The organism is Sphingobium naphthae (genome assembly GCF_043589935.1).
GTDB classification, from domain to species: Bacteria; Pseudomonadota; Alphaproteobacteria; order Sphingomonadales; family Sphingomonadaceae; genus Sphingobium; species Sphingobium naphthae_A.
The window spans coordinates 2,895,987-3,008,062 of the sequence record NZ_CP171454.1 but is presented as its reverse complement, the minus strand read 5'-3'; the positions used below and the strand labels follow the sequence as shown (position 1 = coordinate 3,008,062).

At 63.5% G+C, this 112,076-nt stretch carries 115 protein-coding genes and 1 pseudogene (2 of these 116 cut by a window edge); 90 read left to right on the top strand and 26 right to left on the bottom strand.

What is annotated here, in order from left to right; genetic code table 11:
* The 10 genes from ACGGKE_RS14965 to ACGGKE_RS14920 all read left to right on the top strand — a co-directional run.
* On the top strand, window positions 1-125 hold the final stretch of the coding sequence (locus ACGGKE_RS14965) for an SDR family NAD(P)-dependent oxidoreductase (RefSeq protein ID WP_394439034.1). 790 nt of this gene lie to the left of the window's left edge; 125 of the gene's 915 nt are visible here — the last part of the coding sequence; the start codon falls outside the window, past its left edge; it ends in the stop codon at window positions 123-125.
* Window positions 122-523, top strand: a complete 402-nt coding sequence (locus ACGGKE_RS14960; protein WP_394439033.1) for a heme-binding protein — start codon at window positions 122-124, stop codon at window positions 521-523. Before ACGGKE_RS14965 ends, ACGGKE_RS14960 begins: the two co-directional genes overlap by 4 nt.
* A gap of 133 nt (window positions 524-656) precedes the next feature.
* A complete protein-coding gene (locus ACGGKE_RS14955) occupies window positions 657-1,913 on the top strand; it encodes a cytochrome P450 (protein WP_394439032.1) in 1,257 nt (418 codons plus the stop codon).
* Window positions 1,913-3,022, top strand: a complete 1,110-nt coding sequence (locus ACGGKE_RS14950) for a Gfo/Idh/MocA family protein (protein ID WP_394439031.1) — start codon at window positions 1,913-1,915, stop codon at window positions 3,020-3,022. Before ACGGKE_RS14955 ends, ACGGKE_RS14950 begins: the two co-directional genes overlap by 1 nt.
* The gene (locus tag ACGGKE_RS14945) at window positions 3,019-3,657 is read left to right on the top strand and encodes a nuclear transport factor 2 family protein (protein WP_394439030.1); all 639 of its coding nucleotides are present in this window, start codon (window positions 3,019-3,021) and stop codon (window positions 3,655-3,657) included. The genes ACGGKE_RS14950 and ACGGKE_RS14945 overlap by 4 nt, the downstream gene beginning before the upstream one ends.
* Window positions 3,654-4,886: a CaiB/BaiF CoA transferase family protein gene (locus ACGGKE_RS14940; protein WP_394439029.1), complete on the top strand. Its 1,233-nt coding sequence runs from the start codon at window positions 3,654-3,656 to the stop codon at window positions 4,884-4,886. Before ACGGKE_RS14945 ends, ACGGKE_RS14940 begins: the two co-directional genes overlap by 4 nt.
* The gene (locus ACGGKE_RS14935) at window positions 4,883-5,803 is read left to right on the top strand and encodes a hydroxymethylglutaryl-CoA lyase (RefSeq protein ID WP_394439028.1); all 921 of its coding nucleotides are present in this window, start codon (window positions 4,883-4,885) and stop codon (window positions 5,801-5,803) included. The genes ACGGKE_RS14940 and ACGGKE_RS14935 overlap by 4 nt, the downstream gene beginning before the upstream one ends.
* Window positions 5,800-7,206 carry a 3-isopropylmalate dehydratase large subunit gene (gene leuC, locus ACGGKE_RS14930; RefSeq protein WP_394439027.1) on the top strand — a complete coding sequence of 469 codons (1,407 nt, stop codon included), beginning with the start codon at window positions 5,800-5,802 and terminating at the stop codon, window positions 7,204-7,206. The genes ACGGKE_RS14935 and leuC overlap by 4 nt, the downstream gene beginning before the upstream one ends.
* The gene (gene leuD / locus ACGGKE_RS14925) at window positions 7,206-7,841 is read left to right on the top strand and encodes a 3-isopropylmalate dehydratase small subunit (RefSeq protein ID WP_394439026.1); all 636 of its coding nucleotides are present in this window, start codon (window positions 7,206-7,208) and stop codon (window positions 7,839-7,841) included. The genes leuC and leuD overlap by 1 nt, the downstream gene beginning before the upstream one ends.
* A gap of 75 nt (window positions 7,842-7,916) precedes the next feature.
* Window positions 7,917-8,525, top strand: coding sequence for a VOC family protein (locus ACGGKE_RS14920; protein WP_394439025.1), 609 nt, complete (start codon window positions 7,917-7,919; stop codon window positions 8,523-8,525).
* Window positions 8,526-8,588: 63 nt separating this feature from the next.
* Here the strand turns inward: ACGGKE_RS14920 and ACGGKE_RS14915 are convergent, their stop codons facing one another.
* Complete coding sequence (locus ACGGKE_RS14915) at window positions 8,589-9,467, bottom strand: helix-turn-helix transcriptional regulator (RefSeq protein ID WP_394439024.1); 879 nt, start codon at window positions 9,465-9,467, stop codon at window positions 8,589-8,591.
* A gap of 148 nt (window positions 9,468-9,615) precedes the next feature.
* Between ACGGKE_RS14915 and ACGGKE_RS14910 the strand changes: the two genes are divergently transcribed.
* The 18 genes from ACGGKE_RS14910 (at window position 9,616) to ACGGKE_RS14825 (ending at window position 30,789) form a co-directional block, all read left to right on the top strand.
* The gene (locus ACGGKE_RS14910; RefSeq protein WP_394439023.1) at window positions 9,616-10,782 is read left to right on the top strand and encodes an alpha/beta hydrolase; all 1,167 of its coding nucleotides are present in this window, start codon (window positions 9,616-9,618) and stop codon (window positions 10,780-10,782) included.
* A gap of 38 nt (window positions 10,783-10,820) precedes the next feature.
* Window positions 10,821-11,990 (top strand): acetyl-CoA acetyltransferase, encoded by a 1,170-nt coding sequence (locus tag ACGGKE_RS14905; protein WP_394439021.1) that lies wholly within the window; start codon window positions 10,821-10,823, stop codon window positions 11,988-11,990.
* A 45-nt stretch (window positions 11,991-12,035) separates the two neighbouring features.
* Window positions 12,036-12,812 (top strand): SDR family NAD(P)-dependent oxidoreductase, encoded by a 777-nt coding sequence (locus ACGGKE_RS14900; protein ID WP_394439020.1) that lies wholly within the window; start codon window positions 12,036-12,038, stop codon window positions 12,810-12,812.
* A 143-nt stretch (window positions 12,813-12,955) separates the two neighbouring features.
* Window positions 12,956-14,254 carry a cytochrome P450 gene (locus ACGGKE_RS14895; protein WP_394439019.1) on the top strand — a complete coding sequence of 433 codons (1,299 nt, stop codon included), beginning with the start codon at window positions 12,956-12,958 and terminating at the stop codon, window positions 14,252-14,254.
* Entirely contained in the window at window positions 14,251-14,583 is a 333-nt protein-coding gene (locus ACGGKE_RS14890) for a Rieske (2Fe-2S) protein (protein WP_394439018.1), read from the top strand. Before ACGGKE_RS14895 ends, ACGGKE_RS14890 begins: the two co-directional genes overlap by 4 nt.
* A 40-nt stretch (window positions 14,584-14,623) precedes the next feature.
* The gene (locus tag ACGGKE_RS14885; protein ID WP_394439017.1) at window positions 14,624-16,345 is read left to right on the top strand and encodes a sulfite reductase flavoprotein subunit alpha; all 1,722 of its coding nucleotides are present in this window, start codon (window positions 14,624-14,626) and stop codon (window positions 16,343-16,345) included.
* Window positions 16,346-16,408: 63 nt separating this feature from the next.
* Entirely contained in the window at window positions 16,409-17,257 is an 849-nt protein-coding gene (locus ACGGKE_RS14880) for a TauD/TfdA dioxygenase family protein (RefSeq protein ID WP_394439016.1), read from the top strand.
* 43 nt (window positions 17,258-17,300) lie between these two features.
* On the top strand, window positions 17,301-18,059 hold the full coding sequence (locus ACGGKE_RS14875) for a glucose 1-dehydrogenase (RefSeq protein ID WP_394442059.1): 759 nt from the start codon (window positions 17,301-17,303) through the stop codon (window positions 18,057-18,059).
* Complete coding sequence (locus tag ACGGKE_RS14870) at window positions 17,990-18,964, top strand: enoyl-CoA hydratase/isomerase family protein (protein ID WP_394439015.1); 975 nt, start codon at window positions 17,990-17,992, stop codon at window positions 18,962-18,964. Before ACGGKE_RS14875 ends, ACGGKE_RS14870 begins: the two co-directional genes overlap by 70 nt.
* Before the next feature lie 88 nt (window positions 18,965-19,052).
* Window positions 19,053-19,937: an enoyl-CoA hydratase gene (locus ACGGKE_RS14865; RefSeq protein ID WP_394439014.1), complete on the top strand. Its 885-nt coding sequence runs from the start codon at window positions 19,053-19,055 to the stop codon at window positions 19,935-19,937.
* A 31-nt stretch (window positions 19,938-19,968) separates the two neighbouring features.
* Window positions 19,969-21,471 (top strand): AMP-binding protein, encoded by a 1,503-nt coding sequence (locus tag ACGGKE_RS14860; RefSeq protein WP_394439013.1) that lies wholly within the window; start codon window positions 19,969-19,971, stop codon window positions 21,469-21,471.
* 51 nt (window positions 21,472-21,522) lie between these two features.
* Window positions 21,523-23,160 carry a GMC family oxidoreductase gene (locus tag ACGGKE_RS14855; protein ID WP_394439012.1) on the top strand — a complete coding sequence of 546 codons (1,638 nt, stop codon included), beginning with the start codon at window positions 21,523-21,525 and terminating at the stop codon, window positions 23,158-23,160.
* Entirely contained in the window at window positions 23,161-24,003 is an 843-nt protein-coding gene (locus tag ACGGKE_RS14850) for an enoyl-CoA hydratase/isomerase family protein (protein ID WP_394439010.1), read from the top strand.
* A gap of 21 nt (window positions 24,004-24,024) precedes the next feature.
* The gene (locus tag ACGGKE_RS14845) at window positions 24,025-24,786 is read left to right on the top strand and encodes an SDR family NAD(P)-dependent oxidoreductase (protein WP_394442056.1); all 762 of its coding nucleotides are present in this window, start codon (window positions 24,025-24,027) and stop codon (window positions 24,784-24,786) included.
* Window positions 24,786-25,595: an SDR family NAD(P)-dependent oxidoreductase gene (locus ACGGKE_RS14840; RefSeq protein WP_394439009.1), complete on the top strand. Its 810-nt coding sequence runs from the start codon at window positions 24,786-24,788 to the stop codon at window positions 25,593-25,595. The genes ACGGKE_RS14845 and ACGGKE_RS14840 overlap by 1 nt, the downstream gene beginning before the upstream one ends.
* Window positions 25,596-25,626: 31 nt before the next feature.
* Window positions 25,627-26,415: an SDR family NAD(P)-dependent oxidoreductase gene (locus ACGGKE_RS14835; protein ID WP_394439008.1), complete on the top strand. Its 789-nt coding sequence runs from the start codon at window positions 25,627-25,629 to the stop codon at window positions 26,413-26,415.
* A 588-nt stretch (window positions 26,416-27,003) separates the two neighbouring features.
* Window positions 27,004-29,388: a TonB-dependent receptor gene (locus tag ACGGKE_RS14830; protein WP_394439006.1), complete on the top strand. Its 2,385-nt coding sequence runs from the start codon at window positions 27,004-27,006 to the stop codon at window positions 29,386-29,388.
* Window positions 29,389-29,517: 129 nt separating this feature from the next.
* Window positions 29,518-30,789, top strand: coding sequence for a spinster family MFS transporter (locus tag ACGGKE_RS14825; RefSeq protein WP_394439005.1), 1,272 nt, complete (start codon window positions 29,518-29,520; stop codon window positions 30,787-30,789).
* On the opposite strand, the gene ACGGKE_RS14820 is transcribed toward ACGGKE_RS14825, so the two are convergent.
* Window positions 30,776-31,417 (bottom strand): 3-oxoacid CoA-transferase subunit B, encoded by a 642-nt coding sequence (locus ACGGKE_RS14820; protein ID WP_394439004.1) that lies wholly within the window; start codon window positions 31,415-31,417, stop codon window positions 30,776-30,778. The two genes, ACGGKE_RS14825 and ACGGKE_RS14820, sit on opposite strands and share 14 nt — an antisense overlap.
* On the bottom strand, window positions 31,417-32,124 hold the full coding sequence (locus tag ACGGKE_RS14815; RefSeq protein ID WP_394439003.1) for a CoA transferase subunit A: 708 nt from the start codon (window positions 32,122-32,124) through the stop codon (window positions 31,417-31,419). The genes ACGGKE_RS14820 and ACGGKE_RS14815 overlap by 1 nt, the downstream gene beginning before the upstream one ends.
* Window positions 32,125-32,346: 222 nt before the next feature.
* Here ACGGKE_RS14815 and ACGGKE_RS14810 point away from each other — a divergent pair, with 222 nt between their 5' ends.
* The 5 genes from ACGGKE_RS14810 to ACGGKE_RS14790 all read left to right on the top strand — a co-directional run bounded on the left by ACGGKE_RS14810 (window position 32,347) and on the right by ACGGKE_RS14790 (window position 37,157).
* Complete coding sequence (locus ACGGKE_RS14810; protein WP_394439002.1) at window positions 32,347-33,588, top strand: aromatic ring-hydroxylating dioxygenase subunit alpha; 1,242 nt, start codon at window positions 32,347-32,349, stop codon at window positions 33,586-33,588.
* A 487-nt stretch (window positions 33,589-34,075) separates the two neighbouring features.
* Complete coding sequence (locus tag ACGGKE_RS14805; protein ID WP_394439001.1) at window positions 34,076-34,822, top strand: autoinducer binding domain-containing protein; 747 nt, start codon at window positions 34,076-34,078, stop codon at window positions 34,820-34,822.
* Window positions 34,823-34,882: 60 nt separating this feature from the next.
* A complete protein-coding gene (locus ACGGKE_RS14800) occupies window positions 34,883-35,491 on the top strand; it encodes an acyl-homoserine-lactone synthase (RefSeq protein ID WP_394439000.1) in 609 nt (202 codons plus the stop codon).
* A gap of 10 nt (window positions 35,492-35,501) precedes the next feature.
* Complete coding sequence (locus ACGGKE_RS14795) at window positions 35,502-36,368, top strand: phytanoyl-CoA dioxygenase family protein (protein WP_394438999.1); 867 nt, start codon at window positions 35,502-35,504, stop codon at window positions 36,366-36,368.
* A 33-nt stretch (window positions 36,369-36,401) separates the two neighbouring features.
* Window positions 36,402-37,157: a DNA -binding domain-containing protein gene (locus ACGGKE_RS14790; protein WP_394438998.1), complete on the top strand. Its 756-nt coding sequence runs from the start codon at window positions 36,402-36,404 to the stop codon at window positions 37,155-37,157.
* On the opposite strand, the gene ACGGKE_RS14785 is transcribed toward ACGGKE_RS14790, so the two are convergent.
* Window positions 37,135-37,392 (bottom strand): helix-turn-helix transcriptional regulator, encoded by a 258-nt coding sequence (locus ACGGKE_RS14785; protein ID WP_394438997.1) that lies wholly within the window; start codon window positions 37,390-37,392, stop codon window positions 37,135-37,137. The two genes, ACGGKE_RS14790 and ACGGKE_RS14785, sit on opposite strands and share 23 nt — an antisense overlap.
* Before the next feature lie 219 nt (window positions 37,393-37,611).
* Here ACGGKE_RS14785 and ACGGKE_RS14780 point away from each other — a divergent pair, with 219 nt between their 5' ends.
* The 13 genes from ACGGKE_RS14780 to rlxS all read left to right on the top strand — a co-directional run bounded on the left by ACGGKE_RS14780 (window position 37,612) and on the right by rlxS (window position 48,179).
* On the top strand, window positions 37,612-37,836 hold the full coding sequence (locus ACGGKE_RS14780) for a helix-turn-helix domain-containing protein (protein ID WP_394438996.1): 225 nt from the start codon (window positions 37,612-37,614) through the stop codon (window positions 37,834-37,836).
* On the top strand, window positions 37,823-38,392 hold the full coding sequence (locus tag ACGGKE_RS14775) for a S26 family signal peptidase (RefSeq protein ID WP_394438995.1): 570 nt from the start codon (window positions 37,823-37,825) through the stop codon (window positions 38,390-38,392). Before ACGGKE_RS14780 ends, ACGGKE_RS14775 begins: the two co-directional genes overlap by 14 nt.
* The gene (locus tag ACGGKE_RS14770; protein ID WP_394438994.1) at window positions 38,380-39,030 is read left to right on the top strand and encodes a lytic transglycosylase domain-containing protein; all 651 of its coding nucleotides are present in this window, start codon (window positions 38,380-38,382) and stop codon (window positions 39,028-39,030) included. Before ACGGKE_RS14775 ends, ACGGKE_RS14770 begins: the two co-directional genes overlap by 13 nt.
* A 447-nt stretch (window positions 39,031-39,477) precedes the next feature.
* Window positions 39,478-40,437: an ArdC family protein gene (locus ACGGKE_RS14765; protein ID WP_394438993.1), complete on the top strand. Its 960-nt coding sequence runs from the start codon at window positions 39,478-39,480 to the stop codon at window positions 40,435-40,437.
* Window positions 40,434-40,844, top strand: coding sequence for a DUF2958 domain-containing protein (locus tag ACGGKE_RS14760; RefSeq protein WP_394438992.1), 411 nt, complete (start codon window positions 40,434-40,436; stop codon window positions 40,842-40,844). The genes ACGGKE_RS14765 and ACGGKE_RS14760 overlap by 4 nt, the downstream gene beginning before the upstream one ends.
* A gap of 86 nt (window positions 40,845-40,930) precedes the next feature.
* The gene (locus ACGGKE_RS14755) at window positions 40,931-42,745 is read left to right on the top strand and encodes a ParB/RepB/Spo0J family partition protein (RefSeq protein ID WP_394438990.1); all 1,815 of its coding nucleotides are present in this window, start codon (window positions 40,931-40,933) and stop codon (window positions 42,743-42,745) included.
* A 55-nt stretch (window positions 42,746-42,800) separates the two neighbouring features.
* Window positions 42,801-43,007, top strand: coding sequence for a hypothetical protein (locus ACGGKE_RS14750; protein WP_394438989.1), 207 nt, complete (start codon window positions 42,801-42,803; stop codon window positions 43,005-43,007).
* A gap of 121 nt (window positions 43,008-43,128) precedes the next feature.
* The gene (locus ACGGKE_RS14745; protein WP_394438988.1) at window positions 43,129-43,629 is read left to right on the top strand and encodes a MucR family transcriptional regulator; all 501 of its coding nucleotides are present in this window, start codon (window positions 43,129-43,131) and stop codon (window positions 43,627-43,629) included.
* Between the two features lie 70 nt (window positions 43,630-43,699).
* Entirely contained in the window at window positions 43,700-44,161 is a 462-nt protein-coding gene (locus ACGGKE_RS14740) for a hypothetical protein (protein WP_394438986.1), read from the top strand.
* Window positions 44,162-44,873: 712 nt separating this feature from the next.
* Window positions 44,874-45,194 (top strand): DUF736 domain-containing protein, encoded by a 321-nt coding sequence (locus ACGGKE_RS14735; RefSeq protein ID WP_394438985.1) that lies wholly within the window; start codon window positions 44,874-44,876, stop codon window positions 45,192-45,194.
* Window positions 45,195-45,251: 57 nt separating this feature from the next.
* Window positions 45,252-45,440 carry a hypothetical protein gene (locus ACGGKE_RS14730; protein ID WP_394438984.1) on the top strand — a complete coding sequence of 63 codons (189 nt, stop codon included), beginning with the start codon at window positions 45,252-45,254 and terminating at the stop codon, window positions 45,438-45,440.
* A gap of 232 nt (window positions 45,441-45,672) precedes the next feature.
* Window positions 45,673-45,822, top strand: coding sequence for a hypothetical protein (locus ACGGKE_RS14725; RefSeq protein ID WP_394438983.1), 150 nt, complete (start codon window positions 45,673-45,675; stop codon window positions 45,820-45,822).
* A 365-nt stretch (window positions 45,823-46,187) separates the two neighbouring features.
* Entirely contained in the window at window positions 46,188-48,179 is a 1,992-nt protein-coding gene (gene rlxS / locus ACGGKE_RS14720; RefSeq protein ID WP_394438982.1) for a relaxase/mobilization nuclease RlxS, read from the top strand.
* Window positions 48,180-48,217: 38 nt separating this feature from the next.
* Here the strand turns inward: rlxS and ACGGKE_RS14715 are convergent, their stop codons facing one another.
* From ACGGKE_RS14715 to ACGGKE_RS14700, 4 genes are all read right to left on the bottom strand, one after another.
* A complete protein-coding gene (locus ACGGKE_RS14715) occupies window positions 48,218-49,636 on the bottom strand; it encodes a hypothetical protein (RefSeq protein WP_394438981.1) in 1,419 nt (472 codons plus the stop codon).
* Window positions 49,633-51,408, bottom strand: coding sequence for an SIR2 family protein (locus ACGGKE_RS14710; RefSeq protein ID WP_394438979.1), 1,776 nt, complete (start codon window positions 51,406-51,408; stop codon window positions 49,633-49,635). Before ACGGKE_RS14710 ends, ACGGKE_RS14715 begins: the two co-directional genes overlap by 4 nt.
* A 96-nt stretch (window positions 51,409-51,504) precedes the next feature.
* Window positions 51,505-52,062 carry a PIN domain-containing protein gene (locus tag ACGGKE_RS14705; protein ID WP_394438978.1) on the bottom strand — a complete coding sequence of 186 codons (558 nt, stop codon included), beginning with the start codon at window positions 52,060-52,062 and terminating at the stop codon, window positions 51,505-51,507.
* A 9-nt stretch (window positions 52,063-52,071) separates the two neighbouring features.
* Complete coding sequence (locus ACGGKE_RS14700) at window positions 52,072-52,719, bottom strand: hypothetical protein (protein ID WP_394438976.1); 648 nt, start codon at window positions 52,717-52,719, stop codon at window positions 52,072-52,074.
* 342 nt (window positions 52,720-53,061) lie between these two features.
* Between ACGGKE_RS14700 and ACGGKE_RS14695 the strand changes: the two genes are divergently transcribed.
* The 15 genes from ACGGKE_RS14695 to ACGGKE_RS14625 all read left to right on the top strand — a co-directional run bounded on the left by ACGGKE_RS14695 (window position 53,062) and on the right by ACGGKE_RS14625 (window position 67,099).
* Window positions 53,062-53,544, top strand: a complete 483-nt coding sequence (locus ACGGKE_RS14695; RefSeq protein ID WP_394438975.1) for a helix-turn-helix domain-containing protein — start codon at window positions 53,062-53,064, stop codon at window positions 53,542-53,544.
* Between the two features lie 31 nt (window positions 53,545-53,575).
* Window positions 53,576-54,445 carry an FRG domain-containing protein gene (locus tag ACGGKE_RS14690; RefSeq protein WP_394438974.1) on the top strand — a complete coding sequence of 290 codons (870 nt, stop codon included), beginning with the start codon at window positions 53,576-53,578 and terminating at the stop codon, window positions 54,443-54,445.
* Window positions 54,446-54,984: 539 nt separating this feature from the next.
* On the top strand, window positions 54,985-57,003 hold the full coding sequence (locus ACGGKE_RS14685) for a conjugal transfer protein TraG (RefSeq protein ID WP_394438973.1): 2,019 nt from the start codon (window positions 54,985-54,987) through the stop codon (window positions 57,001-57,003).
* Between the two features lie 3 nt (window positions 57,004-57,006).
* On the top strand, window positions 57,007-57,411 hold the full coding sequence (locus tag ACGGKE_RS14680) for a CopG family transcriptional regulator (protein ID WP_394438972.1): 405 nt from the start codon (window positions 57,007-57,009) through the stop codon (window positions 57,409-57,411).
* The gene (gene trbB / locus ACGGKE_RS14675; RefSeq protein ID WP_394438971.1) at window positions 57,408-58,406 is read left to right on the top strand and encodes a P-type conjugative transfer ATPase TrbB; all 999 of its coding nucleotides are present in this window, start codon (window positions 57,408-57,410) and stop codon (window positions 58,404-58,406) included. Before ACGGKE_RS14680 ends, trbB begins: the two co-directional genes overlap by 4 nt.
* A 2-nt stretch (window positions 58,407-58,408) precedes the next feature.
* Window positions 58,409-58,750 carry a TrbC/VirB2 family protein gene (locus tag ACGGKE_RS14670; protein ID WP_394438970.1) on the top strand — a complete coding sequence of 114 codons (342 nt, stop codon included), beginning with the start codon at window positions 58,409-58,411 and terminating at the stop codon, window positions 58,748-58,750.
* Complete coding sequence (locus ACGGKE_RS14665) at window positions 58,747-59,031, top strand: conjugal transfer protein (RefSeq protein WP_394438969.1); 285 nt, start codon at window positions 58,747-58,749, stop codon at window positions 59,029-59,031. The genes ACGGKE_RS14670 and ACGGKE_RS14665 overlap by 4 nt, the downstream gene beginning before the upstream one ends.
* Window positions 59,025-61,469 carry a conjugal transfer protein TrbE gene (trbE, locus tag ACGGKE_RS14660; protein WP_394438968.1) on the top strand — a complete coding sequence of 815 codons (2,445 nt, stop codon included), beginning with the start codon at window positions 59,025-59,027 and terminating at the stop codon, window positions 61,467-61,469. The genes ACGGKE_RS14665 and trbE overlap by 7 nt, the downstream gene beginning before the upstream one ends.
* Before the next feature lie 36 nt (window positions 61,470-61,505).
* A complete protein-coding gene (trbJ, locus tag ACGGKE_RS14655; RefSeq protein WP_394438967.1) occupies window positions 61,506-62,255 on the top strand; it encodes a P-type conjugative transfer protein TrbJ in 750 nt (249 codons plus the stop codon).
* A 126-nt stretch (window positions 62,256-62,381) separates the two neighbouring features.
* The gene (trbL, locus tag ACGGKE_RS14650; protein WP_394442052.1) at window positions 62,382-63,686 is read left to right on the top strand and encodes a P-type conjugative transfer protein TrbL; all 1,305 of its coding nucleotides are present in this window, start codon (window positions 62,382-62,384) and stop codon (window positions 63,684-63,686) included.
* Between the two features lies 1 nt (window position 63,687).
* On the top strand, window positions 63,688-64,506 hold the full coding sequence (gene trbF, locus ACGGKE_RS14645; protein WP_394438965.1) for a conjugal transfer protein TrbF: 819 nt from the start codon (window positions 63,688-63,690) through the stop codon (window positions 64,504-64,506).
* Window positions 64,503-65,468, top strand: coding sequence for a P-type conjugative transfer protein TrbG (gene trbG, locus ACGGKE_RS14640; protein WP_394438963.1), 966 nt, complete (start codon window positions 64,503-64,505; stop codon window positions 65,466-65,468). Before trbF ends, trbG begins: the two co-directional genes overlap by 4 nt.
* Window positions 65,465-66,655: a TrbI/VirB10 family protein gene (locus ACGGKE_RS14635; RefSeq protein WP_394438962.1), complete on the top strand. Its 1,191-nt coding sequence runs from the start codon at window positions 65,465-65,467 to the stop codon at window positions 66,653-66,655. The genes trbG and ACGGKE_RS14635 overlap by 4 nt, the downstream gene beginning before the upstream one ends.
* A gap of 1 nt (window position 66,656) precedes the next feature.
* Window positions 66,657-66,887: a DUF2274 domain-containing protein gene (locus ACGGKE_RS14630; protein ID WP_394438961.1), complete on the top strand. Its 231-nt coding sequence runs from the start codon at window positions 66,657-66,659 to the stop codon at window positions 66,885-66,887.
* Window positions 66,884-67,099, top strand: a complete 216-nt coding sequence (locus tag ACGGKE_RS14625; protein ID WP_394438960.1) for a helix-turn-helix transcriptional regulator — start codon at window positions 66,884-66,886, stop codon at window positions 67,097-67,099. Before ACGGKE_RS14630 ends, ACGGKE_RS14625 begins: the two co-directional genes overlap by 4 nt.
* Before the next feature lie 3 nt (window positions 67,100-67,102).
* Here the strand turns inward: ACGGKE_RS14625 and ACGGKE_RS14620 are convergent, their stop codons facing one another.
* Both ACGGKE_RS14620 and ACGGKE_RS14615 read right to left on the bottom strand, forming a co-directional pair.
* Complete coding sequence (locus ACGGKE_RS14620) at window positions 67,103-68,377, bottom strand: tyrosine-type recombinase/integrase (RefSeq protein WP_394438959.1); 1,275 nt, start codon at window positions 68,375-68,377, stop codon at window positions 67,103-67,105.
* Window positions 68,378-68,887: 510 nt separating this feature from the next.
* A protein-coding gene (locus tag ACGGKE_RS14615; RefSeq protein ID WP_394438958.1) for an IS3 family transposase occupies window positions 68,888-70,059 on the bottom strand; the annotation gives its coding sequence in 2 pieces (ribosomal slippage) (window positions 68,888-69,795 and window positions 69,795-70,059; 1,173 coding nt in all).
* A gap of 178 nt (window positions 70,060-70,237) precedes the next feature.
* Here ACGGKE_RS14615 and ACGGKE_RS14610 point away from each other — a divergent pair.
* From ACGGKE_RS14610 to ACGGKE_RS14575, 8 genes and pseudogenes are all read left to right on the top strand, one after another.
* Window positions 70,238-71,086, top strand: a complete 849-nt coding sequence (locus ACGGKE_RS14610) for a TorF family putative porin (protein WP_394438957.1) — start codon at window positions 70,238-70,240, stop codon at window positions 71,084-71,086.
* Between the two features lie 108 nt (window positions 71,087-71,194).
* Complete coding sequence (gene kdpF, locus ACGGKE_RS14605) at window positions 71,195-71,284, top strand: K(+)-transporting ATPase subunit F (protein ID WP_394438956.1); 90 nt, start codon at window positions 71,195-71,197, stop codon at window positions 71,282-71,284.
* 15 nt (window positions 71,285-71,299) lie between these two features.
* Window positions 71,300-73,003, top strand: a complete 1,704-nt coding sequence (gene kdpA / locus ACGGKE_RS14600; RefSeq protein WP_394438955.1) for a potassium-transporting ATPase subunit KdpA — start codon at window positions 71,300-71,302, stop codon at window positions 73,001-73,003.
* Between the two features lie 12 nt (window positions 73,004-73,015).
* On the top strand, window positions 73,016-75,061 hold the full coding sequence (gene kdpB, locus ACGGKE_RS14595; RefSeq protein ID WP_394438954.1) for a potassium-transporting ATPase subunit KdpB: 2,046 nt from the start codon (window positions 73,016-73,018) through the stop codon (window positions 75,059-75,061).
* A gap of 11 nt (window positions 75,062-75,072) precedes the next feature.
* Window positions 75,073-75,663 (top strand): potassium-transporting ATPase subunit KdpC, encoded by a 591-nt coding sequence (gene kdpC / locus ACGGKE_RS14590; RefSeq protein WP_394438952.1) that lies wholly within the window; start codon window positions 75,073-75,075, stop codon window positions 75,661-75,663.
* The gene (locus tag ACGGKE_RS14585) at window positions 75,660-78,329 is read left to right on the top strand and encodes a DUF4118 domain-containing protein (protein WP_394438950.1); all 2,670 of its coding nucleotides are present in this window, start codon (window positions 75,660-75,662) and stop codon (window positions 78,327-78,329) included. The genes kdpC and ACGGKE_RS14585 overlap by 4 nt, the downstream gene beginning before the upstream one ends.
* A complete protein-coding gene (locus ACGGKE_RS14580) occupies window positions 78,326-79,015 on the top strand; it encodes a response regulator (protein WP_394438948.1) in 690 nt (229 codons plus the stop codon). The genes ACGGKE_RS14585 and ACGGKE_RS14580 overlap by 4 nt, the downstream gene beginning before the upstream one ends.
* A 250-nt stretch (window positions 79,016-79,265) precedes the next feature.
* A pseudogene (locus tag ACGGKE_RS14575) lies at window positions 79,266-79,400 on the top strand (hypothetical protein); the annotation flags it as partial.
* A gap of 128 nt (window positions 79,401-79,528) precedes the next feature.
* Here the strand turns inward: ACGGKE_RS14575 and ACGGKE_RS14570 are convergent.
* The 4 genes from ACGGKE_RS14570 to ACGGKE_RS14555 form a co-directional block, all read right to left on the bottom strand.
* On the bottom strand, window positions 79,529-80,989 hold the full coding sequence (locus tag ACGGKE_RS14570; protein WP_394438946.1) for a hypothetical protein: 1,461 nt from the start codon (window positions 80,987-80,989) through the stop codon (window positions 79,529-79,531).
* Between the two features lies 1 nt (window position 80,990).
* Window positions 80,991-82,337, bottom strand: a complete 1,347-nt coding sequence (locus ACGGKE_RS14565) for a KGGVGR-motif variant AAA ATPase (protein ID WP_394438944.1) — start codon at window positions 82,335-82,337, stop codon at window positions 80,991-80,993.
* Window positions 82,334-82,651, bottom strand: a complete 318-nt coding sequence (locus ACGGKE_RS14560) for a hypothetical protein (RefSeq protein WP_394438942.1) — start codon at window positions 82,649-82,651, stop codon at window positions 82,334-82,336. Before ACGGKE_RS14560 ends, ACGGKE_RS14565 begins: the two co-directional genes overlap by 4 nt.
* A 36-nt stretch (window positions 82,652-82,687) precedes the next feature.
* Window positions 82,688-83,445 (bottom strand): IS5 family transposase gene (locus tag ACGGKE_RS14555; RefSeq protein ID WP_394438940.1). Its coding sequence is split into 2 segments (ribosomal slippage): window positions 82,688-83,112 and window positions 83,112-83,445, totalling 759 coding nucleotides; the frame shifts between segments, so codons are not numbered across the junction.
* A gap of 968 nt (window positions 83,446-84,413) precedes the next feature.
* On the opposite strand from ACGGKE_RS14555, the gene rplJ reads away from it, so the two are divergent.
* From rplJ to ACGGKE_RS14535, 4 genes are all read left to right on the top strand, one after another.
* On the top strand, window positions 84,414-84,929 hold the full coding sequence (gene rplJ, locus ACGGKE_RS14550) for a 50S ribosomal protein L10 (RefSeq protein ID WP_228166102.1): 516 nt from the start codon (window positions 84,414-84,416) through the stop codon (window positions 84,927-84,929).
* Window positions 84,930-85,001: 72 nt separating this feature from the next.
* Entirely contained in the window at window positions 85,002-85,379 is a 378-nt protein-coding gene (rplL, locus tag ACGGKE_RS14545) for a 50S ribosomal protein L7/L12 (RefSeq protein ID WP_009820791.1), read from the top strand.
* Between the two features lie 177 nt (window positions 85,380-85,556).
* The gene (locus ACGGKE_RS14540) at window positions 85,557-86,453 is read left to right on the top strand and encodes a tyrosine recombinase XerC (RefSeq protein ID WP_394438937.1); all 897 of its coding nucleotides are present in this window, start codon (window positions 85,557-85,559) and stop codon (window positions 86,451-86,453) included.
* Between the two features lie 49 nt (window positions 86,454-86,502).
* Window positions 86,503-86,943, top strand: a complete 441-nt coding sequence (locus ACGGKE_RS14535) for a RidA family protein (RefSeq protein ID WP_394438935.1) — start codon at window positions 86,503-86,505, stop codon at window positions 86,941-86,943.
* A 4-nt stretch (window positions 86,944-86,947) separates the two neighbouring features.
* Here ACGGKE_RS14535 and ACGGKE_RS14530 read toward each other — a convergent pair whose 3' ends face one another.
* The 8 genes from ACGGKE_RS14530 to ACGGKE_RS14495 all read right to left on the bottom strand — a co-directional run bounded on the left by ACGGKE_RS14530 (window position 86,948) and on the right by ACGGKE_RS14495 (window position 92,229).
* Entirely contained in the window at window positions 86,948-87,334 is a 387-nt protein-coding gene (locus ACGGKE_RS14530; protein WP_394438933.1) for a hypothetical protein, read from the bottom strand.
* Between the two features lie 57 nt (window positions 87,335-87,391).
* Window positions 87,392-87,583 carry a Trm112 family protein gene (locus tag ACGGKE_RS14525; protein WP_394438931.1) on the bottom strand — a complete coding sequence of 64 codons (192 nt, stop codon included), beginning with the start codon at window positions 87,581-87,583 and terminating at the stop codon, window positions 87,392-87,394.
* A complete protein-coding gene (locus ACGGKE_RS14520) occupies window positions 87,580-88,194 on the bottom strand; it encodes an LON peptidase substrate-binding domain-containing protein (RefSeq protein WP_394438929.1) in 615 nt (204 codons plus the stop codon). Before ACGGKE_RS14520 ends, ACGGKE_RS14525 begins: the two co-directional genes overlap by 4 nt.
* 5 nt (window positions 88,195-88,199) lie before the next feature.
* Window positions 88,200-89,111: a tetratricopeptide repeat protein gene (locus ACGGKE_RS14515; RefSeq protein WP_317516778.1), complete on the bottom strand. Its 912-nt coding sequence runs from the start codon at window positions 89,109-89,111 to the stop codon at window positions 88,200-88,202.
* A gap of 93 nt (window positions 89,112-89,204) precedes the next feature.
* The gene (locus ACGGKE_RS14510; RefSeq protein ID WP_394438926.1) at window positions 89,205-90,053 is read right to left on the bottom strand and encodes a MipA/OmpV family protein; all 849 of its coding nucleotides are present in this window, start codon (window positions 90,051-90,053) and stop codon (window positions 89,205-89,207) included.
* Between the two features lie 81 nt (window positions 90,054-90,134).
* Window positions 90,135-90,488, bottom strand: a complete 354-nt coding sequence (locus ACGGKE_RS14505) for a DUF2141 domain-containing protein (protein WP_394442049.1) — start codon at window positions 90,486-90,488, stop codon at window positions 90,135-90,137.
* Between the two features lie 74 nt (window positions 90,489-90,562).
* Complete coding sequence (locus ACGGKE_RS14500; RefSeq protein WP_394438924.1) at window positions 90,563-91,291, bottom strand: sterol desaturase family protein; 729 nt, start codon at window positions 91,289-91,291, stop codon at window positions 90,563-90,565.
* A 155-nt stretch (window positions 91,292-91,446) separates the two neighbouring features.
* Window positions 91,447-92,229 carry a DUF4019 domain-containing protein gene (locus ACGGKE_RS14495; protein ID WP_394438922.1) on the bottom strand — a complete coding sequence of 261 codons (783 nt, stop codon included), beginning with the start codon at window positions 92,227-92,229 and terminating at the stop codon, window positions 91,447-91,449.
* Between the two features lie 216 nt (window positions 92,230-92,445).
* Between ACGGKE_RS14495 and ACGGKE_RS14490 the strand changes: the two genes are divergently transcribed.
* The 4 genes from ACGGKE_RS14490 (at window position 92,446) to ACGGKE_RS14475 (ending at window position 97,127) form a co-directional block, all read left to right on the top strand.
* Window positions 92,446-93,312, top strand: a complete 867-nt coding sequence (locus ACGGKE_RS14490; RefSeq protein ID WP_394438920.1) for an OmpA family protein — start codon at window positions 92,446-92,448, stop codon at window positions 93,310-93,312.
* A 139-nt stretch (window positions 93,313-93,451) separates the two neighbouring features.
* A complete protein-coding gene (locus tag ACGGKE_RS14485; RefSeq protein ID WP_394438918.1) occupies window positions 93,452-93,955 on the top strand; it encodes a DUF421 domain-containing protein in 504 nt (167 codons plus the stop codon).
* 30 nt (window positions 93,956-93,985) lie between these two features.
* Window positions 93,986-95,194, top strand: coding sequence for a cation:proton antiporter (locus tag ACGGKE_RS14480; protein WP_394438916.1), 1,209 nt, complete (start codon window positions 93,986-93,988; stop codon window positions 95,192-95,194).
* An 88-nt stretch (window positions 95,195-95,282) separates the two neighbouring features.
* Window positions 95,283-97,127, top strand: coding sequence for a DUF885 domain-containing protein (locus ACGGKE_RS14475; protein WP_394438914.1), 1,845 nt, complete (start codon window positions 95,283-95,285; stop codon window positions 97,125-97,127).
* A gap of 46 nt (window positions 97,128-97,173) precedes the next feature.
* Here the strand turns inward: ACGGKE_RS14475 and ACGGKE_RS14470 are convergent, their stop codons facing one another.
* The 4 genes from ACGGKE_RS14470 to ACGGKE_RS14455 all read right to left on the bottom strand — a co-directional run bounded on the left by ACGGKE_RS14470 (window position 97,174) and on the right by ACGGKE_RS14455 (window position 100,718).
* Complete coding sequence (locus ACGGKE_RS14470; RefSeq protein ID WP_228165939.1) at window positions 97,174-97,473, bottom strand: GIY-YIG nuclease family protein; 300 nt, start codon at window positions 97,471-97,473, stop codon at window positions 97,174-97,176.
* Window positions 97,474-97,674: 201 nt separating this feature from the next.
* Window positions 97,675-98,493, bottom strand: a complete 819-nt coding sequence (locus tag ACGGKE_RS14465) for a ferredoxin--NADP reductase (protein ID WP_394438911.1) — start codon at window positions 98,491-98,493, stop codon at window positions 97,675-97,677.
* Between the two features lie 161 nt (window positions 98,494-98,654).
* Window positions 98,655-98,966: a hypothetical protein gene (locus ACGGKE_RS14460; RefSeq protein ID WP_394438909.1), complete on the bottom strand. Its 312-nt coding sequence runs from the start codon at window positions 98,964-98,966 to the stop codon at window positions 98,655-98,657.
* Between the two features lie 150 nt (window positions 98,967-99,116).
* Entirely contained in the window at window positions 99,117-100,718 is a 1,602-nt protein-coding gene (locus ACGGKE_RS14455; protein ID WP_394438907.1) for a phosphoenolpyruvate carboxykinase, read from the bottom strand.
* A 270-nt stretch (window positions 100,719-100,988) separates the two neighbouring features.
* Between ACGGKE_RS14455 and ACGGKE_RS14450 the strand changes: the two genes are divergently transcribed.
* The 13 genes from ACGGKE_RS14450 to ACGGKE_RS14390 all read left to right on the top strand — a co-directional run.
* The gene (locus tag ACGGKE_RS14450; protein ID WP_394438905.1) at window positions 100,989-101,693 is read left to right on the top strand and encodes a response regulator transcription factor; all 705 of its coding nucleotides are present in this window, start codon (window positions 100,989-100,991) and stop codon (window positions 101,691-101,693) included.
* Window positions 101,662-103,257, top strand: a complete 1,596-nt coding sequence (locus ACGGKE_RS14445; RefSeq protein ID WP_394438903.1) for a stimulus-sensing domain-containing protein — start codon at window positions 101,662-101,664, stop codon at window positions 103,255-103,257. Before ACGGKE_RS14450 ends, ACGGKE_RS14445 begins: the two co-directional genes overlap by 32 nt.
* 63 nt (window positions 103,258-103,320) lie before the next feature.
* Entirely contained in the window at window positions 103,321-103,752 is a 432-nt protein-coding gene (locus tag ACGGKE_RS14440) for an HPr kinase/phosphorylase (RefSeq protein WP_228165945.1), read from the top strand.
* Window positions 103,749-104,681, top strand: a complete 933-nt coding sequence (gene rapZ / locus ACGGKE_RS14435) for an RNase adapter RapZ (protein ID WP_394438900.1) — start codon at window positions 103,749-103,751, stop codon at window positions 104,679-104,681. Before ACGGKE_RS14440 ends, rapZ begins: the two co-directional genes overlap by 4 nt.
* Before the next feature lie 28 nt (window positions 104,682-104,709).
* On the top strand, window positions 104,710-105,114 hold the full coding sequence (locus ACGGKE_RS14430) for a PTS sugar transporter subunit IIA (RefSeq protein WP_228165947.1): 405 nt from the start codon (window positions 104,710-104,712) through the stop codon (window positions 105,112-105,114).
* Window positions 105,111-105,383, top strand: a complete 273-nt coding sequence (locus ACGGKE_RS14425; RefSeq protein ID WP_228165948.1) for an HPr family phosphocarrier protein — start codon at window positions 105,111-105,113, stop codon at window positions 105,381-105,383. The genes ACGGKE_RS14430 and ACGGKE_RS14425 overlap by 4 nt, the downstream gene beginning before the upstream one ends.
* A 343-nt stretch (window positions 105,384-105,726) precedes the next feature.
* Window positions 105,727-107,130, top strand: coding sequence for an amino acid permease (locus ACGGKE_RS14420; protein WP_394442046.1), 1,404 nt, complete (start codon window positions 105,727-105,729; stop codon window positions 107,128-107,130).
* Window positions 107,131-107,396: 266 nt separating this feature from the next.
* A complete protein-coding gene (gene dapF, locus ACGGKE_RS14415) occupies window positions 107,397-108,197 on the top strand; it encodes a diaminopimelate epimerase (protein WP_394438897.1) in 801 nt (266 codons plus the stop codon).
* A gap of 5 nt (window positions 108,198-108,202) precedes the next feature.
* Window positions 108,203-109,564: a tRNA (N(6)-L-threonylcarbamoyladenosine(37)-C(2))-methylthiotransferase MtaB gene (gene mtaB, locus ACGGKE_RS14410; RefSeq protein WP_394438895.1), complete on the top strand. Its 1,362-nt coding sequence runs from the start codon at window positions 108,203-108,205 to the stop codon at window positions 109,562-109,564.
* Window positions 109,564-110,502, top strand: coding sequence for a signal recognition particle-docking protein FtsY (ftsY, locus tag ACGGKE_RS14405; protein ID WP_394438893.1), 939 nt, complete (start codon window positions 109,564-109,566; stop codon window positions 110,500-110,502). The genes mtaB and ftsY overlap by 1 nt, the downstream gene beginning before the upstream one ends.
* Complete coding sequence (gene ispZ, locus ACGGKE_RS14400) at window positions 110,492-111,148, top strand: septation protein IspZ (RefSeq protein WP_394438890.1); 657 nt, start codon at window positions 110,492-110,494, stop codon at window positions 111,146-111,148. Before ftsY ends, ispZ begins: the two co-directional genes overlap by 11 nt.
* A gap of 161 nt (window positions 111,149-111,309) precedes the next feature.
* On the top strand, window positions 111,310-111,924 hold the full coding sequence (locus ACGGKE_RS14395) for a superoxide dismutase (RefSeq protein WP_394438888.1): 615 nt from the start codon (window positions 111,310-111,312) through the stop codon (window positions 111,922-111,924).
* Window positions 111,925-112,050: 126 nt separating this feature from the next.
* A protein-coding gene (locus ACGGKE_RS14390) for a hemerythrin domain-containing protein (protein WP_394438886.1) crosses the window boundary here: on the top strand, window positions 112,051-112,076 show its start. Its footprint extends 409 nt past the window's final position; only the first 26 of its 435 coding nucleotides appear in the window; it begins with the start codon at window positions 112,051-112,053; its stop codon lies beyond the right edge, outside the window.

Below are 112,076 nucleotides of genomic sequence, written 5' to 3'. Positions count from 1 at the left end.
CCCGTTCCCGAACGGACCGGGAAATCGACGCCTTCATACTCGACATGTACCGGACCGCGCCGCTCGATGCGGACGAGAAATCCGCGGATCCAAGCGCAAAGGCGCCGCGCGAGGAAGGCGCATGATTTCTCGACCGCGCCTCACCGTTTCAGAGATCGACCACATCATGGCAGCCGCGCGGATCGCCGCGCAGGCGGATGGGCTCGCTGTGACGATCTGCATCGTCGATGACGGCGGTCATCTGTTGCGCCTGGATCGGCTTGATAACGCGCCTCTCATTTCGCTGCGCGTGGCCGAGGGCAAAGCGCGCACGGCTGTCGAGCTGAACATGTCCACCGCGACGCTAGAGCAGGCCGTCAGCGATATGCCCTCCATGATCGCGATCGCCGGCCTCCATCCTTATCGTGGCGGCATCCCCCTTCACCATGAGGGTCACTGCGTCGGCGCAATTGGCGTATCCGGCGCGCTGCCTGAGCAGGATGAGCATGTCGCGCTGAGCGGTGCGCACGCACTTGCGACCTGATTGCCGCCCCTGTCCCGGTGCTCGGTGACAGGCCGCAGGCGGCTCGTCTGCTAGGACGAATCCAGCAAACTTTTGAATGCCGTCTTGGGCGACTTCGCAAGAGAGTCGGAGCCGGGGGCAGTGGAGCGGGACTATGGAAATCACGGAAGACGATCTGGGCACCTACGCATCGGGCGAAGTGCAGCGCTGCCCTTTCCCGTTCCTCAATCGGCTGCTGGACGAAGCACCCGTTTATCGTGATCCCGGCACCGGAATGTACATCGTGAGCCGCTATGACGACATTCATTATGTCAACAGCCATCCGGAGATATTTTCCAGCAAAACGCCGATCATGATCAACCGTCAGACGTCGGTGTCGGAGGAAGTCGCCAAGCGCTACCGTGAACGTGGTTGGCCCGAGGAACATGTACTGGCCTTTGCCGATCCGCCGGAACATGGTTTGCACCGCGCCCTGGTCGATAAGGTCTTTACTCCGAGCTATGTCAAAAAGCTGGAGCCTTATGCGCTACGGCTAGTGGATGAACTGATCGACGGTTTCATCGAGCAAGGCGAAACCGATCTCGGATCGGGCTTCGCCGTCCACCTGCCGATGTATATCATTTCCGACCAGCTCGGCGTGGCGCGCGAAGATTATGAGCAGTTCAAGCTCTGGTCGACAGCGTGGGTCGATCGCAATGATCCCAATTGCCCTCCCGAGCGCGAACTCATGCTGACCGATCGGATGATCGATATGCAGAACTATCTCGCTGCACGCGCGCGTGAGTATGAGGTCGAGCCCAACGACAATATGTTGAGTCGGCTCGTCCATGCAGAGGTTAATGGCGCAAAGCTGACGATGGGCCAGCTGCTGATGATCGCGCAGCTCATCCTTGTCGCGGGCAACGAGACCACGACGACCGGCATTACAAGTGCCATGTACATGATCCTGAGCGATCCGGCGTTGAAGGCACGGCTCCTTGCCGACCCTGCAATGGTTCCCGCCGTCATCGAAGAAATGCTGCGCGCACACGCCCCGGTGCCGCACCAATATCGCTACACGACACAGGACACCGAGCTCCAGGGCGTGTCGATCCCCAAGGAATCCGTGGTGCAGGTCAGTTATCTTGCGGGAAATTACGACAAGGCCAAATGGGAGTGCCCGGAGAAGATCGACATCGATCGCAAGGGCGTTCGCAACCATCTTGCGTTCGGCAGAGGCATCCATTTCTGTGTCGGCAATCAGCTTGCTCGCATGGAAATGCGCGTCGCGATAACTCGGCTGCTGGAGCGACTGCAGAACATCCAAATCTCGGATAAGCATCCGGCGCCAAAGTTCATGGAGCACTTTCAGATCCATGCTCTGGAAAGCCTCAACGTGACGTTCACACCCGGATCGCGGATTGCCGGTTAATGCCCGCGACAAGCACACCGCTCGGCGTCGGCATTGTCGGATTGAGCGCCAAGGGGGGCTGGGCCGCTATATCCCATCTCGCGGCGCTCCGTGCCATGCCGGACCGGTTCGTCATCAAAGGGCTGTCCGCATCGACGGCGGATAGCGCAAAGGCGGCCGGGGAGGCTTATGGCATCGGCTTCGCCTCTGCCGACCCTGCTGAACTCGTGGCCAGACCGGATGTGGACCTGATGGTTGTGACCGTCAAAGTGCCGCACCATGCGGAGTTGGTCGCCCACGCTCTCGGGCGGGGCAAAGCCGTCTATTGCGAATGGCCGCTTGGGAAGGATTTGGAGCAGGCCGGCGCGATGGCGGCCGGCGCCCAGACGCGGGGCGTTCCGGCGTTCGCCGGCTTGCAGGGGAGGAGCGCACCGGCCCTTCGCTACCTGCGCGATCTGATCGGCCAAGGCTATGTCGGCGAGGTGATTTCGTCCAATGTCATCGGCTCGGGCGGCTTCCCCTGGGGCGGCGCCAGCATGGCCAACATGGCTTATGTGCTCGACGATACCACGGGTGCGACGATGCTGAGCATCCCGTTCGGTCATATGATCGATCTGTTCACCTGGGTTCTCGGCGACTTTTCTCGTCTGCATGCAAGTTTGGCGACAGGTTATCGCTCGGTCGATCTCATTGATGGCGAAGGTGCCGTCGAGGCGACCGCTCCGGATCAGGTTGTTGTCGGCGGCACCCTCGACGGTGGTGCGGTCGTTGCGCTCCAATATCGCGGAGGGGACGCGCCAGCGGGTGCCTTCCGCTGGGAGATCAACGGTCGTAAGGGTGATCTGATTGTAGAGGGCGACACCGGTCACCTTCAATATGGCCATGTGCGGATACAGGGGCGCCGGGGCGGCGAAGCTCTCGGCCCTCTTTCCGTTCCGACTGCATACCGACTGGTTGGCACTGATCCGACGGGATATTCCGATGCCGTCGCGCACGCATACCGCGCGGTCCATGAGGATCTCGTCGCGGGCTTCTCGACCGCTCCCACCTTTGCCGACGCCTTCCAAACACACCGTCTGCTCGATCGCATCGAACGTGCGGCAGACTGGAACCGGAGAAGCAGCCAATGATGACGATTGAAGAGATGCAGGAGAAGCTGACCTATCTCATGGATCGGCAGGAGATTCTGGATGTCGTGAACCGCTACTGCCGAGGCGTCGACCGTCTCGACAAGGAGATGGTGCTGTCCGCCTATCATGAGGATGCGATCGACGATCACAGCATGTTTGTGGGATCGCCGGACGAATTCTGGACTTGGGTAAGCAAGATGCACTCGGAAAACCATAGTGCGACCCAGCATATGATCGGTAATCACCTTGCCTGGATCGACGGCGACGTCGCTCATTGCGAGACCTACCTGTCTTATTCGGGAATGAACAAGACCGGCGCCCCGTTCAGCGCCATTGGCGGTCGTTACATTGACCGCATGGAAAAGCGGGATGGCAAATGGGGCATCGTCGCGCGCGAATATATCGTGGACTGGGTTGCGCCCTCCATCAACACGATCGAAGGCTCGAAAACGGCGGAGGGCGGTCCGAATTATGACTGCCTGCAACCATTCGAGTTCAAGGTGGCTGAAACTGCCCCGCAGCCTAGCCGCAACGAACTCGACCCCTCTTATCGGCGGCCCCTCAACGTCGATCCGGCGCGGGTGGGCAATTACAAGCAGTTGAGCGGCGCCGCGAAAGACGCGGTGGACGCATGAGTTATGAGCAGGAGGGCGCGGGTGGCGTGCTGTCGGGCATCCGAGTGCTGGAAATCGGCCATTTCGTAGCCGCGCCTTTCTGTACGCGCTTGCTCGGGGATCTGGGCGCCGATGTCATCAAAATCGAGCCGCCTCAAGGTGATCCCGTGCGGCAATGGGGCGCTCAGATCGATGGACGTTCCTTATGGTGGTCGGTTCATGGACGCAACAAACGCAGCGTCGCGCTCGACCTCAAAGCGCCGGCGGGCCGGGATGTTCTGCTCGACCTCGTCGAGCATTGCGACGTCGTGGTGGAGAATTTTCGTCCGGGCCAGCTCGCCAAGATGGGACTGGCGCCAGAGGTGCTGCGACAGCGACAGCCGAACCTGATCGTCGCCCATGTCTCGGGCTATGGCCAAAGTGGACCGGGACGTAATCAGGCCGCCTTTGGTGTGATCGGCGAGGCGATCGGAGGCATCCGGCACCTGACCAACCATCCGCCAGGAACCTACGATCTTCCTCCTGTCCGCGTAGGCGTCAGCGTCGGAGATTCGTTGGCGGGGCTGTACGCCGCCTTCGGCATCGTCTCGGCCCTTTGGCGACGGGAGAGATTTGGCTCCGATCTGCGCTTCCAGACTGTCGACGTCGCTCTGACAGAGAGTGTGCTCAGTCTGATGGAAGGCATGCTTCCAGAGTTCGGTGCGTTGGGCAAAGTCAAGCAGCCGACGGGAGGAGCAATTGCCACTGCCGCCCCGTCCAACGCCTATCCGACCGCCGATGGGCAGTGGATTCTTATAGCCGCCAACTCCGAGCCGCTTTTCGCCAAATTGCTTGGTCTCATGGCCCGAACCGACCTGCTTGACGATCCGCGCTTCCAAGGGAACGCCCAGCGCGTTCAAAACGCGCGCGAGCTTGATGCGTTAATAGAGCATTGGAGCCGTCGTCATCCCGCGGAGGCTCTCTCGGAGATGCTTGCTGATGCCGACATCCCCGCTTCGAAAGTATACACGGCCGAGGATATTGCGCGCGACCCTCAATATCGTGCACGCGGCATGGTACGCGAAGTGAACGATCCCCTGCTCGGCACCGTCCTTCATCCGGGTATCGTGCCCCATTTCCCGGACGGTGCCGGCCAGGTGCGCAACACCGGGCCCGACATCGGCGCAGATAGCCGTTCCATTGCAAGGGAATTGCTCGGCTATGATGAGTCCCGCCTTCTCGAACTCGAGCGTGCTGGAGTGTTGAAATGAGCGCCGCGTCCGTATCGATTGTAGAGGTCGGACCCAGAGATGGCTTCCAGCCGATCAACCAATTCATTCCGACCGAACAGAAGGCGGGCTTGATCGACCTGCTTTACGATGCCGGGATTCGGCGGATGGAAGCGACGGCGTTTGTCAGCCCACGGGCGGTCCCGCAAATGGCGGATGCGCCTGAATTGCTGGCCTATTGTGCGACCAAGCCTGGGCTGGACGTACAAGTCCTCGTACCAAGTCAGCGCCAGGCCGAACGCGCGCTTGCGGCGGACGCACGGCATCTTGCCTTCGTTCTTTCTGTCTCCCCCAAGCATAATCAGAGCAACGTGCTACGAACGCCCCGAGAGTCGGTCGAGGATTTCAGAGCCATCGTGGCACTGCTTCCTGAGGGCACGCGAATTCGTCTGAACCTCGCGACGTCGTTCGATTGCCCATTCGACGGTCCCGTCGATCCGGTCGCGACCCTGGATATCATTGGGGCTCTCGCTGCGGTTTCAGCCGAGGCTGAATTCTGCCTGTGCGATACCACTGGCCGCGTCACCCCCGACAAGGTCGGCGATCTGTTTCAGAGGGCAAGGCGACTCTTCCCACAAATCCGTCAATGGGCTTTTCATGGTCATGATACCTATGGCCTCGGCGTCGCAAACGCGCTCGCCGCCTTCAATGCCGGTGTGGCTGTGATCGACTCATCCTTTGGCGGCCTTGGCGGTTGTCCGTTCGCCCCGGGGGCTACCGGAAATGTCGCGACCGAGGATTTGGTCTGGACCTTCGGCAAGATGGGCATCTCTACAGGGATCGATCTTTCCCGGCTGCTGGAGGCAGCAGGCAGCGCCGCAACGCTGCCTGGCGCGTGTGTGGGAGGGCGGGTTCGAGATGCGTTGACCGCGCAGGCGCGGCGGGAGGAGACGGCATGACGGGCAAGCCACGCACGCTGTTCGAGAAGATTTGGGATGCTCACGCGATCCTCGAACTCGATGATGGGTCATGGCTTCTTCAGATCGACCGTCATCTGGTGAATGAGGTCACCAGTCCGCAGGCGTTCGAAGGGTTGCGCATTGCGGGCAGACGGCTACCGCACCCCGAGCTGACGATCGCGGTCGCAGATCATAATGTGCCGACGGAAGATCGTGATCGGCCGATCAGCGATGCCGACAGCAGAATCCAGGTCGAGACCCTCGAACGCAACGTGGCTGAATTCGGGGTTCCCTATGTTCCTCTGCGCAGCGAGGCGCAGGGCATCGTGCATGTCATTGGCCCGGAACTCGGCCTGACGCTTCCCGGCATGACGATCGTCTGCGGGGATAGTCACACCTCAACCCATGGCGCCTTTGGCGCCTTGGCCTTCGGCATCGGGACGTCGGAGGTAGAGCATGTCCTTGCAACCCAGACCTTGCGGCAAAAGCCGGCGCGCACTCTGCGTGTACAGGTGGAAAATAGCCTTCCAGCCGGCGTGACGGCGAAGGATCTCGTCCTTCATATCATCGGGAAGCTGGGGACCGCCGGTGGAAACGGTCATGTCATCGAATATGCCGGCGAGGCGATCACGGATCTCGACATGGCGGGAAGGATGACGGTCTGCAACATGTCGATTGAGGCCGGCGCGCGTGCGGGTCTGATTGCCCCAGACAGCAAGACTTTTGCTTATCTGAAAGACAGGCCCGGTGTTCCGACGGGGGCGGCTTACGAGCGGGCGATCGATCGCTGGCGCTGCCTATGTTCTGATCCTGGGGCGAAATTTGACCGCGAGATCGTCGTGGATGCCAGGGAGGTCGTTCCGATGGTGACATGGGGAACCAGTCCGGAAGCCGTGATCCGCGTCGACGAGACGATACCCCTGGTGGAGGCCTTGCCTTCTCAGCGTCAGGATCAGGCGCACGCCATGCTGGATTATATGGGCCTGCGGCAGGGGCAAGCGATCATGGGTGTGCCGATTGATGTCGTCTTCATCGGCAGCTGCACGAATGGCCGGATCGAGGACTTACGCAGTGCCGCAGCGATTGCTGCCGGCCGTCATGTTGCTGACGGCGTGCGCGCACTGGTTGTGCCCGGATCAGGCAGCGTGAAGCGCCAGGCGGAAGAGGAAGGGCTCGCCGACATATTCCGCAATGCCGGATTTGAATGGCGAGAAGCGGGCTGTTCGATGTGCCTGGGCATGAACCCCGATCGTTTGTCGCCCGGACAACGCTGCGCCTCCACTTCCAATCGCAATTTCGAAGGACGTCAGGGGCCTGGGGGAAGGACGCACCTGATGTCGCCGGCTATGGCAGCAGCGGCAGCCGTCGCGGGGGCGATCGTAGATGTCAGGACCTATTCGTAATGCGGAAATTCACTGAACTGGAGGCATTCGCCGCGCCCTTGCCGCTGGACAACATCGATACCGACAAGATTCTGCCGGGCGAATTTCTCAAGACGGTCAGCCGGGCCGGTCTTGGCGGCGCACTATTCGCTCGGATGCGTTATCACGATGGCGGAGCCGAAAATCCGGCATTCATTCTCAATCAGGAACCCTGGCGGAGCGCTGGCATTCTGATTGCAGGCCACAATTTTGGCTGCGGCTCAAGTCGAGAGCATGCGCCATGGGCGTTGATCGATTTCGGCATTAGCGCGATCATCGCAAAAAGCTTCGCAGACATTTTTTACAATAACTGCTTCAAGAACGGGATTCTGCCGATCGTCCTTGATCCCGAGGACCATGATCTCCTTCTTCGCCTGGTCGGCAACTCCGCCACCGCCCTCGTAAAGATCGACCTCGTAAGCCAGCAAATCGCGATCGCTGGCGCGCTCACTTTCGCTTTCGATATCGAGGCTGGCCGCAAGGCGGCGCTTATTGAGGGGCGAGACGAGATTGGCGAAACGCTGCGCCATTGGGAGCAAATTGAAGCGTGGAGGCGGACGAGTGCTTCTGGTGTACCGATACCCGCGATCGCTCTCAGTGGTGGGCTCGCGCGTTAGTCCCGCAAATTGGGGACAGCGGCTCACTAGGCATTTTGGTATCAACGATTCATTCCCACTCAGAGAGGATTTCCCATGGCTATGACTGCCGACACGGCGGTTGCGGATTCAATGGCACGGCTCACTCCGCTCATGCTTAACCATGCGGCCTGGGTGACCCATGACGTTGAGGCGACGGCCGACTTCTACATGAACATCATGGGCATGGAGCTGGCCAGCACCGTCATCGATGACACGATCCCCTCGACCGGCGATCCCTTCCCCTATTTTCACATTTTCTTCCGGATGAAGGATGGATCGACGATCGCCTTCTTCGAGGCGCCCGGGCTTCCGCCGCGTCCTGCCGTTTCGCATCCCGCTTATGACATATTCGATCATATCGCCTTGCAGGCAGAGACGCGGGATGAGGTCGATCAGTGGCACCAATGGCTCACGGACAAGGGCATAGACGTCGTCGGCCCCACTGACCATGGCGGGTTGATCTACAGCATTTATTTCCGCGATCCCAACGACATTCGGCTTGAGATCACCTACCCGACCGACCCCGAGTGGAACCGTCATTCCGCCAAGGGACATGCCGATCTGACGATGTGGAACGAGGGGAAGAAGCGCGCTGTCGCGGCGGGACGCGATGTCAGCGAAGCGATGACGGAACTGATAGCCGCCCGCCGTCAGATGCGTTGATTTCGGCGCTCACAGCGCACAGCCGCATTGATGCCGGCGTCCCATAAGGGCGTCGGCATTTTGCTATCGAGCGGATGCTATCTTGTCTGGCTTCCAGGACAGCTGCGCGGGCTCGCGGGTGGCACGATCCTGCCAATGACTCCACAGGTCCAAATACCAGAGCAGCAATTCGCGCTGGGTTGCGATTTCCAAGCGATGATAGGTTCGCTTCCGGTAGGTCATCACGGTTTCTTCGCTGATATTGAGTTCGAGCGAAATGCCGACGGAGGACATGCCATAGATGATCCTGCTGCAGACTTCTGCCTCTCGCCGCGGCAATGACGAAGCGCATGCTGCGATGCAGGTCTCGATCTCCTCAAGCGACGTAAGGGCCACCGAAACATTGGGTCCGTCCCATGTGATACTGATGTGCTTCGCCAGGAGGGCAAAGATCGTGCCCGCGATCGACTGGACACCGTTGATGTCCGAGGTGGTGAACGGCCCTGCATGCGAGGACCGCAACACGCTGAGCCCCACGATATCATCCCCCCACCGGGAGCAAATCAGGAGCCTGTCGCTGATATCCGGCTGACCGTACACGATGTCTCGCAGGACGTCGTCGGTGAGATGGGCAATGTCGGTCCGGACGAATGCCTCATCCTCGGACGTCAGCCGGAGCTTGGCTTCCGTGAGCGTCGGATCGCGGCGCCATAGTCCCTCCTTGAGATAGACGCCGACCTGCCGATGGGCGGTATCCGATCCATCCATGCTCGCTGCTGTCACTTCGATGAGGTTGTCGGCCGTCAGGTGAAAAACCGTGGCGTGTTCGGCGCCGCACGTATCATTAAGCAGCGTCAGCAATTGTACGCCGAACTGCTTTTGCCCGATCGACATGATCAACGCGGGGAAATTCGCAGCGAGCTTGTGAAGTGCCGACTCCGGCAAGGCGGTCCAAAAAGGCATAGTCTCTCCACGGAGCCATGCCGATTTCTGCCAATCCGTCCCGCGCAACAGGGACACGAGCGCGCGTGGCTTCCTGCTACAGTCTAGCAATCGACACATGGAATCACAAGGTCGAAGGGCGGCCAGAGCGGGGAGGCACGGTTTTTGCATGGCGCATGACATCACGTTTGAATGGGTCCACATCCATTATGATGAGACGCAGAGCTTCACGGAGACTTACGGTTTCGCAGGCAATCAAGGCGCCGTGAATCTTGAGGGCATCCTCATCCGTCCCGCCGAGATTTCAAGCGAAACCCTGCAAATCTACATGCACCCGGCTTCGACTCTGCAGCTTCTCCCCGTACCGAGGGAGGCGGCCCGTCGCGGTGCGCACGTCTTGTGCGCCGGCAGCCGCTATGCCCGCAACGACACCGCCTGCATCTTGGAGAACGTCCTTCTCGATTTGGGCGCCTACATCCGCCACGCCAAATCCGTGTGGGGTTATAAGCATGTAGTCCTGGTCGGCTGGAGCGGCGGAGGGTCGCTGTCGCTGTTCTACCAGTCGCAGGCCGAGGCCCCGACGATCACCCACACACCCGCAGGCGACCCGCTCGATCTGACAAAGGCTGGCCTGATTCCGGCTGACGCCGTGGTGTTTCAGGCTGCGCACAGCTCGCGGGCCAAGCTCTTGCTCGATATCATCGATCCCTCTGTCATCGATGAACGCGATCCGGATGTGCGGGATCTGGCGCTCGATATCTATGCAGGACCCTCGCAGCCACCCTATTCCACGGCATTCATCGATCAGTATCGCGCAGCGCAATTGGCGCGCGTGCGGCGGATTACCAGTTGGGTGAAGGACACGCTCGAACGTCTGCGGACGGTGGGTGGCGCGGAAAAGGAGCGAGGATTCGTAACGCATCGCACACTGGCGGATCCTCGTTTCCTTGATGCAGCCCTCGATCCAAACGATCGGCCGATCGGCCGGTGCTACCTTGGGGTCCCGGAGACCGTGAACAGCGGCCCTGTGGGACTGGCGCGCTTCTCCACCCTGCGTGCATGGCTGTCGCAATGGTCGATCGATGACACCAACGCGGAGGGAGTTGCGACCGCGGCCCGAATTTCCGCGCCCCTCCTCTTCATCGAGAACTCGGCTGATGACGCCGTGCCCCAATATCATTGCAGGTCGGTCTATGAGGCCGCCGCCACGAGCGACAAGCAGCATGTCGTGATCAACGGAGCGACTCATTATTATGTTGGGCAGCCCGAACATCTCGAGCGCGCAACTTCAATCACCGAAGATTGGCTCGCCGAGCGAAAGCTTCTGGGGCGCTGAGACGCCCAAATTTCGTCAATTTCATTTGGAGTGCCAATGTGACCGCTTCGATCATAGGCTGGGGCCATACCCCGTTCGGAAAGCAACCTGAAGAAACCGTCGAGACGTTGGTCGTTGCGGCGGCAAAGGAAGCGATGGCCCATGCCGGTGTCAGCGCCGAAGATGTGGATTCAATCGTTCTTGGACACTTCAACGCTGGATTTTCGAAGCAAAATCTGACGTCCGCGCTGGTGCTCCAGGCCAATCCGCAGCTACGCTTCAAGCCGGCCGTGCGAACGGAGAATGCGTGTGCCTCCGGGTCGGCCGCTGTTTTCCAGGGCGTCAATGCCATCGAAGCCCGCCGTGCCAACATAGTCCTGGTGGTTGGCGTCGAAAAAATGACCGACTCCACATCTCCCGAGATCGCAGAAAATCTGCTTCGCGCATCCTATCTTGCCGAGGAAGGCGAAACCGAGGGCGGCTTCGCCGGTATCTTTGGCAAGATCGCGCAATCCTACTTTCAGAAATATGGCGACCAGAGCGACGCTTTGGCGAGGATTGCCGCCAAGAACCACAGAAATGGCGTCAGTAACCCCTGGGCACAGATGCGCAAAGATCTGGGCTATGAATTCTGTCGCACCGAGAGCGAACGCAATCCCTTTGTGGCAGGGCCGCTTAAGCGAACCGACTGTTCCCTTGTCTCGGATGGTGCTGCCGCCATCGTTTTGGCCGCACCGGATATAGCTGCCGAGGCGCAGAGGGCCGTTCGCTTTCGTGGCCGGGGGCATGTGCAGGATTTCCTGCCAATGTCGCGCCGCGACATCACCCGCTTCGAGGGCTGCACGCAAGCCTGGCAGCGGGCGTTTGAGGAGGCGAACATCACGCTCGATGATCTCTCGCTTGTCGAGACCCATGATTGCTTCACTATCGCCGAACTGATCGAATATGAGGCAATGGGCCTCGTTCCCAGCGGTGAAGGCGCGCGGGCTGCCTTGGAAGGCTGGACGGAGATCGGCGGACGTCTCCCCGTCAACGCTTCGGGGGGTCTTAAGGCCAAAGGGCATCCGATTGGGGCCACAGGCGTGTCGATGCATGCCCTTTGCGCGATGCAGCTATGCGGCGAAGCGCCCGGAGACATGCAGGTTCCTGGTGCCGAACTCGCCGGCGTCTTCAACATGGGTGGCGCTGCGGTCGCCAATTACGCCAGCGTGCTCGAGCGGGTGCGCTGACAGCTCGATCTTGCCCAATAGCATAACAAATTCAGGAGAGATGACATGGCGGCGCGTTTTGACGGCAAGACAGTACTGATTACGGGTGCCGGAAGCGGGATCGGTCAGGAAAGCGCCTTGGCCTTTGCCGAGGCTGGCGCCGTGGTGGTCGGCATCGACCGTTCGCTAGATGGCTTGGCCCGGACCGCAGAGATGCTCCGCGCCGCCGGCGCTCGTTTCGAGGCGATTGAGGCCGATGTCGCAAACGAGGGCTCAGTGTCGGCTGCCGTCGAAGCTGCGAAGGCTGTAACCGGCCGGATCGATTGTGCCTTCAATAATGCGGGCATTACCCAATCGTCGACTCTCGCCGCCGATCTGACATTCGAAGAGTGGGATCGGGTGATGCGGATCAACGTCACTGGCGTGTGGCTTTGCATGCGCGCCGAAATCAAACTCATGCAGACCCAAGGCGGTGGAGCGATCACGAACACCGCGTCGTTCCTCAGCCATCACAGCATGCCGATGCAGACCGCCTATGCCGCGAGCAAGGCGGCCGTAGTGGGACTCACGAAGAATGCGGCAATCGAATACGCGACCGCGGGCATTCGGATCAATGCGGTTGCGCCTGGCGGCATTCCCACAGGTATGATGGCACAGAGCTTGTCGGGCCTCGAACATGAACAGGCGGAAGCCGCGCGGCACGCCATTGCCGAGATGCACCCCATGAAGCGGCTCGGCCGGCCCCGTGAAATCGCGCAGGCCGTGATGTTCTTGAGCTCCGACGAAGCAGAGTTCGTAACCGGAGTTTGCCTGCCGATCGATGGCGGTTGGTCCGCACTATAGCGGGATCGGACGTCGTCTCCGATTGGTCCCCAGCATCGGTGACATACACGGCGGCGCTCTCGCCGTAGTTTCCTTCACGAAAGTTTCAAGCGGTGGATGCGTCGGCCAACGGCCCCGCACTTCCCCAATGGGAGAGTATGAAAATGGACACCGAGCCACAGGCGCCCCAGTCCAAGTGCCCGGTTTCGCGTGTGACGATCGACACGCTTGACACCATGCAGACAGTCCTTCGCTCCAAGGCGGTCGAGGAAAATGCGGACGTGTCGGCCGACAATTATGTTTGCCCAAGCGCCCTGGCCGAAATCAACGTACGCGAGTTTCAGCAAGGCAACCTCGCCATGAGCAATGGCGACGTTCACCGCCAGCGGAGGCGCCTGCTCAATTCGCTCGTGCGACCCGAACAGCTCGTCCGCTTTCGCGAGGATATCATCCTACCGTCAGTTGACCGATGGATGGGGCGAGCGGTCAAGCGCAACGAGCAAGGGGCGTTCGGCTGCGATCTGGCCGGGGTGGTCGAACTCATTTTTCTGGAGTTCGCGGCGAAGATCATCGGCATCGAGGGCGTGGAGTCCGAGGAAGGAATGGCCCGTCTTCGCGGGTGCGCTCTGCCGATCTTCGGTGGCCTGAGCGCAGCGCATTTCGAAGATCGCGAAGGCGTCACGAACGCGGGCATCGAAGCCAAGAAGGTCTTCGTCGAGGAGTTCTATCGGCCGTCACTGGAACACACGCGCAAGCAGTTGCAAAGGCTCGCGGCCGGCGAACTGACAGAAGGTGACGTGCCGCTCAATCTTCTGCAGATGATCGCGACGCAGGCCCATGAGACCTACGCGGATGAGGATGTCGGCATCAAGGAGGCCATCCTGTTCTTCGTCGCGACGACGGGAACCAGTGTTCAGGCAGTGCTCTCGACCGTCGAATATCTGCTCGACTGGTTCGAGAAATATCCCGCCGATCGGGCCTGCATCGAAGACATGGAATTCGTCAGCAACGCGCTGCAGGAGGCTTTGCGTTTGCGAGCCCCCTTCGTCCCTTTCCTCACCCGTCTGGCGGTCGATGACCTCGACGCCGGCGATGTTCAGCTGAAGGCAGGTGATGAAGTCCAGGCATGGGTGGCACGAGCCGGACGAGATCGCGCGATCTTTGGCGATGACGCCAATGAATTCAATCCGCGGCGGGAGATTCCTGAAGGTATCAGCCGGTACGGTCTGGCCTTTGCGACCGGCGCCCATCAATGCCTCGGCTTGCGTGCCGTGCTCGGCAACGATGGCAAAAGCGGCAGCCATCTGAAGCTCGTCCAGGGTCTGTTCCGGGCAGGCATCAGGCGCGATCCAAAGCTTCAGGCACAGACCCTGCCGCTCAAGGCCTCCAACGATCCAAGGGACCAGATCCCCACATACATCTCCTTCCCCGTTATTCTCGACAACTGGAGCGCGCGCGCATGAACAAGGTGGAAATCCTCAAAGTCAGTGACCTTCCGCCCGGCGAGATGCGTAAGGTCGAAGTCGGCGGTCGCACGCTCTGTGTCGCGCATATCGAGGACCACGGATTCCGGGCGATCGATGATCGATGCACCCATGAGGATGAGTCTCTCAGCGAGGGTTGGATCTGCGGAGACAGCGTCGAGTGCCCTGCGCATAGTTCCCGCTTCAGCTTCCTGACGGGCGAGGTGACCGGCGTGCCCGCCTGGATACCCGTCAAGGTCTATGACGTCGAGGTCGAGAACGACACGATTTATGTGACGTTCGACGATGTCGAGGCGGCGTCCGCGTGATCTGCGGCCGCACCCTTTTGGCCGGAGGGCGCCCACAGTGATGCTCAGCGAAACAGCTTTCGAGCCGCTTCGGGGTCAAGGCGACGCTCTTGGGGAGCCCGACATCGTGCATGCCACCGGCGGGGATCAGAGCGATGGCAGCGTGTCCTCGGGCTATGTGACGGTCTTGTTCGCGACCGAAACTGGGGCCAGCGAGGACATCGCAAAAGCGCTCGGCAAGGCGATCGACCAGAACGGGTTGACGTCGCGCGTCACGGATATGGCTGACGCGGACATCTCCGAACTAGCGGAAACTGAGATCGCGCTGTTCGTCGCCAGCACGACGGGTGATGGCGATGCGCCATATGCCGCAGAGAGTTTCTTTGCCGCGCTCGGTGCCGCTGAAGCCGGGTCGCTCGGACATCTGCGCTATGCCGTGCTGGCTCTCGGCGATTCGACTTATGAGCACTTTTGCGCGGCGGGGCGTCGCCTCGACAATTCCCTGGCGGCGCTGGGCGCGCAACGGATTCTGGACCGGATAGATTGCGACATCGACTATGAGGAACCGGCTGCCGAGTGGCGCACGGCGGTTCTCCAGGCGATCGTGCAGAAGCCTGTGGCGTTTCAGGATGCTCTCGGCCCCGGCGGGCCGGCGGCAGCGCGACACGAGAAATATCGGTTGATCGACGGCGTCATCATCGACAGCCGCGTTCTGACGGGCCAAGGTTCCACCAAGGCGACGCGGCATCTGGCCCTTGAGTTGCCTGAGCTGGCCGACGCTGCGTATGAACCCGGCGACGCACTAGGCGTCATCGTCGAGAACGATCCGGCGCTGATCAACGCGGTCCTTGAAGCGGGTCAGCTCGACGCCAACGCGATCGTCACGCTCAAGGGGGAGTCCCTTGCGCTTGATGAAGCGCTCCGCCTTTATCTAGACATTGCCGCAGTGACGCCGCGCTTTCTGCAAGCCTGGGGCGCGGTATCGCACAATGATATGCTGGCCGGCATCGCGCTCGCCTCGGATGCCGGCGAACGAACCGCACTGATGCGCGATCATCATATCGTCGATATCATGCGGAGATACCCCGCCGGCACCCTCGACGCTCAGACCTTTGTCGATATGCTGCGGCCTTTGCAGCCCCGGCTCTATTCGATCGCATCCAGTCTCAAGGCGTCGCCTCGGCAGGTGCATCTGACCGTCGCTCCCGTTTCCTATTTCCTCTGGGACGAGCAGCGCCGCGGCATCGCAACGGGGCAGCTTTGCGAACGGACCCCGATCGGCGCTCGGCTTCAGGTCTATGTGCATTCCAACGCACATTTTCGGCTGCCGGCGGCGGGCGTCCCCATCATCATGATCGGCGCCGGCACCGGCGTCGCGCCCTATCGCGGTTTTCTGCAGGAGCGCGCCGCGCAGGGTGACGCTGGGCGGGCCTGGCTTTTCTTTGGCGAGCGCAATCGCTCGACGGATTTCCTGTACGAGGAAGAGCTGAATGCGTTTCTTCGATCGGGCGTCCTGACGCGGCTCGATACGGCTTTCTCCCGCGACGAGACGAACAAGGTCTACGTTCAGCACCGGCTGCTGGAGCAAACCGGCGAACTCTGCCGGTGGATCGCCGACGGGGCTCACATCTTTGTCTGCGGCGATGCCGCGAACATGGCGCCGGACGTTCATCGTGCCCTGATCTCCGTCATACAAACCGGCATGGGGCTTACCGGGTCAGCGGCCGAGACATTCCTTGGAACATTGCAGAGTGAGGGTCGGTACCAGCGGGATGTGTACTGAACTGTAACGAAGAGGCGGACGATCAAGTCCGCCAGGCGGATGCTTTAGTATTTGGAGGTTGTGATGTCTGTTCAATCGGCAACAAGGATTACAAAGATTCAACCGTTCGGCGTCGAGGTGGATCTCGACCTTCGGGACGAAAAGAATGACGACGAGGTCGCTCGCCTGTTCAAGGAATATGGCTATCTCGTCTTCCGCGAGCAGGAGCTGACACAGGAACAGCAGAAACGGGTCATGTCCAAGCTGGGACCCGTCTTGGAAGATTTTACCACCGTCGGCTATGTCTCGAACACGCGCAAGGATGGTCTTCTGGGTGACTCCGAAGTGTCGTTCCACCTGGATTTCCTGTACACGCCGGTACCGCTTCTGGGCATTTCCCTCCACGGCATCGAAGTGCCGTATGAAGAAACCTGGACGCGATTTGCAAGCGGCCGACTGGCGCTCGAGGCGCTTTCGCCGGCGACCAGAGAACGCCTGCGCGGTCTCAAGGGCCTTAACCTCTTTTCGGCCAGCGAAGAAGGGTTGACCGGCCGTCAGCGTATCGAGGGCTATCCCGAAAATGCTCCCCGAGCCGAACACCCCCTCATTCATCGTGATCCGATCACGGGCCAGGAGGTGCTTTACGCGACCCAGCAGAACACGGCCCTCGTCATCGGTCTGAGCGAAGCCGAGAGCGAAGACCTGCTCGCCGAACTGCATGCGCACCTCTACGCGGACTCGAACATCTACGAGCATCGCTGGCGCAACGGCGACATCGTGATCTGGGCGAACCAGGCCCATCATCATGCTCGCGGTGGGCTGGTCCCGGGCAAAACCCGTACCCTCCAGCGTGTTTGCATCACCGACGGTGTGGCGGAAGACTATCGGCCGCCCATCCCTGACGATCGCCTGCCCGAGCACATGCGCAAGTGAGGCGTCTCTGGCGTCGGTGATGAGGAGCACACACGTGAATGTTATGAATTGGAGCGGCCGGGTTGCCCTCATTACCGGAGCCGGCAGCGGGATTGGCCGGTCCACCGCACAGGAATTTGCGGCGCTTGGCGCGAAGGTGGCTATCCTCGACCGTGATGAGGGCGCCGGGAGCGAAACCCTGGAGGCCATTGTCAGAGCTGGCGGCGAGGCGATCTTCTTGCCGACCGACGTCACCAGCGAGGATTCGGTTGCTGCTTCGGTGGCCGAAACCGTCGGCCGGTTCGGTCGCTTGGACGCGGCTTACAACAACGCCGGAATATCGCCGGACACCGGGGCTACCGCGGACTGCTCGCGAGAGCTTTGGGATCAGATATTCGCTGTGAACGTGACCGGCGTGTGGCTTTGCATGAAGCATGAAATCGAAGCCATGCTCAAGAGCGGCGGTGGCGCGATCATGAACACGGGTTCCGTGTCATCGCTTCGCGCAGCGCCGCAACTGCCTGCCTATGTGGCAAGTAAGCATGCCTTGATCGGCCTGACCAAGGTTACGGCACTGGAATATGCCAAGCAGAACATCCGGGTGAACATCATATGTCCCGGCGTCATAGAAACACCGATGCTCGCAAAAAAGGCGGCCGAGGGCTTCTTCAGCATCGATCAATATGTCCAGTCGTCCGTGCCGATGAACAGGCCAGGCCGTCCTGACGAAATCGCATCGGCCGTCATATGGGCATGTTCCGAAGCAGCCTCTTACCTGACTGGAGCGACACTCTCAGTCGACGGCGGAATGGTTATCGCCTGAAATTCGATCAGAAATTTCAATTTAATGGAGAAGATGTGATGAGCAAGCGTCCCGAATATTTCGACAAGTACAAGACTCTCAAGTTCGATCGGTCTGACGATGGTGTTCTTGTCGTACGGTGGCATAGCAATGATGGGCCGGTGCTCTACGGCGCGGAGCATCACTCCGAATGGGCTCCGGCTTTCACCGATATCGGCGGGGATCGCGGCAACCGCGTCGTCGTATTCACCGGCACGGGCGACGTCTTTATCGACCGCCATGGCGAGTGGGGCGTGCCCATCAAGACTCCCAGCAATTTCGACGTGCCCGCTTGGGGCGAGAAGATGATGTTCCGCCGGCTGTTCGAAATCGAAGCGCCGGTGATTTGCGCCTGCAACGGCCCGGCGCTGATCCACGGCGAACTGATGGTATTGGGTGATATCAATCTCGCATCTACGACCGCCGTCTATGCCGACGAGGGTCATTTCACCGCTGGCGAGGTTCCGGGCGATGGTGTGCATATCCTGTGGCAGGAACTCCTCGGGACCAATCGTGGCAAATATTTCCTGCTGACGGGCCAGCATATCGATGCCCATGAAGCGCTGCGCCTTGGCGTGGTCAACGAGGTGCTGAACCCGGAAGATCTCATGCCGCGCGCCCTGGAGCTTGCCCACCAGATGGCGACCTATGATGATCTCACTCTCCGCTACACGCGGCAGTGTTTCGTGGACCGCTGGAAGCAGCTGTTCAACGATCAGGTCGGCGTCGGCTACGGCATGGCATTGCAGGCCCTCTCCCACATGGATCGCGGATGGATGGTCTGGGACAAGAGCAATGAGGGCCAGGAAACCTACTCCAAGCTCCAGCGCCTCTATCCCAAAGACCAGGCGGACGCGGGCGCCGGACGCAAGCGCGACGCCGCCTGACTGATGTCCGAGGCGCTTGAGAAAGGGGGTCAAGCGCCTCGGGCACTGAACCTCCAACAAGAAAATGATGCGGAAGAGGGCTGCTTCGATGAGCGATAGCCGAACAAAAGTGTTTGAAACGATACTCGTCGAAAAAGTGTCGACCGACGTCGTACGGATCGCGCTCAACCGGCCGGATAGCCGCAACGCCCAAAATGCGGCCATGCTTTATGAGCTCAACACGGCTTTCAATGAAGCTGCCCGAGACGACGCGGTCAAGGTGATCATCCTTTCCGCACAAGGAAAGCACTTCTCCTCAGGACATGATCTTCGCGTCCCGGATTTCGTCGCGGAAATGGCCCCTTGGGATCCAGTCGGAACCTGGTGCGGGTTCAGCTGCGCAGGCGCGGAAGGGCGCATGGGGATCGAGAAGGAGATGTTCCTCGGGCTCTCCGAGCGCTGGCGCAACATTCCCAAGGTCACGATCGCCCAGGTGCAGGGAAAGGCCATTTCCGGTGGACTTATGCTGATCTGGCCCTGCGATATCATCATCGCGGCCGAAGATGCGGAGTTCGCCGACAATACCGGCGAAATCGGTGTCGCAGGTGCTGAGTTTTTCAACCACCCCTGGGAGCTTGGAGTCCGCAAAGCCAAGGAGATGCTGTTTACCAGCGATTTCATCGGTGCGCATGAGGCCTATCGCCTGGGAATGGTAAACCATGTGGTCCCCAACGAGGAGCTGCAGAGCTTTACCGAGGCGATGGCGAAAAAGATCGCCAGAAAGCCATCCTTCACGCTGAAGCTGCTCAAGGAAGCCGTCAACGCCGCGCAGGATGCGCAAGGACGCGTGAATGCGATGGGCACGAGTTTCGCGCTGCATCAACTCAGCCATTCGCACAATGAGCAGGTTTTTGGGTTGCCGATCGATCCGACGGGATTGCCGGCCAGCTTGAAGGACAAAGCGGCCTGGAAGGGCAAGCCCGCATCGGAGTGAGCGGGCCACGGATTTTGGAGGATTTTTGTCGATGGCCGTTTTTCCACTGGCTGAGATACCGGCACGCGGTGCGGCTCTTCACGGGCATGATGCATGGGCGATCCGGCACGGCGATGATGTGATAAGCTGGGGGGACTTGGCCGATCGCGCAACGCGACGAGCCCATGCGCTACGCGCTGCCGGCATTAAACAGGGCGACCTCGTTACATTGGCGCTGCCGAACGGATCGGCATTTTACGAACTGATGTTCGCGCTGTGGACGATCGGGGCCACGCCGCACGTCGTTTCCTATCGACTGCCGCTCGCGGAACTTCAGGCGATCGTAGCCGTGGCCAATCCGAAGATGGTGATCGCATCCGACGCGGTCTTGCGGGATGCTTTCGGCGCCAAGCCGGCCGATTTCGGCCGGGATCACGCCGAAACCACCCCATTGGAAGCTGTTATCGCCCCTCGCTGGAAGGCCATGTCTTCCGGTGGCTCTACAGGACGCCCGAAGATCATCGTGGCCCCCGGGCCCAATACCTTCGACACCAATCGCAGGCCGCCCCTTCGGTTTCCGGATGATGGTCCTATCCTCGCCACCGGTCCGGTCTATCATAACATGCCCGTGACGACGAATATCCAGGCGTTGTCGGAAGGCCATGCCGTCGTCGGGATGACGAAATTCGATCCGGAAGAGGCGCTACGCCTGATCGACACGTTCGGCATCAAATGGACGAGTTTCGTCCCAACGATGATGATGCGGATTTCGCGGCTTCCGAAGGAAGTACGCGGCAAATATGATGTCTCGTCACTGGAGACGGTCTGGCATTGGGCTGCGCCCATGCCTCCAGAACTTAAGCAGGAATGGATCGACTGGCTTGGGCCGGAAAAGATCTGGGAACTCTACGGCGGGACGGAAGGAATCGTCACCACCATCCTGAACGGGGTTGAATGGCTAGCGCATCGCGGCTCGGTCGGACGTCCCCATCTCGACAAGATCAAGGTCGTCGATGAAGCCGGTAGAGAATTGCCGCGCGGTGAAGTGGGAGAGATTTTCGCGCTTCCGGCCGGGGGCCGGGGTTCGACATACAGTTACATCGGTGCTGACGCGCGGACGACGGAAGATGGCTTCGAGACCCTTGGCGACTTCGGCTGGATGGACGCAGACGGCTATCTCTACATCGCCGATCGTCGCACCGACATGATCGTGTCGGGAGGCGCCAACATCTTCCCGGCCGAGGTCGAGGGCGCCCTGATGGCGCACCCTGAAGTGGAAGGGGCCGTGGTCATCGGGCTGCCGGATGATGACTTCGGCGCCACCACCCACGCCATCGTTCAGCCGATTGTGGAGGCGCAGGGGCGCCTGACCGCCGACGAACTGCTTGCATTCCTGCGCGAAAGGCTGGTGGCCTACAAGCTGCCTCGAAGCTTTGAGTTCGTGACCAAGATGCTGCGCGACGACGCGGGCAAGGTTCGGCGACAGCAACTTCGCGAGGAGCGCATCGCTGCCATGCTGGAAACGAAAGCAAACCAGCGGTCCGCGGTAGGCTGAAGGCTGTCTGCCGATAATTGGAATGATCTGGCCGCGCCGGAGAGGAAGCATATGAAAGACGACTTCATAGTCGCCGATTACATCATCGTAGGCGGTGGAAGTGCTGGTGCGGTACTCGCCAACCGGCTCAGCGAAGACCGGCGGTCCAAGGTGCTTCTTCTCGAAGCAGGAGGGAGCGGCCGGTCGTTGATCGTGCAGGTGCCGGCCGGCGTGGTCCAGTTGATCGGCAACACCAAATATGACTGGGTCTATCCCCAGGATCCCGACCCCACGATCGACAACCGGGCATTCGCCTGGTCCGGCGGCAAGGCACTGGGTGGGGGTAGTTCCATCAACGGCATGGTCTATGTCCGCGGCACGCGGCGGGATTATGATCGCTGGGCGGAGGCAGGCGCCACAGGCTGGGGGTTCAAGGACGTCTTCCCCTATTTCCTCAAGTCGGAGTGCTGGTCGGGCGAGCCGAGCCAGGCCCATGGATCCCATGGGCCGATGGCCGTCGCGCCCATGCGCCCCGGATTCCATCCGCTGACGCACAGCTTCCTGAAGGCGTGCAACGAACTCGGGATCCCGACGCTTGCCGAATATCAGGACGGTCAGATGGAAGGCGTGTTTCTGACTCACGGCTCGCAACGTGACGGCTGGCGCTGCAGCACGGAAAAGGCCTATCTGCGCCCGGCGACCTCTCGGCCCAATCTTGAAATCATCGTCGATGCCGAAGTGGAGCATGTGAATTTCGATGGCGCGCGCGCGACGGGCGTCACTTTTCGGCACCATGGTGTCGAGCGCAAGGCCACGGCCCAGGCGGAGGTCATTCTCTCGGCCGGCAGCATGGCGACGCCCGCTGTGTTAATGCGCTCCGGCATCGGACCGGCCGACATCCTGCAAGAGCATGGTATCGCTGTTCGCCATGACGCGGTTCAGGTCGGCGCCAATCTTCAGGAACATCCGGGCGTTGGACAGAATAAATATGTGAACCAGCCAACGATGAACAGCCGGATGCGGCCCATAGACATTATTGGCTACATGCTTCGTTATGCCTGGAACCGCAGCGGGCCGCTCGCCGCACCGGCCGTGCCCGCGATGGGGCTGGTGAGAACCCGTGACGATCTCGATGAACCCAACGTGCAGGTCCATTTCATGCCGCTCGGCTACGACATGGACCCCAATGCCACCTCCTGGGATTCAAAGGGTCTCCCAAAGGAACAGATAATCACGCTCTACGCATCGGTCTGTCATCCCAAGAGCCGCGGTCGCGTTCTGCTAGGCGCTGATCGCCGTCCTCGTATCGTCCATCGGCTGTTTGACGACGAGCGCGATCTCGCGACGATGATCGAAGGCTGCAAGCTGATCAACCAGCTCTATCAGATGCCTTCCATGCAGCGGCTTGTAACCGCCGATCGCAATCCGAATCCAATCCCCGCCAGTAATGAGGAGTGGGCGGCGTTCATCCGGGCCAAGGTGGCGCTCGGATATCATGCCGTTGGCACCTGCCGCATGGGGAGCGATGCTCAATCGGTCGTCGATCCGCAGCTGCGAGTCCGAGGCGTTGAAGGGTTACGCGTCGCGGATGCATCCATCATGCCGACGCTGCCGAGCACCAATACCAATGCCACTGCCATCATGATCGGCGAGAAAGCGGCCGACATCATTGCGGAGAGAAAGATCGCAGCACAACGGGCGGTCGGTTAGATGGGTAGCGGCAACGGTAGCAATCCCCTGGTGCGCATCGAGAGGGGAAACGGGATCGCGGTGATAACCCTTTCCGATCCTGAAAAGGGAAATGCGCTAAGTGTCGGCATGGCCGAAGCGCTTCTCCGGAGGGTGGATGACGCGGCAAACGATAGCGCGATCCGATCTGTCTTGCTGACTGCCGAGGGGCGCTTCTTCTGCGTCGGGGGGGATGTCAGGAGCATTGGCGCCGCCGGCGAAGACGTCGGCGCGCTGCTGGATCGGATCACCGCTCCGCTGCATTCGGCGATCGAGATGCTGCTGTATATGGACAAGCCGCTGGTGGTAGCGGTCAACGGTCCCGTGGCGGGCGGAGGGCTTGGACTGGCCGCGGCCGGCGACATCGTCCTGGCGTCCGATACTGCCCACTTCTCCATGGCCTATGCGGGAATAGGGTTCTCGCCCGACGGTGCGGCGACATGGCTGTTACCGCGCCTGATTGGACTGCGCAGAACCCAGGAACTCGCCTACACTAACCGGCGTCTCACGAGCGTCGAGGCAGCAACGCTCGGTCTTGTGACGCGGTCGGTTCCGAATGCGGATCTTCGCTGCGAGGCGCGCGAGATGGCCGAACAACTTGCTCGCGGTCCTCTGGGCGCTTTTGCTGCAACACGGCGTCTTTTGCTTTCTTCGGATTGCGCGTCCCCGCACGCTCAGATGGAGCTGGAAGCGCGCAGCGTTCGCGCGCAAGCGACAGGGATGGAAGGCCTCGAAGGCGTATCGGCGTTCCTCGAAAAGCGACAACCAAAATTTCGCGTCGCTGCGATGCCTGACGAACCGGCGGATGGGCCGATAGGCAATTGATGTCGCAAGGGGAGAATGAGTGTGCAAATTGAGGGCTTGACAGCAATTGTGACCGGCGGAGCCTCGGGCCTTGGTGCCGCGACCGCCTCGATGCTTTCGGCCGAAGGTGCCAAGGTAATAATCCTTGACCGGGATCATGAGGCGGGCGACGCCCACGCCCGTGCGATCGGCGGCCGATGTGTCACCGCTGACGTCACGGACGAAGAGGCTGTCGCGAAGGCCCTCGTCCAAGCCGAATCTGCCTTTGGGATCGCCCGGATACTTGTCAATTGCGCCGGGGTCGCTCCTTCCATCAAAACCGTCGGCCGCGACGGAAACCCGCATAAACTTGGTGACTTCCGGCGGGCAATCGAGATCAACCTCGTGGGCACATTCAACATTCTCAGTCAGTTTGCCGCACGGCTGATCTCGGCGGAGCCGCTTGGTGAGGAGCGCGGCGTCATCGTCAATACCGCATCAGTGGCTGCCTACGATGGGCAGATCGGTCAGGCAGCCTATGCTGCGTCAAAGAGCGGAATTGTTGGTCTGACATTACCGGTCGCGCGTGACCTTGCACGCGAAAAGATACGGGTCATGACGATCGCTCCCGGCATCTTCATTACCCCGATGATGATGGGCTTTTCGCAGGCCGTCCAAGATAGCCTTGGACAGCAAGTTCCACATCCGAGCCGACTGGGTCGGCCTGAAGAATATGCCGATCTCGTCCGATCGATCATCGTCAACCCTATGCTGAACGGGGAGGTTATCCGCCTCGATGGCGCAATTCGTATGGGACCGCGGTAATGGTACAAAGAGCGCAAGCCGGGACAATCGGCCCCCGCGTTGACCTCGGCGGTAGGATTGCGTTCGTGACAGGTGCTGCCAGCGGGATTGGGCGTCAGACGGCAAGGGATCTCGCGGAGGCTGGGGCGATGGTTTTCGCCGCCGACAAAGCCGGTCGCGGTTGCTTGGAGACCTGCACGTCCTTTCCCGACAGGATGTCTTATCTACCTTGCGACGTCACGAAGCTATCAAGCGTCCGGACTGCACTTGATGCGGTCTGGCAGGAGCACGGCGCCCTCGACATTTTGGTCAACTGCGCCGGCGTTTATTCGATGCAGCAACTGATGGATATCACCGAGGAGGAATATGATCGCGTCCTGGCGATCAACCTGAAGGGGCTCCTCTTTGTCAGCCAGATCGCCGCACGCTATATGCTCAAAGCGGGCCGAGGCGGGGCAATCGTCAATATCGCGTCGGCGGCAGGACGGAAGCCTTCGGTCGGTTCCATGGTCTATTCGGCGAGCAAGGCTGGCGTCATCAGTTTGACGCAAGGAATGGCCCAGGAACTGGCGGCACACGAAATACGCGTGAATGCGATTGCGCCTGGGGCTGTTGAAACGCCCATGTGGGATGCGGTCAAGAGTGCCTATGGAGACGTCGAAACTGGCAATGGACCGACCATCGAGACGGCCCTTCTTGGTGCAACCCCTCTTGGACGCCTTTGCCGTCCGCAGGACTGCGCTCATGCAATTCTCTATCTATGCACGGATCAGAGCGCGTTCGTCACAGGCCAGACGCTGAACGTCGACGGCGGTATGTATTTCAACTGACGACCGGATCTTGCGTTCAAAAGGATTGGGTATGGGACAGTTGGAAGGACGCCGCGCACTCGTCACCGGTGCCGCTGACGGAATTGGCAGGGCGATCGCAGAGACATTCGCGCACGAGGGCGCTCGCGTTCTGGCCGTCGACCTGTCCGCCGACAAACTGAACACGGCCTTTGCAGGCCATGCCGCGATAACCCCGATCGTCCAGAATATCGCGTCCGAGGGCGCCGCTGATGCCTTGGTCGCGAGGTCGAGCGAACTGCTCGGCGGACTCGACATCCTCGTCAACAACGCAGGAATCCCAGGCGAACTTGCGATGCTGCACGAGACGACCGATGAAAACTGGCGCCGCGTGTTCGCGGTGAACGTCGATGCCGTCTTCCGCCTGACGCGTGCTTGTGTGCCCTTGCTGCGATCGAGCAGCTGCGGACGGATCATCACCACCGCCTCGGTTTGTGCCGAATACGGGTTGCGGCTCCAGGGCGCCTATGTCGCATCCAAACATGCTGTTTCGGGCCTGATGAAAGGCTTCGCGATTGAGCTCGGCCCGGACGGGATCACGGCGAACTGCATCAATCCGGCAAATACCGTGACCGGCATCACCCGCGACTGGTTCTCACCAGAACAGTCCAACGAAGGGCGAGCCTATCTCGACGTAGCCTCGGTGTTGGGGCGCTACAGCCACCCCGAGGACATGGCTGCAGCCGCCCTATACTTGGCGTCCGACGGCGGCGGTTATGTCACAGGCCAGTCCATTACGATCGACGGCGGGATGACATGCCGGCTGCCGTCCTTATCGCACGCCACGCGCTACCAGTCCTGAATAGCATTCGGCGGCGCTTTCTCGGGCGACGAAAGTACACCCGCCACTGCGGGCGGGGAGCCGCCGAAACCGGCCGGGTTCAAGTCGAGGGAGAGCGCCTCGCCGGCCCCAGATCATATTCGTTGCGCCAGTCGCAGCGAGGGGATGCCAATCGCCTCAACGCTTAAATTCTCCCACGCCCTCCAAGAACCACTGCATCCGCTCGTAGGCCGGTACCGGCAGCGGCGCGCCCCTTGATAAGCATTCGGTCAAGTCACCTGCGACGGGGACATTCGCTCGGAAGATGGCCGCTTGACTGCCGCGATCGCCTCGTAGGTTGCCATTTTCTGGGGTGCGTTGCTCGCTAAGAGCTTTTGAGGGTCACCGGACAAGGTGACATACACTCGGAAAACGAACTCTTAGCCACAACGCCTACTTCGTCGCGTAAGAGGCGGGGTTCGCACCGGGGCGCGCCAGGTCTTCAAGTCGAAGCCTATTTCGCCGACTCCTGAGCGAATTCCGCCGCAGAATAAAATTGCAGATGCAAAATCTGACGAGGTCAAGGGGGAGGCAAATCATGCGACATTTCCGCAATTATCTTCGTGCGTCATGTTCGGTCTTGATTACGGCTTGCTATTCGGCTCTGCCGAAGCCGCTGACGCCCAAAGCGCGCAGCAATCGGTGCCCGTCGTCAGACCTGAGGATGCCACCTCGAGCGGATCCGCTGCGGACGCTGCAGGAGGTATCCAGGACATCGTGGTCACGGCACGAAAGCGGGATGAACTTGCACAAAAAGTTCCGATCGCGATCACCGTTTCAACCGGCGCGATGCTGCGAGACCGATCCATAACAAAGTTCGCGGAGTTGCAGCAGCAAACGCCCTCGCTGCACATCACCACGTCTATTTTCGGGAGCAATTCCGTCATCCTCTCCAGCCGTGGGCTGGCGCTCACCGACGTTCGCCTCAATATCGATCCTGTCGTCGGGGTGTATCTTGATGGTGTGTATCTCCCCCGGGCCGTTGGCGTGAATGCGGACGAGCTGGTCGACATTGCCCGCGTGGAGGTGCTGGCAGGGCCACAGGGGACATTGTTCGGGAAGAACACGTCAGGTGGCGCTATCAGCATCTTTACCCAGACCCCGACCAACCTTCTCGAAGGGCAAATCCGCGCTCGCTATGGCTCCTACGGAGACCACAGCCTGTCCGCCGTGCTGAATGCGCCCTTGACCCCGACGCTTGCCGTCAGAGGCGTCGTCAGCCTGTCGGGCCGGGACGGCTATGGCCACAACCTCTATAACGGGTCGCGCACTGGCAAGCAGGATAGCCAGAACTATCGCGCGAGCGCACAGTGGACCCCGACCGATGCCTTGAAGGTGACGCTGCGGGGGGACTACACCCACAGCACATCAACTTTCGGCGCCTATAAAGGCCTTCAGTCGATCAATGCGCTAATCCCTGGGACGGCAACCACCGCCGGCGGCCCCAGCGCCACGCTTGAAGCCGCACTCGAGCGCAACAATATCCCGAGCACGGCAGCCTTCCTGGCGCTTCCCCTAGCGACGCGCAATGCTATGCTTGCCGATGCGGATACGGCGCTCCGTACTTTCTCCAGTGGCAATCCGAACGACGCTAATCAGAATGTGGATGGGCGGGAGGAAATCCGCATCTGGGGAGTGTCGGGAACGCTGGATTATAGTTTGAGCGACAACCTCAGCCTGAAGTCGATCACGGCGTATCGCTACTTTAAACGTGATGGCAGCGTCGATCTCGATGGCACACCCTATGCAATTATTGACTATCCGGTCTTGAATGCCAACGACGGACAATTTTCCGAGGAAGCGCAATTGTCGGGTGACTTTCTCGATGGCCGGCTTAAATCGATTGTAGGAGCCTATTACTCCAGCGAGAGCGGGACCGAGGTCACCTGGCAGACTGCGCTGCGTATCATTGCGGGGGCCAACCCGACCACTTTCCAGAATGCCCGGGTCAAGACCAAGAGCGTCGGACTGTACACCCAGCACACGTTCAAGATCACCAACAGACTTGGGCTGACCGGTGGCGTTCGCTGGACCCACGACAGCCGTTCGGTCGACGCGAGCAACTATAACGCGACAAATTGTCTGTCGCTTGGCGTGTCGCTGGCATCGCTCGGCGGCGTCGCCAATTGCCTCAGGCCCATGTCGGTCACATACAACAAGGTGAACTACACAGCGAGCCTGGACTATCAGATTACGCCGGCCGTCATGGTTTATGCCACGACCCGTACCGGCAATCGGGCGGGCGGTCTGCAGGAAGCGGCCGCCGGGACGACCGTTGCCGCCGCCAACGCGGCCTTTACGCCCTTTAAGCCCGAGCTCGTGACCGACTATGAGGTTGGATTGAAATCCGAGCTCTTCCAGCGGCACCTGCGCCTCAACATCGATTATTATCACGACAAGATCTCGGGAGGGCTGCGGCAGGTACCCGTGCCTGTACCAGGCAGCACGCTGACCGCCAGTTCGGTTCAGAACGCCGCCGCCATCACCGTCAACGGCGTGGAGTTCGATGCTACGGCGGTTCCGATACCGGCACTCGAATTCTCCGTGAGCGGAGCCTATACCGACGCGCATTTCTCCAATTATGTGACCCCGACGGGCACGGATCTCAGCTATCTTCCGGTCGCCTACACGCCCAAATGGCGCGTCAATGTTTCCGCCGCCTATATTGTCAACACCGGCATTGGCCGTTGGCGAACGCAGGTCGACTACTCCCATGAAGACCGGCAACTGATTGTCGAACCGGGGGCCTATTCACCGGCTCATGATATCGTGAACGCCCGCTCCACGCTCAACTGGGATCGAGCCGGGATCGAGTTTTCGATTTTCGGCAAGAACCTCACGGACCGGCGCTATTCGACGATCCCCGTCGACTTGAGCGGTTCGCTGGGCGTTGTCGCACAGGGGCAATTGTTTCCGCCCCGCACCTTTGGTGTGGAACTCGCCAAACATTTTTGATGAGTCCGATCACGTTGGCGGCGACGTCGCGCGGCCAGGTTGGCCCGGCTACTTCGGCAAGGTGCATATTCGGGCCGCGCAACCAGCGAAAGGCGTGACGTGACATGCTGCGGATAAGAGGGTATTGCGATGACAGTTCAAACCGGCGCCAACCGGTATATCGTTTTGTTTCTCCTCTCGCTTGTCTACATGCTCAATTACGTGGATCGGCAAATCATCGCGATCCTGGCGCAGCCGATCAAGCAAGACCTCAACCTCACTGACACCGAACTCGGGTTTTTGTCGGGATTCGCATTCGCGCTTGTCTATACGATCCTTGGTGTACCGATCGCGTGGTTGGCCGACCGGGGCCCGCGCGTGCGGATCGTGGCCGTCGCCTGCACGGTCTGGAGTCTTTTTACGATGCTGTGCGGCGCGGCCAGCAGCTTTACGTCGCTGGCGCTTGCCCGCGCTGGTGTGGGAATCGGCGAGTCCGGCGGGGTCCCGCCCTCACACTCCCTGATCGCCGACTATTTCCCGCCCGAAAAGCGGGGCTTCGCAATCGCCTTGCATTCACTGGGATTGCCGCTCGGCGCCACGTTGGGAATCTCCCTTGGTGGCGGTGTGGCCGCGCTCTATGGTTGGCGCACAGCATTTCTCGTTGTCGGAGCGCCGGGAATTCTGGCCGCGATCGCTCTCGCCGTTTTCGCGCGAGAACCCACGCGCGGCGCAACCGACGAGCGCATCGCGACGGACACTGCGACGCCCTCGCTACTCACATGCTTGCGCACCTTTCGATCCAGCCCTGTTCTAAGACTGTTGCTGGTCGCCGCTGCCGCTTACAGCTTCGTCTTTACTGGTTTTGCCAGTTGGGCGCCGTCGATGCTGATGCGAGCGAAGGGAATGTCACTGAGTGAGATCGCAGCCTATTACAGTCTCGTCAGCGGCGGTGCGATGGCGCTGGGGATGTTGGCGAGTGGCATTCTGACGGCCCGCTTTGGACGCAATGAGCGTGCCTATCTCCTGCTCCCGGCATGGGCTATGGTCGCTGGCCTCCCGTTTTTTGTGTTCGGCCTGCTTGCGAACGCGTGGACAACCACGCTCGCATGCCTTGCCATCCCTATGATAACCAGCTCGATGTATCTCGCACCTGCGACGGCGCTGGTGCAGAACAATGTGCCGCCCAATCAACGTAGCGCCGCAGCCGCGATCCTGCTGCTGGTGCTCAATCTCTTCGGGACGGGGCTTGGGCCATTGTTCATCGGGGCAATGAGCGAGGCGCTGACGCCGCGCTTCGGCGCGCAAGCGCTCATTTACGCGCTGCTTACCCTCGCACCTTTCTTTCCGATCGCCGCCGGCACGTTGTGGCTGGTCTCTCGCTCGATGGGTCGCACGTCACCGGTTACGATCAATCGACGGTGAATGCCGCCTCGGTCTTGGATCTCAATTCATCAAGCGTGACGCCCGGCGCCAGTTCAGCCAACCGGAAGAGCGACGATCCGCGCGCTCGGCGTTCGAAGACCGCCAGATCGGTGATGATCATGTCGACGACATCCGCGCCGGTCAATGGCAGGCTGCACGCCGTCCGGAACTTGGGATCGCCGACTTTTGAAACATGGTCCATCAGGACGATGATGCGCGCCACCCCGGCGACAAGATCCATGGCGCCTCCCATGCCTTTGACCATCTTGCCCGGTATCGTCCAATTCGCCAGATCGCCATTCTGGCCGACCTCGAGCGCGCCCAAAATCGACAGGTCGACATGGCCGCCGCGGATCATCGCGAAGCTCTCGGCAGAGTTTACGAATGATGCGCCAGGAAGGGCGGTGACCGTTTGCTTGCCGGCGTTGATCAGGTCCGCATCGACCTCAAGCTCCAACGGAAACGGTCCAACGCCCAGCATGCCATTCTCGGATTGGAACGTGACCTCAATGCCTGGGGCAAGGTAATTGGGAACAAGCGTCGGCACGCCGATGCCGAGATTGACATAGTCACCGTCCCTGAGCTCGCGCGCCGCGCGCGCGGCGATATCGTGACGTGTCCAGGCCATCAAACAGTCTCCGTCCGGATCGTGCGCTGCTCGATCGGCTTTACATAGTCCGTGCCGACCAGAATCCGGTCGACATAAATGCCTGGCGTATGGACCTGATCGGGATCGATCGCGCCCACGGGAACCAGTTCTTCCACTTCGACCAACGTGACCTTCGCGGCCGTGGCCGCGATCGGATTGAAATTGCGCGCGGTCTTGCGAAAGATGAGATTGCCCTTGGTGTCGGCCTTCCAGGCCTTCACCAGCGCGACGTCGGCAAACAAGCTTGTCTCCATGATATACCGCTCGCCACCGAACACCCGTTCCTCCTTGCCGTCCGCGACCAGCGTCCCCACGCCGGTCTTGGTGAAGAACGCCGGTATGCCGGCTCCGCCGGCCCGGATGCGCTCGGCAAGCGTGCCCTGGGGATTGAATTCCAGCTCGAGCTCGCCTGACAGATATTGCCGCGCAAACTCCCTGTTCTCCCCGACATAGGAGCTGATCATCTTCTTGATCTGGCGGGTCTGGAGGAGCAGCCCAAGGCCGAAGTCGTCCACACCGGCGTTGTTTGATATGACCGTCAATCCGCCGACCCCTGAATCGCGGACGCCTAGAATGAGCTTCTCCGGGATGCCGCAAAGGCCAAAACCTCCGGCAACGATGGTCATTCCATCTGACAAGACGCCATGAAGGGCGGCGTGAGCGTTTTCAACGATCCTAGGCAACATCCAATCCCTGCGCTGCGGGGCGACCTTTTGGCCGTCGCATGCTTGCTCCCAACCCAGTCGTCCCGATAGATACTGCCTATCCCGCACTGACTCCCATCGCAGTCCCTGCCGGGCGGGACGATGTCGACCGCCTCCCCTGTCCCCCAGTCCCCCGCCGGGGGGATAGAGCGACTATCTGCGGAAAGTTAGAACGGAGGTGGAGTTAGGACGAGGAAGGCTGCAATGACCCTGGAAACCCCCGAGCGCATTCAATCGATGTGGGAAGCGGCGAGCACACAAATGCGCGAGCGCCGACACCCAGACGATTTTCCGGCGCTTCCGGATATGCCGGCGGCTCGCTACACGAGCGAGGTCTTTTATGAGCTGGAGAAGCAACATCTCTGGTCCAAAACCTGGCTGTTCGTTGGATTGGCGCATGAGTTCGAGGTGCCGGGAAGCTATCGAACCTACACGCTCAACGATGCACCGGTCGTCGTCATGCGCGGCCGAGACAACGAACTGAGAGCGTTTCACAACGTATGCCAGCATCGCGGCTCGTTGCTTATGAAAGACGAGGCGGGTGTCTCGCGAAACATGCGCTGCCTCTACCATTGCTGGACCTACGATCTCGAAGGAAAGTTGATCTTCGTACCGGATGAGCATTATTTTTCCGGACTCAATAAGGCTGATCGGAGCCTCAAGCCGATCCGCTGCGAGCAGTTCGGGAGTCTGGTATTTGTAAACTTTGACAATGAGGCAGCGCCGCTGTTGGAGTTTCTGACAGATATACCGACGCTATGGTCGGACATCCCGCTGGACGATCTACGGTTATTCGAGCGCTTCAGCTTCGAGGTCGACTGCAACTGGAAATGTCTGCAAGATAATTTCGCTGAAAATTATCACGCGAAATATGTACATGAAAATACGATCGACAAAGTCATCGATTCGAAGACGTCGGCGTTGCAGATGATCCGGGGCGGGCACAACGCCATCGTCATCAAATCGCGCGGGACGCTGACGAGCGGCATGGGCGCTGCATTCTTCAAGTCGGATGACGATACCGCTGAACAGCAGGCGAGCAAGCTCGCGGAAATATCACGTAGTGGCCAACGCAGCTACAATGTCTTCCCCAACGCGACTTTTCCCATCGCGGAATATCTGTTTCCAATCGTGATGGTTTGGCCGATCAACCCCGGCAAATGCCGGGTAGAGGTTTCGTTCGTCAAGACGGGCAGTGGACCGGACAATGAGAAGCTGGATCAGGACACTCTGACCTTCTTCCGGAGCTTCATCGGCGAAGATCTTGATGCACTTTCGGGTATGCACAAGGCCCTCGCTCACGGCGGGATTGACTCCATCCCCCTTTGTTGGTCGGAGCAGTTCATCTACAACCACGAACAGCATATTGATGCTGTCATCGGACGCGAGAACATTCCTGCGGGGCTGGCTGTGGTGGAAGTCGATCTTCCTTATGCGCACAGATAGGTCATGAGTTAAAGAGGCGTACCAACCTCTTCTGCACTGACGCCCCCAAGATCGCTGATGGCGTGCCGCATCACGCTCCTTGTCTCGCAAGCAGACAACCGTAGCGCATGTTTGTGCACGGGTGTCGGCGCGTGGCAACGCCCATAAAGAAGCAATAGTTATGCTCCCAACTGTTAAGATGTACCCACTCCTTCCCTCTTTTCCGCACAGACAAACGGATCAAGATGGACAGCAGATACGTTCGAATCTGAACGAAGTCTGGCCTCGCACGGGATTATCGCCTCCCGTGCGGGCGAGTTTCACCGCCGAAAACCGTCGGGCAAGGAGCTGTGCCTCCAAGGGATGACATATCCCTGTCACCAAACCGCGAAACACTTGCAGCATGTCGTGTGGATCATGGTCCACCGGAAGAACGTCCCTCTAATCAGGGAATCTTGCGGGGGCGGCAGTTCGAGATAGCCCAGTATCAGAGCGGAAGAAGGGTCTCATGAGCCTTCACCGCCTCGTTGAGCAATACTCGATCGCCTGTCAAATGTGCCGGAAGGCGGCCGAGCTCTTTACACTCACCGAAGCGGCTATCCGAGAACTGGGGTTCGATCGTCTCGCATTGGTTCATGGCCTGTGGTTCAGGCGTCCCAGTCCCGCCCTCATCCGCCTCGACAATTTCGGCGAATATGCCGACCTCTTCATCGAGCGGCGCCTCTATGAAGACGATCCCGCGCTGCTCGCTTGTCACCGGACCAACACCGCCTTCCGCTGGACGGACATTCCCGGTTTGATCGAGATTGAGCCTCGACACCAAGCCGTTTTCGAAGAAGCTCATCGGCACGGCCTCATCTGCGGGCTGACGCTGCCAGTGGGTGTCACCGGCGAACCTCCCGGATGCTGCTCTTTTGCGACCAGCAAGACCGAACTCCCCTCCGTCTGGAAATGCCGTGCAGCCGCCTTCATCGGCGCCGAGGCATTCCGCGAAGCCCGCCGTCTTCACAGCCTGCCGATGCGAAAACGCAGGATCCCAAGGCTCAGCCCTCGCAAGTTGGAAGTCGTTCGCCTCGCCGCCATCGGCAAGTCGGATCGCGAGATCGCGATGATCCTCAAGCTCAAGAGTTCGACCATCGAAACATATATGGCCCAGCTCCGGCAGGCGTTCGACGTCTACAGCCGCACCCAGGTCTGCCTGACGGCAGCTCGACTCGGGCTCATCGGATTCGAGGACGCAATGTCTGGATTCTAGGGATGCCGGGCATTTCCAATCCCTGCTCCCTTCGCGCTCCCACGAAACGGGAGCAATTCCATGATCCACATCCTGCAAGGTTACTCGTTGACCGATGTCCGCCTGGCGTCGATGTTCGCAGATCGCAAGGCGCTATTCGTCGACCTGATGCGATGGTCGGTGCCAGTGGTCGACGGTGCTTACGAAATAGACCAGTTTGACGGGGCGGACGCCACGTACCTGATTGCCGTCGAGCATGGCGAACACGTCGGATCGATGCGGCTGCTGCCGGCCGATCGGCCGCACATTCTCGATAGCCTCTTTCCCGACCTGTGCGACACGGCGGTACCGGCGGGCACGCATGTCGCCGAGATCACCCGGTTGTGCCTGCCGTGCCGCCTGGGGACCGCACGGCGCCTTGAGATCCGCAACCGCCTCATCTCCGCGATGGTCGATCACGCCGCGACGGCCGGCATCGCCTCGCTGACCGGCGTCGTGTCATCCGGCTTTCTCGCGCAAATACTGCGGATGGGCTGGCACTGTGAACGGCTCGGCAAAGCCCGCAGGCACTTCGGATCCTCGCTCGCCGCGTTTCGCGTCGACCTCGACGCACACTCGTCCGAGCGCCTCGCCGAAGCTGGCATCTACACGCCCGGCGCGATCGTCGCGCCGCTGGCCCGGGCCGCGTGAGGAGGATGTCATGGCTTATGATCCCGCCCTCTGCACCGCCCGCCTGCTCGCAGACGGCTATTGCATCCTCCCCGATGCCTGTGCCCTCGACACGATCGCCGCTCTCAACCGCGATTGCGCGACGCGCTTCGCTGCGACGCCCTTTTGCCAGGGCGGCTTCTATGGGACGCGCACCAAGCGCTTCGGCGCCTTGCTGCGCCGCTCGGAGCACGCCGCGCCTCTGGTCCGCAACGCCAAAGTGCTACGCATTGTTGAGACGGTCCTTAAACCCTATTGCGAGCGGATCATTCTCAATCTCGCCCAGGCCGTCGAGCTGCACGATGGCGCGCTCGCACAGATTCCGCACCGCGATCAGGATCTCTGGCATGCCGCGCGCGACGGCCGCGAATATCAGGTCAACGTCATCTGGCCGCTCACCACTTTCACCGCCGAGAACGGCGCGACGTTGCTATGGCCGGGCAGCCATCGCACCGAAGCCAGCGCCGAGCCCATCGGCGATCCGATCGCGGCGGAGATGGAGCCGGGGTCGGCCTTGCTGTGGCTCGGCAGCACCCTCCACGGCGGCGGCGCCAATCTTACGCGACTCCCGCGCCGCGCGATAATCGTTAGTTACTGCTTGGGCTGGCTGCGCACCTTCGAGAACCAGTATCTGGTCTATCCGCCCGGTGTCGCGCGCCACTTCGATCCCGAACTGGCCGAGCTGGTCGGCTACGCCCAGCATCGGCCCAATCTCGGCAATGTCGAAGGGCAATGCCCGTCGGTCCTGCTCGGCCGCGACGGCATCGACGGCCTCGCCGCCATCGATGCCCTGCGCCCCGACCAGACCGAGGCGCTTGCCGCCTATGTGGCCGATCAGGAAGCGGCGCGGGGGGCCTGATCGGAGGATGAGCGGTACCCGGCGGGATGCGCCATGGTCGCGGACGCACCCGCCGCGGACTGGCGGTCAGCGGGCGCCTATGTCCCGCTCGCCGGGGCTGACCGCCACGGCTTCGCCTGGGAATGGCTGCGCCGCACGTTGGCCTATCGGGCCGCATGTGCGGCGCAGCCTGTCGGCATAGAAGCGCGACACCTGGCGGCCCAGTTCGGGCTGCATCGCCTCGAGCCACCCGACCTCGCCTGGCCGGTTGCACGGCCGATCTGGCGACGTGACGTTGATCCCGCCGTGCTCCAGGCCGAAATCGAGCCATCGACGGGCGATGCGACCCTCGATATTCTCTCGCTGAACACGCGCGCGTCCCGCGTGAGCGACGGACAGGACGAACACTGGCTGCTCGCCGATCATGGCCACCACGTCCGGCTCGATGTCCGCTGCGGATCGCTGGACCAGGCCGGCGCGAACCTGCGGTTCCTGATTAGCGACTTTCCCCGGTGCCGGGCGCAGCTCGCCTCTCTCGAACGGCTCGTGGCGCTGCGCGAACGGGGCCGCTGGCCAGCCCGCAATCCTCCGCCCGAACGCCGCGCCGCGCGGTGGGCTCTGATCCTGCGGGTCCATGATGCCGTAGCCAGCGGTGCATCCCATCGCGAGATCGCCGAATGCCTGTTCGATCTGGGCGGCCTGCCGCGGTGGCGCGTGTCAGCACCCTCGTGGCGCCGGCGCGTCCAGCGCTTAACCGAAGCCGCCCGCCAGTCCGCCAGGCGCGACCCTACCGCTTGGCTTTGTCCTTAGGAACATCGTTCGTGCGCTCAACCGCGGAGCCTGGGACCTGTCGCCGCTGATAGGTTTCGCCGGTGTCCGGATGAAACATCTCGTAAATCTCGACGCCAAAAGCGCGGGCCAATTGCTCGACTTTATCGGCTGATATCGACCGCTTTTCGCGTTCGACGCCGCTGATATAGGAACGATCAACTTCGGAGATGCCCGCCAGATCGACCTGCGTGTAGCCAAGAGCGTTCCGCATCATACGGATATTTTTGGCAATGATGGCTCGAGCAACTCCCATGATGGAACGCAGCCACCACAGAAAGCCCCAAACTCAAGTAGACTATCGTCCACAAAAATGGCGCCCGCACGCTGGGCCCGAATATGCGCATGCCGATTTTCGGGCCTCTGCAAGCACCGTCTCTGCGCCGATCACCACCGCTCCACACCGACCGGGCGCCGACGCGTCCAAGGAGGCGCGATGGATGACGATATTTCGAGCGCAGGGCGGCCCCGTCCGTTCCTGAACACGCGTCAAGCCGGTCACTATCTCGGCCTCACGCCCCGCCATCTCGAACGGCTGCGCGCGCAAGGCCGCGGCCCGACCTTCCGGCGCCACTGCCGCTACGTCGTCTATCATATCGACGACCTCGACGCGTGGAGCCGGGCCAACAGCAGCGAGGAAAAGAGCGATGAGCGATCATGAAAGACGGGCGCTCCTGCGCCTCGGCGATGCCCTGCGTCTCAATCGGGACCACCGGCTGCGGCTGCGCCGCCGCGCGATCGCCGTCGCGGCGCTGGTGGGATCGCTCGGCCTGACCTTGGCTGGACCGGTCCGGCCGCTGCTGCTTTGGAACGCGACGCCGAGCACACCGGTGGGTCTCTATGGCGTCTCCGCGCCGCACGACATGGCCGTGGGCGACGTGGCGATCGCACGGCTGCCGCCGGCCTGGCGAGCGCTTGCCGATGCGCGCCGCTATGTGCCCGCCGCGGTTCCCGTGGTGAAGCGCGTCGCGGCGGTGCCGGGCGATACCGTCTGCGCCCGCGGCAACGCCATCTTCATCGACGGTCGGTGGCGCGCCGAGCGCCGCATGGCGGACAGCCACGACCGGCTGATGCCCTGGTGGCAGGGCTGCACGACCCTGCGCGATGGCGCTCTCTTCCTCCTCAACGATAATCCCGCTTCGTTCGACGGTCGCTATCTCGGGCCGACACGGCGCAGTGATGTCATCGGCCGGGCGCAGCTCCTATGGGCGCGCTGAGATGCCTGCTCGTGGCGGTCGCGCTCGCCGCAGCGGTCCCGGCGCACGCCGATCCGGTCGATCGCTGGCGTCCGCTGATCGCCGAAGCCGCCGCACGGTTCGGGGTGCCCGAACTCTGGATCGAACGCGTCATGCGCGCCGAAAGCCGCGGACTCACGACGCTCGCCGGCCGGCCGATCACCAGCCGGGCCGGCGCGATGGGCCTGATGCAGATCATGCCGGCGACCTGGGCGGAGATGCGCGGCCGTCTCGGACTCGGAACGAACCCGCACGATCCGCGCGACAATATCCTGGCCGGCACCCTCTATCTGCGGCTGATGTACGATCGCTTCGGCTACCCCGGTCTGTTCGGCGCCTATAATGCGGGGCCCGGGCGCTATGGCTCCTATGCCGCGGGCAACAGAAGCCTCCCAGCCGAAACCGGGGCCTATCTCGCTACACTCACAGGAGACACAGTTCCGCCCACGGAGCACCCTGTCGCCTCGCCGCCTCTCGTGCCAATGACCGTTCTGTTCGCGGTGCGACGTGACGATGCTGCCAGATCCGCAGCATCGTCCATCCCCGCTCTGTTCGTGCTCGTGCGCGGCCACGGCGATAGCGACGACAACGCGAAAACCGCGGCGACCGCCCGCCCGTAAGGGGCTTGATCGGGCTAATGCCGAGCGCCACGAGCACTATCATGGCGCCTCGCGCCTGGCGGCGCGACCGCGCTCTACTGCGCTAGGCTCGCTGGCGCTCGCCAAGCTCCGCCGGGCCGCGATTCCGCGTCCCGGCCTCCGGTGACGATCGGCTGGCGCCCGGCCGAAGCTGGCTTCGACCGGCTGCGGCCGCCGCGCGCAGACGCGCGCGGCGGCGCTTTTCTGTGGCCTCTCCCCTGTCGCGGGAGTGGGCGGCGCTCCCCTTTGGGCGCGCCCCGGCGGTCCGCAAGCCGGCCCATCGCTGTGCTCTGGGACCGGCTCCTCCGCTCCGCTGCGGCCTTGCAGGTGCGGGCCGCCTCCCTGGGCGCGCCCGGTGGGTCGCATCTCGCCGCCCACCCCCGCTCCGGGGAGGCCATGCGGGTTTTGGGGCGGTGCAGGAGGATAGCCATGCGCCAGAAGTTCGACCGCCGCGCGCGGGGAGAGGCCGGGGAGAAGCCCGCAGAGCCTCGCGCCAGCCTTTATGACGAGGTAACCAACCGGATCATCTGCGAGCTTGAAGGGGGCCGCATCCCTTGGGTTCAGCCTTGGGGCAGCGCGGAGACCGCAACCCCCGGCCTGCCACGCAATGCCGTGACCGGACGCAACTATTCCGGAGTCAATGTGCTGATCCTGTGGGGCGCGCTGTTCGAGCATGGCTATGCCTCGCAAGGCTGGCTGACCTTCAAGCAGGCCCGAGACGCCGGGGGCTGCGTCCGCAAGGGCGAGCACGGCATTACCGTCGTCTATGCCGACCGTTTCACCCCCGAGGCCGAGAAGGAACGCGCGCGCGAAAGCGGCGAGGATGCCCGCAGCGTGCCGTTCCTCAAGCGGTTCACCGTGTTCAATCTCGCGCAATGCGAGGGATTGCGCCCCGGCCTCGCACCCGATCCCGAGCCGCTGCCCGAACGTGAGATCGTCCCCGTCGCCGAAGAGGTCATCGCCGCATCCGGCGTCGAATTCCGCATCGGCGGCAGCAAGGCCTTCTATGTGCCGAGTGCGGACTATGTGCAGGTGCCCCCGCAACCGGCTTTTTACGAGCAGATCAATTTCTACCGGACGGCCTTGCACGAATTGTGTCACGCCAGCGGCCACCCGTCGCGCCTCAACCGCAATCTGACCAACAGTTTCGGCAGCAAGGATTATGCGCGCGAAGAATTGATCGCCGAAATGGGATCGGCCTTCCTCTGTGCCGCGCTCGGCATCGTGCCGACTGTTCGCCACGCCGATTACATCGCGTCATGGCTGGAAGTGCTGCGCGAGGACAACCGCGCGATCTTCCGCGCCGCGAGCGCCGCGACCAAAGCCGCCGACTGGCTGCTGACCCGCCATGCCGAAGCTGGCGAGCGACACGAACGGAGGGCGGCATGATCCTCCTGACCCCCGATCTTCGCTTCGCCTTGCGCGCCAATGACATCAACCGGCGCGCCGCCGCGAGAGCCGAGCAGCCCGAGCCGGACCCGGCTCCGGTCGTCAAATTCTTCAACCCGCTGGGCGCGGCAACATGGCTGTTCACCGAGCTTGATGCCGATGGCGATACCCTGTTCGGCTTGGCGGATTTGGGCTTCGGCACCCCGGAATTGGGCAGTGCCAGCCTCTCCGAGATCGCCAGCGTCCGCCTGCCGTTCGGCATGGCGATCGAGCGCGATATCGCGTTCGCAACGAGCCATCCGCTTTCAGTCTGGGCCGAATGGTCGCGCCGCGCCGGTTCGATCCTCTGGGCCGAAACCCTGCTGCGCCGCGCCGCAGCCAACGAGCTTCCGCCAGCAGGCGGATGACGCAGGCGGGCGTTTCCCGTCAACGGTAAGCCGGTCCGCCGCTCCCGGAAAGAAGGACGGACCGGCGCTCACAAGGAGCGTGTAAGATGGAACTCCAATTTATCGAGCTTGGCAAGCTGACCATCAGCAAGGCCAATATGCGCTACGCCAAGAAGGCCCCGGACGTGTCCGACATCCTGCCGACCGTGCGCAAGCGCGGCGTCATCGTGCCGGTCCTCGTCCGCCCGAACGGCACCCCCGAAACCTTCGAGATCGTCGCGGGCGCGCGGCGTTTCACCGCCGCCAGCATCGTCGCCGACGAGCGCCGCGCCGAGGGACAGGACGCGGAGCCGATGCCCTGCGCCATCCTGTCAGACAGCGACGACGCCGATGCCATCGAGGCGTCGCTGATCGAGAATATCGCGCGATTGGACGCCGATGAAGTGACCCGCTGGGAAACCTTCACCCGGTTGGTCAGGGAGGGCCGCGACGTGGCGGACATTTCCACCACCTTCGGCATTCCCGAGCTTGGCGTGAAGCGCATCCTTGCGCTGGGCAATCTGATGCCGCGCATCCGCAGCATCTATGCCAAGGGCGAGATCGACGCGACCACCGTCCGCCATCTGACCATGGCGAGCAAGAGCCAGCAGCGCGCATGGCTGGCGCTCTACGACGATGCGGACGCCTATGTTCCGACCGGCCACCAGTTGAAATCGTGGCTGTTCGGCGGGCAGTCGATCCCGGTCAAGCACGCGCTGTTCGAAACCGATGGCATGACCGGCATCGTCGCCGATCTGTTCGGCGAGGATCGCTATTTCAGCGATGCCGATGCGTTCTGGACCGCGCAGAACGCCGCCATCGAGGCGCGCCGCGACGACTATCTCGATGCCGGTTGGTCCGATGTCGTGATCGTCCCGGCCGGTGAGCATTTCTCGTCATGGGAATATGAGAAGGCGCCAAAGCGCAAGGGCGGGCGCGTCTATATCGACGTGCGCGGCAATGGCGAAGTGACCTTCCACGAAGGCTATGTGACCCGGAAAGAGGCTCGCCGTCTGGAAAAGGGCGAGCCGCTGAACACCGGCCACAAGCCGCCCCGGCCCGAGGTGACGAGCACGATGCAAACCTATATCGACCTGCATCGCCACGCCGCCGTGCGCGCCCAGCTCACCCGGCATCCCAAGGTCGCGCTGCGCCTGATGGTCGCCCATGCCATCGTCGGCTCGCACCTGTGGAATGTGAAGCCCGAGCCGCAGACCACCCGCAACGATGCGGTGCGCGAAAGCGTCGAGACGTGCCGGGGCGAGGCCGATTTCGACGAGAAGCGCCGCGCCGTCCTGTCGCTGCTCGGCTTCTCGGCCGAAGAACCGACCGTGACCGGCGGCAATGGTGACGGGTTCGGATTGGTCAGCGTCTTACTGGCATTGCTCGACCTTCCCGACCGCGCCGTCATGGACGTGATCGCCATCGTGATCGGCGAGACGATGGCGGCGGGGAGCGCCGCCGTCGAGGCGGCAGGCCAGCAGATCGGTGTCGATATGGCGCGCTACTGGCAGGCGGACGACGCTTTTTTCGAGTTGATCCGCGACCGCGAGGTCTTGACCGCTATCGTTGCCGAGGTCGCGGGCGACATGGTGGCGCAGGCCAACAAGGGCGAGAAGTCCAAGACGCTCAAGGCCATCGTCATGAACCATCTCACCGGGGCCGATGGCCGCGCCAAGGTGGAGGGCTGGGTGCCGAAATGGATGGCGTTCCCGCCCAGCGCCTACACGCAGCGCGGCGGCGTCGGCACCGTCGAGAAGGCGGCATCGGTCGCGGCGGCGCGGCTTCCCGACGATCCCGATCCCTGCGATCCGGGCAAGGTGCTGGCGCTGCCCACGCCCGCATCGGAACCGCAGGCCGAGCCCGAGCGCGAGGCGGCGTGATGCCCTTTGGGGATGGCGGTGCGCCGCCATCCCCTTTTCCTTGGTGGAGGACATCATGACCCCCGAGCGCCCGAGCTACATGCTCGAACTGCAATATCCGCACACATCCGGGCACAGCAGCATCTGGTCCGAATATGGTACCTATCGCAGTTTCGAACGGGCGATGACGAAGGCCGCGCTGCAAGCGCGGCCCTGCCGCCTCGTCGAATATCGCGTCGTCTGGCGGTCGATCCCGATCCGCGTGGGTCGCCGCCGAACCTAAAAAATCGGCCGCGTGGGCGCGCTGCAAGCAGCGCCGCCCACGCGGCTTATTCCGAGTTTGACCACTCTCGCTCCCAACTATAGGCCAACTTCACACCTATGACTCCGAGGATGTGACCAGGATGGTCGATGAACAACGTGAGACTTTGCTGACCCTCACTGCTGACATCGTTGGGGCACATGTCTCCAACAATAATGTCCCAGTCGCCGATCTTCCCAGCCTGATCACGCGCGTTCATGAGGCGTTGAACGGCCTCGGTGCCGCCCCCGTCGCGGCCGAACTGGAGGCGAAGCCCGCCGTCTCGGTGCGCGCTTCGGTCAAGCCCGATCACATCGTCTGCCTCGAAGACGGGAAGAAGATGAAGATGCTCAAGCGCCATCTTGCGACGGATCACGGCATGACCCCGCAGGACTATCGCGCCAAGTGGAATCTCCCCGCCGACTATCCGATGGTCGCCCCCAATTATGCCGCACAACGCAAGGAGTTGGCGGTCAAGATCGGCCTCGGGCGCAAACCCAAAGTGGCCGCCGCGCCTCAACCCGCCGCACAGGACGTTTCGCCACCAAAGCGCCGCGCGCCGCGGGCCAAGAAGTCGGTTGAAACACGTCCAGCCGAGTCCTGAGCACGCCGGACGCCTCTTTGTCGGGGCGGGCGTTTCTGCTATGTTCCGCCGCCTTTCGGAGCATGTGCTTATGATCCTGGGCCTGTTTCTTTCTACCGCCGGCATCCTGCTTTTTGCCTGGGCGATGCTCCGGCTCGCCGTCTTCGCGCTGCCGGTGTGGCTCGGCTTGTCGCTGTTCGTATGGTCGGTAATGGGCGAGACGGGCGTTCTTGTCGGCCTCTTGCTTGGTCTTGTCGTCGGTGTGGCGGCGTTCGTGGTGGGGCAGCTTATCATCGGATCCCGGCTGCCGGTTCTGGTGCGGGGCAGCGTCGCCGCTCTGTTCGCCATCCCCGCCGGGATGGCCGGATTCAGCGTGGTATTGGGGCTGATGACGCTCGGCGGCGCAGGCGCGCTCGCGACCGCCATCGTCGCCGGGATCGGCGCAGCAATGATCGGTCTGGCCGCGTTGGTCAGCCTGGTATCGCCCGCGCCGCCGTCCTCGCCCGGTCTTCGGCCGGAAGCGATCGAGCGGAGAATATCGGCCGGCCGATGACCCGCCAGGCTGGGCGCAGTGCGATTGTCGCCGGGCTCCGAAGCGTTCGCCCCGCATAGAGACGGCGGTGGCTGAGGCCTGAGTGGGTGTTCCGGTTGGTGGCAACCGACGAGCGCCGCCCCGTCTCCAGCGCGGGGCGTGAGACGGGCCAAGATGCGATTCACCGATCGCAGCGAGGCCGTTTCGCGGCCGGTCCATCATGCACCGGATTGCGAGGATGGCGCGGTGGTCCCGCTCGCGCAGCCGTGCTCAGCGACACCTGGCCGTGCCGGAAGAGGCAGCCGGTTTCTTCGGTCCGCCTGAGACCACCGCCCCGCCTAATCCTGTCGGCGGGCTCTCTTTCCGGCGCTGGATCGCGCGCGTGAACCCAGCCATGAATGGGCGAATCGCAGATCGCAGATCGCGCTTGCGCCACCTCGCTCGCGCGCATCCGATCATCCCGTGCAATCGGTCCTGATCCCGTCCCGCGATCCATTCGCGGCTGCAGGGCATCGACCTGGAATGGCCGCGCCCGCGCGAAACCATCGCGGCGAACTGATTTCCCCGCCCGCTGGCGCGGGCTCCTCGCGGCCGGCTTCGCCTTCAAATCAGCCCGCCGCTCCGGTCCTCCGCTCCGCTTCGGCCCTCACGGGTTCGCGCGGTCGCTCTTGCCATTCCCACGGTCTACCCATCGCCCCGAACGGTTCGTGGGCGAGTTTGAAGGAGACCGAAAATGCCTGCCATCGGATATGTCACCCGCAACGAAGACGGCTTCAAGGGCCAGCTGCGTACCCTGTCGATCCGGACCGATGTCGAGATCGTCCCCAACCGCTCCAAGAGCCACGAAAGCCACCCCGACTACCGGGTGTATTGCTCGGGCTCGGAGGTCGGCGGCGGCTGGATCAAGACCGGCGAACGCTCCGGCAAGGACTATGTGTCGCTGAGCATGGCGGCGCCGGAGTTCGGCCCGCGCAAGCTCTACGCCAATCTCGGTCGCGCTGCCGGACAGGACGACGAGGACGCCTTCGCCATCATCTGGAACCCCGCCGACTGACCCGCAAACGCCCCGCGTCCTCACCGGCGCGGGGCGCTTTCTGCATGGAGACCGACGATGAATCACCGCATCGCCATCATTCAAATCTATCGGGTCGAGCGCCGGATCGAAATCGACGCGGAGGGCGCCACGGCGGAAGAAGCCTGCATGTCGGCCGAGCTGGGCATCGTCGATACGCCCGCTTTCGACGATCCCGGCTGGACAGAATACCGCACCCTCGAAAGCGATACGATCCATCCGGCTTGAGATGGATCGCCCTCTCGCATCCCCAGTCCACACCATCGGGCGGGGGAGATTTCTTGCTCAGCAGTGCCCAGTATCCGGCGATGCGTGGGCCGCCTCAAGGACGACGGCCCCTCCAATTTTGCTGCGCAAAATCGGTTCCTCCGTCGCCGCTGACGCGGCCGCTTCGCGGTCCTTGACCCGGCCCACGCATCGCCGGGCGCGACCCCTGTCTTGCGACAGACAGGAGGTTATCATGTCGATCGAACAGCAAATCGAGGAGCTTCGGGCCGAGCTTTCGGCGTGTCTAGATGACGTCGAGCGGGCGCAGATCGAGGCAGAATTGGAGGCCGCGAGAGCGCTTCTTCGGGAGCAGGAAGCGGCAGTCGAAGCATATCACGGATAGCATGGGAGGCATCGGTTCGAGGGCTTCCAGCGGCGTCGGCCAGGCGTCGTTGGAGGCCCTTTTTGCATGGTCGCCTGGTGGTGGAGGACGGCGCTGTTGCAGGAGTGGTAAGATCGAAAGAGCGGAAATGGCGGTAGGGCGCGTAAGGCAAGATAGAGAAGCTATGGCACTGTTCGCCTACGACGACAGGCCATAAGCTATTGTCTGCACATCGTTTTCTTCATGCGCGCAACAGTGCCATGGCCGATTCGACAGTGCCAGTGGCGCGGAAAGGCGCGGATTTCCGCCATTCCTGGCGGCACCGATTTTCAGCTTTCCCGCTCTCGCGCATGGTCGGGCTTTTCCAGCCCCGGATGGCCCGCACCATGACCAGCGACGACGATTTCGAACCGCGGCTTGGCCGCATGCGCGCCGGCGGCAAGGGCAATGGCAAGCGAGCGCGCAAGTTCCTGCACCGTGTCCTCGCCGCCGCCAATCTGGCGCGAGGCGGTGCGCCGATCGTGGCCCGGCGCAGCGGTTTCACCGGCACCCGCATCGGCCGCGCTGCGGGCGTCGGCCGCGTGCTCTCCGCGCGCGATCGCTTTGCAGCCTTCCGCCAGCGCCGCGTCATTGTGAAGGCTCGACTCATTACGCTTCGCGGCAAGGGCTTCGGCGCCGCCCAAGCCCATCTGCGCTATGTCGAGCGCGACGGCACGACGCGTGATGGCGGGCGGGGCCAGCTCTATGGCGCGGAGACCGACAAGGTCGATCGCAACGCCTGGCTCGAGCAGGCGAAGGACGACCGCCACCAGTTCCGCTTCATCGTCAGCGCCGAGGACGGGGCCGACTATGAGGATCTGAAGCCGCTCACGCGCCGGCTCATGACCCGCATGGAAGAGGATCTCGGCACCAGGCTCGATTGGGTGGCGGTCGATCATTTCAACACCGGCCATCCTCACACCCATATCATCGTGCGCGGCAGGGATGATCGCGGCAAAGACCTGATCATCGCTCGCGACTATATCAGCCACGGCCTGCGCGAGCGCGCTTGCGAACTCGTCGATCTCGATCTCGGCCCACGCAGCGACGACGCCATAGAGCAGCGCTTGCGCGCCGAGGTTGGACAGGAACGGCTGACCAGTATCGACCGGTCGCTGATCCGCGACGCCGAGGCGAACGTGCTGGCCAGCTCGGCCATTCGCGGTGCCTTCGACCAGTCGATCCGCGTCGGGCGTCTCAAGACGCTGGAGCGGCTCGGCCTCGCCACGCAGATGGGTGCGACGCACTGGCGGCTCGCGCCCGACCTTGCCGACACGCTGCGGCGCATGGGCGAACGCGGGGATATCATCCGCACTATGCAGCGCGCCTATGCCGCACGCGGCGATGCGCCCGCGATCGCCGACCAGGCCATCTATGATCCCGCCGCACCCGATGCCCGCCCGCTCGTCGGGCGGATTGTCGAACGCGGTCTCTCCGACGAGATCAACGATCGCCACTATCTGATCGTCGAGGCGACCGACGGTCGATCACATTACGTTGCGATCGGACGCGGCGAGAATCTTGGGCCCACCCATCCTGGGTCGATCGTACGGATCGTGCCCGCCGAGCATGGCGTCCGCCAGGCCGATCGCACCATCGCCGAGGTCGCGGCCACGAACGACGGGCGCTACACGATCGACGCGCATCTGCGCCATGATCCGTCCGCCACCGAAGCCTTCGCCGAAACCCACGTCCGCCGTCTCGAAGCGATGCGGCGGCTTACGCGCAACGTCGAGCGCGAGCCGGACGGATCGTGGGTCATCGCACCCGATCATCTGGCGCGCGCCGCCGCCTACGAGATGGCGCGCGCGTCGGATCGTCCCGTTGCGATCGACATGCTGTCATCGCAGTCGCTGGACAAGCTCGTCGGTGCCGATGCAGCGACCTGGCTGGACAAGGAACTGGTGGCCGTGTCTCCCGAGCCGCTGCGCGATGCCGGTTTTGGCCATGACGCGTGCATCGCCAAGGACCGGCGCCGGCAGTGGCTCGTTGCCGAACAGCTCGCGGACGAACGGGATGGGCGAACGATCTATAGCGCGAACATGATCGCCACGCTGCAGCGGCGCGAGCTTCTGCGTGTCGCGGGGCAACTTTCGGATGAACTGGGGATACCGTTCGCGGAGGCGCGCACGGGCGATCCGATCGAGGGCCGGCTCGGCCGGATGGTCGAGCTCACCAGCGGTCGGTTCGCGCTGGTGGAGAAATCGCGCGAATTCACTTTGGTGCCGTGGCGGCCGGTGCTCGAGCGCCAGATCGGCAAGCCGGTCGCAGGCATCATGCGCAGCGAGGGGATCAGCTGGACCATCGGCAGGCAGCGGAGCGGGCCCAGCATTTCGTAGGAAGGCTAGACACGATCATTATGTGAAGGCGAAGCGGGTCACATAAAATACCGGAAGTGGTAGGCGCTGCTTCCTAGCCCGTTCATCCGCTTCAGAACACGGGACAAGACCTTGGCATAGCCCATCGTCACCGGAAGCGGATCGTATAAGCCGTCGTTATTCCAGTTCATTTTCGAGAGCGCAAGGACGGAGCGCGCGGTGTCATCCCAGCTACCATGACCGGCATGTCTAACAAGCCGAATAGGCTGAGGTGTGCTGCGACTGCCCTGAAAATAGGTGCGATTATTGAGCACTACGGCGCCATGAACCCACAGCAGCGCTTCGCGCTCACCGATCCCGATAAGCGTGCCGCGCTTGATCGGGAAACCATCTGCAACCTGCTTTTCGGGATCCTTGCGATCGCGTTCCCAGCGGACGCCCCGCCACCCCACATCCTCGACCACCTGGACGAGGTCAATTGCTTCGCAGGTTGGCAGCGCGTCGAAGCAGCCGAGCGCCTCCTCTTCCTTAAACTCGGTCGATTTGTGGATCATGACTCGTCGCGGCGAGACCCCGCCGTGCCGGCGGCGATAAAGCTGCATTGAGCGCGTGATCACGCGGAACATCTCGCGTCGGCTGAGGAAGGGGTTTTCCCGTTGAACCTCCACGTCGTTGGTGTCGTAGGCGACAAATTCTAGGCCCGAGCCATCAGCGTCGAAGACCTGGCTGCAGCAGGTCACGAACCGTGGACGGTCGGACTCGACCGGACGAACCGAATAGGAAATCCCGATATAGGCGGTCTCGGGATCGACATCGGCGAGCTTCCAAGGAACGCCGCCGGCCTTGGCGTAGAGGGCGAGGCCGAGACGCCACATCACGCTGGCGCGGCAGGAATAGGCGATCGCCTTGTCCTCGCGGACGATCTGGAGCGGGATGCCGCGGGCTGCGGTATAGGCCTTTAGATGATCGTGGAGATCGAAGTCGTCCGCGGCGCCCTTGAAGCCCGGCTGCCAGCGCTGCGGCAGGTAGATATAAAGAACGTCGAAGTCCGTGCGGAAGGCCTCTATCTGCTGGATCGCGCGTACCAGTCGGTCGGCGAGGAGCAGGTGCGGCATTTCCGCATCACGCAACAGCGCGTCGAGGTCCGGCTCCAGCTCGACCCGGCATCGCTTGGCTGCAGCCGTCTTGCGCGTGCCGAAGACGGTCGCGAAGCCAGGCCAATCGGGCAGATAGTCGGAACGCTCGCGCGGTTTGAACGACTGGTCGAGCTCGCGCATGAAGCCGAACAGAGGCTCGGATTCTTTGTGCGGCGCGATCGTCGCGATCTGAATCGGATTCGAGGTGAAGAAGGCGTTGGAGTAGGGTCCGAACCGCGCCAGCCCGCGCAGCGGATGAATGTCGCGGTCTGCTGTTCGATCAGGGTGAAAGACGAGGTCCGCTTCGGGAAACCAGATGGCGGGTCCGATCTCACTGGTCATGGCTGGACCGATCGGGCGAAGGCGGTGTCGCGGTCGAGCGTGAATGACGCATCCATGCCGTCGCCAATGTTGAGCGCCCGCAACCCTTGTCCGGCCAGTCGCCGGGTCCAGAAATGAATCAGCTTGTCCACATCCCTGTTGTAGCGCTTGACGGTGCGCTCGCGTGCAAAGTCGGCCGCTTTCGCCTTGGTTTCCGGCGTCACCCCGTCGAAGATGATCCGTGGATCGGCAAGCAGCCATAACCGTTCGTCAGCCCAGTCCAGCCGGACGGCGACGCCCTCGCGCCATCGAATTTCCGGATGGTCGCGGATCGTCCCTTCGACGCGGCCCGTAATCTCTGCAAGCTTGCGCCACGCATCGTCAGCCGGATCGGCGGGTGCGAGCAAATCGGCATTTCGCTGGCGAACAGCGTCGAGCCCCTTGGCGGCGCTGAGCGCGAGAATGAGAGCCTCGCGCAACAGCCCGCGCTCATGCGAGTCGTAGCGCATGCGGCGCATCTCAAGTGGCGCGACATCGAAATCTGTGATGCCAAAGCGGCCGAATACTTTCCGGAAAGCATCGTCGCTACCAAAGCCGAGCACGCCGAGACGGGTGCGCGTGACCACGAGCGGGGCTTCACCCGCGCTCACCGCATCGCGAACTTCTCTCACGCCACCGATCGTGCACACGACCTTCCGGCAGTTAGTTGGGCGCGCAGTCACCTCGATCGCGTTGAGACGTATGATCGGCCAGCCGCGATTGCCCGCCGGCACCGGCGCCGGGGAAAAGCGCCGCCGCTCCTGACCGAGCGCCTCGAGCTGGGTCGTGTCAAACGTCCCGACCTGGCGTACGAGATCGCTCATGATCTCGTCGAAATTGTCAATTCGCACGAGCGAGGCTTCCACTCCCGCTGCGGCCGCCTTCTCAAGGAGGGCCACCACGCGTGGCAATGGCGGCCCGTCACCGCGGTGAAGCCAAAACAGGCCCCCAGGAAAGGCATTGGGCTTTACGAGCGAGGCCTCGAAAACGTCCATGATCGAATCGTCACGACCGCTATAACCGGCGACGATCAGCCCGAACCGGCCGCAATTATCCTCAAGCTGGGCGCCAAGTTGCGCGTCCTGATGGCGCAGTTCGTCGGCCGTGTTCTTGAGGCGTCGAGAGCGGAAGTCGCCGTGGAGCTTGATCTCGATCGGGAAACTTTGTGCGGCGATCTGCTGGCCCGCTAGCGTTGGGCTATCGAGTCCGACTATGTTGAGGTTGAGCGTCGTTCCGAACGTCTTGGCGCAGGCGTCGCTCAGAAGATGGTCGAAGTTGGTGGTCCAGACGAGGTTCGCATGGCCGGCCTTGAGCATGGCCGCGAGGGCCAGATGGCCATAAGCAAGCTTGGCACCTTTGATCATCGCGAGAATGAACGCCTGGCGATCCTTCTCGGCCGGATAAGCGGCCTCGAAGAGCGCGGCATATTCGTCAGGCGAACCAGGTGGCGGCAAACTGTCCGATGCGGCGACATGCGAATCAAGAAGCTGCTGGATCGATGGATCGGCAAGGTCCGCTACGCTTTCCGTAGACACCTTTCGTTGGGCCACGAACAGATCGCGCTTGAAGCGCCAGATCATGTCCCAGGCGGTCGGGATGCCGGCAGAGGCCGACACGCCTGCACCGAGAAACCACATGAGCTGGCCCACGCGCATTGAGAAGCGGCGTGCGAAGTCGTCCGAGGGAATTTCCGGGATAGTCGTTTCGCCTTCCATATGAACCTGACTAACGTAAGCGCGTGCGATGACCAGCACGATTTCGCCTTTTGTTCTTGATTGGCGGGCGCCTTTCCCCCGCCCTGCTGGAGCAAGGGGTAGATTCTTTGAGCAGGGTTCGCTCCCGGTACCTCCTCAGGGAGATTCTCCTTGATCAAGGGCGGAGCGCACCGCAGCGACAAATTCCGGAAGATCCTTCTCGAGCCAGGCGAGCAGCGTCTCGATGGTCGCCGGCGGATTGCGATAGCCTGCGACCTGCTTGCGAAGAGCGGTAAGGACCGCCTCGGGCATGGCTGCAAAGCGATCGCGCAGAAAGGTGTCCGGTCCGATAGCGGCGATACCTGCGGGAAGAGGTTCGAAATCCTTGAGATTGGCGGTGACGATCAGTGCTGCGCCGCAACGGGCAGCGGCCGCTGCGACGTGGCGATCCTTGGGATCATTTTGCATCGTCAGCTCGAACGGCTTCCAATCCTCAACCGATGACTCCGGGAAGGCCATGTTCATTTGCGCGACCAGCCGATCGGCCTGCGTCGGAGATATGCGATGTTGCTCGACGAGGTTGCGCGTCATTTCCTCAAGAATGCGGTCTGACCAATGCGCGCGGAAGCCACCTGCGGCCGCGACACGCAGCAACGTGTCACGCAGGATCATCGGAAACAAGATGTTGGCGTCGAGAACAGCGATCGGAATCATGGGAGCTGACTATTCCTTTGCGGCCTTGGTTCGCCGCGGCCGAGCCTTGATCGGCTTGGCTGGCATGTCCTGGGTCTCGTCTGCCTTGCGTTTGGCGGCGTTGATCTTGGCGTGGGCGCGAGTCACATCGTTCGCCCCGACGTCAATCGCACGCTCCAAGAAGGCGCTCATCGTGGAGTCCTGAAGACCGCCCAGACCCAGCGGGTCATACGGTCCCTTGCCCTGTGCCTTCTTCTTCTCCCACAGATTGAGGAGCACGATATTGGGATTGGGCAGGAAGGCCAGCCCGAACTTCTGATCGCCGCTTGCCTTGATTTCGACGAACCCGAAGCTTTCCAAAAGCTTCATGCGCTCCTGCCAGCCGCGGATGCCGCGAGCGCCGGTGAAGCCCGATGCGTAAGGCAGGTCCGTCGATCGCCCGAGACGGACGAAGCCGTTGTCCCAGGTCGCGCAGAAGAGCGCGAAATAGGTCTGTCCGAGGGGCTTGCCCTTCGACAGCTCATCGAGCGCACGCATCAGAAGCGGCATCGTCTTCGGGACGGTGGCAAAGCCGTGGTGCTTGGCGCGGTCCCAGAGGCGATCGGCTGCATCCTCGAAATATGTGTCACGCAGCTCAATGTCCTTTGAGCGGACCGCCTTCCCTTTTAAAGTCGCCATTCCTTATTCCTTTGACTTCGATATACTGCTTATCTCATATAAAAATGCACAAAAACAGAGACATACGGATGGCGTATTATCTGCCCCGCGACATCGAATCGGCGCTGAAGAAGTAACAAAATGACTCATATGAGTCACGAAGCCATGCCGCGTGGGCGGGTTATGCGGCAAAAGGTGCCAGAAAAACAGAGTGTTTCCTGGAGGTTAGGCGAGATCGATATGTGCTCCGGGTGCTACTGTGCTACACTGTCCTAACCTGTGCTCCGATGTGCTCCAGTCGGGGGATCGGGCAAGGGGGCGAAGCGGGTTGCGTTTGGGACGTTTATCGCCCATATATTCCTTATGAAGACAGCTCGAACCCCTGAACGGCGCAAGGGCCACAAGGCGGTCGCTTCCTATGGCGGCGAGCGCGTTGCTGTTACGCGTCTCGCGGGTATGCTGAAGACCGCCCGTAGCGCCAAGCCACGCCAGATGGTGCAAGTCGTCGACGAGAACGGCCAGCATATGGAGTTGCCAGCGCCGCTGGCGGACGTGATGGCGCGCGCTGCATCGTTGATGGCGGAGGGCCGCCACGTGTCGGTCATCGCCGATGACGAGATGCTGACGACCCAGCAGGCTGCGGTTCTTTTAAACGTTTCGCGACAATATGTGACGCGGCTTGTGGATCGAGGAGCGTTGCCGGCGACCAAGGTTGGCAGTCACCGGCGACTTCGCGTGCGTGATGTCGAAGCATATCGATTAGCCCGGGACATCGATCGTGATCGGGCACTCGACGAGCTCGCGTCGCTTAGTCAGGGCATGGAGGGGTACGGGTTGGGCCGGTGAGAACAGACGCCCAAAGGGGAGAGGGCGCGCGATGGAAACGATCGGAAGTCAGAAGATCTGGACGTTTCCTGGCCGATCGACTGCCATCGAGCCATTGACGTGCAGCGCCATTCGCAAGGAGCCTGCGCATAAAGTTGGCACATACATGGAGCTGGCGACAAAGGTCGCTGAGCTCCAGTTTCGCAATCGCGACTTTGTCCTGATGTTTCGTGGACAGAGTGGGGATCATCGGAACCGCTCGAATTACACTTCGCTCAAAGCGACTCTTTTGCGAGCAATGACATCGAATAAGATCCCGACAGAATCTGAACTCGACCGACGGTTTGCCAAGCTTATCGAAGCCGAACGGGCCTTGGTTGCCGAATATGATCAGCGTAAGCTGCTTGGGCGCGATCGTCTAAGGCGTCAGCGGATACTCCGCTGGGCTATTCTTCAGCATTATGAAGTCTGCCCCACACCTTTGCTTGACGTAACACAATCCCTTCGCATCGCGGCCTCCTTTGCTTCCCACAATGCGAACGGCGAAGCATTTGTTTTCGTGCTCGGCATTCCGCATGTAAGCGGCGCGATCACGGCCAGTGCGGAAGCGGGGCTACAAATCGTGCGCCTCGCGAGCGTATGTCCCCCGTCGGCGGTAAGACCCCATATCCAGGAAGGTTATTTGCTCGGTGAATATCCTGATTGTGCGGATGCCGAGCAGAAGCTGCATTATTCACACGCCGAAATGGATTTCGGCCGCCGCCTGATCGCAAAGTTCCGTTTCGAGCCAGCGCGTTTTTGGGATAAGAGCGGCAACTTCCCAATGGTCGGTGAAGCCGCGCTTTATCCTCGATCATCGCAAGATCCCATGTTCGAGCTGGCGACCGCGGTAAAGGCGGCGATCAGCGAACATTCGGTATAAGCGCTAGATGCTCGCGCAAGTGCTTGCCGACACGATGGAATAGAAGCCGGCTTCCTGATCACGCGAACGCTGGCGAGGATCAGCTATTTTAGCCTTTGTCCGAAACATACCGCATATTTCAGACAAACATGTCCGCTCATCTGAGTGGGCCGAGATCCTGGGGAAACAGCGTCGGGAGCGAATGCCTGGTGCCTCCATGCTCATCGCGGATATCGAAACACCGTAGCCGTTCAACTAATTGCCGAGTGATTTCGCCAACCGCGGCATGTCGTCGACATCGGTCGGAGCAGGCCAGGCCGTCGAGCAGCGAAGGAGCGGCGGTGGACAGCGCCACCTCAAGGTGCAGTGCGAGTGTATGATCATCGACTCGGGTCATGCGGCATTGGAACAAATAAGGAACAATTAGTCAATTGGGGTCCCTGACCACCGACATGTCGGCGGAAAGGGGGGCTGTGTCGGCAGTAAGGCTCTAACGCTCCGCCGCGCACCGATGCGATTCTTATCCGGTCAGGACGATCCGTCCTTCCCGGAGCAAAATCGTGACGCCCACCAAGCTTCTGATCGGCCAGATCATCGTTGTTTTCGCCATTGTGATCGCGGGCATCTGGTTCGCGACCGAATGGGCGGCGTGGAAGCTGGCCTGGCAGCCCGAGCTGGGACCGCCCTGGTTTATCATCGGCGATTGGCCGTTCTATCGCCCCTGGGCGATCTTCCTCTGGTGGTATCATTTCGATGCTTATGCGCCGCATGTGTTCGATCGCGCGGGCACGATCGCCGGCGCCAGTGGGTTTGTCGGCTGCGGCGCGGCGATCGCGGGATCGTTGTGGCGTGCCCGCCAGGCGCGGCACGTCACCACCTACGGTTCGGCCCGCTGGGCGACGGTGCGCGAAGTCGAGCGCGCCCGGCTGCACCGCGACGCCGGCGTCTTCCTCGGCCGGCTGGGACACCATTATCTTCGCCATGACGGACCGGAGCACGTCATGGCTTTCGCGCCTACGCGGTCCGGCAAAGGCGTTGGCTTGGTCGTGCCGACATTGCTCGGCTGGACCGGCTCGGCGGTCATCCACGACATCAAGGGCGAAAACTGGAGCCTGACGGCGGGCTTCCGGTCGCGCTTCTCGCATTGCCTGCTGTTCAACCCCACCGACGGGGCTTCCGCCAAATACAATCCTCTGCTTGAGGTCCGCCGCGGCGAGAACGAAGTCCGCGACGTTCAGAACATCGCCGACATATTGGTCGACCCGGAAGGGGCGCTCGAGCGGCGCAACCACTGGGAGAAAACCAGCCACTCGCTGCTTGTCGGCGCGATCCTGCACATTCTCTACGCCGAGGAAGAGAAGACGCTGGCGCGCGTCGCGACCTTCCTATCGGACCCACAGCGCCCGTTCGCCGCGACGCTCAAGCGGATGATGACCACCAACCATCTCGGCACCAAAGAGGCGCCGCAGGTCCATCCCGTCGTTGCCAGCGCGGCCCGGGAGGTCCTCAACAAGTCCGACAATGAGCGCTCGGGCGTCCTGTCGACGGCGATGTCGTTTCTCGGCCTCTATCGTGATCCCACCGTCGCCGAGGTCACATCGCGGTGCGACTGGCGCATCTCCGATCTCGTCGAGGCGAAACAGCCGGTCTCGCTCTACCTGGTCGTACCGCCGTCCGACATCAGCCGGACCAAGCCGCTTATCCGCCTGATCCTCAACCAGATCGGCCGACGCCTGACCGAGAAGCTCGACGCCGAGAGGCCCCGGGGCCGCAAGCACCAGCTCCTGATGATGCTCGACGAATTCCCTGCGCTCGGCCGGCTCGACTTTTTCGAGACCAGCCTCGCCTTCATGGCCGGGTACGGCGTGCGGGCCTTCCTGATCGCCCAGTCGTTGAACCAGATCGAAAAGGCTTATGGCGAGCACAATTCGATCCTGGACAACTGCCACGTCCGCGTGGCCTTTGCGACCAATGACGAGCGCACGGCTCGCCGGATCTCCGACGCTCTGGGGCAGGCGACCGAGCAGCGCGCGATGCGCAACTATGCTGGCCACCGGCTCGCGCCTTGGCTCGCACACGTCATGGTCAGCCGTCAGGAGACCGCGCGCCCGCTGCTGACGCAGGGCGAGGTGATGCAGCTCCCGTCAACCGAAGAACTGGTGATGGTCGCGGGGCTCGCGCCAATCCGCGCCGCGAAGCTGCGCTATTATGAGGATAGCACCTTTACGGCCCGCGTCCTCCCGCCACCCGCTCTGGGAGCCACCCGCTATGCCGACGCGCCACCACCGCGCTCGAACGACTGGGGCTGCCTGGCCCGGCGTCCTGACGCCCGGCTTGCCCGCGCCGAGGACGATCAGTCTACAGCCGAGGATGGCGGCCTTCAGCAGGAGCGGCATCCCGGCATCGAGCCGGCTCCGGTCAAACCCGAGCCGCCCAAGCAGCTCGATCTTCCCGATCTCGAGCGCGACGACACCGACGCCGCCGCCGACAAGCGTACGATGGACCGCGTTCGCACGTCGCTGGTGCGTGCCGATGCCATGAACCAGGGTCGTGACCGCGACCTGCTGCCGGGCATGTAAGCCATGAAGGTCCGGCAGAACCTCTATATCGACCAGAGCCTGAGCGACGCATTGGAGGCGTTGGCGTTGCGCCCTGGCGGCAACAAGTCGCGGATCGTCAATGAAGCGCTTGGCGCCTGGCTGGCGCGGCGCGCGACCAAGGAGGTCGACGATCTGCTCAAGCCCCGGCTGGACCGCATCTCGCGCGAGATCGGTGCATGCCGCCGCGACGTCGAGGTCGTGCTCGAGGCCTTGTCGCTGTTTGTGCGCTACCAGCTAACGGTTACCGCGCCGCTTTCCGAGGCGGACACTGCGGCCCGCGCGGTCGGCAACGAACGGTTCGAGCGGTTTATCGCCCAGCTCGGTCGCCAGATCGCCGGTGGCAAGCGGACTCTCGCCGCGGCCGATGCCGATGGAGATGGTCGATGAGCGGCTCCCCGATCTCGGGCGAGCGGCGCCGCGCCATGCTGCGCACGGCCATGGGGCCGGCAATCGCCGCCGCGCTCGCCGATCCGCGCGTGATCGAGGTGATGGTCAATCCCGATGGCGCGCTGCGCGTCGACATCTTGGGCGAAGGCCGCGTCGATACCGACGTCCGCATCGAGCCGGCGCAGGTCGAGCGCATCATTCGCCTGGTCGCCAGCCATGCGCGCAGCGAGGTTCACGCCGACAAGCCGATCGTGTCGGCCGAGCTGCCGCCACACGACGACAGCGCCGGCGAGCGGTTCGAGGGCGTGCTGCCGCCCGTCAGCCTTTCGCCCTGTTTCTCGATCCGCAAGCCTGCCGCGCGCATCTACACGCTGCTCGACTATGTGACGGACGGGATCATGTCGGCGCAAGCCGCGCGGATCCTTTCGCTCGCTGTGGTCGATCGCAAGAATATCCTCGTCGTCGGCGGCACTTCCTCGGGCAAGACGACATTGGCGAACGCCTTGCTCGCTGAAATGGCCCATCTCGACGAACGCGTGATCCTGATCGAAGACACGCGCGAGCTGCAATGCGCCGCGCCCGATGTGGTCGCGTTGCGCACGCGCGCGGGCAGCGTGACGATCGCCGATCTGGTGCGCTCGACGCTCCGCCTGCGCCCCGATCGCATAATCGTCGGCGAAGTGCGGGGCGCCGAGGCGCTCGACATGCTGAAAGCCTGGAACACCGGCCACCCCGGCGGGATCGCCACAGTGCATGCCAATTCGGCGCTCTCCGCGCTCTACCGGGTCGAGCAGCTGGTTCAGGAGGCCGTCGTCAGCGTGCCGCGCCCGCTGATCGCAGACGCGATCGACCTCATCGTGTTCATCGCCGGCCGCGGTCTTGCCCGCCGGGTCCAGACGATCGCGCGTGTCGTCGGGCTCGATCCGGACGGTGGCTACGGCCTCATCGACATCACCCCCCAAGCCCAATCCCAACCTCTCGTCAAAGGAGACTAACCATGCGTGCGCGTGCCCTGAATATCCCCGATCGCCGTTCTTGCCTGTTCGCCGGCGCCTTCATCGGCATAGGCATCACCATCGCGAGCAAGGCTCACGCCGCCGGCACCGGCATGCCGTGGGAGCAACCGCTTCAGCAGGTGCTCGATTCCGTTCAGGGGCCAGTCGCCAAGATTATGGCGGTAGCGGTCATCGTCCTGACCGGCCTGACCTTGGCGTTCGGCGAGACCGCAGGCGGCTTCAGGCGGCTGATCCAGATCATCTTCGGCCTGTCGATCGCCTTCGCGGCGTCGAGCTTCTTCCTCAGCTTCTTCAGCTTCGGCGGCGGAGCGCTGATCGCATGACTATCGGCAGCCAAAGTGCCGGCGGCCATATCGAGGGCTTCGAGGTTCCCATCCACGGGAGCCTCGGAGCGCCGATTCTCCTGGGCGGCGCACCGCGGGGGCTTGCGATCGTCAACGGCACGCTCGCCGCGGCGATCGGGCTCGGCCTGCAGCAATGGATCGCCGGCATCGTCGTCTGGGCGGTCGGGCACAGCATCGCCGTGTTCGCAGCGCGGCGCGATCCCGCCTTCGCACCCGTGCTCGTCCGCCATCTTCGCCAGCGGAGTTACCTCGCATGCTGAGCTTGCGCGAATATCGGCACGGCGCCGATAGGCTAGCCGACCATTTGCCCTGGGCTGCATTGGTCGCCGAAGGGATTGTCCTCAACAAAGACGGCAGTTTTCAGCGCACGCTGGCGTTCCGCGGTCCCGATCTCGAGAGCGCGACCGAGGCCGAGCTCATCTCCGCCTGCGCACGCGCCAACAATGTGCTCAAGCGCTTCGGCACCGGCTGGGCCTTGTTCTTCGAAGCTGAGCGCCAGGAAGCGCTGGGCTATCCCGACAGCCGGTTTCCCGATGCGGCGTCGTGGCTCGTCGATCAGGAACGCGGTGCTCGCTTCGAGGCCGAAGGTGCGCATTACGAGAGCCGCTATCACCTGACGTTGACCTGGCTTCCCACCGCCGACGGCGCCGATGCCGCCGGTCGTTCGCTGGTCGATCGACCCGATGCCGATCGGGGCCGCGACTGGCGCAGTGCATTGACGAGCTTCATTGCCGAGACCGATCGCGCGCTCGACCTGTTCACCGCCTTCATGCCCGAGGTGCGGGCGCTCTCCTCGGCCGAGACGCTGACCTATCTGCATGGCTGCATTTCGGGCCGTCGCCATCCCGTGACCGTGCCAGACACGCCCATGTATCTGGACGGCCTGCTCGCGGACACGCCGTTGGTCGGCGGGCTCGAGCCTATGCTGGGCAGCCGCCATATGCGCACGCTGACGGTCACCGGCTTTCCCAACATGAGCCGGCCGGGAATACTCGATGCGCTCAACGAGGCCGACTTCCCCTATCGCTGGGTCACCCGCTTCATCGCGCTCGACAAGCAGGACGCCACCAAGCTGCTGACCAAGGTCCGACGGCAGTGGTTCAACAAGCGAAAGTCGATCACCGCGCTGCTGCGCGAGGTGCTCTACAACCAGCCCGTCCAGCTGCTGGATTCGGACGCCGACAACAAGGTCGCCGACGCCGATCTCGCGTTGCAGGCACTCGGCGGCGATCATGTCGCGTTCGGCTATCTGACCGCGACCATCACCGTCTCGGACGAGGACCGCGCCCGCGTCGAGGACAAGATCCGGCAGGTCGAGCGGATCACGGGCGGGCTCGGCTTCACGACGATCCGCGAGGGGGTAAACGCGGTCGAAGCCTGGTTGTCGTCGCTGCCGGGCCATGCCTATGCAAACGTCCGTCAGCCGATCGTCCACACGCTGAACCTTGCCCATCTCATGCCGCTCTCGAGCGTATGGGCCGGCCCGACGCGCAACGCGCATCTCGACGGCCCGCCGCTGCTGTTCGCGCAGACTGCCGGCTCCACGCCATTTCGGCTCTCCACCCATGTCGGCGACGTCGGCCACGAGATCATCATCGGCCCCACCGGTGCGGGCAAGTCGGTCCTGCTGGCCTTGCTGGCACTCCAGTTCCGCCGCTACCCCCAAAGCCAGGTCTACATCTTCGACAAGGGCTTTTCGGCGCGTGCGGCGGTGCTCGCCATGGGCGGCGCCCACCATGCACTGGGTCTTGGATCGGACGCGGGCCCGGATTCGGAAGGCGCGCTGGCTTTCCAGCCCCTGCATCGGATCGACGATCCTGCGGAACGCGCCTGGGCTGCCGAATGGATCGCGGCTTTGCTCGACGCCGAGAAGGTCACGGTCACACCCGAGGTGAAGGACGCTGTCTGGTCGGCGCTGAACAGTCTGGCTTCCGCGCCGCCGCAGGAGCGGACGATGACGGGGCTGGCGCTGCTGCTCCAATCCAACGCGCTGCGCACCGCTATCCAGCCCTACACGCTCGATGGTCCGCACGGGCGTCTGCTCGATGCGGCGGAAAGCGGCCTCGCCTTCGCCGACGTGCAATGCTTCGAGACCGAAGCGTTGCTGGGCCAGGCCAGCGTCTTGGCGCCGGTGCTCACCTATCTGTTCCATCGGCTCGAAGAGCGCTTCGACGGACGGCCGACGCTGCTGATCCTCGACGAGGCCTGGATCTTCCTCGACCATCCATTGTTCGCGGCCCGCATCCGCGAATGGCTGAAGACGCTCCGCAAGAAGAATGTCGCGGTGGTCTTCGCGACCCAAAGCCTCGCCGATATCGCCGGCAGCAGCATCGCGCCTGCCATCATCGAAAGCTGTCCCCAGCGCATCTTGCTGCCCAACGATCGCGCGATCGAACCGCAGTCGCGAGCCGCTTATGAGCGGTTCGGGCTCAACGACCGGCAGATCGAGCTGATCAGCCGCGCCACCCCCAAACGGCATTATTATCTCCAGTCCGCGCGAGGCAATCGGCTGTTCGAGCTGGGGCTTGGCCCGATCGCGCTGGCGCTTTGCGGCGCGTCCGATCCCGCCAGCCAGAAGCGGATCGATGCGATCCTCGCCGAACATGGCGCGGACGGCTTCGCCGCGCAGCTCCTCCAATCCGCTGATCTCGATTGGGCGGCCGATCTGCTCGGCGATTTTCCCGAGCCATCTGCCTGACCGGCTTTCCCCACCCTCAACCCAAGGAGAACGACTATGAGAAAATCTATCCCCCTCAAGAAATATCTGATCGCCGGGTCGCTCGGCCTCGCCGCCATCGGCGCAGGCGTGACAAGCCTGCTGGTGCCGAGCCAGCCGGCCCAAGCCATCGTCGTGTTCGATCCGTCGAACTACGGTCAGAACATCCTCACCGCCGCGCGCACGCTCGAGCAGATCAACAACCAGATCCGCATGCTGCAGAACCAGGCGCAGAGCCTGCTCAACCAGTCGCGGAACCTGACCACCATCGGCTTCCCCGAATTGCAGGCGCTCCAGCAAACGATCCAGCAGATCGATCAGCTGATGGGGCAGGCCCAGGGCATCCAGTTCCGCGTCGCTGGCCTCGACCAGCAGTTCCGTTCGATGTTCCCGACGAGCTTCAATGCGGCGCTGACCAACAACCAGCACGTCATCGATGCGCGCAGCCGCCTCGATACGTCGATGGCAGCCTACAGGCAGACCATGACGGTGCAGGCGCAGGTCGTCGAGAATATCTCCGCCGACCAGGCGACGCTGGCCGGCATCGTCCAGCGCAGCCAAGGCGCCGAAGGGGCGCTCCAGGCGCAACAGGCGAGCAACCAGCTGCTCGCCCTCGTCGCCAAGCAGCAGTTCCAGATCCAGACGCTTATGGCAGCGCAATACCGCGCCGATGCGATCGAACGCGCCAACCGTAACCAGGCGCAGAGCGACGCGCAGGGCGCGACCACCAAGTTCCTCGGCTCCGGTAACGCCTACACCCCCCAGTAGGCCGAACCGGAATGGACGGCGGTGATCTCCTCTCAATCGCCGCCGTCGCCGCGGAGCTCGGTCGCCCCTTGCTCCCCCGACCGGGCTCTGCGGCATCTTTTTCTCTAGCCATTGGACGCGACGCACATGGGTGATCTCAACGTCATAGATCAATTCATGCAGGCCTTCATCCGCTACATCGACAGCGGATTCGGGCTGCTTGGCCCGGACGTCAGCTTCTTGAGCCGCACGCTGATCGCGCTCGACATCACGCTGGCCGGCCTGTTCTGGGCCTTGGGGGGCGAGGACAATGTGCTCGGCCGCCTGATCCGCAAGATCCTCTATATCGGCGCCTTCGCGTACATCCTGAACAGCTTCTCGACGCTGTCCGACATCATTTTCCGCTCATTCGCCCAAGCCGGCCTGACCGCTGGCGGAGGCACCTTGACGGCAGCCGACCTGCTCAAGCCAGGCCGGCTCGCCGGCACCGGGTTTGCCGCAGCTTGGCCGTTGCTCGTTCAGGTCAAGCAGCTGATGGGGTTTACCAGCTTCTTCGACAATTTTCTGACGATCGTGGTGCTGCTCGTGGCCTGGGTGATCGTGATCCTCGCCTTCTTCATCCTCGCGGTGCAGATGTTCGTCACGATCCTCGAGTTCAAGCTGACGACACTCGCGGGCTTCATCCTCGTGCCGTTCGCGCTGTGGAACCGCACCAGCTTCCTCGCCGAACGCGTGCTCGGCCATGTCGTCAGCTCCGGTATCAAGGTGATGGTGCTCGCCGTCATCGTCGGGATCGGCTCCAACTACTTCACCCAGTTCACCACTGCCCTGCAGGGCCAGGAGCCCGACATAGGACAGGCGATGAGCCTCGTGCTCGCCAGCCTCGCGCTCTTCGGGCTCGGCATCTTCGGTCCGGGCATCGCCTCCGGCCTCGTTGCCGGCGCGCCGCAGCTCGGCGCGGGCGCCGCACTCGGCACTGTGCTTGGCGCGGGCGGCATCATGTATATGGGCGGAGCTGGCGCCGTGGGCGCCGCGCGCGGCCTTGCCGCCGCCGGCCTCGGCGCCGTGCGTGCCGGCACCGCGATGGGCTCGGCCGCATCGACCGCCTACAAGCTCGGACAGGAGGGGGCCGGTTCGTCGAGCGTTGGCGCGGGCCTTGGCGGCATGGCGAGCGCGGCCGGCGGCGCGGCCCGCTCGCGCATGTCCGCCGCTTTCGGGCTCGGCGAAGCCGCCGAGTCCGGTCGGCAGGCGGCATCCAATGCGCTCACCAACAGGACTGCTGGCGGCGGAACCGATGGCGATGGCGGTTCGTCATCGATGCCCGGATGGGCGCGGGCGATGAAAGCTCAGCAATCCGCCCGTCATCACCGCCAGACCGCGATGCATGCGGTCAGCCAGGGCGACCGCGGCGGCCATGGCGCAACCCCTGACATCAAGGAAAAGGACGACTGACATGCTCTTCAAACGAGCGGTGCAGCGCTATGGGCGCACACCGGAACCGGAAACTCCATACCAGCGTGCGGGCCAGCTCTGGGACGAGCGGATCGGATCGGCCCGCGTGCAGGCGCGCAACTGGCGGCTGATGGCGTTCGGCTGCCTCGGGCTGACCACGGCGCTGTCGGGCGGCCTTCTGTGGCAATCGCTGCAAAGCCGTGTGGTGCCGTATGTGGTCGAGGTCGATCGGCTCGGCGAGGCCCGGGCCGTCGAGCCGGCGACAAAGGACTATCAGCCGACCGATCCGCAGGTCGCATGGTTCCTCAGCCGGTTCATTGCCGATGTCCGGGCTCGCTCGCTCGATCCCGTGCTGATGCGACAAGACTGGCTCTCGGCCTATGACTTCACCACTAAGCGCGGGGCCATCTTCCTCGGTGACTATGCTCGCGCCGTCGATCCGTTCGGCCAGGTCGGCGAACGGACGGTCTCCGTGCAGGTCACCAGCGTGGTCCGCGCGTCCGACAAGTCGTTCCAGGTGAAATGGGTCGAAACCGCCTATGAGCGAGGCGCCCAGGCGGGCAGCTCGCACTGGACCGCGATCCTGACCGTGGTCATGGCACCCCCGTCCAGCGCCGACATTCTCCGGAAGAACCCGCTCGGCATCTATATTGATGCGATCGACTGGAGCCGGGAACTGGAGCCGGCCGGCACTGCCACCCCACAGCCCGCTTCGAGGGCCGCCCCGCCTGCATCGGCGGCGCCCGCAAACATCCCGGCCGGGTCGCCGCTCGATCCCAACCTTGCAGGCCCCACCACCAATACGGAGATCCAGCCATGAAATCCGCTTGTCTTGCCGCGACCGCACTGGCGGTCGCCATGCCCGCGTTCGCCCAGACACCACCTGCCGCCTCCGTGCCGGCTGCCGCTTCGGCGCAGTCCACGCCCCCATCTTCCGCGCCGGGCGTAGCGACGCCCAGCGTGGCTCCGGCAGTCACGGCGCCCGCTCCGGTGCGGCCTCGCTATCGTCCGCCGTCGCCTGCCGAACTCCGGGTCCGTGCCGCCAATCGGGCTGCGACGATGGAACCTGCGTCCGGCGGCTATCTCAATGCCGTGCAGGTCTATCCATACAGCGACGGCGCGATCTACCATGTATTCACCGCGCCCGGGAAAGTGACCGACATCGCCTTGCAGCCCGGCGAAGCTCTCGGAGCCGTTGCGGCCGGTGATACCGTCCGCTGGGTCATCGGCGATACCGCCAGCGGTAGCGGCGACACGAAACGCACCCATATTTTGGTGAAGCCCTTCACCGCCGGGCTTGCGACAAACTTGGTCGTGACGACCGACAAGCGAACCTATCATCTGTCGCTGACCAGCACGGATCGTACCGCCATGTCGGCGCTGTCCTGGACCTATCCAGCCGACCAGCTCATTGCGTTGAAGGCCGCGACCGAGCAGGCAAGGGCCGCGCAACCCGTCGCGTCCGGCCTGACGGTCGATCAGCTCCATTTCGGTTATGTGATTTCCGGTGACCAGCCCGCATGGCGGCCGTTGCGCGCGTTCGACGATGGGCGTCAGACGTTCATCGAGTTTCCTGCGAGCTTGGGCGTTGGCGAAGCGCCTCCGCTGTTTCTCGTTGACGGCAAGGGCATAGCGAGCCTCGTGAACTACCGCCTCCAGGGACGCTACTATGTCGTGGATCGGGTCTTCGACACGGCCGAATTGCGGCTTGGGCTCAAGCATCAGGATATCGTGCGGATCAGCCGGACCGGCGATGTCGCCAATGGGCGGAGGCGGCCGTGACCGACGCCGCCCCCGCAACTCCATCCAAGCTCGACCCAGAAACTCTGGCCATCCGCAGCAGGCCGCCGCGCGCAATCCGGTTCAAGCGCGGCGTGATCATCGCCATTGCCGCGCTCGGCTCAGTTAGTTTGACCGCAGTGACGTGGATGGCGCTCAAACCCCGCATGTTCCATGGTGTCAGCACGCAGGAAGAGCTGTCGGAGCCTAATGCCAGAGCCGCCAGCGACCTGCTCAACGGTGCGCCGGCGAGCTATGGCGACTTGGCGAAGCTCGGTCCCCCGCTACCCGGTGATCTCGGCAGGCCGATCCTGGAGCATCAGCAGTCGATGATGACCGGGGTCAACGCGGCTGATCAACAGCGACAGCAGGCCGAGGCGGCTGAGCGCGAAAGCCGGCTCGCGGAGCTGAAAGCGGCACGTGAGTCCGGCGTGCTCGTGCAGGGAAGGCAAGCGGTTGGTGTCACGGATGCGTCTCCCGTTGCCGCAGCAGCCGGACAGAGTGAAGCGCCGAAGCTGGCGCTGGACCCGACCAACGATCCCAACGCGCAGGGCCACAAGGAGGCATTCGTCGGCGCACTCGATCCGCGAGGCGACGTCAATCCGCACGTTCTTACGCCGCTGCCGTCCCCCTATACACTGTCCGCGGGCAGCGTGATTTCTGCGAGCCTGATTACCGGACTGCGTTCCGATCTTCCGGGACTGGTCACCGCCCAGGTCACCGAGAACACCTACGACAGCGCGACAGGGCGGATTTTGCTGATCCCCCAAGGCGCGCGGCTGATCGGCAGTTACGATAGCGTGGTCGCGTTCGGGCAAAGCCGTGCCTTGGTCGTCTGGCAGCGGGTCATCATGCCCGATGGCAGCTCGCTACGCATCGACAACGTGCCGGCAACCGACCCGTCTGGATATGCCGGGCTCGCCGACAAGGTGGATTTCCACACCTGGCAGTTGCTCAAGGGCGTCGCATTGTCGACCTTGCTCGGGGTGAGCTCCGAACTGGCGCTCTCTGGCCAGAGCGACCTCGTGCAGGCGATCCGCATGTCGACGCAGGACAACGTGTCGCGCGCCGGCGATCAAATCACCCAGCGCAATCTCGGCATCCAGCCGACGATCACGATCAGGCCCGGCGCGCCGGTGAGACTGGTGGTCCACAAGGATCTCGTACTCGCCCCAGTTGGAGGCCACTGAAATGGCGGGGATCAAACTAGGTAAGCTGCCCGATCGCACGCCGATCAAGCTGACGATAAGCGTCCTGCCCGATCTGAAACAGGCGCTCGATGACTACGCGGCCCTCTATAGCGCCACTTACGGAGAGAACGAGCCGATCACGGAACTCATTCCGCAGATGCTCGCTGCGTTCCTCGCTAGCGATCGGAATTTCGTCAAGACGCGCACCCGAAATGGGGCTTCAACCGAATGACGGAGCTCGTCAAGGAGAGCAGCGATCGACTGCTTAGGTTGCCAGAGGTGCGTCAGCGCGTGGGCCTTGGTAAGACTATGATCTACGAATTGATCGCGGATGGGCGCTTTCCCAAACCCTATAAGATCACGCCCGCTGCGGCGCGTTGGAGCGAGCGCGAAATCGAATTCTGGATCGACAGCGTGAAAGCCGGATCCGACCCGAGCGCATAGACATCACGCCGCGATTGAAGTGACGTCACTTTTTCCACGCCGCCTTTTCCGCGCTGATCCGGACAGATACGATTCCCAATCGCGCAAGACCTGCCGCCGTTTGAGGAACGCGTCGCCGCGCCGATACGCGCGCGAAGTCTCGTCGCCCACTTGATGGGCGAGTGCCTGTTCCACCGTCGACTCCGCATGGTGTGTCATATCGCCCATATAGTCGCGGAAGCTGCTGCGCATGCCATGCACCGTGTAGTGACCGAGCTTCATCCGCCGCAAGAGCATGGTCATCGACATCTGGGATAACGAGCTTCCTCGGCCCTGGCCGGGAAATACGTAGCTATCCGGATCGCATTTGGACCCGAGCGCCATCTCCTTGATGATTTCGACGGCACGAGGCGGAAGCGGAATGCGATGCTCCACGTTCATCTTCATCCGCTCCTTCGGAACCGTCCACACCTCGGTCGGGAGACTGACTTCGGACCATTTCATCTTGAGCGTCTCGTTTGTGCGGGTCGCGCAAAGAATTGTCAGCTCGAGCGCGCGCGCGGCGACCGCCGGACGGCCCCGTAACTGCCGCATGAAGTCGGGCATCTCCTCGTAGGGGATCGCTGGGTGGTGGCGCACCTGCTTCTTGTTCTTCCTGCGAGGTAACAAGTGAATGAGATTGCCTTTCCAGCGCGCCGGATTCTCCCAAGGGCTGGCGATATGCTTCGACGCCTTCGCGGCATCGAGAATGTTTTCGATCCGTCCGCGCAGCCGGCCGGCCGTTTCGGGTATCTTGTTCCAGATCGGCTTGAGGATGGCGAGTACGTCGTCCGCGGTGATGGCATCGACGGGCTTCATCAAAAGCGGCTTGCCGTGCGTCTTGATCGTGTTGCGCCACTGCTGACGATGCTTTGGATTGCGCCAACCTTCCTCGTGCGTATCGATGTAAGTATCAGCAAAAGCTCCGAACAACGGGGTGTTCGGCCCCTCCAGTTCGCGCGCCGCAGCGGCCGCCTCCTCGGCAGCCTTCACCACAGCGGCTTTGCGCTCGTCGATCGGATCGAGACCGTCCTTCAGCAATTGACGGGCGCTGGTCGCCAATTCGCGGGCCGCCGCCAGCGATACATCGGTGAGTGCGCCCAAACCCATCTCGCGGCGCTTTCCCGCGCGCTTGAACACATACACCCATTTGGTCGGACGGCCTTCGATGATGCGCAGGTACAGGCCACCGCCGTCATTGTGCCAGCCTGGCTGGGAGAGGGTGTCGACCTTTCGGGCACTGAGCTTGTTCAACGCCATGCCAATACTCCTGCACAGCCGCGACGACCGGATATACGCGCGGTTGGGATAATCGCGTGACGACTGGCATCCCGGCCTTGGACCGATTCTCGGTCCTTACTTCGGTCCGTACTTTTGCGCCGGAACGGGGCAAACGAGGACGAACTGCTGCGGCCGACTATCAGCCCGTTATCACGAAAAAATCTTTGTTTCTCAGGATAATATGGCACAAAAAGCCAAGAAATTCAAAGGCGGCAAAACGGGGGGTTCGAATCCCTCCCGCTCCGCCACCACCCTGCCCTTTCACATCCGTTCCAAAACATGATGGCCCGGTTGCTCGATGCCTTTTGAGGGCGATGGGCATCCATGTGCCTCGCTGGTGGTGCGCCGGTCCCGGTCGACCGGGCTGTCCATCCTTGCCCCGAGGCAGCACCTTTTTGGCAAGGCTCGCCGCTTCCCTATGCAAATACTGAGGTGGTCCCGCCTTCTTGGACAGTTTGGCGGCTGAGTTAAGCTAATCCCGGTTGTCGTTCATGCCGCCTGTTTGATCATCAGATCATGGGGGGCATGCCCCCCATGATCTGATTGCCCGATCCGTCGATAGGCCTCGAGCGGGGTTCTCCCGGCCAGGCCCGAGTGTGGGCGCTGGGTGTTGTAATAGGTGATCCACCGGCCAAGGCCAGCCCGCAGCTCGGAGCCGGTTTCGAAGGCATGGAGATAGACACACTCGTACTTCAGAGACCGCCAAAGCCGCTCGATGAAGACGTTGTCCATCCACCGCCCCCGGCCATCCATGCTGATGCGGATCTCGGCGTCGCGCAGCACGCTGGTAAAGCCTAGCGAAGTAAACTGGCTGCCTTGGTCAGTGTTGAAGATCTCGGGCTTGCCGAATCGGGCCAAGGCTTCTTCCAAGGCGGCGACGCAGAAGCCCGCGTCCATCGTGTTCGACAGCCGCCACGCCAGCACCTTGCGGCTCGCCCAGTCCATGATCGCCACCAGGTAAAGGAAGCCGCGGCGCATCGGGATGTACGTCACGTCGGCGCACCAGACATGGTTGGGTCGCTCGATCGCCAGCTTGCGCAGCAGGTATGGATAGACCCGGTGCTGCGGGTGCGGATCGCTCGTGCGCGGCCGCTGGTAGATCGGCGACAGGCCCATCTTCGCCATCAGGCGCCGCACCCGTCGCCGCCCAACCTCATGGCCAGCGCGCCGAAGGTGTCGCGCCATCTGACGGCTGCCGTACCATGGACACTCCATGAACGTCTCGTCGATCACCGTCATCAGCGCCAGCGTCTCGTCCGTTTCCGGCACCGGCGCGTAGTAATACGACGAGCGGCTGATACGCAGCAGGCGGCACTGTGCCGAGATCGATAGGCGATGGTCAGCAGGTTCGACCATCGCCCGCCTCCGGTCCACGCTCATCGACCGAAGGCTTTCGCTAAAAAATCCCGCTCCACGACCAGTTGCCCGATCTTCGCATGCAGCTTTTCCACCTCGCTCTCGCTGGCGGCCTTGGCCGCATCCCCGCCTCCGGAGAAGGTGTTCGCCATCCCCTCGATGGCCTGGCGCTTCCACGACGCGATCATCGTGTGGTGCACGCCGTGCTTCGTGGCCAGTTCAGCCAGCGTCAGCTCGCCCCGGATCGCCTCCAATGCCACCTTCGCCTTGAAATCCGCGCTGTAACGCTTCCTCGTCGTCTTCATTCCCGTACCAATCCATCAGGTCGGGACCAGCTTAACACCCTGTCCGAATTTCCGGCACCACCTCATACTATGGAGATCGCTGCTTCTCGATCTCGAACCTTAATGGCCGGCCGCAATATCTGAAATCCCCTCACGACTCGCGCACCGGTCTGTCCCGGCGCGCTCAAGGGGATTTAGAATGAAAAGCATTCCGGTCTTTGCGGCCGCCTTCATTGTCATCGCTTCCGCTGCGCCCGCCTTCGCGCAGGACGGCGGTTCCACGCCTGCCATCACTCTCAACGGATCGGCGACGCTGACGTCTGATTATCGTTTCCGCGGCATTTCCCAGACCGATCGCGACATGGCGATCCAGGGCGGGTTGTCCATCACGCATGAAAGCGGCCTCTATGCTGGCGCCTGGGCGTCGAACCTCTCGGGCTGGGGGACGTTTGGCGGCGCCAATATGGAGCTGGACCTGATCGCCGGCTACAAGGCGCAGCTTTCCGACAGCGCGACGATCGACGTGGGGCTGACCTGGTACATGTATCCGGGCGGAGCCGACAGGACCGACTTCGCTGAGCCTTTTATCAAACTGACCGGCGCGCGCGGCCCGGTGACGCTGACCGCCGGCGTCGCCTATGCGCCCAAGCAGCAAGCGCTGGGCCGCTGGTATCGCACCGGCGCCGACGCGGCCGCAGGCGTTTACACCAGCCCCGGCGCCAAGGACGATAATCTCTACCTCTGGGCCGACGGCGCACTGGCCATCGCGGGCACACCGCTGACCGCGAAATCCCATATCGGGCATTCGGACGGCAATTCCGGCCTTGGCTCCAATGCCACCAGCGTTGCGCCCACCGGGCGCTACTGGGACTGGTCGCTGGGCGCCGATGCGACATGGCGCAACCTGACATTCGGCGTCTCCTATGTCGGCACCGACATCACCCGCCGCGAGGCGGCCTATCTCCAACCCAGCTTCAGCAAGGGCCAGGACGGCTCCGGTTCAATCGCGAACGGGACGATCGTCGTGGCGCTGACAGCATCTTTCTAGAAGGTCTGAGGCATATGCATGATTTTCTCTGGATTGTGGCGACAGCCGGGCTGCTGGCGGCGACGCTCGCTTACGCCCGGCTCTGCGACCGAGCGTGAGGACGACGCCATGACCCTTGATCTCTGGCTCGCCGCCGTGACCGCCTTTGCCCTCCTCCTCTACCTCGTGGCGGTGCTGATCCGTCCCGAACGCTTCTAGAAAGGAAGCTGGACGATGACCCTCCAGGGATGGATAATGATCCTCGCCTTCGTCGGCATATTGCTCGCGCTGACCAAGCCGGTCGGCGCCTGGCTGTTCGCGCTCTATGAAGGCCGCCGCACCCCGCTTCATGCCTTGCTGGGGCCGATAGAGACAGGTTTCTACAGATTAGCGGGCGTCGACCCCCACGAGGAGCAGAGCTGGCGCCGCTATGCGGTGCATATGCTGCTCTTCAACTTCGTGCTGATGCTCTTCACCTATGGGGTGTTGCGCCTGCAGGGCATATTGCCCCTCAATGGCCTGGGTCATGACGGCATAGGGCCGGACGGCGCGTTCAACACCGCGATCAGCTTCATCACCAATACCAACTGGCAATGGTATTCGGGGGAGGCCGCGCTCTCGAATCTCAGCCAGATGCTGGGCCTGACAATCCAGAATTTCCTCTCGGCTGCGACCGGGATCGCGCTCGCCTTCGCGTTCTTCCGCGGCTTTGCTCGGCGCCAGTCGGCGACAATCGGCAACTTCTGGGCCGATATGACCCGGATCACCCTTTATCTGCTGCTGCCGGTCTGCGTCGTCTACGCCCTGTTCCTGATCGCTTCGGGCGTCCCGCAGACGCTGGCCGCGTCGGTGGACGTGACCACGCTCGAAGGCGTCAGGCAGACGCTGGCGCTCGGGCCGGTGGCGTCCCAGGAAGCGATCAAGATGCTCGGCACCAATGGCGGCGGCTTCTTCAACGCCAACAGCGCGCATCCCTTCGAAAATCCCGACGCCCTCACCAATTTTGTCCAGATGCTGTCGATCTTCGTGATCGGCTTCGGTCTCACCTGGTGCTTCGGCAAGGCGGTCGGCAACACCCGTCAGGGCTGGGCGATCCTCTCGGCGATGCTGGTCCTGTTCCTTGCGGGCGTGACGGTCACCTACTGGCAGGAAGCCGCAGGCAATCCGATTCTCCACGGTCTTGGCGTCGCTGGCGGCAATATGGAGGGCAAGGAAGTCCGGTTCGGCATCGTCGCTTCCGCTTTGTTCGCCGTCGTCACGACCGCAGCCTCCTGCGGCGCGGTCAACGCGATGCACGACAGCTTCACCGCCCTGGGCGGCATGATACCGCTGTTCAACATCCAGCTGGGCGAAGTCGTCATCGGCGGCGTCGGCGCGGGCATTTACGGCTTCCTTCTCTTCGCCATTCTGGCGGTGTTCGTCGCCGGGCTGATGGTGGGGCGGACGCCCGAATATGTGGGCAAGAAGATCGAGGCCCGCGAGGTCAAGCTGGCCGTGCTGGCGATCGCCATCCTGCCGCTCTGCATCCTGGGCTTCACCGCGCTCGCTGCCATCGTCCCCGCAGGGCTTGCCGGCCCGCTGAACAAGGGGCCACACGGCTTTTCCGAAATTCTCTACGCGTTCACTTCGGCCACGGGCAATAACGGTTCCGCCTTCGCCGGCCTCAGCGCGGGCACGCCTTTTTACAACGCTCTGCTGGGCATCGCCATGTGGTTGGGACGCTTTTTCGTGATCGTGCCGATGCTGGCGATCGCCGGAGGCCTGGCGGCCAAAAACCACACGCCGGAAAGCGCGGGCTCGTTTCCGACGACCGGCGCGCTCTGGGTCGGACTGCTGGTCGGCATCGTGCTGATCGTGGGCGGCCTTACCTTCCTGCCGAGCCTCGCGCTCGGACCCATCGCCGATCATCTTGCGATGATCAACGGCCAGCTCTTCTAAGGGGGGCGACATATGTCCCGCGCAACCAACACATCCTCCAATTCCCGATCTCTCTTTACAGCCGAGCTGATCGTTCCGGCGATCCGCGACGCCTTCATCAAGCTGAGCCCCAGCGAACTGATCCGCAACCCGGTGATGTTCGTGACGGCCGCCGTCGCCCTTTTGATGACCATCCTGCTTGTCATCGGCAGCGACGCGCTGGCGATCGGCTTCAAGCTGCAACTGGTCCTATGGCTCTGGCTGACGGTGCTCTTCGGCACATTTGCCGAAGCGCTGGCCGAAGGACGCGGCAAGGCGCAGGCCGCCTCGCTGCGAGCAACGAAGGCTGAACTGACCGCCAAACGGCTGAACAACAACCGCATCGAAGACGTGCCGGCAAGTCAATTGCGTGCGGGCGACGTCGTTCTGGTCCAGACCGACGATCTGATCCCGGCCGACGGCGAAGTAATCGACGGCGTCGCGTCGGTCAACGAAGCGGCGATCACCGGCGAAAGCGCGCCGGTCATTCGCGAGGCCGGCGGCGATCGCTCGGCGGTGACGGCGGGAACGCGCGTCATTTCCGACGAGATCCGCGTCAGGGTTACCGTCGATCCGGGCCAGGGCTTTCTTGACCGGATGATCGCTCTGGTCGAGGGCGCCGAGCGCCAGAAGACGCCGAACGAGATCGCTCTGACGCTCCTGCTGGTGGGATTGACGATCATTTTCCTGATCGCGGTCGGCACCATTCCTGGATTCGCCAGCTATGCGGGCGGCTCGATCCCGGTCGCAATCCTTGCAGCGCTGCTCGTCACCCTCATTCCGACCACGATTGCGGCGCTGCTGTCCGCTATCGGCATCGCCGGCATGGACCGCCTGGTGCGGTTCAACGTGCTCGCCAAATCCGGTCGTGCGGTCGAGGCGGCCGGCGACGTCGACGTGTTGCTGCTCGACAAGACCGGCACGATCACCGTGGGCGACCGGCAGGCCAGCGAACTGCGCCCGGTCGAGGGCGTGCTGCCTGAGAAGCTGGCCGAAGCAGCGCTGCTGGCGAGCCTTGCGGATGAGACCCCCGAAGGACGCTCGGTGGTCGCTCTTGCCCGCAGCCGCTTCCAGATCGCGACGACATACCTTCCCGCGGATGCCGACATCATTGCGTTCACCGCCCAGACCCGCATTTCCGGCGTCAGGACCGGCGGCTCGCTCATCCAGAAGGGCGCGGTCGATTCGATCCTCCGCGCCAATCCCGGACTGGGCGAAACCGCCGCCGCCACTCAGCTGCGCCGGATGACCGACGAGATCGCCCGCGCCGGGATGACGCCCCTGGCCGTCGCGCAGGATGGCAGGCTGCTGGGCGCGATCGCGCTCAAGGACGTGATCAAGGCAGGCGTGCGGGAACGCTTTGCGGAATTGCGCCGCATGGGCATACGGACGGTCATGATCACCGGCGACAATCCGCTCACCGCCGCGGCGATTGCGGCCGAGGCCGGGGTCGACGACTTCCTTGCGCAGGCGACGCCCGAAGACAAGCTCGACCTCATCCGCAAGGAGCAGCAGGGCGGGCGGCTGGTCGCGATGTGCGGCGATGGCACCAATGACGCGCCGGCGCTCGCGCAGGCCGATGTTGGCGTGGCGATGAACACCGGCACCCAGGCTGCGCGCGAAGCGGGCAACATGGTGGACCTCGACAGCGATCCGACCAAGCTTATCGAGGTCGTCGGCCTGGGCAAGCAGATGTTGATGACGCGCGGCGCCTTGACGACCTTTTCGGTCGCGAATGATGTCGCGAAATATTTCGCCATCATCCCGGCCATGTTCGTGGCGCTTTATCCGGGCCTGGGCGTGCTCAACGTCATGGGCCTTGCCACGCCCCAGAGCGCGATCCTGTCAGCGATCATCTTCAACGCGCTCATTATCCCGCTGCTTGTGCCGCTGGCGCTCAAGGGCGTCGCCTACAAGCCGATGGGGGCCGGGCCGCTGCTTGCGCGCAATCTGGCAGTCTACGGTCTGGGCGGGCTCGTGGCTCCCTTCATCGGCATCAAGATCATCGACCTGGCCGTCAACGGCCTGGGCTTCGCCTGAGGAGGCGCATCATGACCAAGGATTTTCTCTCTTCCCTCCGCCCGGCGATCGTGATGACGATCCTGTTCGCCATCCTGCTGGGTTTGTTCTATCCTTTGGCGATGACCGGCATGGGCCAGATCATCTTTCCGTCGCAAGCAAACGGCAGTCTCGTCCGTGACAGCAGAGGCGTGGCGATCGGCTCGGCGATCGCGGGCCAGGCCTTCACGTCCGAACGCTATTTCCAGACCCGCCCCTCGGCGGCAGGCGATGGCTATGACGGCCTCGCCTCGAGCGGCTCCAACCTTGGCCCCACCGCGCGGGCGCTGAGCGAACGAGTGAAAGCCGATGTCGAACACCGTCGGGCGGAGGGGCTTTCCGGTCCGCTGCCTGCCGATCTCGTGACCGCAAGCGGCTCCGGCCTCGATCCCGATCTGTCGCCCGAAGCGGCCATGGCGCAGATTGCACGCATCGCGCGGGTGCGGGGCATTGGTGCGCGACAGCTGCGCGATTTGATCGTGCGCAATACCGAACGGCCTGTGTTCGGCATCCTTGGCGAGCCGCATGTTAACGTGCTTGCGCTCAACCGGCAGTTGGACATGCTGCCAGGCCTTAGGCGTTGAGCGAGCGTGACAGGCCCGCGCCCGAAGCCTTTCTGCGCGCTGCCGCGCAGGAAGGCCGGGGGCGGCTCAAGATTTTCCTCGGCGCTGCGCCCGGCGTGGGCAAGACGTTCGAGATGCTGCTTCAAGCCGCGGCGCGCAGTCGCGCAGGGGTCGATGTCGTCGCCGCCGTCATCGAAACGCATGGCCGGCTGGAAACCGAAGCCCTGACCAAGGAGGTCGAGATGCTGCCGCGGCGCTCGATCTCCTACGCCAATCGCGCCCTCACCGAAATGGACCTTGAAGGCCTGCTCGAGCGTCGTCCGCAGCTCGCCCTGGTGGATGAACTCGCGCACAGCAACGCCCCCGGCAGCCGGCATCCTAAACGCTATCAGGATGTCGAAGAGCTGCTCGACGCCGGCATTGACGTCTATTCGACGCTCAATATTCAGCATGTCGAAAGCCTGAATGACGTCGTGGCCTCCTTCACCCGCGTTCGCGTGCGCGAAACCGTGCCGGACAATGTGCTCGAACAGGCCGAGATCGAGGTTGTGGACATACCGCCCGACGAACTCATCGAGCGGCTGAAGCAAGGCAAGGTCTATCTGCCGCAAGAGGCCACCCGGGCGCTCTCCCATTTCTTCTCCAGAACGAACCTTTCGGCGCTGCGCGAATTGGCGCTCCGGCGGGCGGCGCAGGCCGTCGATGCCCGCATGCTAGAGGACTTGCGGGCGCAGGCGCTCGGAGGAACCTGGGGCGCGAGCGAACGCATCCTCGTCGCCGTCAGCGAACAGCCGGGCGCGGAGGAACTGGTTCGAGCCGGAAAGCGCATCAGCGATGCCGCGCACGGGACGTGGAGCGCGATCCATATCGAAACGCCGCGCACACAGCATCTTGGCGAGGCCGAACAGCGCCGCGTCGCCGCCGCTCTCAATCTCGCCTCGCGTCTCGGAGCGGCCGTTGCCACCGTCCCGGCCTCGACCGTGATCGAAGGCCTCAAAAGCTACGCGGCCGAAGCCCGCACGACCCAGCTCGTCGTCGGCAAGTCGACCCGTTCGCGCTGGTTCGAGTTGCGGCATGGATCCATCGTCGATCGCCTGGTGCGCGAGACCCCGGGGGTCGCGGTCCACGTCCTGCCGATCGACACGGCGAACGCCCCGCCGGCCAGAGCGGGGTCTCGTCACAGCGGCTGGGGCGCGCCCTCCGGCTATCTATGGACGGCGCTTCTCGTCGCGGTCGTCACGGTGATCGGATCGGGACTGTTCCACATTCTCGATCTTGGCAATGTCGGGCTGCTCTATCTGCTCCCCGTGATGGCGGCGGCCAGCCTGTTCGGCCTGCGTACGGGCCTGTTTGCAGGACTGGCCTCCAGCCTGTGCTATAATTTCTTCTTCCTGCCGCCCACCGGCACGCTCACGATCGCCAATCCCGAAAACGTCATCTCCATCTTCATGCTGCTCGGGGTCGCCTTCGTCACCAGTCAGCTGACATCGCGTGTCCGGGCGCAGGCTGTTCTGGCCGCTTCCAGCGCGCGCGCCAACGCGGCGCTCGCCGGTTTTCTGCGGCAGCTGACGGCGCTTGGCACCGCTGAGGAAGTCGCGGAAGCCGCGTGTCACGAAATCGGGCTGCTGCTGGGCGTGCGGGTCGTCATTCTGGAGCAGGGTGAGACAGCCGGCCTGTCGATCAAGGCGACGAGCGCGCCGGGCGCCCAGCTGGAAACGATGGAACTGGCTGCGGCCCAGTGGGTGCTCGACACCGGCCAGCCTGCCGGCCGCGGCACCGGCAGCCTGACCGCGTCCGACTGGCAGTTCCAGCCGCTCAGGGCCGGCGACACCGTCGTCGCGGTGCTGGGCCTGGCGCGCGAAGACGGGGGCGAGCCCGTTCGGTCGGATCAGCTTTCGCTGCTCGGCAGCTTGGCCGATCAGACATCGCTGGCCCTGGAGCGTCTGAGCCTGGAATCCAGGATGCGCGATGTCGACAAGGTGCGCGAGCGCGACCGCCTGCGCGCGGCGCTGCTATCTTCGGTCAGCCACGACCTGCGCACGCCGCTGACGTCCATCCTGGGCGCAGCGGCGGAGCTGCGGCAGATCACGCAACATGCGCTGCTCGACACGATCGAGAGCGAGGCGCTGCGCCTCAATCGCTTTGTCGCGAACCTGCTCGACATGGCGCGCGTGGAAGCCGGCGCGCTGCGGCTGGATCTGGAGCCGGTCGATTTGACGGACGCCGTCAGCGCCGCCGTTCATGACACCCGTCGATCGCTCGAGGGGCACTCCATCATCTTGGAGGTCATGCCCGACCTTCCGCTCGTGACGGTCGATCCCCGGCTGTTCCACCACTGCCTCCTCAACCTGCTGGACAATGCGGGACGCTATGGGGCGGCGGGCACGCCGATCACGGTGCGCGCGGAGCGCTTTTATGGCGAACTGGTCCTGTCGGTCATCGACGAAGGGCCCGGCCTGCCGCCAGGCGCGGAGACGCAGGTGTTCGAAACATTTCGCCGGCTCGAAGGGTCCGATCGCGCCGTCAGCGGCACGGGCCTGGGGCTTGCGATCGTCAAGGGCTTCGCCGAAAGCATGGGCATGCAGGTCGAAGCCGCCAATCGCGAAGACAAGGCCGGCGCGCGCTTCAGCATCCGCTTCCCGGAGGCCTTGCTGGTGCGCGACAAGTTGCAAGGCATGGATATATGAGCGGTCAGCGCATTCTGATTGTCGACGACGAAGTCCATATTCGCCGGCTGCTGCAAGGAACGCTGGTTCGCGGCGGTTACGAGGCGATCGAGGCGAAAACAGCCCTCGAAGCCGTTGCGGAGGCGCGGCGCGGCAAGCCCGACGCCATCCTGCTGGACCTTGGCCTGCCCGACCGCGACGGGCTGGAGATCATTCAGCTGCTTCGCGGCGTCGCACCGGCCCCGATCATCGTCATATCCGCCCGCGACGCCACGGATCAGAAGGTCGCGGCGCTCGACCTTGGCGCTCATGATTATGTCACCAAGCCCTTCGACAGCGAGGAGGTGCTCGCCCGGTTGCGCGCGTCGCTGCGGGGCCGTGTCGAAGCGCAGGGCGGCTCGCCGCTGATCACTGCGGGCCCGGTCAGCATCGATCTCGCCAATCGGCTCGTCACCCGCCATGACCAGGAAGTGCATCTGACCCGCAAGGAATTTGAGGTGCTGAACCAGCTGGCGCTCTATCCCGGCCGGGTCGTCACGCATCAGCGGGTGCTGGAGGCCGCCTGGCCCTATGAGCAGGATCGGCGCATCGACTATCTGCGCATCGTGGTGCGCAACCTGCGCCAGAAACTCGAGGAGGACCCGGCGCGCCCCACGCTCATCATCAACGAACTGGGCGTGGGCTATCGCCTGATCGCGACAGGCTGACGCCCCAGGACGGCCTTTCGGGCCCGTCAGCCATCGGGATCGCGGCGACGATGGCGGCTCTACTGCCCTGCGCGCCCACAGGGGCGGCGATGCAGGATCACCGGCCAGCCTCGCATCGATGTCGATCTCAAGCTGGGACAGCAGGTCGCGGCACGGCCCCGCCCGCCTCTCCGTCATCGCCCAGACTTAGCCTGGCGCCCTCGCCGCCGTCGCCAACCTCTTCGGCGCGACCAAGGCGAACACCCTCAACCTCCAGCTCGTCAACCGCGAAGGCCCCTTCCACACCGACATCATCGACCTGGAAGTGGCGGATGCGCAGCATCTGATGCGGATCTTGTCCGCGCTACGCGCGATCGATGTGGTGGTGCAGGCGGATCGGGTTTGAGGGGAGAGAAACTGGCGGCTTAGCTAAGATCGGACGCTGGAGTGTATGCGTGCCAATCCCGCAAGTCGACATCTTGCGAAAGGTTCTCCGGGCTGAAACGTGATGCTGTTGAACCGCCCCTATTTCGCTCATGACCTGCTCTTCAGCGCGACTCCTCCAAGTTTTAGCATCCGCGAAGCAATACGGAACAGATCGGGCATGTCGGCTCGGCCGTCGGTACGATACGACAGTACGCCAATCCGTGCCATGGCCGCCTCTAAATCCTCTTCAGCGTTGCTAACTGAAGATTTCTGATATGGTGGTAAGAAGCCTTCACTCTTGGCTGCTTTGGAAATGATGGCCGTCGTGTTGCTTGCTTCCCAAGCTTCATGGATTTCCCAACTTTGGCAAGGAACTTTAAGCCCAGCGAGTGGTGCGAGAGCGCGCTTGATCCAAGGGTATTCGAGCGCAAGCTGCTCGACTCGCGTTTTTGACGCCTCCCTCAGTCCATGGCGAATACCTTCAGCTGTGATCACCTGATTAATCGGCGCGGGCATGTGACGCGCAGCTTCCACGAACAGTTTCAAAAAGCTTCTAGGCGTCACTACATCCCTTCCATCCGCTAAGTGTTTGTATGTCCATGGATAAGTAGCACCTTTGGTGGCACTCTTGCCCATGTAGCGGCCCGCTATTCTTTCGAACACGCGCTTCTGCGCCTCTTCGCTCCAAGCCAACTCCCAATTACGAATCCGCTCGGCGCTGGTTTCAGGTATCGGGTATCCAGCCTCCCGACAAAGAACTTCGAAGTCTTCTCCGTCGGCGTCTTGCTCAGCCTCGACCATGCGCGTGAAGAGTAATCCGTAGAGGTCGGTTGGAGACCAGTCGAGTTCTACCCTAGCACTTCTGAGCTTAGGAAGTTCGACGAATTTCAAACCCTCATCGTTGAGCTGATCAGGACGAATGAAAACCTTGGCACGAATTCTGCGCCGTGCTCGAAGCATCCAGCAGGCTTCGAACAGCGCATCTGTCAATTTGGTAAGTTGCGCCCAGTCTCTAGACAGGGTGTCCAGCGCGTCGAAAAGGACGAGGCAAGTCTTGTCATCTGCATCCAACGCTTGGTCAACTTCTCGGAGACGTACTTCGAAATCCTCTGGATCTTTATATTTTGATATGAACGTGGCGATGGTCTCTTTGGCTTCTAGATCGTTTATTGCGGCCAGCGCGCTTCGCAGAAGGACTGACTGCCAAAAGATAAGCGCCGAGTCATGCTGACCATTCTGGGTGCGCGCTTCTACAGTACGCCTTGTTACAGCAGAACCGGCATCGAAGCCGTTATAACCGAACGTCACTACTAGACGATCTAGGCCCAGCCTCGGGTAAACTTCTGCCGCCAATTGGCGTGTATCGCTCTGACCGAGCACACCTGCCCAAAAACTCTTGCCTGCTCCCCGGGCACCGACGACGATAAGTGTGGACGGTGCCAGCGCAGATGCGTGCTGCTCTGGAGCGAATACATCGCCGACCGCCGGCCTGTGTTCACCATCTGCGTCGTGGTCAGTGGGTAGGTCCACTAGCAGGCGCCGAATATTCGCGAAATTCACTGCCGCCACCTTAAATCCTTCTCTCAATCATATCAGCGGACTGGATAATGGCATCACACGCCTGCAGAAACTCGTCATACACAGCGGAATATATGCCTTTACTTAATAGATCAGGATGCTCGAGTGGGTCAAATTTATTAAATAGGTCACTCTCGTAAATGTAGGTATGATCGATTTCCTGATCAATAATTAACTCAGCCGGCGTGTTAACATCCCAGCCGATTTCGAAGGTCTCGTGTAAATCTTCTAAAGGAATTTCAGAATCTTTTTTAATTTCATACCAGTTCGGGAGGATATCTATCATGTTTGAGATAAACTCGCCGGACGGCCCATCAGCTCCAACCCTCGCCTCGACGATGTGTATTCGCGTTGTCCAATCTGGCCCAAGCGTGAGTGCCTGTTGAGCCAATAGTGCGCGATAGCCCGCATAGGTTTGGGGCTGGTCCATCCCAAACACAAGAGTGTTTCCCTGAAGTGCAACTGCCGCTGCCGCTGTGGACTCATGCAGCCCAGCGCGTGCGTCAACCAAGACAACGTCATAGTCGCCTGCCGCAGTCAATCGACCGATAAGTTTATCGATTTTGGCGGTGAAGCTGTTAAGGGCAGGATCATTTTCGGAGGGCAAATAGGCCCGAGCGAGCTTGCTGAGAACGTTTAGAGGGCTGTCGTTCGCTCGGGTTCCTAATGCGGGCACCACCGTTATGGATCCGCGGCCTCCGCTCAACTGAGAAAACCCCAGCATGTCACTGAGAAAGAGGTCTTCTACCACGCCTAGGTTCGTTTCGACAAGGTAATCTAGTAGGCCAAATTGCGGCAACGTGGTGTTGTCGAGCAGCATGGTGCCTAGACCTGGAGCCTCAAGATCCATGTCGATAGCCAAAACTCGACGTCCGCTTGCAGCCAAGTGCGCAGCGAGCACACAAAGCGCGGTCGAACGCCCCACACCGCCCTTTAGGCTAACGAAAAACAAGCGAGGGATTACCGAATTCTCTTCGATCGGCCTGCGAAGCCAGTCAGCGCCCACGACACGACGATCCACGAGGCGTACGTGACCCTGGAAAGTAGCTTGGTCGATCGGAACGGCTATGCCAATTCCGGGTTCCCGCAAGCTTTCATCGAAGAGTTCCTCCGGCGTTGCCACGGATATGCCGCTGGGATCCGCATAACCGCCGAGCACCTCATCTACCGCCTTTGAAAGCTCTTCTCGCTCAACGCCGGTTTTGCCAGAATCAAGAACCACTAAGGTCAAGCGACCGACCGGATCTCGTAGAAATAAATTATTAGTGATCGCGTCGCTACCCCACACATCAGCGACGACATTGATGAACAGTGGAAGAGATTGATCGAAGGTTGTCATGTTGCACTCCGCACGCGGATGTTGGCTGCAGCCAGTAGTCTTTTGGTAATGCAAAACCAGACCGCGATCTGCTCCTGCGAGACCTTACCTGTTGCCGAATAACGATGATCCACAGCCCAATCCGCGAAAATACCTCCCTTTAGAAGGCTAAACATGCTTGAGTAATTCGCCCGACCACCTAGACGTTCGCGTGCTGCAACTAGAATGTCGGGGAGATGCTGTGCCGGGGAACTCTCTCCCGATCCAAGTGAATTGATACGATGTTTGATGGCGCATTCTGCGGAAAAGCCAATGAGATGGCCGGCATTATCCAAGCGCCCCGCCTCCCGAAGCCTAGGGTCCAGACTCGTTCAGAGCCAGAACGCTACGGCGGCAGCGAGGCTTACGGCTGATAGGAAGTTTCTGGCGAGCTTGTCGTAGCGGGTAGCGATGCGGCGGAAGTCCTTGAGGCGGCAGAACATGGCCTCGACCCGCCAGCGATCCTTGTATCGGCGCTCGTCATATTGGATCGGGCGTTTGCGGTTGCGCCGTCCGGGGATCACCGGAATCGTGCCGTGCTCGCGCAAGGCGGCCCTGGTGCGGTTCGCATCGTAGCCACGGTCGGCGATCACCCGCTTCATGCCGATGGTTTCGCCGATCAGCAGGTCTGCGCCCTTCACGTCAGATGTATTGCCGGGCGTCAGGACGAGGCGGAGTGGTCGCCCGAGGACATCGACAAGGGCGTGGATCTTCGTCGTCCGGCCGCCACGCGAGATGCCAATGGCATTGGCCCGCGCCCCCCTTTTGCTCCACCGGCAGAGCGGTGGGCCTTGATGTAGCTGCTATCGATCTGGCCTGTTTCCGCGATCCAGCCCTCCTCCGTCAACGCCGCCAGGATGCGCGTCCAGATGCCCCGGCGGCTCCATCGGTTCCAGCGATTGTAGACCGTCGTCGAAGGGCCGTATGCGGGTGGACAGTCCGCCCAGCGGCCACCGCACTTGAGCATGTGAATAATGCCCGAGATCACTCGCCGGTCATCGACGCGCCGCGCTCCAGGCTGGTTCGTCGGCAAATGCGGCTCAATCACTGCCCATGCTTCATCCGACAACCAGAACAACGAACCCGGCATTCTCAACAGCCTCCTGCTTCAGCGGAGACTCCCTGAATCAATGTGCACACAGATTTTCAAGAGGCTGATTGGGTTTGGACCCTAACAGCATCCTCGTAATGGCGTATCGCCGCTGCTTGGTAATCTTCAGGCGAACCGTCCCTCAGTGGCATAACACTGCCTGTACCTCCGTCATCCAATTAACCTTCGATTAGCACTGGGTTGCGGGAGATGCACGCGTCAAGGCGCGCGAGCGGTGGTAAACATATCTACGCGATGACGGTCAATGGCTGCTTTCCTCATAGATTGGGCACAAAGCCGTCATTACGCTATCGGCCAATCCCTCCTATTCCCCTTCCAAAATAGGAGTTTCTCTGGTCTATCCTCATCGATGGGCCAGCCCGCCGCCTCGCCCCGCTTTCACCCACCCCGCGCCCACGCGCACCCTGTCGCGCCGGTGGCGCGGGGCTGTGACCCGGTGGGCGCGCGGGTGTCGCCTTGCTGGCGCGTCGGTGTCGCGTCGCGGGCGCTTCGGTGGCGCGCTGCTCCTGATTTTTCCATGTTTTGCGTCGGCGCACCCCCACGACACTGTGAACTTCGGCGGTGGCGCGTCGGCGGCGCCTGGGCGGGCGCGGGCGGGGCGGCGCGCGGGGCTTCGCCGCCCCGCGCCAGATTTGGCGTGACAGGGCCGGCGCTTTTCGCTAAGGGCGCGGTCGCAGGCCGTGGCAGAGATGCCGTCGACCTTCCGTCCGAGACAGTCGGTGAAGGGAATATGCCCTTCTTAATGCCCGGCCTAGACGGGGAAAAGCTCTTTACCGGACGGGCCGTGGCCCGATTCGGGTCTGCCTGCTCCTTTTGGGGGTCCAGGCCGGTTGATCTCTCCCCTTCGGACTTTGTGCCCCGTGCGCCGCAAACCGGCATGCGGGTTTTAAGCCGTCCGCTGCGGGGGCCTCTCGGCCGTCGACGCGGACATGAAGTGGAGTAATGGCATGGATCGTAATCAGAAAGCTGAGGTCGTTTCCGCGCTGAACGCAGAGCTGGCAGAAGTTGGCGTGGTCGTCGTGACCCGCAACCTCGGCATGACCGTCGCCCAGTCGACGGTCCTGCGCCAGAAGATGCGCGACGCCGGCGCGACCTACAAGGTTACGAAGAACCGCCTCGCCCGCATCGCCCTGGATGGCACCGCCTATACCGGCCTGAGCGACCTGCTCACCGGTCCGGTCGGTCTCGCCACCTCGGCCGATCCGGTCGCCGCCGCCAAGGTTGCGATCGATTTCGCCAAGACCAACGACAAGCTTGAGATCGTTGGCGGCGCGATGGGCGAAGTGCTGCTCGACGCGGAGGGCGTGAAGGCCCTGGCGTCGATGCCGTCGCTGGATGAACTGCGCGCCAAGCTGGTCGGCCTTATCGTCGCACCCGCTACCAAGCTCGCAACCGTCACCCAGGCGCCGGCCGCGCAGCTCGCGCGTGTCTTCAACGCCTATGCGGAGAAGGAAGCGGCCTGATTGGCCGTCGTCCGATCCGGATTTTGACCCTCATCTGACGGGGCGCATCGCCCCAAACAAGGAATTTGAACAATGGCAGACATCAACGCTCTGGTCGATCAGCTCTCGGCCCTCACCGTCCTCGAAGCCGCCGAGCTGTCGAAGGCTCTGGAAGAAAAGTGGGGCGTTTCGGCCGCCGCCGCTGTTGCCGTCGCTGGCCCCGCTGCTGGCGCCCCGGCTGCTGCCGCTGAAGAAGTGAAGGACGAATTCGACGTCGTCCTGACCGGCGACGGTGGCAAGAAGATCAACGTCATCAAGGAAGTCCGCGCCATCACCGGCCTAGGCCTCACCGAAGCCAAGGCGCTGGTCGAAGGCGCGCCCAAGGCCGTCAAGGAAGGCGTGAACAAGGAAGAAGCCGAAAAGCTGAAGAAGCAGCTGGAAGAAGCTGGCGCGACCGTCGAGCTGAAGTAATCGGCCGACGCGGTCCGGGGCAGCCCTTCGCGGCATGGCTCCGGACCGCGCCGATTCGGCCCTTCGCGGCCGGTGCAGGAAGGGGCGGCGCCGCCAGGGCGCTGCCCTTTTCTTGCCTTTGGGGCACGCGATTCGCGATTTCCTTCCTACTCCGCCTCCCTTATCCTGGCGCGGCCCATGTCCGCTTCCTCCGCCCTCATCGAACGCTGGCGCGCCCATCTCGCCCTCGACCGCCGCCGCTCGGTCCACACCGTCCGCGCCTACCAGGCCACCGCCGAACGGCTGGTCGCCTTCCTGGAACAGCATCGCGGCGAGGCCGTGACGCAAGCCATGCTGGCGACCCTGGAGCAGGCCGACCTGCGCGCCTTCCTCACCAGCCGGCGCTTGGACGGCATCGGCAATCTCTCCGCCGCCCGTGAATTGTCGGCGGTGCGCGGTTTCCTCCGGTTCGTCGGCGGTGAGGACGCCCGGCCGCCCCGGCTCAAGGGGCCCAGGGTCAAGCGCGGCCTCCCCCGCCCCGTCTCCCCGGACGAGGCCATGGCGCTCGCCGGCGAGATCGCCGACACAGCCCGCGAAGGCTGGATCGGCGCCCGCGACTGGGCGGTGCTGCTGCTGCTCTACGGCGCTGGCCTGCGCATCGGCGAGGCGATGGGCCTCACCGGCGCGGTCTGGCCGCTGGGTGACACACTGCGCGTCACCGGCAAGCGCGGCAAGACTCGCCTCGTCCCCCTGCTGCCGCAACTGCGCGCCGCGATCGAGGCTTATGTCGCCGCCTGCCCTTATCCGCTGGAGCGCGAAGCGCCCCTGTTCCGCGGCGCCCGCGGCGGTCCCCTCTCCCCCGCGCTCATCCGCCGCGCCGTCCAGGGGGCCCGCGGGCGCCTCGGCCTCTCCGACCGCACCACGCCCCACGCCCTGCGCCACAGCTTCGCCACCCATCTGCTCGGCCGGGGCGCGGACCTGCGCAGCCTGCAGGAATTGCTGGGCCATGCCAGCCTCTCCTCGACCCAGATCTACACCCAGGTCGACGCCGCCCATCTGCTGGATATCTATCGCAATGCGCATCCTCGCGCCTAGACGCACTGCGCCGCTGCCTGCCGCCTCTTGACCAGAAGGAGAAGCCATCATGAAGCGCCTGTTCGCCCTTGCCCTGATGCTGACGACCGCGCCGGCACTGGCGCAGCCCGCCGCCGCGCCCCAGCTGCTGCCGGCCAAGCTGCCCTTTTCACCGGCGGTGCGCGTGGGCGACATGCTGTTCCTGTCCGGCCAGATCGGGCAGGCGCCCGAAGGCATGGACCGGCACAAGGAAGGATTCGACGCCGCGGTCAAGGGCGCGATGGACGCGATCGGCACGATATTGAAGGCCAATGGCCTCGATTATGGCGACATCGCCAAATGCACGGTGATGCTGGACGACATGGCGGATTGGCCGCGCTTCAACGCCGCCTATCTTCCCTATTTCACGGGCAAGCGCCTGCCCGCGCGCAGCGCCTTCGGCGCGGATGGGCTGGCGCTGGGCGCGCCGCTGGAAGTGGAGTGCATCGCCGCCTTCCCGCCGCGCGAGTGACCGGCTAGATTTGTCGCTGCGCGTCGAAGGGTGGGACGATGCGACAATGATAGGCGCGCTTTTCGTCGATCAGGCCAGTGTGCAGTTCTGTCGACAGCACCAGCGTGGCGCGGTCCAGCCGTTCCAAGCGGCGCAGGTCGCTGAAGAAGCCGCCGCTCTGTTGAACCAGGGTGATGGTGGCGTCGTCCTGCGCCGCGATCTTGGTCCATTCGCTGCCGGCTTCGCGCCAGCGTCCGCCGGTGAAATCGATGACGATCTCGCGCACCGATCCTTCGTCCGCGCAGGTCAGGCCCCGGGTCACCGGCGCGGGCGCGGCGGCGGGCGGCGGCGCATCGGCCGCCAAGGCCGGCGTCGGGATCGCAAGAAGGAGAAAGGCCAGTCGCAAAGCCATCAGGGCATCCTATCAATATCGGCGGCGGCTGGATAGCGGGTCGTGCTTGACCTGCTCTTACAAGGGTGCCGCTTCCCGGACGATCAGCACGGGCACGCCATCGCGCACCGGATAGGCGAGGCCGGCCGCATCGGACAGCAGCGCCTGTCGGGCCGCGTCCCAGCGCAGCGGCGTGCGCGTTACCGGGCAGACGAGCTTTTCCAGCAGCCAGGGGTCGATCGGCGGCGCATCGGCGTCAGGGTCGCTCATTGCAGCGTCGCTCCGCCGTCGCGCTCGATCCGGCCGATGATCTGCATCAGTTGGATGATCCGTTCGGAACGGTCGGACAGGCTGTCGGCTTCCAGCAGGGTCTGCTTGGCGGCGGGATCGAAGGGGGCGATCTGCGCGATGCCGTTGACGAGCGCGACATCGTCGAGCCGCGACACGGCGGTCCAATCGACGACATAGCCCAGCAGATCGGCGAAGCGGCGCGATTCCTGCTCCAGCGCAGCGCGCTCGACCGCCGAGAGCACCTCATCCTCCGCCGGCGCCTGCTCGACCTCCGCCTCGATCTGGCGGAACTGCGTGGAGACCGGCAGTTCGCGCAGGAGGCGGAAGCGCGCAAGGCCCGTCAGGATGATGTTGAAGCGCCCATCCTCCAGCGCCTCGATATGCGTGACATGACCGAGGCATCCCACGTCGTAGAGCGGCGGGACCGGCCCCTCCCCGCGCGGCTGGATCATGCCGATGCGCCGGTCGCGCGCCATGGCGTCATGGATCAGCGCCCGATAGCGCGGCTCGAAAATATGGAGCGGCAGGTCCATGCCCGGCAGCAGCAGCGCCCCGGCCAGGGGAAAGATCGAGACGCGCGCCGCGGCCATCGCCGTTACGCGAACAGGATCTGCGACAGCCTGCGCCGCTGGTTCGCGACCCAGGGATCCTCCAACCCGACCGCCTCGAAAATCTTGAGCAGCTGCGCGCGAGCGGCGCCCTCGTTCCAGGCGCGGTCGCGGCGGACGATTTCCAGCAGCGCGTCGGCCGCGGCATCGCGGTCGCCATTGCCCATCAGCCCCGCCGCCAGTTCGAAGCGCGCTTCATGATCGTCGGGATCGGCCGCGACCTTGCTCTCCAGAGCCGACAGGTCGGCCACGGGTCGCGCGTCGCGCTGCAGCGCGATGGCGGCGCGGGCCTGGTCGATCGCGGGATGCCGGGCGATGTCGGCGGGCAGCCCCTCGATCAGCGCCTCGGCCGCATCGAGCTGCCCCAGCGCGATCAGCGCGCGCGCCTGGCCGCCGATCACTTCGACATTGTCGGGGTCCATGTCGGCGATCTGGGTGAAGATGGAAAGGGCGCGCTCATGCTCGCCACCAGCCAGCATTTCCTCGCCCATGGCGATCAGCGGCGCGACTTCCTGCTTGAGCGCCTTTTCGTCGGATTCGATCGGCAGCTGAGCGAGCAGCTGGTCGAGATATTGCTTCAGCTGCCCTTCGGTGCGGGCCTGCGACAGGTCGGCGACCGGCTGGCCCTGGAACACGGCATAGACGGTCGGGATGGACTGGACGCGAAACTGGCTGGCGATGAAGCCATTTTCATCGACATTGACCTTGACGAGCTTGACGCCCTTGGCCGCATATTCGGCGCAGACCTTCTCGATCACCGGGGCGAGCTGCTTGCACGGTCCGCACCATTCGGCCCAGAAGTCGACGATCACCAGGCTGGTGCGCGACGGGTCGACCACGTCGCGGCGAAACGCCTCCACGGCAGCCTTTTCGGTCTCGCTCAGTCCCAGGGTCGCCACGTCTTCATCTCCTGCCAATGGGGTCCTTCAAGGCCGCTGCCTTACAGCGCCTTATGTGGGGCGTCACCCCCAAGGAACAAGGCAGGAGAAAGGTCAGAAGGTATAGCCGACCCCGATTGCGCCGATCCATTGATTCTTCGAGCCAGCGATGGATACGACCGGCGAGTCCGCGTAGTCACCGAGCATACGGGAGTAGCCGCCCAACGCGAAGAGCGTCCAGCCGCGACGAATATCGCCGGAAAGCGAATATCCACCGGTGAGGTTGACGTTCACTTTGCGAAATCCCGATCCGTCCCCTGCGCCGTCATAGGCTGGCAGCCCGCTTGCCACCGCCTGCTCCGGCGTGACATCGAAATAATAGCGTCCATATTTCTTGCCGACATAGTCGGCCGACACACCCAAGCCTACAAAGCTGCGAATGGAAAGCGGTGTGAAATATTCGATGGCGGGCGTCACGATCATGCTCTCATGGGCGCCGGCAACATCCTTGGTAATGGTGACGCGCGCAGACAAATTGTCATAGGGGCTGGTAATGACGCCGGTCTTGCCGATGCCCACAAAGCCGCCGACCTCGATCGCGGTGTCCAGCTTGCCGAGAGCTGCGACAGCATCATCTTTTATCCGCTTACGGCTGGTCCTGTCGAAGCGCGCGCCCACAACCGGCCCAAGCTGGATATCCAGCCCCTCGTCATCGCGATTGGGGATCACGTCGACGAACAGAGCCGGGCCGCGCGTCCAGAAGGCGACGTCATGCACCTTGCCGCGCAGCTGCGGGATAGGAATGACGCGATAATCGTCAGACCCTTCATAGCTGGGCACCACCGCGCCACCGACGCCGATCGTCAGGTTGCTGTGATCCTCCGCCTCCTGCGCGCGAGCGGGCGTGACGATGGGCAGCGACGCTACGAGCGTCACGGCCAGAAGGCTGCGGATGCGATTCATGAAGGACCCTGTTCGAAAGCTGCGTTCAGGGTGCAGAATGTTTCGGAGGGGTTACAGGTTCCCGCTCGCTACAAACGAACATCACAGGAAATATTTGAGGTGGATGTCCTGTTCCACCGGCGCGCCGCCGATGGTGAAGCTGGCGGATCGGAAGCTGGGGGCGCCAAAGCGCAGCACCGGATTGCGGGAGAAGCCGATGCCCTCGCGCGGGATGCCGGCGAAGGTGTCGAGCCGGCCGTTACGGTTTTCGTCATGAATGATGGCGATGGCATAGTCGCCCGGCGCCAATTGGCCCAGCGTCACCTGAGTGCTGGAGGCGGGGATGGCGAAGTGCCGCTTGTCGGGATCCCGGCTGCAATCGGGAAAATGATCGGGATCGCGCGTGACGCAGATCAGGACCTGCCCCTTGGCAGAACGCAGCCCCTCCAGCGCCATGCTGAGCGGTTGCGACAGGGTAACGGGCGCCGCGCCGGTCGATAGCAGCACTAGCAGAAACAAACCGATCGCCTTCACGCACGCCCCTTCGCAAAGTCGCCCAGCCCCTTGTCGGTGCCGCACAGACGGTCCCAGAAACGGAAATAGAGGCCGTAATTGCAAGCATAATATTCATGATGTCGCTGGTGATGGCTGGCGGTGATCAGCCAGGCGCCCAGCGGTCCGCGCACCATCCAGCGCGGAAACATCTCCCACCCCATATGATTGCTGACGCCCATCACCGTCATGATCGTCAGCACGCAGGCGAGCGCGCCGACGTGGATGGGGATGAGGAAGACGAGAGCGGGAATGACCACCGCGCCGGTCAGCGCCTCCCAGGGATGGAAGCTCATCGCCGCCCAGGCCGTCGGCGGCCGGCTGGCATGATGGACGGCGTGCGCGATGCGGAACAGGCGCGGACGGTGCATCCAGCGATGCGTCCAGTAGAACCATGTGTCGTGCGCGGCGAGATAGAGCAGCACCGAGACCGGCAGATACCAGAGCGGAAAGGTGCCGACATCGTTGTAGATGCGCGTCCAGCCCCGCGCCTGCCAGCCCCAGGCGACCACGCCCGCCGGCACGCCATAGATGAAGGCGGAGAGCAGCGACCAGCGCACTTCGCGCCCCATCTGCCTTTCCAGCCCCCGGTAGAGGCCGGGCTGGCGGATGCGCGTCGCCAGGGCGAAGCCGCCGCTTGCCAGCAGGTAGCGCACGCCGACAATGACGCTCATCGCGAGGGCGGACAGAAGGATGGCTGCGACCATGGTCTTGCCTATACGCGCGATATAAAGCGGGCGGAAGCGTCATCGCGGCCGCTCTGCGAACCGTAGTCACTTCTCCTTCAACTGCTTTGTGATTCATTCCAAAACCGCGCAGGAGAAGGTGCACAGCCTTCTATCAGGAGCAGGCATGGCGCGCTCTATTCGATCATCACGCCGACCACCTGCCAGCCGTCATTCTCCTGCTCCAGCGTGACGGTTTCGGTGGCGTTGTCCTTGTTGGCGAAATTGGTGCGGAATTTGCCGACGATGTAGCCGGCGGGCGGGGCTGGCAGGTCCTGCTGGCTGAGGAAGCGGCGCGACGATACCGCGCCCAGCGGCACGCGCACCTTTTCGGATACCGACGCCCAGACCTGCGGCGTGTTGAGCTTGTGGAAGGCGGCGCCGAACATCCGATAGCTGTCGTCCCAGCGGCCCGCATCCACCAGGGTCAAAAAGCGGCGAGCGGTCTCCACCGTCTCGGCATTGGCAAGCGTCTGCGTGTCGGCCGGCTCGGCCTGCGGCGCGGAGGCGCCGGGGGACAGGGTGGCCATGGCGATCAATCCAAGGATCAGGGTCATGAGCAGGACTCCAATGAGCATCACGGGCCGGCGATCCGCCCACCCGGCGCCGCCAATCGGCGCGGTCCGACACTCATCCGGCGCACCGGCCGCGTCCTCCCCGATTTGGCTGTCCCCCAGATTTTGGGGGACGGGCGAAAGCGGCGCCTCCCCCTCCACGTCCAGCAGCAGGCGCGCCGCTTCGCGGCTGCTTGACACCGCCATCTTACGGCGTGCGTCGCGCAGCCGTTCGTTGATGGTGTGGACCGACAGGCCCAGGCTGCGCGCGATCGACTTGTCGTCATGCCCGCGCACCATCAGGCGCAGCGTCTGCTTTTCCTTCTCGGTGAGCGCCGAGACGGCCTCTTTCACGCGGATGCTCATGACTGTCGTGACTAGGCCGCCCGCCCCGCCGCAGCCACCCCGAAAATTTCGTATGCCGCGCCGATGCCGGCCTCTTCCCACCCGTGGCAGCATCAACTCGCCTCAACCTGCGCTCGCATGACCGGCAGTCGGGGCCGCCCGCGCGCGATCATTCATCTGCGCGCAAGCTTGGCCGGAACAGCAATGGCCGGCTTATTCAAAGGATGGAGGATCACCATGCATATCATCTCAAAGGGGCGCGGGGCGCTGATCGCCGCCGCCATGCTGACCGGCCCGGTCGCGACCGGCCTCGCCGCACAGGAAGCGCCGCCGGCCGACCTGTCGGCGACGATCACCGAACCCGCACCCGCGGAAGCGGCCGAAGGCCCGACGATCGAGGGCATCATCTCCGCGCGCAGCGGCGGCCAGATGCAGGTCACCGGCGCGGATGGCGCCAATAATGTCGTCGCGCTGAACGACACCACCGTGATCCGGGCGAGCGGCGGCTTCCTGGGCCTGGGCCGGGAAACGCTGGGCGCCGATGCGCTGCTCAACGGCCTGCCGGTCAGCGTGGAGACGGTGCAGGGCGCGCAGGGGCTGGTCGCAACCCGCGTCGCGCTCAAGAACAAGGATCTCAAGACCGCATCGATGATCCGCAGCGGCACCGCGCAGGGCTTTGCCGAACAGTCGGCCGCAACCGAAGCCTTGCGCGGCCGGGTCGGCGACATCGATCAATATAATGTGAAGAGCACCACCAACGTCAATTTCGACACCGGCAAGGCGACGCTCAGCCCGCAGGCGAAGAGTGAGCTGTGCGCCACCGCCAGCACCGCCGAGCAGATGGACAACGCCCTGCTGCTGGTCGTGGGCTATACCGATTCCACCGGCCCTGAGGAATTCAACCAGATGCTGAGCGAAAAGCGCGCCGGCAGCGTGGTCAATTATCTGCAGCAGGTGTGCGGCTGGAAACCCTATCGCATGCTGACCCCCACCGGCATGTCTGAAGCCCAGCCCGTGGCCGACAATATGACCGACGCGGGCAAGTCGCAGAACCGCCGCGTCGCCGTCAATGTGCTGGTCAGCAAGGGGCTGGACGGCCTGTAAATCCTGCGCCGGGGGATGGCCTGCATCCCCCGTTTCGCAAGCGCCTTGAGCGGGGCGGAGCGGTCGGCCGAGACGACCGCTCCGCCCTTCCCGCGCGCCGCCGGGAACCGCGCCCGCCCACCCGCGCGTTATCGGGCCTATGGTCTTCGACAATATCCAAGGGCTGCTGCGCGTCCTCCTCATATCGGCGCTGGCCTATGCCTGGCTGGTCGTGGTGCTGCGGCTCGCGGGAAAGCGCGCGCTTTCCAAACTCAACGCCTTCGACCTGGTCGTCACCGTGGCGCTCGGATCGACGCTGGCGACCGTGCTGCTGAGCAAGGACATCGCCTTCCTGGAAGGGGCGCTCGCCTTCTGCATGCTGGCGTTGCTGCAATGGCTGGTGGCGCGGCTGTCCGTCCGCTCCGCCTGGTTCAGCGATCTGGTGCGATCGCGGCCACGCCTGCTGGTGGAGGATGGCGCCTTTCGCCCGGATGCGCTGCGCGACGAACGCGTCACCCGGGACGAGGTCGAAGCGGCGATCCGCAAGAGCGGCATCGGCCGGATCGAGGATGTGGGCGCGGTCGTGCTGGAAAGCGATGGCAGCCTCAGCGTGCTTGCGCGGTCCGATCGGGCCTATACGGTGCTGGGGTCGGTCGCGCGCTGATCGGCGGACGGCGGCGGGAAGGACGAGGCGATGGCCGAACTGCAACTGATCGACCTGGGCATGTTGCTGGTGGTCACGTCGCTGGTGGCGATGATGTCGCGCCGGATCGGCCTGCCTTATACGGCGGGGCTGGTCGCGGCGGGCATCGTGCTGGCGTTGCTGCCGATCGGCGTCAACCTGCCGCTGTCGCGCGAACTGGTGTTCAACATCTTCCTGCCGCCGCTGATCTTCGAAGCGGCGCTGCAAATGCCCTGGCGGCGGCTGCGCGCGCAATTGCCGCTGACGGTGACGCTCGCCTTTCTGGGCGTGGCGATTTCCGCCGCCTTCGTGGCGGGCGGGCTGCACTGGCTGCTGGGCTGGAGTTGGCTGGGCGCGGCTTTTTTCGGCGTGCTGATCGCGGCTACCGATCCCGTATCGGTCATCGCCGCCTTCAAGGAGATGCGCGCCGAACCGCGCCTGGGCATGGTGGTGGAATCGGAAAGCCTGCTGAACGACGGGGTCGCCGCCGTGGCCTTTTCGATCCTGCTGGTCATCGCCGGCGGCGGCGAACTGACTCCGGTCGCGGCGGTCGGCGCGCTGGCCTGGACGGTGCTGGGCGGCCTTGCGGCGGGCGCGGGCGTCGCTTTCCTGCTGCTGAAACTGGCCGGGCGCACCGACGATCATCTGGTGGAAATCACCCTCACCACCATCATCGCCTGGGGCAGCTTCCTGCTTGCCGAACATCTGAAGGCGTCCGGCGTGTTCGCGGCGCTGGCGGCGGGCGTCATCGTCGGCAATCTGGGCTGGCGGCGCGCCATATCGGACAATGGCCGCGGGCATGTGCTGGGCTTTTGGGAATATGCCGCCTTCCTCGCCAACTCGCTGCTGTTCCTGATGATCGGCAGCCATGAAGCGCATCAGCCGCTGGCGCTGGTGTCGGGGGCGCTGGCCGTCGTCATCATCCTGACGCTGCTGGGGCGCGCGGCCGCGGTCTATCCGATCGCGCTGCTGTTCCGCGGCACGGCGCTGCGCCTGCCCGCCACCTACCAGCATGTGCTGCTATGGGGCGGATTGCGCGGCGCGGTGGGGCTGGCGCTGGCGCTCGCAGTGCCCGCCAGCGTCCCCGAACAGCGGCAGATCATCGTCCTGGCCTTTGGCGTCGTCGCCTTTTCCATCTTCCTGCAAGGGCTGACGATGCCGCCGCTGCTGCGCCGCTGGAAGCTGACGGGCAAGGACACATCGGTGGACGAAGCGCCCTGATGTCGCAAAGCGGCAAATAAGCGGTCGAAATTCCCGGCGATTGTGCCAAAGCTGATCGCGACCAGCCCTGCCGGAGACCAGCCTTCCCATGACCACCACTCGCCGCGATTTGCTTGCCGCCGGTGCTTCCGCCCTTGCCCTGTCCGCCCTGCCCGCCCGGGCGCTGGCCGCCACCGGGACCGCCAATGGGGCCGACGCCCGCGCCGAAGCGCTGCTGGCGCAGATGGCCGAAGCCATGCTGGCCGATGCGCCCGAAACCGCCAGCGGCCTTGGCATCGACACGGGCGCGCGCGCCCCGCTCAAGGCGCGGCTGGGCGACAAGAGCCCGGCCGGCCAAGTGCGGATCACCGCTCATGTGCGCGACCGGCTGGCCCGCCTGCGCGCGATCAAGCTCGACACGCTTTCGCCCGCGACCCACACCGACGTGGAAGTGGTGCGCACGTCCCATGAACTGGCGGCGGACGGCTTTGCCTTCCCCTTTGGCGACATGGCTATGATGAACAGCAACTGGTCCTATCGCAACAGCCCCTATGCGGTGGCGCAGAATACCGGCAGCTTCGTCGAAACGCCCGACTTCCTCGATTCCAACCACAAGATCGAGAATGGCGCCGATGCCGACGCCTATCTGGCGCGGCTGGAGGCCTATGCCGCCAATCTGGACGGCGAAACGCAGCGGCTTCGCCACGACGCGGGCATCGGCGTGATCGCGCCCGCCTTCCTGCTCGACAAGACGCTGGCGCAGATGGCGCGGGTGCAGGGCCAGCCCGTCGATCAGTGGGTGCCGGTCGCGTCGATCGCGCGCCGCACCCAGGACATGGCGGGCGATCACGCCGCCCGCGCCGCGGCGATCGTGCGGGACAAGGTCGCCCCCGCGCTCGCCCGCCAGGTCGCCGAGCTTCAGCGCCACCGCGCCGCCGCGACGATGGACGCGGGCGTGTGGAAGCTGCCGCAGGGCGAGGAATATTACGCCTGGGCGCTGCGCGCCGGCACGACCACGCGCATGACCCCGGACGAAGTGCACGCCCTTGGCCTCGACCAGCTCGCCGCGCTCCAGTCCGAAATGGACGGCCTGCTCAAGGGGCTGGGCATGAGCCGGGGCACGGTGGGCGAACGCATGACCGCCATGGGCAAGGACCCGCGCTACCTTTTCCCCAATGATGATGCGGGGCGGGCGCAGATCCTGTCCTATATCGACGGTCGCCTGGCCGACATCCGCACGCGCCTGCCGCGCGCCTTCGCGACGCTTGTGCCCGCCAGGCTGATCGTCAAGCGCGTGCCGGTGGAGATCGAGGCGGGCGCCCCGGGCGCCTATGCCGGCGCCGGGTCGATCGACGGCAGCGTGCCGGGCAATTATTATATCAACCTGCGCGATACCAGCATCTGGCCGCGTTACAGCCTGCCCACCCTCTGTTATCATGAAGGCATTCCCGGCCATATCTGGCAGGGCGAATATACGTATAAACTGCCGCTGATCCGGTCGCTGCTGGCCTTCAACGCCTATAGCGAGGGTTGGGCGCTCTATGCCGAGCAACTGGGCGACGAACTGGGCACCTATGACGGCGATGTTGCCGGGCGGCTGGGCTATCTCCAGTCGATCGCCTATCGCTGCTGCCGCCTGGTGGTCGACACCGGCCTGCACGCCAAGCGCTGGACGCGCGATCACGCCATCCAGTGGTTCGCCAGCACCAACGGATCGACGCTCGAGGATGTCCAGGCCGAAGTGGACCGCTATTGCGCCTGGCCGGGCCAGGCCTGCGGCTACAAGGTCGGCCATGGCGAAATCGTGCGGCTGCGCGAAATGGCGAAGAGGGCGCTGGGTCCGAAATTCGACTTCCGCCTGTTCAACGACGCCGTGGTCAAGGGCGGCGGCGTGCCGATGACCGTGCTGGCGGACAATGTGGATGCTTGGGTAAAGGGGCGGCAGAACAGGTGAGCCACCTTCCGTCACCCCGGCCCTGAGCCGGGGTCCCGCTTCCTCATCAGACCAGTGTCTCGAACAGATCCCGCCATTCGGGATTGGCGCGTTCGATCAGCGCAAACTTCCATGCGCGCCGCCATCGCTTGAGCCGCTTCTCCTGCTCGATGCAGCTGCGAATGTCCGCGCAGCTGTCAGCCCAGACCAGCCGCCGCAAGTCATAGCGCGCGCAGAAATCCGACCCGGAACCTGTCCGGTGCTGATGGACGCGTCTTACGATATCGCTGGTCACACCGACATATATCGTGCCCCGATAGCGATCAGCCATGATGTAGACCCAGCCGCCCTGTCGCCCTTCGCCCATGGCTTGAGCGTCGAAGAAGCGGGACCCCGGGTCAAGCCCGGGGTGACGATAGCGGCATCAGATACTGCGACGACAGCATGACAGATGAAGTCGGATCGTTCGCCACCTAGGCCCTGAGCGGGGCCCCGCTTCCCGCTCCCACCCCATGAAAAAAGCCGGGGGATCGCTCCCCCGGCCTCTTTATCCGTTCTGCGCCGACGCTTACCCCACGAACGCCCGCTCGATCACGAACTGACCCGGCGCCGCGTTGCTGCCTTCGGTGAAGCCTTCGCCTTCGAAATAGGCGGCGAACTGCTTGATCATCTCCATGCTGCCGCACATCATGATCCGGTCGGTTTCAGGGTCGAATTTGGCCGCGCCGGGAACGCCTTCGAACAGGGCGCCGCTTTCGACCAGCTTGTCGATGCGCTGCGTGTGGCCGTCATAGGGTTCGCGCGTGACGGTCGGCACATAATGGAACTGGCCCGGCGCCTGTTCCGACACCAGCGGATCCTGCGACCATTTGCCGTCCAGCTCCTCGCGGAAGGCGAGGTCGCTCACGCGGCGGACCGAATGGACGATCACCACCTGCTCGTAAAATTCATAGACGTCGGGGTCGCGCGACAGGCTGAGGAACGGCGCGAGGCCCGTGCCGGTCGACAGCATGAACAGCCGCTTGCCCGGCAGCAGCGCGTCGGTCACCAGCGTGCCGGTGGGCTTGCGGCCGAGATAGATCTGGTCGCCCGGCTGGATCAGCTGCAGCTTCGACGTCAGCGGGCCGTCCTGCACCTTGATCGACAGGAACTCGATTTCCTCGTCCCAGCTGGGGCTGGCGACCGAATAGGCGCGCAGCAGCGGCTTGCCATTGTCGCCCTTGAGCCCGATCATCACGAACTCGCCCGAGCGGAAGCGGAAGCTGGCCGGACGCGAGATGCGGAAGCTGAACAGATGCTCGTTCCAGTGCTTCACCGACAGCACGGTTTCCACGGAAAGCGCGCCGGTGGGTTCCAGAACCGGCTTTTCGATCGTCACGTCGGTCAACAGTCTGTCCTTGCCTAGCATAGGGGCGGACCACGCCCGCCCAGTTGCGGATCATTCGCAACAATGGTGATATGGGGCGAATTGGCCCTTCCGCCCCGTGAAGGCAAGGCCAAAAAAACTTGGGTCGGGGAAAGCGCGGGCTTCGCCCCGCCCCCTCAACTTTAGCCGAACAGCCCCTTGGCGATGCCGCTCAGTTCATTGGCGGGATTGCCGTCGCCGTCGCGGTCGAACAGGCCGCCCAGCTGGCCCAATATCGCTTCGGGGCCGCCGAAGGTGCCGAGCAGCTCCTGCAGCTTGTCGGCCGACACGCCATGTTCCGCCGCCGTCTCCGCCAGCGCCGTGACGCTGGTTTCGCCCGATCCGATCTTCGCGCTGATTTCCGCCATCAGCGCCTGCATCTGTTCCGGCGTGACGCCGATCTGCGCGGCGATAGCTTCCAGCCCGCCCAGCTTGCCGATGATATTGTCGAACATGCGCTTGCACTCCCGAATTGATGGGGGGACGATAGCAGCGTTCGGGGGGCGAAGCAAAACGCAACCTCCCCTTGCTCGGGAGGAGGGAATCTCCAACGCAAGAGGCGGGAAACATGGTACCCCGCCCCTTCCTCTCAATTGTCGTTTGCGTCAGGCCGCCGTTAGCGCCGCGCCGCGCACGCCGTCATCGACATGCTCCTCAAATTGCGCGAAATTGTCGACGAACGCCTTGACCAGCGTCGCCGCGGTCTCGTCATAGGCCGCGCCGTCCGCCCAGGATGCGCGCGGATCGAGGATGCTCGGATCCACGCCCGCCACCGCGACCGGCACCTGGAAGCCGAAATTGGGATCGGTGCGGAATTCGGCATCGTTCAAACTGCCGTCGAGCGCCGCGTTCAGCAACGCGCGCGTCACCTTGATCGGCATCCGCTTGATGCCCGGCATCGTCGCCTTGCCGCCCGACCAGCCGGTGTTGACCAGCCAGCAGGTGACGCCGCCCTTGTTGATCCGTTCCTTGAGCAGATTGCCATAGACGGACGGGTGGCGCGGCATGAACGGCGCGCCAAAGCAGGTCGAGAAGGTGGCGGTCGGTTCCGTCACGCCGATTTCGGTGCCCGCGACACGCGCGGTATAGCCCGACAGGAAATGATACATGGCCTGTTCGGGCGTCAGCCGCGCGATCGGGGGCAGCACGCCATAGGCGTCGGCGGTGAGGAAGATGATATTCTTCGGCACCGGCCCCAGATTCTTCTCCGACGTGTTCGGGATGAAGTCGATTGGGTAGGAGCCGCGGCTGTTTTCCGCCAGGCTGTTGTCGTCGAGGTCGATCGCGCGCGTTTCCTCGTCCATCACGACATTTTCCAGCACCGTGCCGAACCGCTTGGTGGTGGCGAAGATTTCCGGCTCGGCCTCGGCCGACAGGTTGATCATCTTGGCGTAGCAGCCGCCCTCGAAATTGAAGACCGCCGTGTCGGACCAGCCATGCTCGTCGTCGCCGATCAACGTGCGCGACGCATCGGCCGACAGCGTCGTCTTGCCGGTGCCGCTGAGGCCGAAGAAGACGGCCGTGTCGCCGTTCGCGCCGATATTGGCGGAACAGTGCATCGGCATCACGCCGCGGGTGGGCAGCAGATAGTTGAGGATGCCGAACACGCTCTTCTTCATCTCGCCGGCATAGGCGGTGCCGCCGATCAGGATCAGCTTTTCGGTGAAGTTGACCGCGATCACCGTCTCGCTGCGGCAGCCATGGCGCGCCGGGTCCGCCTTGAAGCTCGGCAGGTCGACGATCGTATATTCGGGCGCGAAGTCCGCCAGCTGCTCGGCCGTCGGCCGCACCAGCAGGGTGCGGATGAACAGATTATGCCAGGCAAATTCGTTGATGACGCGCACATTGACGCGATGCTCGGGCTGCGATCCGCCGAACAGATCGGCGACGTAGAGCGTCTCCTTCTTGCCCAGCGCCTCGAAAAAATCCGCCTTCAGCGCTGCGAAATGCTCCGGCGTCATCGGAACGTTGGTCGAACCCCACCAGACGCTGTCCTCGGTCTCCGCATCGCGGACAATGAACTTGTCCTTGGCGCTGCGGCCGGTGTGCTTGCCGGTCTTGACGACCAGCGGGCCGTCCTTCGACAGCTTGCCCTCGCCATTGCGCAGCGCCGCCTCGACGAGCGGCGCGGTGCCGAGATTCCAATGCTGGGTGGCATGGGTGGAGATGCCCTGGTCAGCCAGGGTGATAGAGGATTTGGCCTGCACGCCTTTGCTCCTGTCTATGTTGTCGTCCCGCGCACAATTTATGTTCGCGGCCGATCCGGCGCGCCGCCGCCCTGGCTTTCGCAGGGTCGATGGCGTGCCGACCCGTTTCGGATAAGGCGTGAGCCCGCATGCGTCAAACGAAGTCGATGCTGCGCCGCAACGATGATGACATCCATGTTGAACGCGCGATGGGTCCACCTTTCTTGCAGCGCGGCCCGCCTTGGTCTAACGCTCTAGCGCTCTGCCAAACCTGATCAGCCGGGACGCCGCATGACCGCAACCATCGCTCTGGTGGACGACGACAAGAATATCCTGACCTCCGTGTCGATCGCGCTGCAGGCCGAAGGCTTCATCACGCGCATCTATTCCGATCCCGAAAGCGCGCTCAAGGCGCTGCTCGACAATCCGGCGGACCTTGCCGTGTTCGACATCAAGATGCCGCGCATGGATGGCCTGGAACTGCTGCGCCGCCTGCGTGAAAAGAGCAAGATGCCCGTCATCTTCCTGACGTCCAAGGCCGATGAGCTGGACGAGGCGCTGGGGCTCGCCATGGGCGCGGACGATTATATCTCCAAGCCCTTCTCGCAGCGGCTGCTGATCGCGCGGATTCGCGCCATCCTGCGCCGCGCCGAAGCCAGCCGCACGCCCGAAGCGAGCGACGAGCCGGTGGCCGAGCCGATCATACGCGGCCGGCTTGAGATGGACCCGGCCCGGCACCGGGTCAAATGGGGGGGCAAGGACGTGACGCTGACCGTCACCGAATTTCTGATCCTGGAAACGCTTGCCCAGCGCCCTGGCGTGGTCAAGAACCGCAACCAGCTGATGGACGCCGCCTATCAGGATGACGTCTATGTCGATGACCGCACCATCGACAGCCATATCAAGCGCCTGCGCCGCAAATTCCGCGAGGTGGACAACGAATTCAATGCGATCGACACCCTTTATGGCGCCGGCTACCGATTCTCCGAAGAATGAGCGCGTGCCCGTTCCGATGCGCTGGTCGGGGCGGCTGAGCCTCACCCCGCGCATCCTGGCGGTCAATGTGTTCGCGCTGGCGCTGCTGGCGGGCGGCTTCTTCTATCTCGACAGCTATCGCACCCGCATCGTCGATGATCGGCTGAGCCAGTCGGCGCGCGAGTTGAAATTGCTGGCGATCGGCCTGGAAAATGCGCCGGCGGATCGGCAGGACCAGCTGATCGCCGCCTATGCGCGCCAGACCGGCGACCGGGTGCGCCGCTATGGCGCGGACGGCGCGCTGGTCGCGGACAGTTTCGCCATGGAGGCGCCGCGCTACCGCCTGCGCTTGCCATCCGAGGAGGAATGGCAGCGCCATGTCGCCCGCTTCCTCGACAAGCTGGTCGACCGCGTCGTTTCGGCCGACCGGCCGCCCGATTTCGAGGAGCCGGCGCTCGATCGCGCCGCCGCCTGGCCCGAAGTGGAGGCCGCGCGCCGCACCGGCCGGCCGCAGGCGATGAACCGCTACGCCCCCGACCGCACCTTCATGATCTCCGCGGCCGTGCCGGTGAAGGACGGGACCAGCCTGCTCGCCACCGAAAATGCGCGCGACATCACCCGCACGGTGCGCGCCGAACGCTTCCGCCTCGGCCTGGTGCTGGGCGCGGCGGTGCTGGCGTCGGTGCTGCTCTCGCTTTTCCTCGCCCGCACCATCGTCCAGCCGCTCCAGCGCCTCGCCCGCGCCGCGGTGCGCGTGCGCCTGGGCCGCGCGCGCGAAGTCACGGTGCCGCGCCTGCCCGAACGGCGCGACGAGATCGGCATGCTGGCCCGCGCCCTGTCCGACATGAGCCACGCGCTGCGCCAGCGCATCGACGCGACCGACGCCTTTGCCGCCGATGTCAGCCACGAGCTGAAAAACCCCATCGCCTCGCTGCGCTCGGCGCTGGATTCGCTGGAACGAGTAGACCGGCCGGACCTGCGCGCGCAGTTGATGGCCATCGCGCAGGACGATGTGCGCCGGCTCGACCGGCTGGTCACCGACATCGCCGAAGCCTCCCGCGTCGACGCCGAACTGTCCCGCACCCGGTTCGAACCGATCGACCTTGGCCTCCTCATCGAAAAGATGGTGATCGCGCGCGAGGTCCGCGGCGTGCCGCGCGGCGTCCGCCTCGCCTTCGCGCGCCCGCGCAAGGGCGTCGCGGTGGTGCTGGGCGAGGAAGGGCGGCTGGTCCGCGTGCTCGACAATCTCATCGACAATGCCGTGTCCTTCTCGCCCGACAAGGGCCTGGTCCGCATCATCGCCACCGTCGCCGACGACCAGGTGCTGGTCAGCGTGGAGGATGAAGGGCCCGGCGTGCCGGAGCCCGAGCGCGAGCATATCTTCCGCCGCTTCCACAGCGTCCGCCCCGAAGGCGAGGCGTTCGGCAAGCATTCGGGCCTGGGCCTCGCCATCGCCCGCTCCATCGTCGAAGGGCATCAGGGCCGCATCAGCATCGGCGACCGCGAAGATGCCCAGCGCGGCGCCAGCTTCGTCGTGCGCCTGCCCATGGCGGTCGCGCGCGATCCGGGCATCGTTTCGGAATAGGACGGCGCGGCCATGCGCTCGCCCATTTTCATCCCCGCCGACTGGCGCTAGAAGGAAGCGACGATGGCGCGCGCCCTTTCCTCCGAAACGCTGCATGCGACCAGCGTGGCCATAGGCGGCCGCGCCGTGCTGCTGTGCGGGCCGAGCGGGGTCGGCAAGTCCGACCTTGCGCTGCGCCTCATCGATCGGGGCGCCACGCTGGTGAGCGACGATTACACGCTGGTCCAGCGCATCGACGGCGTACTGCGCGCCACCGCCCCCGCCACCATCGCCGGCAAGATGGAGGTGCGCAGCCTCGGCATTTTGCCCATGCCGCATGTCGACGCGCCCGTTGCCCTGCTGTGCGACCTGTTCGATAAGGTCGACCGGATGCCGCTGGACGGCGTGTCCCGGGACGTCGCGGGGCTGCAGGTCCCCGTCATCAAGATCGCCCCGTTCGAAGTGTCCGCCGCGATCAAGGTCGAACTGGCGCTCAAGACGCTCGCGCCGCAATGACCTCGTCCCATCCCAAGTCGATCCTGCTGCTGTCGGGCCTGTCGGGCGCGGGCAAGACCACCGCGCTCAAGACGCTGGAGGATATGGGCTGGGAAGTGGTCGACAATCTGCCGCTGATGCTGCTCGACCGGCTGCTCGACACGCCGCTGCCCGCAGGCCATGGCGCCGACGCCGACCGGCCGCTGGCGCTGGGCGTCGACGCGCGCACGCGCGGCTTCGACGCCAATGCCATCGTCCGGCGCATCAAGGCGCTGCGCGAACGCCATGGCCATGACATCGAAACCCTGTTCCTCGACTGTTCGGACGCCGAACTGGAGCGGCGCTTCGCCGAAACCCGCCGCCGCCACCCGCTGGCGCTCGACCGCCCGGCCGCCGACGGCATCGCGCGCGAACGCGAACTGACCGAACCGCTGCGCCGCTGGGCGAGCCAGGTGATCGACACCACCAGCTTCACCAGCAATGCGCTGCAGCAGGAAATGCGCAGCCGCTTCGCCCGGCCCGGCCTGTCCGACCCGGTGCTCACCATCTTGTCCTTCGGCTTTTCGCGCGGGGTGCCGCGCAACGCCGACCTGATGTTCGACATGCGCTATCTGCGCAATCCGCACTGGGACGACGCGCTGCGGCCCAAAACCGGGCTGGAGGCCGACGTCGCCGCCTATATCGCGGAGGATCCCGCCTATGACGACAGCGTGGGCCGGATCGAGGATCTGCTCGTCACGCTGCTGCCGCGCTATGCCGAAGGCGGCAAGACCTACATCACCGTGGCATTCGGCTGCACCGGCGGCCGGCACCGCTCCGTCCATGTCGCCGATCGCGTCGCGAGGCACTTGCAAGGCGCGGGCTTTTCCCCCACGGTTCTGCACCGCAATATAGAATCAGCGCCCCAGGATAGTCTGGAGAAGCGCCGACTGGGAGGCCCGAAAGCATAATCATGACAAAGGTGGGCCGCACAAGCACATGATCGGACTCGTTCTCGTCACCCATGGGTCGCTGGCGACAGAATTCGTCGTCGCCATGGAACATGTCGTCGGACCGCAGCAGCAGATCGCGACGATCTGCATCGGTCCGGAAGACGATATGGAGCTGCGCCGCGCCGACATTGCCGCGGCGGTCGCGCGCGTCAATGACGGCACCGGCGTCATCCTGCTGACCGACCTGTTCGGCGGCACGCCGTCGAACCTGGCCATCTCGCTGCTCAAGGCCGGCGAGATCGAGGTGATCGCCGGCATCAACCTGCCCATGCTCATCCGCCTGGAAAGCGCGCGCAAGGTCATGGACGTGCGCGCCGCCGTCGCCGCCGCGCGCGAAGCGGGCCAGAAATATATCAGCGTCGCGTCGGAATTGCTGGGCAGCACCACATGAACGAAGTCAGCCAGGAAGTGCGCATCGCCAACAAGCGCGGCCTTCATGCCCGCGCCAGCGCCAAGTTCGTGACCCTGGCCAGCGGCCTGCCCGCCGACATCACTGTCAGCAAGGACGGCAATCATGTCACCGGCACGTCGATCATGGGGCTGATGATGCTGGGCGCGGCAATGGGGGACCATATCACCATCAAGGCCACTGGCCCCGAAGCCGCCCAAGCGCTGGGCCAGCTCGTCACCCTGGTCGAGGACAAGTTCGGCGAGGAATGAGATCAATCGAGTCGCGGGACGTCCTGCTTCGCGCTGATCCGGCAATTCGGGCCCTGCTCATGCTTGCTGGACACGCGCGGCTCCGATCAAGGTTCATTCATATAGTTGCCGGCGGCTCCTCATGGACGCGCGCGGTGGTCGACAACTCATTGCCGAGACACTCGGCGGCATCCTGGCTTGGACCCAACGCCGATGGCGTTGCGCGGGGCATACAAAAATCGACACAATCGCCGCGCAGCGGGCTCAGGGCCGCAATATAGTGACCAACGATCAAGTGCCGCTTGCACTCGCTACCCGCTTGCGTCAGCAGGTCAGCAATAGCGACAAGGGGGAGCCGAAGATCATGAGTTGGACACGCCGCAAGCCGATGGAGGCGATGAGGCCCGCGCAGGCGGATCATCAGCTCGCCCGCACCTTGTCCTGGCCGCATCTGCTGGCGCTGGGGGTCGGGGCGATCGTGGGTACCGGCATCCTGACCTTGATCGGCGTGGGCGCGGACCGGGCAGGGCCGGCCGTGCTCCTCTCCTTCGCCATCGCCGGCGCGATCTGCGCCTGCGCCGCGCTCGCCTATGCCGAATTGTCCACCATGATGCCGGCGGCGGGCAGCGCCTACAGCTATTCCTACGTCGTGCTGGGGGAAGGCATCGCCTGGATCGTTGGATGGAGCCTGATCCTCGAATATAGCCTGGTCGTGTCGACCGTGGCGGTCGGCTGGTCGGGTTATGCCGGGCCGCTGCTGACCCCGCTCGGCTTCCCGGAAGCCTTGATCAAGGGGCCGGAGCTTGGCGGCCTCGTCAACCTGCCCGCCATCTTCATTATCGCCGTGGTCGCGGGGCTGCTGATGTTCGGCACGCGGGAAAGCGCGCGGCTGAACACGATCCTGGTCCTCATCAAGATCGTGACGCTGAGCCTGTTCGTCGCCTACGCCCTGCCCGCCTTCGACGCCGCCAATCTCGATCCGTTCATGCCCTTCGGCTTCGCCAAGTCGATGGGGCCGGACGGGGTCGAGCGCGGCGTGATGGCGGCCGCGGCGATCATCTTCTTCGCCTTCTACGGTTTCGACGCCATCTCGACCGCGGCGGAGGAAGCGAAGAACCCGGATCGCGACCTCGCCATCGGCATCGTCGGATCGCTGCTGGTCTGCACGCTGATCTATGTCCTCGTCGCCGCCGCAGCGATCGGCGCCCTGCCCTTCACGCGCTTCGCCGACAGCCCCGAGCCGCTGGCGCTGATCCTGCGGGAAATGAACCAGGGCGGCGTCGCGCGGATCGTCGCCATCGCGGCGGTGATCGCGCTGCCGACGGTGCTGCTGGGCTTCCTCTACGGCCAGAGCCGCATCTTCCTGGTGATGGCGCGCGACCGGTTCCTGCCGCAAAGCCTCGCCAAAATCTCGAAGCGCGGCACGCCGGCTCGGATCACGCTGGTGACGGCGGTGCTGGTGGCGATCATCGCCGGCCTGCTGCCGATCGACGAGATCGCAGCGCTGGCCAACGCCGGCACGCTGATCGCCTTCACCGCGGTCGGCCTCTGCCTCCTCGTCCTGCGCCGCCGCGCCCCTGATCTGCGCCGCCCCTTCCGGACGCCGGCCGCCTGGCTGGTCGGCATCGGCGCGGTCGCGGGCTGCGCCTATCTGTTCCTCAGCCTGCCGATGATGACGATCATGGCGTGCCTGGCGTGGAATGCGATCGGGCTGGCAGTGTATGTCCTCTATGGGCAGCGGCGGGCGAGAGTGCAGCCAGGCGCCTGATGGACTGAGGCAGCTTCACGCTCTTGCTGCTGAGTAGCCCATCTTTCTGGTCAGCCTCGCGTGGAAGGGTGGCGCAGTTCATGATGGCTCTTGCAGTCGAACGAAGGAACCAGTGCGTCATGGGCTGAGCTTGTCGCTTGGCGGATTGCTCATGCTGGCTTCTCTTCGCTTTTGCTCGCCGACAATTGATGGTCTGGACATATTCCTGCCCCCGTTGCGCGTGACGACTCGCCTTTTCCCATCCCGCTTACTACATGCGCCGAATCATGGGACGCTTCTCCAAAATGCATGGCCTGGGCAATGACTTCGTGGTCATCGACGCCCGCACCGGCCCCGTCGCGATGACGGAGGCGCGCGCCCGCGCCATTGCAGATCGCCACGCCGGCATCGGCTGCGACCAGTTGATTATGATCGGCGATGCCCCCGACGCCGACGTTTCCATGCAGATTTTCAACGCCGACGGCAGCGAGGTGGAGGCGTGCGGCAACGCCACCCGCTGCGTGCCGCTGTTCGTCGGCCGGGACGTGACGATCCGCACGAAGGCGGGGCTGCTCGACGCCCACCTCATAGACGGCGGCGCCAGCGTCGACATGGGCGCGCCGCGCTTCGAATGGGATGCGATCCCCCTCGCCTACGCCATGGACACGCTGACGATGCCGGCAAGCTGGGAAGATCTTCCCGCCCCCGCGGCCGTCAATGTCGGCAATCCGCATATCATCTTCTTCGTCGAGGATCTGGACGCGGTGCCCGTCGAGCGGCTGGGACCGCTGATCGAGCAGGACCCTCTCTTCCCGCAGCGCGTCAACGTCAATTTCGCGCAGGTCGTCGGCGACGAACACGTCCGCCTGATCGTGTGGGAACGCGGCGCTGGCCTCACCCGCGCCTGCGGCACCGGCGCGTGCGCCACCGCCGTCGCCGCCATCCGCCGCAGGATCGCGAGCGGCCCGGTCACCGTCACCCTGCCCGGCGGCGATCTTGTCATCGACTGGAAGCCCGGCGGCAGCATCCAGATGACCGGCCCCGCCACCCATGTCTTCGACGGCGAGGCCGACTGGTCGCGCTTCTGACCGCAATGTCCGGCCCCGAAATCATCACCATGGGCTGTCGCCTCAACATCGCGGAGAGCGAGGCGATCCGGGATATGGCGGCGAGTCAGGATGACCTGATCGTCGTCAACAGCTGCGCCGTCACGGCCGAAGCCGTGCGCCAGACCCGCCAGACGATCCGGCGCGCGCGGCGCGAACGTCCCGATGCGCGCATCCTCGTCACCGGCTGCGCCGCGCAGACGGAGCCGCAGACCTTCGCTGCCATGGCGGAAGTGGACGGCGTGATCGGCAACCGGGAGAAAATGAAGCCGTCATCCTACATTTCTCCGTCCGGTTCGAGCGAAGTCGAAAACCTCGTCCGAGCAAAGTCGAGGACGGGCAGCGCGTCCAATCTCGACTGCGCGCGATCTGACTTCTCGCCTTTGCTCGAAGCAAATGGTGGGTTGGACCTGCCCAAGGTCCGCGTCTCCGACATCATGGCCGTGCGCGAAACCGCGCCGCACATGGCGAGCGCCTTCGCCGATCATGCCCGCGCCTTTCTGGAAGTGCAGAATGGCTGCGATCATCGCTGCACCTTCTGCATCATCCCCTATGGCCGGGGGAACAGCCGCTCGGTCCCCGCGGGCGCGGTCCTCGACAAGGCGAAGCAGCTGGTGGATGCGGGCTATCGGGAAATCGTGCTGACCGGCGTCGACCTCACCAGCTACGGCCCCGACCTGCCCGGCCGCCCTTCGCTCGGCCTGCTGGTCGAACGGATGCTGAAAGCCGTTCCCGATCTGCCGCGCCTGCGCCTGTCCTCGATCGACAGCGTGGAAATCGACGATCGGCTGTTCGACCTGATCGCGCACGAACCGCGCATGATGCCGCACCTCCATCTGTCGCTTCAGGCGGGCGACGACCTGATCCTCAAGCGCATGAAGCGCCGCCACAGCCGCGCCGACGCCGTCGACATCGTCCAGCGCCTCAAGGCCGCGCGGCCCGGCATCAGCATCGGAGCGGACATCATCGCCGGCTTCCCGACCGAAGATGCGGCGATGTTCGAGGGCAGCCTTGCGCTGGTCGCGGACTGCGACATCGTCCACGGCCATATCTTCCCTTATTCGCCCCGCGCCGGCACACCGGCCGCGCGCATGCCGCAGGTCGATCGCACCGTGGTGAAGGACCGCGCCGCCCGCCTGCGCGCCGCCTGCGCCGCCCAGCGCGAACGCTGGCTCCAAGGCCTGATCGGCACCACCCAGTCGGTGCTGGTGGAGCGCAGCGGCCAGAGCGGCCATGCCGAAAATTTCGCCCCGGTGCGCTTCACGGGCGCGCAGGCCCCCTCCACCATCGTTGCCGCGACCATCACGGGGCTTGAGAAGGGCGTCCTGATCGCGCAAGAGGCGGCATAATGACTGATACCGGCACAAGCTGGCGCGACCGTCTCTTCGGCGGCCTCAAGCGCACCTCCGACAGGCTCGGGGACAATCTGACCGGCCTTTTCACCAAGGCCGCGCTCGACGACCAGACGCTGGACGAGATCGAGGAAGCGCTGATCGTCTCGGACCTTGGCCCGGCCATGGCCGCGCGCGTGCGCGATCGGCTGGCCGACGGCCGCTTCAACAAGGAGCTGACCGAGGAATATCTGCGCGAAATCATCGCCGAGGAAATCGAGAAGACGCTTGCCCCGGTCGCGCGTCCGCTGGAGATCGAGGCTTTCCCGCGCCCGCAGGTGATCCTGGTGATCGGCGTCAACGGATCCGGCAAGACCACGACCATCGCCAAGCTGGCGCATAACTTCCTGGAGCAGGATTATGGCGTGATGCTGGCGGCGGGCGACACGTTCCGCGCCGCGGCGATCGGCCAGCTCAAGGTCTGGGCCGACCGGCTGGGCGTCCCCATCGTCGCGGGCAAGGAAGGCGGCGACGCGGCCGGCATCGTGTTCGACGCCGTGAAGCAGGCGACGGCGACCGGCATCGACGTCCTGATCGTCGACACCGCCGGACGGCTTCAGAACAAGACCGAGCTGATGGATGAACTCGCCAAGGTGCGGCGCGTGCTCGGGCGGTTGAACCCCGCCGCCCCGCACGACGTTGTGCTGGTGCTGGACGCCACCACGGGACAGAATGCATTGAACCAGATCGAGGTGTTCAAGGAAACCGCGCAAGTGACGGGCCTGGTCATGACCAAGCTGGACGGCACCGCGCGCGGCGGCGTGCTGGTCGCGGCGGCGGAGAAATACCGCCTGCCCATCCACGCGATCGGCGTGGGCGAAAAGATCGAGGATCTGCGCCCCTTCGATCCGGGCGACATGGCGCGCGCCATCGCGGGGACAGCCTATGCGCGGTAAGGCCGATGCCAAATCCCATCACAACGGCACGCTCAGCCTGATGCTCGACTTCGGGCCGCTGCTGGTCTTCTTCCTGAGCTACAAGGGCGCGGGCTGGATCTGGGGCGCCAGCAACCCGATCACCGCCATGACCTTCGGCACCGCCGCCTTCATGGCCGCCATCGTCATCGCCGTCATCATCTCCAAGGTGAAGCTCGGCCGCGTCTCGCCGATGCTCTGGTTGTCGGCGCTGCTGATCCTCTTCTTCGGCGGCCTCACCATCTATTTCCACGACCAGCGCTTCATTCAGATCAAGCCGACCATCATCTACGCCTTTTTCGCGCTGATGCTGTTCGCCGGGCTGCTGCGCGGCAAGCCGCTGCTCAAATATCTGCTCCAGGCCGCCTATGACGGCCTCAGCCACACCGGCTGGATGAAGCTGTCGCGCAACTGGGCGCTGTTCTTCGTCGCCATGGCGATCACCAACGAAGCCATGCGCCGAATGATGAGCTTCGATGCCTGGCTCGCGGTCAAGGTCTGGGGCGTGACCATCGTGTCGGTCATCTTCGCCGCCGCCAACATCCCCATGCTGATGCGCCATGGCCTGACCCTGGGCGAGGAAAAGCCGAGCGACGAGATAGGCGAGACCAGCCCGCCGCAGGGCTGATTTCTGCGATCGTTTCGCAATAGGCACAAGCCCCTTTTAATCCGCACGGTTGACCGCATATGGGAAGCGCGGCGGGCTTGCAGCCCTGCCCGACAGATGAACCATTCGGCCGTTCCGTCCGTTGAGCGGCCGTCCCCATAATGAACCCGAGGAGTTCCGCCATGGCCTTTGTTCTGCCCGATCTTCCCTATGCCAAGGACGCCTTCGGCGACATATTGTCGGCCGAAACCTTCGACTATCACCATGGCAAGCATCACAACGCCTATGTGACCAAGGCGAACGAGCTGGTCGCCGCCGACCCCTCGCTGCAGGGCAAGTCGTTGGTCGAGCTGATCAAGTCGTCCTCGGGCACGCTGTTCAACCAGGTGGGCCAGGTGTGGAACCACACTTTCTACTGGAACTCGCTGTCGGCCGAAAAGACCGCGCCCAGCGGCGAGCTGCTGGACAAGATCAACGACAGCTTCGGGTCGGTCGATGCGCTGATCGACAAGCTGAAGGCGGAGGCCGTGGGCCATTTCGCCAGCGGCTGGGCCGCGCTGATCCTGAAGGACGGCAAGCTGGAAGTGACCAGCTATCATGACGCCGACACGCCGGTGGCGCATGAAGGCCATACGCCGCTGCTGATCGTCGATGTGTGGGAACATGCCTATTATATCGATTATCGCAACGCGCGCCCCAACTATGCCGACCGCGTGCTCAAGGAAGCGCTGAACTGGGATTGGGCCGCGCTCAACCTCGACGGCCAGGGCGTCAGCCGCGCCGACCAGCCGGCCTGACCGGATCGCCGCCCCGCCCCTACGGCGGGGCGGCATCATCCTGTCCATCTTGGCGGGCGGGATAGGAGTTTGTTAAACTTCCCACTCGCATTGTCGCCTTCCATGGGGAAGCAAGGAGGGCGAAACATGGACGTGGGCGAATTGCGCCACCA

Bases quoted from the DNA above. Each gene is read 5' to 3' on its own strand.
- ACGGKE_RS14960 (WP_394439033.1), top strand. From the start codon at position 122: ATGATTTCTCGACCGCGCCTCACCGTTTCAGAGATCGACCACATCATG.
- ACGGKE_RS14955 (WP_394439032.1), top strand. From the start codon at position 657: ATGGAAATCACGGAAGACGATCTGGGCACCTACGCATCGGGCGAAGTG.
- ACGGKE_RS14950 (WP_394439031.1), top strand. From the start codon at position 1,913: ATGCCCGCGACAAGCACACCGCTCGGCGTCGGCATTGTCGGATTGAGC.
- ACGGKE_RS14945 (WP_394439030.1), top strand. From the start codon at position 3,019: ATGATGACGATTGAAGAGATGCAGGAGAAGCTGACCTATCTCATGGAT.
- ACGGKE_RS14940 (WP_394439029.1), top strand. From the start codon at position 3,654: ATGAGTTATGAGCAGGAGGGCGCGGGTGGCGTGCTGTCGGGCATCCGA.
- ACGGKE_RS14935 (WP_394439028.1), top strand. From the start codon at position 4,883: ATGAGCGCCGCGTCCGTATCGATTGTAGAGGTCGGACCCAGAGATGGC.
- leuC (WP_394439027.1), top strand. From the start codon at position 5,800: ATGACGGGCAAGCCACGCACGCTGTTCGAGAAGATTTGGGATGCTCAC.
- leuD (WP_394439026.1), top strand. From the start codon at position 7,206: ATGCGGAAATTCACTGAACTGGAGGCATTCGCCGCGCCCTTGCCGCTG.
- ACGGKE_RS14920 (WP_394439025.1), top strand. From the start codon at position 7,917: ATGGCTATGACTGCCGACACGGCGGTTGCGGATTCAATGGCACGGCTC.
- ACGGKE_RS14915 (WP_394439024.1), bottom strand. From the start codon at position 9,467: ATGCCTTTTTGGACCGCCTTGCCGGAGTCGGCACTTCACAAGCTCGCT.
- ACGGKE_RS14910 (WP_394439023.1), top strand. From the start codon at position 9,616: ATGGCGCATGACATCACGTTTGAATGGGTCCACATCCATTATGATGAG.
- ACGGKE_RS14900 (WP_394439020.1), top strand. From the start codon at position 12,036: ATGGCGGCGCGTTTTGACGGCAAGACAGTACTGATTACGGGTGCCGGA.
- ACGGKE_RS14895 (WP_394439019.1), top strand. From the start codon at position 12,956: ATGGACACCGAGCCACAGGCGCCCCAGTCCAAGTGCCCGGTTTCGCGT.
- ACGGKE_RS14890 (WP_394439018.1), top strand. From the start codon at position 14,251: ATGAACAAGGTGGAAATCCTCAAAGTCAGTGACCTTCCGCCCGGCGAG.
- ACGGKE_RS14885 (WP_394439017.1), top strand. From the start codon at position 14,624: ATGCTCAGCGAAACAGCTTTCGAGCCGCTTCGGGGTCAAGGCGACGCT.
- ACGGKE_RS14880 (WP_394439016.1), top strand. From the start codon at position 16,409: ATGTCTGTTCAATCGGCAACAAGGATTACAAAGATTCAACCGTTCGGC.
- ACGGKE_RS14875 (WP_394442059.1), top strand. From the start codon at position 17,301: ATGAATTGGAGCGGCCGGGTTGCCCTCATTACCGGAGCCGGCAGCGGG.
- ACGGKE_RS14870 (WP_394439015.1), top strand. From the start codon at position 17,990: ATGTTCCGAAGCAGCCTCTTACCTGACTGGAGCGACACTCTCAGTCGA.
- ACGGKE_RS14865 (WP_394439014.1), top strand. From the start codon at position 19,053: ATGAGCGATAGCCGAACAAAAGTGTTTGAAACGATACTCGTCGAAAAA.
- ACGGKE_RS14860 (WP_394439013.1), top strand. From the start codon at position 19,969: ATGGCCGTTTTTCCACTGGCTGAGATACCGGCACGCGGTGCGGCTCTT.
- ACGGKE_RS14855 (WP_394439012.1), top strand. From the start codon at position 21,523: ATGAAAGACGACTTCATAGTCGCCGATTACATCATCGTAGGCGGTGGA.
- ACGGKE_RS14850 (WP_394439010.1), top strand. From the start codon at position 23,161: ATGGGTAGCGGCAACGGTAGCAATCCCCTGGTGCGCATCGAGAGGGGA.
- ACGGKE_RS14840 (WP_394439009.1), top strand. From the start codon at position 24,786: ATGGTACAAAGAGCGCAAGCCGGGACAATCGGCCCCCGCGTTGACCTC.
- ACGGKE_RS14835 (WP_394439008.1), top strand. From the start codon at position 25,627: ATGGGACAGTTGGAAGGACGCCGCGCACTCGTCACCGGTGCCGCTGAC.
- ACGGKE_RS14830 (WP_394439006.1), top strand. From the start codon at position 27,004: ATGTTCGGTCTTGATTACGGCTTGCTATTCGGCTCTGCCGAAGCCGCT.
- ACGGKE_RS14825 (WP_394439005.1), top strand. From the start codon at position 29,518: ATGACAGTTCAAACCGGCGCCAACCGGTATATCGTTTTGTTTCTCCTC.
- ACGGKE_RS14820 (WP_394439004.1), bottom strand. From the start codon at position 31,417: ATGGCCTGGACACGTCACGATATCGCCGCGCGCGCGGCGCGCGAGCTC.
- ACGGKE_RS14815 (WP_394439003.1), bottom strand. From the start codon at position 32,124: ATGTTGCCTAGGATCGTTGAAAACGCTCACGCCGCCCTTCATGGCGTC.
- ACGGKE_RS14810 (WP_394439002.1), top strand. From the start codon at position 32,347: ATGACCCTGGAAACCCCCGAGCGCATTCAATCGATGTGGGAAGCGGCG.
- ACGGKE_RS14805 (WP_394439001.1), top strand. From the start codon at position 34,076: ATGAGCCTTCACCGCCTCGTTGAGCAATACTCGATCGCCTGTCAAATG.
- ACGGKE_RS14800 (WP_394439000.1), top strand. From the start codon at position 34,883: ATGATCCACATCCTGCAAGGTTACTCGTTGACCGATGTCCGCCTGGCG.
- ACGGKE_RS14795 (WP_394438999.1), top strand. From the start codon at position 35,502: ATGGCTTATGATCCCGCCCTCTGCACCGCCCGCCTGCTCGCAGACGGC.
- ACGGKE_RS14790 (WP_394438998.1), top strand. From the start codon at position 36,402: ATGGTCGCGGACGCACCCGCCGCGGACTGGCGGTCAGCGGGCGCCTAT.
- ACGGKE_RS14785 (WP_394438997.1), bottom strand. From the start codon at position 37,392: ATGATGCGGAACGCTCTTGGCTACACGCAGGTCGATCTGGCGGGCATC.
- ACGGKE_RS14780 (WP_394438996.1), top strand. From the start codon at position 37,612: ATGGATGACGATATTTCGAGCGCAGGGCGGCCCCGTCCGTTCCTGAAC.
- ACGGKE_RS14775 (WP_394438995.1), top strand. From the start codon at position 37,823: ATGAGCGATCATGAAAGACGGGCGCTCCTGCGCCTCGGCGATGCCCTG.
- ACGGKE_RS14770 (WP_394438994.1), top strand. From the start codon at position 38,380: ATGGGCGCGCTGAGATGCCTGCTCGTGGCGGTCGCGCTCGCCGCAGCG.
- ACGGKE_RS14765 (WP_394438993.1), top strand. From the start codon at position 39,478: ATGCGCCAGAAGTTCGACCGCCGCGCGCGGGGAGAGGCCGGGGAGAAG.
- ACGGKE_RS14760 (WP_394438992.1), top strand. From the start codon at position 40,434: ATGATCCTCCTGACCCCCGATCTTCGCTTCGCCTTGCGCGCCAATGAC.
- ACGGKE_RS14755 (WP_394438990.1), top strand. From the start codon at position 40,931: ATGGAACTCCAATTTATCGAGCTTGGCAAGCTGACCATCAGCAAGGCC.
- ACGGKE_RS14750 (WP_394438989.1), top strand. From the start codon at position 42,801: ATGACCCCCGAGCGCCCGAGCTACATGCTCGAACTGCAATATCCGCAC.
- ACGGKE_RS14745 (WP_394438988.1), top strand. From the start codon at position 43,129: ATGGTCGATGAACAACGTGAGACTTTGCTGACCCTCACTGCTGACATC.
- ACGGKE_RS14740 (WP_394438986.1), top strand. From the start codon at position 43,700: ATGATCCTGGGCCTGTTTCTTTCTACCGCCGGCATCCTGCTTTTTGCC.
- ACGGKE_RS14735 (WP_394438985.1), top strand. From the start codon at position 44,874: ATGCCTGCCATCGGATATGTCACCCGCAACGAAGACGGCTTCAAGGGC.
- ACGGKE_RS14730 (WP_394438984.1), top strand. From the start codon at position 45,252: ATGAATCACCGCATCGCCATCATTCAAATCTATCGGGTCGAGCGCCGG.
- ACGGKE_RS14725 (WP_394438983.1), top strand. From the start codon at position 45,673: ATGTCGATCGAACAGCAAATCGAGGAGCTTCGGGCCGAGCTTTCGGCG.
- rlxS (WP_394438982.1), top strand. From the start codon at position 46,188: ATGACCAGCGACGACGATTTCGAACCGCGGCTTGGCCGCATGCGCGCC.
- ACGGKE_RS14715 (WP_394438981.1), bottom strand. From the start codon at position 49,636: ATGACCAGTGAGATCGGACCCGCCATCTGGTTTCCCGAAGCGGACCTC.
- ACGGKE_RS14705 (WP_394438978.1), bottom strand. From the start codon at position 52,062: ATGATTCCGATCGCTGTTCTCGACGCCAACATCTTGTTTCCGATGATC.
- ACGGKE_RS14700 (WP_394438976.1), bottom strand. From the start codon at position 52,719: ATGGCGACTTTAAAAGGGAAGGCGGTCCGCTCAAAGGACATTGAGCTG.
- ACGGKE_RS14695 (WP_394438975.1), top strand. From the start codon at position 53,062: ATGAAGACAGCTCGAACCCCTGAACGGCGCAAGGGCCACAAGGCGGTC.
- ACGGKE_RS14690 (WP_394438974.1), top strand. From the start codon at position 53,576: ATGGAAACGATCGGAAGTCAGAAGATCTGGACGTTTCCTGGCCGATCG.
- ACGGKE_RS14680 (WP_394438972.1), top strand. From the start codon at position 57,007: ATGAAGGTCCGGCAGAACCTCTATATCGACCAGAGCCTGAGCGACGCA.
- trbB (WP_394438971.1), top strand. From the start codon at position 57,408: ATGAGCGGCTCCCCGATCTCGGGCGAGCGGCGCCGCGCCATGCTGCGC.
- ACGGKE_RS14670 (WP_394438970.1), top strand. From the start codon at position 58,409: ATGCGTGCGCGTGCCCTGAATATCCCCGATCGCCGTTCTTGCCTGTTC.
- ACGGKE_RS14665 (WP_394438969.1), top strand. From the start codon at position 58,747: ATGACTATCGGCAGCCAAAGTGCCGGCGGCCATATCGAGGGCTTCGAG.
- trbE (WP_394438968.1), top strand. From the start codon at position 59,025: ATGCTGAGCTTGCGCGAATATCGGCACGGCGCCGATAGGCTAGCCGAC.
- trbJ (WP_394438967.1), top strand. From the start codon at position 61,506: ATGAGAAAATCTATCCCCCTCAAGAAATATCTGATCGCCGGGTCGCTC.
- trbL (WP_394442052.1), top strand. From the start codon at position 62,382: ATGGGTGATCTCAACGTCATAGATCAATTCATGCAGGCCTTCATCCGC.
- trbF (WP_394438965.1), top strand. From the start codon at position 63,688: ATGCTCTTCAAACGAGCGGTGCAGCGCTATGGGCGCACACCGGAACCG.
- trbG (WP_394438963.1), top strand. From the start codon at position 64,503: ATGAAATCCGCTTGTCTTGCCGCGACCGCACTGGCGGTCGCCATGCCC.
- ACGGKE_RS14630 (WP_394438961.1), top strand. From the start codon at position 66,657: ATGGCGGGGATCAAACTAGGTAAGCTGCCCGATCGCACGCCGATCAAG.
- ACGGKE_RS14625 (WP_394438960.1), top strand. From the start codon at position 66,884: ATGACGGAGCTCGTCAAGGAGAGCAGCGATCGACTGCTTAGGTTGCCA.
- ACGGKE_RS14620 (WP_394438959.1), bottom strand. From the start codon at position 68,377: ATGGCGTTGAACAAGCTCAGTGCCCGAAAGGTCGACACCCTCTCCCAG.
- ACGGKE_RS14610 (WP_394438957.1), top strand. From the start codon at position 70,238: ATGAAAAGCATTCCGGTCTTTGCGGCCGCCTTCATTGTCATCGCTTCC.
- kdpF (WP_394438956.1), top strand. From the start codon at position 71,195: ATGACCCTTGATCTCTGGCTCGCCGCCGTGACCGCCTTTGCCCTCCTC.
- kdpA (WP_394438955.1), top strand. From the start codon at position 71,300: ATGACCCTCCAGGGATGGATAATGATCCTCGCCTTCGTCGGCATATTG.
- kdpB (WP_394438954.1), top strand. From the start codon at position 73,016: ATGTCCCGCGCAACCAACACATCCTCCAATTCCCGATCTCTCTTTACA.
- kdpC (WP_394438952.1), top strand. From the start codon at position 75,073: ATGACCAAGGATTTTCTCTCTTCCCTCCGCCCGGCGATCGTGATGACG.
- ACGGKE_RS14580 (WP_394438948.1), top strand. From the start codon at position 78,326: ATGAGCGGTCAGCGCATTCTGATTGTCGACGACGAAGTCCATATTCGC.
- ACGGKE_RS14565 (WP_394438944.1), bottom strand. From the start codon at position 82,337: ATGACAACCTTCGATCAATCTCTTCCACTGTTCATCAATGTCGTCGCT.
- rplJ (WP_228166102.1), top strand. From the start codon at position 84,414: ATGGATCGTAATCAGAAAGCTGAGGTCGTTTCCGCGCTGAACGCAGAG.
- rplL (WP_009820791.1), top strand. From the start codon at position 85,002: ATGGCAGACATCAACGCTCTGGTCGATCAGCTCTCGGCCCTCACCGTC.
- ACGGKE_RS14540 (WP_394438937.1), top strand. From the start codon at position 85,557: ATGTCCGCTTCCTCCGCCCTCATCGAACGCTGGCGCGCCCATCTCGCC.
- ACGGKE_RS14535 (WP_394438935.1), top strand. From the start codon at position 86,503: ATGAAGCGCCTGTTCGCCCTTGCCCTGATGCTGACGACCGCGCCGGCA.
- ACGGKE_RS14530 (WP_394438933.1), bottom strand. From the start codon at position 87,334: ATGGCTTTGCGACTGGCCTTTCTCCTTCTTGCGATCCCGACGCCGGCC.
- ACGGKE_RS14525 (WP_394438931.1), bottom strand. From the start codon at position 87,583: ATGAGCGACCCTGACGCCGATGCGCCGCCGATCGACCCCTGGCTGCTG.
- ACGGKE_RS14520 (WP_394438929.1), bottom strand. From the start codon at position 88,194: ATGGCCGCGGCGCGCGTCTCGATCTTTCCCCTGGCCGGGGCGCTGCTG.
- ACGGKE_RS14510 (WP_394438926.1), bottom strand. From the start codon at position 90,053: ATGAATCGCATCCGCAGCCTTCTGGCCGTGACGCTCGTAGCGTCGCTG.
- ACGGKE_RS14505 (WP_394442049.1), bottom strand. From the start codon at position 90,488: ATGGCGCTGGAGGGGCTGCGTTCTGCCAAGGGGCAGGTCCTGATCTGC.
- ACGGKE_RS14500 (WP_394438924.1), bottom strand. From the start codon at position 91,291: ATGGTCGCAGCCATCCTTCTGTCCGCCCTCGCGATGAGCGTCATTGTC.
- ACGGKE_RS14495 (WP_394438922.1), bottom strand. From the start codon at position 92,229: ATGAGCATCCGCGTGAAAGAGGCCGTCTCGGCGCTCACCGAGAAGGAA.
- ACGGKE_RS14490 (WP_394438920.1), top strand. From the start codon at position 92,446: ATGCATATCATCTCAAAGGGGCGCGGGGCGCTGATCGCCGCCGCCATG.
- ACGGKE_RS14485 (WP_394438918.1), top strand. From the start codon at position 93,452: ATGGTCTTCGACAATATCCAAGGGCTGCTGCGCGTCCTCCTCATATCG.
- ACGGKE_RS14480 (WP_394438916.1), top strand. From the start codon at position 93,986: ATGGCCGAACTGCAACTGATCGACCTGGGCATGTTGCTGGTGGTCACG.
- ACGGKE_RS14475 (WP_394438914.1), top strand. From the start codon at position 95,283: ATGACCACCACTCGCCGCGATTTGCTTGCCGCCGGTGCTTCCGCCCTT.
- ACGGKE_RS14470 (WP_228165939.1), bottom strand. From the start codon at position 97,473: ATGGGCGAAGGGCGACAGGGCGGCTGGGTCTACATCATGGCTGATCGC.
- ACGGKE_RS14460 (WP_394438909.1), bottom strand. From the start codon at position 98,966: ATGTTCGACAATATCATCGGCAAGCTGGGCGGGCTGGAAGCTATCGCC.
- ACGGKE_RS14450 (WP_394438905.1), top strand. From the start codon at position 100,989: ATGACCGCAACCATCGCTCTGGTGGACGACGACAAGAATATCCTGACC.
- ACGGKE_RS14445 (WP_394438903.1), top strand. From the start codon at position 101,662: ATGGCGCCGGCTACCGATTCTCCGAAGAATGAGCGCGTGCCCGTTCCG.
- ACGGKE_RS14440 (WP_228165945.1), top strand. From the start codon at position 103,321: ATGGCGCGCGCCCTTTCCTCCGAAACGCTGCATGCGACCAGCGTGGCC.
- rapZ (WP_394438900.1), top strand. From the start codon at position 103,749: ATGACCTCGTCCCATCCCAAGTCGATCCTGCTGCTGTCGGGCCTGTCG.
- ACGGKE_RS14430 (WP_228165947.1), top strand. From the start codon at position 104,710: ATGATCGGACTCGTTCTCGTCACCCATGGGTCGCTGGCGACAGAATTC.
- ACGGKE_RS14425 (WP_228165948.1), top strand. From the start codon at position 105,111: ATGAACGAAGTCAGCCAGGAAGTGCGCATCGCCAACAAGCGCGGCCTT.
- ACGGKE_RS14420 (WP_394442046.1), top strand. From the start codon at position 105,727: ATGAGTTGGACACGCCGCAAGCCGATGGAGGCGATGAGGCCCGCGCAG.
- dapF (WP_394438897.1), top strand. From the start codon at position 107,397: ATGGGACGCTTCTCCAAAATGCATGGCCTGGGCAATGACTTCGTGGTC.
- mtaB (WP_394438895.1), top strand. From the start codon at position 108,203: ATGTCCGGCCCCGAAATCATCACCATGGGCTGTCGCCTCAACATCGCG.
- ftsY (WP_394438893.1), top strand. From the start codon at position 109,564: ATGACTGATACCGGCACAAGCTGGCGCGACCGTCTCTTCGGCGGCCTC.
- ispZ (WP_394438890.1), top strand. From the start codon at position 110,492: ATGCGCGGTAAGGCCGATGCCAAATCCCATCACAACGGCACGCTCAGC.
- ACGGKE_RS14395 (WP_394438888.1), top strand. From the start codon at position 111,310: ATGGCCTTTGTTCTGCCCGATCTTCCCTATGCCAAGGACGCCTTCGGC.